At 55.4% G+C, this 81480-nt stretch carries 70 protein-coding genes and 1 pseudogene; 39 read left to right on the top strand and 32 right to left on the bottom strand.

Annotation, left to right across the window (positions count from 1 at the left end; translation table 11 throughout):
- Positions 1-247, top strand: a 247-nt coding sequence (locus B9A24_RS14250; RefSeq protein ID WP_084446694.1) for a TIR domain-containing protein, incomplete at its 5' end; no start/stop codon positions are given.
- Between the two features lie 55 nt (positions 248-302).
- Here B9A24_RS14250 and B9A24_RS14245 read toward each other — a convergent pair.
- The 5 genes from B9A24_RS14245 to B9A24_RS14225 all read right to left on the bottom strand — a co-directional run bounded on the left by B9A24_RS14245 (position 303) and on the right by B9A24_RS14225 (position 7815).
- Positions 303-1274 (bottom strand): deoxyhypusine synthase family protein, encoded by a 972-nt coding sequence (locus B9A24_RS14245; protein ID WP_084446693.1) that lies wholly within the window; start codon positions 1272-1274, stop codon positions 303-305.
- 646 nt (positions 1275-1920) lie between these two features.
- Positions 1921-2460 (bottom strand): ATP-dependent protease subunit HslV, encoded by a 540-nt coding sequence (hslV, locus tag B9A24_RS14240; RefSeq protein ID WP_084446692.1) that lies wholly within the window; start codon positions 2458-2460, stop codon positions 1921-1923.
- Between the two features lie 117 nt (positions 2461-2577).
- Positions 2578-5133, bottom strand: a complete 2556-nt coding sequence (locus tag B9A24_RS14235; RefSeq protein ID WP_084446691.1) for a TonB-dependent receptor — start codon at positions 5131-5133, stop codon at positions 2578-2580.
- A gap of 138 nt (positions 5134-5271) precedes the next feature.
- Complete coding sequence (locus B9A24_RS14230) at positions 5272-7047, bottom strand: pyruvate dehydrogenase complex dihydrolipoamide acetyltransferase (protein ID WP_084446699.1); 1776 nt, start codon at positions 7045-7047, stop codon at positions 5272-5274.
- 153 nt (positions 7048-7200) lie between these two features.
- Positions 7201-7815, bottom strand: a complete 615-nt coding sequence (locus tag B9A24_RS14225; RefSeq protein WP_084446690.1) for a histidine phosphatase family protein — start codon at positions 7813-7815, stop codon at positions 7201-7203.
- A gap of 78 nt (positions 7816-7893) precedes the next feature.
- Here B9A24_RS14225 and B9A24_RS14220 point away from each other — a divergent pair, with 78 nt between their 5' ends.
- The 7 genes and pseudogenes from B9A24_RS14220 (at position 7894) to B9A24_RS14190 (ending at position 14817) form a co-directional block, all read left to right on the top strand.
- Positions 7894-8337 (top strand): hotdog fold thioesterase, encoded by a 444-nt coding sequence (locus B9A24_RS14220; protein ID WP_084446689.1) that lies wholly within the window; start codon positions 7894-7896, stop codon positions 8335-8337.
- Entirely contained in the window at positions 8334-9578 is a 1245-nt protein-coding gene (locus B9A24_RS14215; protein WP_084446688.1) for a chorismate-binding protein, read from the top strand. The genes B9A24_RS14220 and B9A24_RS14215 overlap by 4 nt, the downstream gene beginning before the upstream one ends.
- 192 nt (positions 9579-9770) lie before the next feature.
- Positions 9771-11621: a 2-succinyl-5-enolpyruvyl-6-hydroxy-3-cyclohexene-1-carboxylic-acid synthase gene (gene menD / locus B9A24_RS14210; protein WP_084446698.1), complete on the top strand. Its 1851-nt coding sequence runs from the start codon at positions 9771-9773 to the stop codon at positions 11619-11621.
- 104 nt (positions 11622-11725) lie between these two features.
- On the top strand, positions 11726-12544 hold the full coding sequence (gene menB, locus B9A24_RS14205; RefSeq protein WP_084446687.1) for a 1,4-dihydroxy-2-naphthoyl-CoA synthase: 819 nt from the start codon (positions 11726-11728) through the stop codon (positions 12542-12544).
- 121 nt (positions 12545-12665) lie between these two features.
- Positions 12666-13030, top strand: a pseudogene (locus B9A24_RS22345) (DUF6370 family protein).
- A gap of 108 nt (positions 13031-13138) precedes the next feature.
- A complete protein-coding gene (locus B9A24_RS14195; RefSeq protein WP_084446686.1) occupies positions 13139-13588 on the top strand; it encodes a hypothetical protein in 450 nt (149 codons plus the stop codon).
- A 110-nt stretch (positions 13589-13698) separates the two neighbouring features.
- Positions 13699-14817 carry an AMP-binding protein gene (locus B9A24_RS14190; protein ID WP_084446685.1) on the top strand — a complete coding sequence of 373 codons (1119 nt, stop codon included), beginning with the start codon at positions 13699-13701 and terminating at the stop codon, positions 14815-14817.
- A 228-nt stretch (positions 14818-15045) separates the two neighbouring features.
- Here the strand turns inward: B9A24_RS14190 and B9A24_RS14185 are convergent, their stop codons facing one another.
- Positions 15046-15750, bottom strand: coding sequence for a hypothetical protein (locus tag B9A24_RS14185; RefSeq protein WP_084446684.1), 705 nt, complete (start codon positions 15748-15750; stop codon positions 15046-15048).
- 333 nt (positions 15751-16083) lie between these two features.
- Here B9A24_RS14185 and B9A24_RS14180 point away from each other — a divergent pair, with 333 nt between their 5' ends.
- The 4 genes from B9A24_RS14180 (at position 16084) to B9A24_RS14165 (ending at position 19488) form a co-directional block, all read left to right on the top strand.
- A complete protein-coding gene (locus B9A24_RS14180) occupies positions 16084-16557 on the top strand; it encodes an ABA4-like family protein (RefSeq protein WP_159452057.1) in 474 nt (157 codons plus the stop codon).
- Positions 16558-16568: 11 nt separating this feature from the next.
- Positions 16569-17447 (top strand): hypothetical protein, encoded by an 879-nt coding sequence (locus tag B9A24_RS14175; RefSeq protein WP_084446682.1) that lies wholly within the window; start codon positions 16569-16571, stop codon positions 17445-17447.
- 57 nt (positions 17448-17504) lie between these two features.
- Positions 17505-18533 carry a sensor histidine kinase gene (locus B9A24_RS14170; RefSeq protein ID WP_084446681.1) on the top strand — a complete coding sequence of 343 codons (1029 nt, stop codon included), beginning with the start codon at positions 17505-17507 and terminating at the stop codon, positions 18531-18533.
- A 181-nt stretch (positions 18534-18714) separates the two neighbouring features.
- On the top strand, positions 18715-19488 hold the full coding sequence (locus B9A24_RS14165; protein ID WP_084446680.1) for a LytR/AlgR family response regulator transcription factor: 774 nt from the start codon (positions 18715-18717) through the stop codon (positions 19486-19488).
- 38 nt (positions 19489-19526) lie between these two features.
- On the opposite strand, the gene B9A24_RS14160 is transcribed toward B9A24_RS14165, so the two are convergent.
- On the bottom strand, positions 19527-20327 hold the full coding sequence (locus B9A24_RS14160; protein ID WP_084446679.1) for a LytR/AlgR family response regulator transcription factor: 801 nt from the start codon (positions 20325-20327) through the stop codon (positions 19527-19529).
- Between the two features lie 195 nt (positions 20328-20522).
- Entirely contained in the window at positions 20523-21587 is a 1065-nt protein-coding gene (locus B9A24_RS14155) for a sensor histidine kinase (RefSeq protein ID WP_084446678.1), read from the bottom strand.
- Positions 21588-22195: 608 nt separating this feature from the next.
- Here B9A24_RS14155 and B9A24_RS14145 point away from each other — a divergent pair.
- The 4 genes from B9A24_RS14145 to B9A24_RS14130 all read left to right on the top strand — a co-directional run bounded on the left by B9A24_RS14145 (position 22196) and on the right by B9A24_RS14130 (position 26316).
- The gene (locus tag B9A24_RS14145) at positions 22196-22696 is read left to right on the top strand and encodes a hypothetical protein (protein WP_084446676.1); all 501 of its coding nucleotides are present in this window, start codon (positions 22196-22198) and stop codon (positions 22694-22696) included.
- A 178-nt stretch (positions 22697-22874) separates the two neighbouring features.
- Positions 22875-24092 (top strand): Gfo/Idh/MocA family protein, encoded by a 1218-nt coding sequence (locus B9A24_RS14140; RefSeq protein WP_084446675.1) that lies wholly within the window; start codon positions 22875-22877, stop codon positions 24090-24092.
- Between the two features lie 254 nt (positions 24093-24346).
- The gene (locus B9A24_RS14135; protein WP_084446674.1) at positions 24347-25780 is read left to right on the top strand and encodes an amidohydrolase family protein; all 1434 of its coding nucleotides are present in this window, start codon (positions 24347-24349) and stop codon (positions 25778-25780) included.
- Positions 25781-25839: 59 nt separating this feature from the next.
- Entirely contained in the window at positions 25840-26316 is a 477-nt protein-coding gene (locus tag B9A24_RS14130; RefSeq protein ID WP_084446673.1) for a GNAT family N-acetyltransferase, read from the top strand.
- 224 nt (positions 26317-26540) lie between these two features.
- On the opposite strand, the gene B9A24_RS14125 is transcribed toward B9A24_RS14130, so the two are convergent.
- Entirely contained in the window at positions 26541-26897 is a 357-nt protein-coding gene (locus tag B9A24_RS14125) for an EamA family transporter (RefSeq protein WP_084446672.1), read from the bottom strand.
- A gap of 199 nt (positions 26898-27096) precedes the next feature.
- Entirely contained in the window at positions 27097-27339 is a 243-nt protein-coding gene (locus B9A24_RS14120) for a hypothetical protein (RefSeq protein WP_084446671.1), read from the bottom strand.
- Positions 27340-27566: 227 nt separating this feature from the next.
- Between B9A24_RS14120 and B9A24_RS14115 the strand changes: the two genes are divergently transcribed.
- The 5 genes from B9A24_RS14115 (at position 27567) to B9A24_RS14095 (ending at position 32662) form a co-directional block, all read left to right on the top strand.
- Entirely contained in the window at positions 27567-28865 is a 1299-nt protein-coding gene (locus B9A24_RS14115) for a cation:proton antiporter (RefSeq protein WP_084446670.1), read from the top strand.
- A gap of 454 nt (positions 28866-29319) precedes the next feature.
- On the top strand, positions 29320-29589 hold the full coding sequence (locus tag B9A24_RS14110) for a hypothetical protein (RefSeq protein WP_084446669.1): 270 nt from the start codon (positions 29320-29322) through the stop codon (positions 29587-29589).
- A gap of 30 nt (positions 29590-29619) precedes the next feature.
- Positions 29620-29895 (top strand): hypothetical protein, encoded by a 276-nt coding sequence (locus B9A24_RS14105; RefSeq protein ID WP_084446668.1) that lies wholly within the window; start codon positions 29620-29622, stop codon positions 29893-29895.
- A 329-nt stretch (positions 29896-30224) separates the two neighbouring features.
- Positions 30225-31211 (top strand): 2-hydroxyacid dehydrogenase, encoded by a 987-nt coding sequence (locus tag B9A24_RS14100; RefSeq protein ID WP_084446667.1) that lies wholly within the window; start codon positions 30225-30227, stop codon positions 31209-31211.
- A 104-nt stretch (positions 31212-31315) separates the two neighbouring features.
- Positions 31316-32662, top strand: coding sequence for a YfcC family protein (locus B9A24_RS14095; RefSeq protein ID WP_084446666.1), 1347 nt, complete (start codon positions 31316-31318; stop codon positions 32660-32662).
- Between the two features lie 81 nt (positions 32663-32743).
- Here the strand turns inward: B9A24_RS14095 and B9A24_RS14090 are convergent, their stop codons facing one another.
- Positions 32744-33145 (bottom strand): DUF6960 family protein, encoded by a 402-nt coding sequence (locus B9A24_RS14090; RefSeq protein ID WP_084446665.1) that lies wholly within the window; start codon positions 33143-33145, stop codon positions 32744-32746.
- A gap of 228 nt (positions 33146-33373) precedes the next feature.
- Between B9A24_RS14090 and B9A24_RS14085 the strand changes: the two genes are divergently transcribed.
- The 8 genes from B9A24_RS14085 to trpS all read left to right on the top strand — a co-directional run bounded on the left by B9A24_RS14085 (position 33374) and on the right by trpS (position 42195).
- A complete protein-coding gene (locus B9A24_RS14085; RefSeq protein WP_084446664.1) occupies positions 33374-35182 on the top strand; it encodes an alpha-amylase family glycosyl hydrolase in 1809 nt (602 codons plus the stop codon).
- Positions 35183-35325: 143 nt separating this feature from the next.
- Positions 35326-37164, top strand: coding sequence for a glycosyltransferase (locus tag B9A24_RS14080; RefSeq protein ID WP_084446663.1), 1839 nt, complete (start codon positions 35326-35328; stop codon positions 37162-37164).
- Positions 37127-37987 (top strand): DUF4198 domain-containing protein, encoded by an 861-nt coding sequence (locus tag B9A24_RS14075; RefSeq protein ID WP_084446662.1) that lies wholly within the window; start codon positions 37127-37129, stop codon positions 37985-37987. Before B9A24_RS14080 ends, B9A24_RS14075 begins: the two co-directional genes overlap by 38 nt.
- 235 nt (positions 37988-38222) lie before the next feature.
- Positions 38223-38597 (top strand): STAS domain-containing protein, encoded by a 375-nt coding sequence (locus B9A24_RS14070; protein WP_084446661.1) that lies wholly within the window; start codon positions 38223-38225, stop codon positions 38595-38597.
- A 203-nt stretch (positions 38598-38800) separates the two neighbouring features.
- On the top strand, positions 38801-39712 hold the full coding sequence (locus B9A24_RS14065; RefSeq protein WP_084446660.1) for a ribonuclease Z: 912 nt from the start codon (positions 38801-38803) through the stop codon (positions 39710-39712).
- Positions 39713-39816: 104 nt separating this feature from the next.
- A complete protein-coding gene (locus tag B9A24_RS14060; RefSeq protein ID WP_084446659.1) occupies positions 39817-40563 on the top strand; it encodes a queuosine precursor transporter in 747 nt (248 codons plus the stop codon).
- 13 nt (positions 40564-40576) lie between these two features.
- Positions 40577-41203, top strand: a complete 627-nt coding sequence (locus tag B9A24_RS14055) for a hypothetical protein (RefSeq protein ID WP_084446658.1) — start codon at positions 40577-40579, stop codon at positions 41201-41203.
- A 17-nt stretch (positions 41204-41220) separates the two neighbouring features.
- Positions 41221-42195, top strand: coding sequence for a tryptophan--tRNA ligase (gene trpS / locus B9A24_RS14050; RefSeq protein WP_084446657.1), 975 nt, complete (start codon positions 41221-41223; stop codon positions 42193-42195).
- 129 nt (positions 42196-42324) lie between these two features.
- Here trpS and B9A24_RS14045 read toward each other — a convergent pair whose 3' ends face one another.
- Positions 42325-43116 (bottom strand): hypothetical protein, encoded by a 792-nt coding sequence (locus B9A24_RS14045; RefSeq protein WP_234997288.1) that lies wholly within the window; start codon positions 43114-43116, stop codon positions 42325-42327.
- Between the two features lie 129 nt (positions 43117-43245).
- Positions 43246-44412, bottom strand: coding sequence for a CaiB/BaiF CoA transferase family protein (locus B9A24_RS14040; RefSeq protein WP_234997286.1), 1167 nt, complete (start codon positions 44410-44412; stop codon positions 43246-43248).
- Positions 44413-44708: 296 nt separating this feature from the next.
- On the opposite strand from B9A24_RS14040, the gene B9A24_RS14035 reads away from it, so the two are divergent.
- Positions 44709-46301, top strand: a complete 1593-nt coding sequence (locus B9A24_RS14035; protein WP_143434944.1) for a DEAD/DEAH box helicase — start codon at positions 44709-44711, stop codon at positions 46299-46301.
- Between the two features lie 424 nt (positions 46302-46725).
- Complete coding sequence (locus B9A24_RS22105; RefSeq protein WP_159452056.1) at positions 46726-46878, top strand: hypothetical protein; 153 nt, start codon at positions 46726-46728, stop codon at positions 46876-46878.
- Between the two features lie 163 nt (positions 46879-47041).
- Here the strand turns inward: B9A24_RS22105 and B9A24_RS14030 are convergent, their stop codons facing one another.
- Positions 47042-47341: a RagB/SusD family nutrient uptake outer membrane protein gene (locus B9A24_RS14030; protein ID WP_234997289.1), complete on the bottom strand. Its 300-nt coding sequence runs from the start codon at positions 47339-47341 to the stop codon at positions 47042-47044.
- A gap of 718 nt (positions 47342-48059) precedes the next feature.
- On the opposite strand from B9A24_RS14030, the gene B9A24_RS14020 reads away from it, so the two are divergent.
- A complete protein-coding gene (locus tag B9A24_RS14020) occupies positions 48060-48302 on the top strand; it encodes a hypothetical protein (RefSeq protein WP_084446653.1) in 243 nt (80 codons plus the stop codon).
- Between the two features lie 279 nt (positions 48303-48581).
- Here the strand turns inward: B9A24_RS14020 and B9A24_RS14015 are convergent, their stop codons facing one another.
- The 11 genes from B9A24_RS14015 to rocF form a co-directional block, all read right to left on the bottom strand.
- Complete coding sequence (locus B9A24_RS14015; protein ID WP_084446652.1) at positions 48582-50051, bottom strand: RagB/SusD family nutrient uptake outer membrane protein; 1470 nt, start codon at positions 50049-50051, stop codon at positions 48582-48584.
- Positions 50052-50092: 41 nt separating this feature from the next.
- Positions 50093-53284 (bottom strand): SusC/RagA family TonB-linked outer membrane protein, encoded by a 3192-nt coding sequence (locus B9A24_RS14010; protein WP_084446651.1) that lies wholly within the window; start codon positions 53282-53284, stop codon positions 50093-50095.
- Positions 53285-53369: 85 nt separating this feature from the next.
- Entirely contained in the window at positions 53370-55601 is a 2232-nt protein-coding gene (locus B9A24_RS14005; RefSeq protein ID WP_262490598.1) for a beta-glucosidase family protein, read from the bottom strand.
- A gap of 719 nt (positions 55602-56320) precedes the next feature.
- Entirely contained in the window at positions 56321-58318 is a 1998-nt protein-coding gene (locus B9A24_RS14000) for a 7TM diverse intracellular signaling domain-containing protein (protein WP_159452054.1), read from the bottom strand.
- A 74-nt stretch (positions 58319-58392) separates the two neighbouring features.
- Positions 58393-59307 (bottom strand): 1,4-dihydroxy-2-naphthoate polyprenyltransferase, encoded by a 915-nt coding sequence (locus tag B9A24_RS13995; protein WP_084446695.1) that lies wholly within the window; start codon positions 59305-59307, stop codon positions 58393-58395.
- Between the two features lie 44 nt (positions 59308-59351).
- Positions 59352-59729 carry a hypothetical protein gene (locus tag B9A24_RS13990; protein WP_143434942.1) on the bottom strand — a complete coding sequence of 126 codons (378 nt, stop codon included), beginning with the start codon at positions 59727-59729 and terminating at the stop codon, positions 59352-59354.
- 134 nt (positions 59730-59863) lie between these two features.
- Positions 59864-60367 carry a glutathione peroxidase gene (locus tag B9A24_RS13985; protein WP_234997282.1) on the bottom strand — a complete coding sequence of 168 codons (504 nt, stop codon included), beginning with the start codon at positions 60365-60367 and terminating at the stop codon, positions 59864-59866.
- Between the two features lie 231 nt (positions 60368-60598).
- The gene (locus B9A24_RS13980) at positions 60599-61180 is read right to left on the bottom strand and encodes an LOG family protein (RefSeq protein WP_084446646.1); all 582 of its coding nucleotides are present in this window, start codon (positions 61178-61180) and stop codon (positions 60599-60601) included.
- A 97-nt stretch (positions 61181-61277) separates the two neighbouring features.
- Positions 61278-63068: an arginine--tRNA ligase gene (argS, locus tag B9A24_RS13975; protein ID WP_084446645.1), complete on the bottom strand. Its 1791-nt coding sequence runs from the start codon at positions 63066-63068 to the stop codon at positions 61278-61280.
- Between the two features lie 81 nt (positions 63069-63149).
- Complete coding sequence (locus B9A24_RS13970) at positions 63150-63596, bottom strand: YbaY family lipoprotein (RefSeq protein WP_084446644.1); 447 nt, start codon at positions 63594-63596, stop codon at positions 63150-63152.
- Positions 63597-63767: 171 nt separating this feature from the next.
- Positions 63768-64760 (bottom strand): arginase, encoded by a 993-nt coding sequence (gene rocF / locus B9A24_RS13965; protein WP_084446643.1) that lies wholly within the window; start codon positions 64758-64760, stop codon positions 63768-63770.
- 261 nt (positions 64761-65021) lie between these two features.
- Between rocF and B9A24_RS13960 the strand changes: the two genes are divergently transcribed.
- Positions 65022-66422 carry a type III PLP-dependent enzyme domain-containing protein gene (locus tag B9A24_RS13960; protein WP_084446642.1) on the top strand — a complete coding sequence of 467 codons (1401 nt, stop codon included), beginning with the start codon at positions 65022-65024 and terminating at the stop codon, positions 66420-66422.
- Positions 66423-66779: 357 nt separating this feature from the next.
- Positions 66780-66932, top strand: coding sequence for a hypothetical protein (locus tag B9A24_RS22100; RefSeq protein ID WP_159452053.1), 153 nt, complete (start codon positions 66780-66782; stop codon positions 66930-66932).
- Positions 66933-67020: 88 nt separating this feature from the next.
- Here B9A24_RS22100 and B9A24_RS13955 read toward each other — a convergent pair whose 3' ends face one another.
- Positions 67021-67560 carry a D-glycero-alpha-D-manno-heptose-1,7-bisphosphate 7-phosphatase gene (locus B9A24_RS13955; protein WP_084446641.1) on the bottom strand — a complete coding sequence of 180 codons (540 nt, stop codon included), beginning with the start codon at positions 67558-67560 and terminating at the stop codon, positions 67021-67023.
- Between the two features lie 164 nt (positions 67561-67724).
- Between B9A24_RS13955 and hemG the strand changes: the two genes are divergently transcribed.
- The 3 genes from hemG (at position 67725) to B9A24_RS13940 (ending at position 70880) form a co-directional block, all read left to right on the top strand.
- Positions 67725-69056 carry a protoporphyrinogen oxidase gene (hemG, locus tag B9A24_RS13950; RefSeq protein WP_084446640.1) on the top strand — a complete coding sequence of 444 codons (1332 nt, stop codon included), beginning with the start codon at positions 67725-67727 and terminating at the stop codon, positions 69054-69056.
- Between the two features lie 26 nt (positions 69057-69082).
- Positions 69083-69868 carry a polyprenol monophosphomannose synthase gene (locus tag B9A24_RS13945; protein WP_084446639.1) on the top strand — a complete coding sequence of 262 codons (786 nt, stop codon included), beginning with the start codon at positions 69083-69085 and terminating at the stop codon, positions 69866-69868.
- A 67-nt stretch (positions 69869-69935) separates the two neighbouring features.
- Positions 69936-70880, top strand: coding sequence for a TerC family protein (locus tag B9A24_RS13940; protein ID WP_084446638.1), 945 nt, complete (start codon positions 69936-69938; stop codon positions 70878-70880).
- Between the two features lie 161 nt (positions 70881-71041).
- On the opposite strand, the gene B9A24_RS13935 is transcribed toward B9A24_RS13940, so the two are convergent.
- On the bottom strand, positions 71042-73192 hold the full coding sequence (locus tag B9A24_RS13935) for a transglycosylase domain-containing protein (protein ID WP_084446637.1): 2151 nt from the start codon (positions 73190-73192) through the stop codon (positions 71042-71044).
- 159 nt (positions 73193-73351) lie between these two features.
- Here B9A24_RS13935 and purB point away from each other — a divergent pair, with 159 nt between their 5' ends.
- Together purB and B9A24_RS13925 are read left to right on the top strand one after the other, a co-directional pair.
- A complete protein-coding gene (gene purB, locus B9A24_RS13930; protein WP_084446636.1) occupies positions 73352-74710 on the top strand; it encodes an adenylosuccinate lyase in 1359 nt (452 codons plus the stop codon).
- 96 nt (positions 74711-74806) lie between these two features.
- A complete protein-coding gene (locus B9A24_RS13925; protein ID WP_084446635.1) occupies positions 74807-75922 on the top strand; it encodes a glycosyltransferase family 9 protein in 1116 nt (371 codons plus the stop codon).
- Here B9A24_RS13925 and B9A24_RS13920 read toward each other — a convergent pair.
- The 5 genes from B9A24_RS13920 to B9A24_RS13900 form a co-directional block, all read right to left on the bottom strand.
- Complete coding sequence (locus tag B9A24_RS13920; RefSeq protein WP_084446634.1) at positions 75919-77043, bottom strand: glycosyltransferase; 1125 nt, start codon at positions 77041-77043, stop codon at positions 75919-75921. The two genes, B9A24_RS13925 and B9A24_RS13920, sit on opposite strands and share 4 nt — an antisense overlap.
- A gap of 81 nt (positions 77044-77124) precedes the next feature.
- Positions 77125-78111: a glycosyltransferase family 2 protein gene (locus B9A24_RS13915; protein ID WP_084446633.1), complete on the bottom strand. Its 987-nt coding sequence runs from the start codon at positions 78109-78111 to the stop codon at positions 77125-77127.
- A complete protein-coding gene (locus B9A24_RS13910; protein WP_084446632.1) occupies positions 78104-78631 on the bottom strand; it encodes a DUF4199 domain-containing protein in 528 nt (175 codons plus the stop codon). Before B9A24_RS13910 ends, B9A24_RS13915 begins: the two co-directional genes overlap by 8 nt.
- Positions 78632-78679: 48 nt before the next feature.
- A complete protein-coding gene (locus B9A24_RS13905; RefSeq protein ID WP_159452052.1) occupies positions 78680-79207 on the bottom strand; it encodes a DUF4199 domain-containing protein in 528 nt (175 codons plus the stop codon).
- 61 nt (positions 79208-79268) lie between these two features.
- A complete protein-coding gene (locus B9A24_RS13900) occupies positions 79269-81314 on the bottom strand; it encodes a BatA domain-containing protein (RefSeq protein ID WP_084446630.1) in 2046 nt (681 codons plus the stop codon).
- Positions 81315-81480 lie beyond the last annotated feature (166 nt).

Raw genomic sequence — 81480 nt, 5'->3', positions numbered from 1 at the left:
AATGAGTGATAACACTACTAATAGAGCGAGGCAAAATGTTATACTAGAAATAGGCTATTTTCTCGGCAGATTAGGAAGTGAAAGAATGAGGCTTATCACTAAAGAAAATGTAGAAATACCGAGTGACCTCAGCGGTATATTATATCAGAAACATGATAGTGCAGGCGCTTGGAAAATAAAGCTATTGAAAGAAATGATGGCAGTAGGAATTTACGTAAATATGGAAAACGCTTTATCCTCTTTTTAGAAAAAAGCCCCCCACTGAAGTCAGTGGGGGGCTTCTCACAAACTATAAACAGCAATTATTGTCCCAGCACCATGGCAAACACCAGTGGCGCTACGATCGTAGCATCCGACTCGATGATGAACTTGGGCGTATCCTGGCCCAGCTTACCCCAAGTGATTTTCTCGTTGGGCACGGCCCCGGAGTAGGAGCCGTAGGAGGTAGTAGAATCCGAAATCTGGCAGAAGTAGCCCCACAGCGGCACACTGGTGCGGCCCAAATCCTGGTGCAGCATGGGCACCACGCAGATCGGGAAGTCGCCGGCAATGCCGCCGCCAATCTGGAAGAAGCCTACTTTGCTCTCGTCCGTGGCCTGCTTCGTGTACCACTCAGCCAGGTAGATCATGTACTCAATGCCGGTGCGCACGGTATGTACGTTCTTGATATCACCGCTGATAACGTGGCCGGCAAAGATGTTGCCTAGCGTAGAGTCTTCCCAACCGGGGCAGATGATGGGTAGGTTTTTCTCGGCGGCAGCCAGCATCCAAGAGTCTTTAGGATCAATCTGGTAGTATTGCTCCAGCTCACCCGACTTCAGGATCTGGTAGAAGAACTCATGCGGGAAGTACCGCTCACCGGCCGTATCAGCCTGCTCCCAGAACTTCAGCACCGAGTGCTCGAGGCGGCGCATGGCTTCCTCTTCCGGAATGCAGGTATCGGTTACGCGGTTCATGTGGCGCTCCAGCAGGGCCTGCTCGTCGGCCGCCGTAAGGTCGCGGTAGTTAGGCACCCGCTCGTAGAAGTCGTGGGCTACCAGGTTGAAGATATCCTCTTCCAGATTGGCACCCGTGCAGCTGATGATTTGCACCTTATCCTGCCGAATCAACTCGGCCAGCTGGATGCCCATTTCGGCCGTGCTCATAGCGCCCGCCAGCGTAATCATCATTTTGCCACCTTCCGCGAGGTGCTTGTTGTAGCCTTCGGCGGCATCAATCAAGGCAGCGGCGTTGAAGTGACGGTAGTGGTGCTTAAGGAAGTTCGTTACGTTCATGTAGTTTATGTTTTGAATGGTCCCTCCTGTCTAATTAAACCGAAGTGCCGGCTTCTAACGAAGCTCCTACGGGCGTGGTTCAATAGCCGATAGTGAATTTTAGAGAGTACGCAGGCTATATGCGTCCTTTGTTTGAAGTGAGAAATTGAATCTTTCCAAAACAAGTCCGAGTGACAGAACAATTCAGATTATTTACACCATTATCCGAGCTTACGCTAAGCATCGGAAACCAAGGGTAGCTTGAATCCTCGTTTGGCGGGACGGTCAGATCAGGCTGTATTAGAAGTTTGGCTCCTGTTCTGATGCGTTTATCATATAGCCCTTGATAACTATGGTTTCCACGCCATTTCAAAGTGCCAGTGGATTTTGACATAACCCTAATAGAATCTCCAGTGGCCGTGACGCCTATTAGCATAGCAGGATTAGCCCCCCTACCAGTATGGATAAATCCGCCCCCATTAAAGTGGATGACTGTTAACTCGACATCTTGATCAAGTTGAAAATAACTCCAAGTGCGAATACAGCTTTTCACAAACTCAACTCGACCTAGCTCAGCTTGGATCTTCGTATCCGGGACAGCATTTCGCACACAAGCTGTAAAAAGCAGAGCACAACATACAAACCCTCGTCTTCTTTTCATTATGCCTTAGCTGGGCTCCTCAATCATGAGATTATGGTTGGTGTAGATGCAGATATCAGCGGCAATGTGCAGGGCATCTTCCACCATCTGGCGGGCTGTGAGGTGAGGCGCGTGCTTCTTCAAAGCCAGGGCGGCAGCCTGGGCGTACATAGCACCCGAGCCAATGGCAGCTACGTCGGAGTCAGGCTCCAGCACGTCGCCAGTGCCGGCCACGATGAGCAGCTCGTCTTTGTCGGCGACCACCATCATGGCTTCCAGCTTGCGCAAATATTGGTCTTTGCGCCACTCTTTGGCGAGCTCAATAGCGGCGCGGCGCAGCTGCCCATTATAGCTACCTAGCTTCTCCTCAAACTTGTCGAGCAGCATAAAGGCGTCGGCCGTGGAGCCGGCAAACCCGGTTACTATTTTGCCATCCTGCAGCTTACGGATTTTACGCACGTTGCTTTTGGCTACGTGCTTATCCATGGTGGCTTGTCCGTCGGCGCCAACGGCAATCTGCCCGTTGTGGCGTACGCCGAGGACAGTAGTTGATCTTATTTTAGTCATTTAATAAGTAATATTTACCATTTAACAAGCAATTATCAGCTAACAAAAGTTGGGCTGGCATAGGATAAGCCCGATGCCAGCCCATTGTTGAATGGTAAATGTTACTTGTTAAATAAATTAGAAACGGGCCTGCAATTTAGCAAAGTAAAACCGGCCGTTCGAACCCATCTGCACCGGGTCCCAGGCGCCACCGGTTTCGGTGAGCTGCGGGTCGAAGCGGTTGGGGTACACATTGAACAGGTTAGAGCTACCCATTGAGAGTTGCAAATGGTCGGTGAGGGCGTAGCTGAGCGAGAGGTCGGTGGTAGTGCGCGGGTCGTACACTTGGGTATTACCGTCATAGTCAATCAGCTCAACTTCCGCGAAGCGCACAAAACGCAGCAGCGCCCCGAAGCGGCCCAGCTGATAATCGAAGGTGAGGTTGATTTTGGACGGTGGCGCCGACGCCTTCACGAAAGCCTGCTCGCGGGGGCCAAAAAACTCATCTTCACGCCCGGTCAACCGGCCTGAAGTCGTCACCCGATCGATGCGCAAACGATTAAAATTGGCGGCCAGCGTAGAGTTCAGCCGGCCGCTGTTCAGCGTCAGGGTATGGCTGAGCACGACATCCAGTCCCAGGGAGGAGGTAGAAGCGGCATTAGCAAAGAATTGGGCCTGACCTACGTTCAGAGCCTGCAAATCGGCCCCGATAATGGGATCATCAGCGGAAAACTGGCTGGTAAGCACTACCCGGTCGTTTACTTTGATGTAGTAGCCGTCCAGGGTCAGGCTCAGCGACGAGCCCAGCCGGCTGGTCAGGCCCACGTTGGCGCTGGTAGAGGTTTCCTGCTTGAGGCTCGGAATACCCAGCTTCTGGGTGACGGCGCTGTTATTGCGGGCCAGCAGCACTTCCACCGGCTGCCCACCGATAAAGTTGGTAAACGTAGAATTGAAGTTGATTTGGGCCAGCGAAGGTGCCCGGAAACCGGTGCTGAACGTGCCGCGCAAAGTCAGAAATTCCGTCAGGTTGTAGCGGGTGGCGGCTTTGTAGTTGAGGGTGCTGCCGAAGTCGCTGTAGTTCTCGTAGCGCAGGGCGGCGGCCAGCAGCCAGCGTTGCGTCACGTTTAGCTCGGCATCGATATACGCGCCCACGTTGTCGCGCTTGGCTTTGATGGCGTCGCTGGGCTGATAGCCGGGGAAGCCCTGCGAGCCGCCCGCTAGGTCGGAGCCGGGCGCATAGTTACGGTAGGAGGCTTCTTCGCCGGCAAAGAGCGAATACCACTCGCGCCGGTACTCGGCTCCGGCTGCCAGGTTGAAGCCTTGCAGTACCGTTTTGTAGTTGCGCGTGGCGCTCAGCCCCACCACGTTTTGCTGAAGCTGAAAGCCCCCCGCGTCAAAAGTAGTCGGCGAGCTCGCGCCCAGCGTGGCGTTGAGCGTGTTGCGCAGGCCGTACTCAAAGCGGTTGGAGCCGAAATTGTTGCTCAGGTCCAGGTCCCACTCGCCAACCAGCACCCGCGCCCCGACCACGGCCGAGCCGTCTACGATGTCGCTGGTGATAATCGGGTCGAAGCCGTTGGGGTAGATGGCGGGTACGTTGCGGTCATCGTCGGGAAAGCGCGTCCAGGCGTAGGCGTCGCCACCGCGCTTGTTCATTCCTCCAAACGTATAGATGTGAGCTTTGTCGCTGAGTGGAAATTTGGCGTTGAGGTATGCCGCCGCGTTCGACACTTCCGGGTCGCCGTACTGCCGCCGGGCTATGCCATCGGGCGAGGGCACATTGGCGCGCTGAGTGTGCTCGCGCTTGTTGTAGTCGAGCGTGGCATTAATAAAGCCGCCCTTAGTCCCCACCCCGATGCCGTAGTTGACATTGGCGTTGAAGTTGCCACCATCAAAACGGTCGTTGTCAAAGCGGTATTTGGCGTCGTAGGCACCGTAGTTGGCACTTACCGTCAGCTCGTCCACGCTGTTTTTCAGTACAATATTGATCACGCCGGCAATGGCGTCGGAGCCATATTGGGCGGCCGCGCCATCGCGCAGAATCTCGATGCGCTGGATGGAAGCGGCGGGAATGACGTTCAGGTCGGTACCCGTATTGCCCCGGCCGCGCGAGCCGAACAGGTTGACCAAGGCCGACTGATGTTGCCGCTTGCCATTCACCAGCACCAGCGTCTGGTCGGGGCCGAGGCCGCGCAGGGACGCCGGATCAACGTGGTCGGCGCCATCGGAGCCCGTCTGGCGGTTGGAGTTGAACGACGGGGCCACAAACTGCAGCAGCTGATTCACGTCGAGCTGCCCGGTTTTGGCTGTCACCTCCCGGATATCAATTATATCAACCGGCGAGGGTGAATCGGTGACGGACCGGTTCTGGCTGCGCGAGCCGACAACCTGCACCGCATCCAGGCTGGTGGTGGATTCCGCCAATCGTACACTTATCGGACCTGCACCCGCACTCACTTCCTGGGGGGCAAAACCGATGGAGCTGATGACCAGCGTGGGCGACTGAGACCGGGCGCGCAGCGTGAACCGGCCGCTTCCATCGGTACCGGTACCGTTGTTGGTGCCTTTTTCCAGCACCGTAGCTCCTACTACGGGTCGGCCGGCTACATCCAGCACTTGCCCCGTCAGGTCCTGGCCTTGCCCAAAAGCCGCAGCACTCGCCAGGCACATGATTGTAATCGGTACTAGCTGTTTCATTGGTTAAAAAGAAAAGTGAATGGATGCTTTGGCTAGATGGAGCGGGACAAAAACATATTGATTTCACAATAAAGCGAATAAATAAAAAAGCCAGCCCTCACGGGCTGGCTTTTTGAAGCTGGGGGGCAATTTTACCCGTTAAATCAGCATACGCATAGGGTCTTCCAGCAGGCCTTTCAGCGTCTGGAGGAAAGCGGCACCCGAGGCACCATCTACTACCCGGTGGTCGCAGCTCAGGGTCACTTTCATCAGGTTGCCCACGGCCAACTGGCCGTCTTTTACCACGGCAGTCTGCTTAATGCCCCCCACGGCCAGAATACAGGCATCGGGCGGATTGATGATGGCCGTAAATTCATCGATGCCGAACATGCCCAGGTTCGAGATGGTGAAGGTGCTGCCCTCCCACTCGGCGGGCTGCAGCTTCTTGCTCTTGGCTTTGCCGGCGAGCTCTTTTACTTCGGTAGCGATGGTCGAAAGGCCCTTGCCGTCAGCGTTGCGCACGACGGGCACCAGCAGACCTTCGTCCACGGCTACGGCCACGCCGATGTTTATCATCTTGTTCTGGCGGATCTTGTCGCCCAGCCACGAGGAGTTAATAGTCGGGTGCTGCTTCAACGCCACGGCCGCAGCTTTGATTACTAAGTCATTGAACGACAGCTTTATAGGCGACAGAGCATTAAGCTGCGTGCGGACTTCCATGGCGCGGTCCATGGTGATTTCCATCGTCAGATAGAAATGCGGGGCCGAGAACTTGCTTTCCGCGAGGCGGCGCGCAATAACGCGGCGCATTTGCGAAACGGGGGTATCGGTGTAGCTTCCTTCGGGCTGGGCGCTGGTTGGCGCGGCAGCCGGAGCACCTTGTTGCGCGGCGGGCGCTGCTTTGGGCGCTTCGACCGGCGCGATGTATTCGGGAAGCGGCGCGGCGGCTGGTTTAGCTACCGGAGCAGCCGTGGCAGCACCGGGTTGGAAGCTCTCCACGTCGCGCTGCACGATGCGGCCATTGTCGCCGGAACCTTTTACCTGGCTGATGTCAATGCCTTTTTCCTGAGCGATACGCTTAGCCAGCGGCGAAGCCAGCACGCGTCCACCATTCGGCGCAGTTTCGGCTGGCGCTGAAGCAGGGGCAGTAGCTTCCGCAGCGGCGGCCGGAGCAGCTGGGGTTTCAGCAGCAGGGGCAGCAGCTTCTGGAGCGGCGGCAGCGCCACCAGAGTTGCCCCCCAGCAGTGCTTCTATGTCAGCACCTTCTTCCCCAATGATAGCCAGTACGCCATCAACGGCTACTGCTTCACCATCCTTCGGGCCGATATATAACAGGGTGCCATCTTCGTAATTCTCCAGCTCCATGGTCGCCTTATCGGTTTCCACTTCAGCCAGCACATCACCCGATTTCACCTTGTCGCCTACTTTCTTGAGCCAGCCGGCAATGACGCCTTCCGTCATCGTATCGCTCATTTTGGGCATCCGCACGACGGTGGCCTTTTTACCATTGCCAGCAGCCGCTGGCGCGGCTGCTGGCGGCGTGACGGCCGGAGCAGCAGGCGCTGGAGCTGGTGCCGGGGCCGCTTTGGGTGCTTCAGCAACAGGAGCAGCTTCGGTTTTGGGCGCTTCGGTAACAGATGCAGCGGCAGTGCTGCTACCTCCGCTTATGCCGGCCAGAAGGGCTGAAATATCTTCGCCTTCCTTGCCCACAATAGCCAATACTCCATCCACGGGCACGGCGTCTTTTTCTTTGGGACCAATGTAGAGCAGGGTGCCGTCCTCATAGTTTTCCAGCTCCATCGTGGCTTTGTCGGTTTCCACTTCGGCCAGGATATCCCCGGACTTCACTTTATCGCCTACCTTTTTGAGCCAGGCCGCGATAACCCCTTCGGTCATCGTGTCGCTCATTTTGGGCATTTTTATGATTTCGGCCATCTGCTTTTTGGGCTTGGGTTGTAAAGGGTCAAAATTAGCCTGAAAATCTGCGCTGGCAAATGCTAAACGCAGGATGGGCACCGGCTAACGGGCGGAAGCTACTTTGGGAGGCAAGAAGATCGGTTGTCTTAACGCAGCAAACGACATTGAGTATCACGACAAATGCGTCGTATCTAAAAAATTCCGCACCGAGAACATAGAGCCGGTATAATGCACCTTATAAAGGCATAAGTTGCGGTGCTCAAAGGCGTCCATGCAGCTTAAACTATAGTTTAGCAGCTGGCAGAGCAGCACCCGCATGGCCCGGCCGTGCATGCACACCAGTATATTTTCTTCCTCGGGTCGGCTGAGCATCAGCTTAATAAAAACCCGTTGGCGGGCCGCTACTTCATCCGGGCTCTCGCCGCCGCTGAGCCGGGCGTGGGTTTCGCCCTGCTCCCACTGGTGCAGCACGCCCTGATATTCAGCATCCTCCTCGGGTGTGATGCGGGTACCCTCGCGTACGCCCCAGCTAATCTCGTTCAGGCTCGAGTGCGCTTCGTGAGGCAAGCCTAAATCGAGAAAACCCTGCACCGACTGCTGGGTGCGCTGCAACGTGGAGGTGTAGACTTTATCGAAGGTTAGATGTTTATAAGCAGCAAAGAAACGGCTAGCCTGATCGTGGCCGGCCGCGTTCAGCGACGAATCGACACCGCTGCCCTGCACAATGCCTTGCACGTTGAAATCGGTTTGCCCGTGCCGGATGAGGTAGATTTTTTTGACGCTCACTTTCCCCCTAGCTTTGTTGTGACGGAGCCGAAAGTACTGGTTTTTCAGGCTCCTGACCCTGTTTTTTCATTTTCCTCTATGATACCACCCGCTCCTACCCTCGCGCAGCTCAATGCTTGGTGCCGCCACACGATGGGCGAACACCTGGGCATGGAGCTAACCGAAATCGGTGACAAACTGTTGGTGGGCCGGATGCCCGTTGATCATCGTACGCGCCAGCCCATGGGGCTGTTGCACGGTGGCGCTTCCGTGGCCCTGGCCGAAACCCTGGGCAGCATCGGTGCCGCCTTGCAGGTCGATCGGACTAAGAAAGCCTGTGTAGGCCTGGAAATCAACGCGAATCACCTGAAAGGAGTTCGCTCAGGTTATGTGGTTGGCCGGGCGGTGGCCCTGCACATAGGCCGCACCACGCAGGTGTGGGAAATCCGCATTACGCACGAAGAAACCGGCGCGCTGGTCTGCGTCAGCCGCATTACCATGGCCGTCATCGATTTGCCCCCCACGGCGGGCGAGGCCGCATGAGTCAGCCCCACCGGCCTACGCTGGTACCCTACCCCGGCGGCGGGCAGCTGTCGGCCGCCGCGCAGGTGCGCCGCCTGGTGGCATTTGCTTTGCAGACCGGCTTGCCGGTGGCTTTGTGGCGGCTGCCCGGCACGACCCACGCCCAGCTGTGCCTGAGCTTTTCAGCGGAAGAAGCCCTGACGGGCCTGCCCCCCAACCTGGAGCCGGGCGCGCCGGCGGGTTTCGCCTTCTTCCCTTTTCGCGATTCGGACCATAATCCGGCCTTATTCCTGCCCGCCAACGTCTTTTTCGACACGAAGCATGCTGGTCAGTTTTGGGTAAATAAAACCGGCCCCGCTGACTTCCGATTGACCGAGCTGCGGCAGTTTCTGCAAGCTGCTCCTGCTACCGCGTCCTTGCTTTGGCACCAGAGTCTGCAACCGGCTCCCGCTACGGCCTCACCGGCCGAGTACGCGGCCCTGGTGCGGCGGGGCTTAGCGGCCATCGAGCAGGGAGCGGTGCAAAAAGTGGTGTCATCGCGGGCAGTGCGCAGGAATTTGCCCCCCGGCTTTGATGCGCTACTGGCCTTTGAGGAATTGCAGGCGCGGTATCCGCAGGCGTTTGTGTCACTAGTAAGTGCGCCGGGCGCGGGCACTTGGCTGGGCGCTACGCCCGAGGTGTTGGCCGAGGTTACGCCGGAAGGCATATTCCGCACGATGGCGCTGGCCGGTACCCAGCCGCTCACGCCCGGCCTGACACCCCAAAAAGCCATTTGGCGGCAGAAAGAAATTGAGGAACAGGCGCTGGTAGCGCGCTACATCGTGAGCTGCTTCAAGCAGCTGCGCCTGCGCGAGTACGACGAAATTGGCCCCCGCACCGTAGTAGCGGGCGAGCTGCTGCACCTGCGCACCGATTTCGCGGTGCATCTGCGGCAGGTGCCGTTTCCATCGTTGGGTACGGATATGCTGCGACTACTCCACCCAACGTCGGCGGTGGGCGGTATGCCCCGGCAGGCGGCCCTCGACTTTTTGCAACAGTACGAAGGCTACGACCGCGCTTATTACAGCGGGTTTCTGGGCCCGGTTAACCTACCGCAGGCCGGTGTGGCGCGCTTATTTGTTAATCTGCGCTGCATGCAACTGCGCCCCACCGAAGCAATTCTGTACGCGGGCACCGGCCTCACCATCGATTCTGACCCGGAACGCGAGTGGGAGGAAACGGAGTTAAAACTACGAACCGCAGGAGCAGTTTTAGATGGATAAACCTATTTGGTTACTTGGATGAGATGTTGTCGTGTACTACACAAAAGGCGGTCATGCTTAATCTAGCGTCCGCTTGTTGAAGCATCTCTACTGGTTAGTAAACTCAACGAAGCGGGAAAGATGCTTCGCTTTGCTCAGCATGACATTCGCTCGAGAGATTTAGCATTTACGAGTTAACTATTGATTGAAATCATGCAGGCAGTTTATAACATCGCGGAAATCTGCGCCCGTCATGGCATTACGGATGTAGTGCTGTCGCCCGGCTCGCGATGTGCGCCCCTGACGATTGCCTTTGCCCGCCACCCGGAGATTCAAGTGCGTACGGTGCCCGATGAGCGGGCCGCAGCTTTCATTGGACTAGGCATGGCGCAAAGCCAGCGGCGGACGGTGGCGTTGGTGTGTACTTCCGGCACGGCCGGTCTGAACTACGCGCCCGCCGTAGCCGAAGCCTATTTTCAGCAAATCCCGCTCGTCATTTTCACCGCCGACCGTCCCCCGGAGTGGATCGATCAGCTCGACGGCCAGACTATTCGCCAAACCGACCTGTTCGGCCGCCACGCCAAAGGCTCGTTCACTTTCCCCGCCGATACCAGCCACCCCGATGCCAAGTGGCATTCGGAGCGGCTGGTGAATGAGGCTATTAATCTGGCCGAGCAATTTCCGGCCGGGCCGGTACAGGTCAATATTCCGCTGCGCGAGCCTTTTTATCCGAAAGCGGGTGAAGAGCTGCGGTTTGAGGAGGTAAAGATTGTTCATGAGCAAGCGGGTACGCCCACTTTGCCCCCCGGTGAAGCAGCGAGTTTAGCCCACAAGCTACGGAAGACGCGGCGGGTGCTGGTAGTAGCTGGGCAGCATGGCTTTGATAAAGGCTTGCTGCTAAACTTGCATGGCTTCGCGGCGGCGTACCAAGTGCCGGTGGTCGGCGACGTGATTGCCAATCTGCATCAGCCTGTGGGGGGCAATGCTGAAGCTGCTGCCGCCGCGCCGCTGGGGCATCAGGATGTATTCCTGGCCGGAGCCAATGCAGTCCTCAAAGCCGACCTGCGCCCGGAGCTGCTGATTACGTTTGGGCAGTCGCTGATTTCGAAAGCCCTGAAGCTCTACCTACGCGAATTTGCCCCCCGGCAGCATTGGCATGTGCAAGCCGCCGGCCCGGTCGCCGACACATTTAAATCCCTGACGCGCATTATTCGGTTGGAGCCGGCAACGTTCTTTAAGCAGATGCTTTTGCTTGATAAACAGCAGGTTGCTCATTTGATTCCGGCAGAAGGTCCACTAGCTGGTTTGGCGGCAGTATCCGATGCTACCCGAGTTGCTCCTGCTCCTATTCCGTTGGGATGGCCGATACATACCGTTGAATCTACATCTGAAGCAGCTTACGTTTCTCACTGGCATCGTGCCGAGCAGTGGGCAAGCGGGTTACTGGCTGATTTCTTTACCGTGCCTCCCCAGGCTTTCAACGAGTTCACTGCTTTTTATTCTACCTTAAAAACCCTGCCCGACCACACCGCCCTGCACCTGGCCAACAGCATGGCCGTGCGCTACGCCAACATTCTGGGCCTGACCAACCGTACCATCGAAGTATTCGCCAACCGCGGCACCAGCGGCATCGACGGCTGCACCAGCACGGCCGTTGGCGCGGCGCTGGCCCAACCCGACCGGCCCGTGGTCCTGCTCACCGGCGACGTGGCGTTTTTCTACGACCGCAACGCGCTTTGGCACAACTACCCGCTGCCCAATCTGCGCATCGCGCTGTTCAACAACCACGCGGGGGGCATTTTTCGGCTTATCGACGGGCCGCGCCAGCAGCCGGAGCTGGAGGAGTTTTTCGAGACTCACCAACCGCTTACGGCCGAGAATACGGCGCGCGATTTTAACCTGCGCTACTTCCCCGTTTCCACTTTCGCCGAACTTGAATCGGCTTTACCGGTTTTCTTTGCACCCGAAGGCGGCGCGGCCCTACTGGAAATCACCACCGACAGCGCCACCAACGCTGCCTTCTTCGAACATTATCGTACTTCCGTCAAAACCGCTTTTCTTTAGAACACTGCGAACCTCTGCGTAACCCTCTGCGCTCCTCTGCGGGAAATATCATTGTTGGGTTCCCACAGAGGAGCGCAGAGGTTCGCAGAAAAATCATTCTTCCTATGGCTATTACCTGGACTCCGATTAAGGAATTCCGCGAGATTCTCTTCACTTTTTATGAGGGCATCGCCAAAATCAGCATCAACCGCCCGCAGGTGCACAATGCCTTCACGCCGCTCACGGTGCAGGAGATGATTGAAGCCATGGATATCTGCCGGATGCGCACGGATATTGGCGTGGTTATCCTCACCGGCGAGGGCGGCAAAGCCTTCTGCTCGGGTGGTGACCAGAGCGTGCGCGGGCACGGCGGCTACGTGGGCGAAGACACCGTGCCCCGCCTCAACGTGCTCGATCTGCAGAAGCAGATCCGCTCCATTCCCAAGCCCGTCATTGCCATGGTGGCCGGCTGGGCCATTGGCGGCGGCCACGTATTGCACGTCGTCTGCGACCTGAGCATCGCGGCCGATAACGCCCGCTTCGGCCAGACCGGCCCCAAAGTAGGCTCGTTCGACGGCGGCTTTGGCGCGAGCTACCTGGCCCGCGTAGTCGGTCAGAAGAAAGCCCGTGAAATCTGGTTTCTCTGCGACCAGTACGACGCTCAGGAAGCCCTCGATATGGGCCTCGTGAACAAAGTAGTGCCGCTGGAGCAGCTGGAAGAAACGACCGTGGCCTGGTGCCGCAAAATCCTCGAAAAAAGCCCCCTAGCGCTGCGCATGCTCAAATCCAGCTTCAACGCCGAGCTCGACGGGCAGGCAGGTATTCAGGAACTTGCTGGCAACGCGACGTTGCTCTATTACCTGAGCGAAGAAGCTAAAGAAGGCCGCAACGCCTTTATTGAAAAGCGCCAGCCTGATTTCGACAAGTACCCCAAGTTTCCGTAAGGCACGGCCGCAGTTTTGCCTCGCATACAACTGCCTGTTCATAAGTGGGCAGGCAGTTTTTTCGTTACTTACGCCTGGCAATCGTACTGTTCATGCTTCTTTACCTTTTACCAGCTGCGTTATGAAGTCTTTATTCCTGCTCCTTACTTTCGGCTTCTTCGCAGCATCGACTGCCCAAGCTCAGACGACCAAAGCCGCTGCCAGTGTAGCCGCCGCTCCCGACAAAGCCAAGGAGGTGATGGTAGCAGACGCAGCCTGTGGACAGTGCAAGCTGGGACTGCCGGGCAAAAGCTGTGACTTAGCCGTGCGCCTAGGGGGCAAATCGTATTTCTTGACGGGTCGAATATTGACTCCCACGGCGACGCTCACGCCAACGACGGGTTTTGCAACTCTATCCGCAAAGCGGAGGTACAGGGCGAAGTAGTCGATAACCGTTTTAAGGCAACTTATTTTAAGCTTCTACCGGAGCCTGTTAAAGCCAAATAACCCACTTTTTCGGTTGGGTTAATTCTTACCGCTCTACCGAACAGCATACAGGGAAACTTTGACAATTAACAGCAAATCCTGGTTGCGGCTTGTTACGTAGCCGAAGGCATGGCCGACCCCTCCTACGACGAAGCTATTCGCCGCATACGGCGCTTGCACTGGTTGCACTACCCAATTCAGGCGGCTGTAATGGCTACGCTGGTGCTGGTCGGCGGCCGCCGGACCGCCGGATCGGGAGCTGTGAATCCAGCATTGGCTACGTGGCCGGCGCTTCTGTTGCTAGGGAGCTTATTGCTGTTGGTTGGCGTGCTGGTCTACCTGGTTTCTTCCCAGATAAAGCCGAATCTGCGGCGGCCGGAAGCCGAGAATCTACGGTTGTATAAAGGCCGCATTTTTCTGCGCAATAGTCTGTTAGGCTTGGCTGGCTTGCCGCCCCTGGTCACGTATACCGTTACTAAAAGCCCGTTTGATCTGGTATTCTTCGGGTGTTTGTTGCTGACACTCTGCGCGGTGATGGCGCCTTCTCCTAAGACATATCAGCGGTGGTTGATTAGCTGAGCTACTGTTTGGAGCTACTTCCCACAGCTGAAAAAGCAGCCACACATCTTTTCCGTTTTGTTGGCGCGTATACGTCTTGTGTCTCAATAAAAGCCTCTTTTGTCCAGTTAATGCCTACTTCTACTCTCATTCCTGATTTCCTTCTGCTCAACGGTCGCGAATTTCGCTACTCCGACATCAAGCAATACCCTGCTAATACTCCTGTAGATCTGAACGGCTACGAAGCCAAGGTGCTGGATTTCTGTCGGCAGTGGCTAAATGGGACGTTGGAATTTGGCCTGCAAACTTCCGGATCCACGGGTGAGCCTCAGCGGATTCAAATGCGGCGGCAACAGCTCGCGGCCAGCGCCCACCGCACCGCCGACTATTTCGATTTGGGGCCCGGCGACCGGATGCTGGTGTGCCTGAACTGCGAGTACGTGGGCGGGCTGATGATGCTGGTGCGCGGCCTGGAGCTGAACCTGCACCTGACCATCGTGGAGCCCCACGCCGACCCGCTGGCGTTGGTGCCGGCGGAGGCCGCGTTTGACTTCGTTTCTTTCGTGCCTTTGCAGCTGCGCACGGTGCTGGAGAATGGGCACGCGGCCCGGCTGAATGCCATGAAGGCCATTCTGGTAGGTGGCGCGGCCGTGGAAAGCGGGTTGGCGCGAGCCGCGCAGGCCCTCGCGGTGCCCGTGTATCACACCTACGGCATGACCGAAACGGCCTCGCACATTGCCCTGCGCCGCTTAAATGGCTCTGACGCTTCGCCTTATTACAAAGTACTGCCTGGCATTCACGTAGCCGAGGATGAGCACGGCTGCCTCACCGTACGCGCCGACGTGACCGACGACCAGCTCATCACGACCAACGACCAGGTACGCCTGCTACCCGAGGAGCACGCCTTCGAGTGGCTGGGCCGGGCTGATTTCGTGATTAACTCCGGGGGCGTAAAGGTGCAGGCCGAAAAGGTAGAGCAGGTGCTGGAAGTAGCCTTGGCCGAGCTTAATTTGCCCCCCAGACGCGCCTTCGTAGCTGCCCGCCCCGATGAGCGCCTTGGCGAGCAGGTAACTGCCTTTCTGGAAGGCGACGCCTTATCTGGGGGGCAAAGTGAGCAGCTGCTGGCGCTGCTGACGGAGCGCCTGGGCCGCTACGAGCGGCCCCGCGAGCTGGTCTACGTGCCCGAGTTTAAAACGACAGCTTCGGGCAAGCTGGATAGGCGCGGTACGGTGGCCTTGTTCAACTATTAACCTCACCACCTAACGATTGGCCTCACCCCCCCGGCCCCCTCCCCCGTGGAGAGGGGGAGCCTGACGCTCGGCCTACGCCGCTCTATCGGCTTGCGCCTCCAAAACGGCTACCAGCTTCCCATCTGTTTTGTAAAAAGCGGTAGAAGTGCCAGCCTAAGCTAGTGCTTCGCTGAACGAGTCGGCTGGCTCCCCCTCTCCGCGGGGGAGGGGGCCGGGGGGGTGAGGCTCTTACTTTGGCCACTCGGACGAGCGCAGACCATCCTGCGAGAACAGCTTCTGCCGGCCCCGCGCTACTTTATACAAATCGCCTATAAAGAGCTTGACGCGGCCAAAGAAGATAATGCCGCTCAGCTCATCCTCCAGCTTGTCATCAATAAACAGCATCTGGCGGTAGCCCGCGCCCGTGCCCACGCCCAGCCACTGAAAGATGCGGTAATGGCTGGCGACGGAGGGCTCCAGCACGTAAATAAGGTCTTTGGCGGAGCGCCGCACCCCGCCGTCGGGGAGCTGGTAGCGGGAGTAGAACTTGCCGATGCCTACCTGCATGGGCGTGCTCAGCTCCCAGCGCGGGTTGCCAATGAGTACGTACTCGCCGTAGCCCACCACATAGCGGAAGCGCAGCTCGTCGCGGGTATTGGGGGGCAAATCGGGGGGCAGGGGCGCGTCGGTGGGGACGCCGCCGCTGAGCAGGTACAGGCCCAGACCGGCGCGCAGACGGCCGTTCCACTCGATGCCGCCCTTAAAGCCCGTGATGCCCACCACCTTGCCATTAAGCAGAGAAAACCGCGGGTCGAACTGAAACACGGGCCGGCGGTGGCTCTGGCGCACGAAAGTGCTGTCAGGTACTACGATTGAGGCTGTTTTGTGGGCCGCCAGCGTGGCGGTAGCCGGTGCTGGCAGCAACAGTAGCAACAGGATTACCAGCTTATTCACAGGCTAAAAGTACGCGACCAGCAGGCAGCAATACGTGAGCGGAAGATTGGTCAGTGCGCAATTGGGGAGGTCTAAGCGGCAGATCTGATGGAGCCGGGGTATTGTAATTCAACGCAGTTATCCCCCGTGGGTTATTGGCTGACAGAAGGAAGCAAAGTCGGGGCAAGTCAATAGAAAATACCCCAGCCAGGTTTCCTGCTCGCGTTTGCCTCACTATGCGGCGACGTTTCACCACAGAATATTGTCGGTTCACCCGGCGCGGGGTCGGCTTCACTTGGATTGAAATTTCGATAGGCAGGAATGAGGGGTAGTTTAGGTAAAAAAGCTCCCACTATGCTTACGCCCGCCACTCTGTTTTCTGTTGCCAACACCGTAGCCATGCTGGGGTGGGTCCTGCTGCTGATTGCGCCGCGCTGGGTAGTTACGCGCCGCCTGGTGCTCAGCGGGGCGTTGTCGCTGGGCTTGGCTGTGACTTATGCCGTGGTGATCGGGGTGCATTATGCTGGCCCGCGGGGCAGCGTGGGGGGCTTTTCTTCGCTGGCCGAGGTGGCGCTGCTGTTCCAGGACCCGTGGGCCCTGCTGGCAGGCTGGATGCATTATCTCTGCTTCGATTTGGCTGTGGGCGCGTGGTCGGCGCGCGATGCCCACCGCCGCGGAGTCCCGCACCTGCTGCTGATTCCGTGTCTGCTATTCACCTTTTTGATGGGGCCGGTGGGAATGCTGTTGTACGCTTTTGTACGCCGCTTTTATCCCCTGAATTTGCCCCCCAGTCCTGCCACAATTCTGGATTCTGTTCGCTCATCTTAGCCATCATAAGTATGAAAACGCTCCTTTTCGCTTCCGGCAGCTCCACTACATTTGCCCCCCGCCGCCCATTGCTCCTGAGTTCGGCACAGGACCTGCGTGAGCGGCTGGTTATTCTGCACCGCTGCAACCCTGTGCTATCGTGGGCAGGCTGGCTGAGCGTGGGCTTGGCCGTGACTGCCCTGGCGCTAGCACCCTTCGATGAGTGTCTAGTAACGGGCCTCAACGTCTGGTTTAAGCCTCTTAAATTCTCCGTTTCCATCGTCATTTATTTGTGGACTTTGGGCTGGCTGCTGGCCGATTTGCCCGCGCCTGCTCAGCGGTCAGTGGGCATAATCAGCTGGGGCGTGGCCATCAGCATGACGGTCGAAATTGCAGCTATTTTCCTACAGGCCATACGTGGCACCACCTCTCACTTCAACAACAGCTCTGTATTCGACACACTGGTGTTTGCCGCCATGGGCCTTTTTATCGCCATCAATACTCTTCTGCTGGTGTGGGCCTTGTATCTGATGCTACGCCACCGGCCGTTTGGCTCGGCGGGTTACGTGTGGGGCATGCGCTTGGGGCTGCTGCTATTTTTGCTCGGCAGCGCCATTGGCGGTGCCATGATCGGGCAGGGCGGCCACACCGTAGGTGCCCCCGATGGCGGGACCGGCCTGCCCGTGCTGGGCTGGAGCACCCACGCCGGCGATTTGCGCGCCGCCCACTTTCTAGGACTGCACGCCTTACAGGCGTTACCTTTCGTGGGCTGGCTGCTGGGTCGCACGGCACTTATCGGGCGTATTGGTGCCCAAACGGCAAGCATTTTTGCTTGCGCCGTGCTCTACGCCGGGGGCGTGAGCCTGCTGTACTGGCGGGCGCTAAGCGGTCTGCCGCTGCTTTCGCACTGAGGGAAAGTGCGTAAGTTGCCGTTAGGCCCACGGAGCCTGAAACCCACGCCACCTACCATGCAAGACCGTCAGTTGCTGCTGTTTGGAATTCCGACTGTGAGCGTGCTCATGCTACTGCCGGAGGCCGATTATGCCCTCCAGTCTGTTACCGCATTCCTGGTTAGCTGGCCGATTTCGCTCGTTTACACGCTTACTATTTGGCTGGGCACCCGCGCCATCTGGCAATGGCTGATTCGCCGTTTTCCCGCTGTGGGTCAAACATCCGTGCGCCTGTGGTGGCTGGCCGCCGCTTGCCTGCTCTACGCCAGCCTGGCCACCGTTGCCATCACCGTCGGGCTCACGCTGGTGCTACCCACCGAGATATTTGGAGTACTAAGCGCCGAGCGAACTTTCGTGCAGGTACTAATCAATCTGGTGCCTACCTCGGTGGTGCTGCTCGTGTACGAGAGCCAGCATTTTTTTCAGAAGTGGGAACAGAACGTGCGCCGGGCCGAGCAGCTTACCCAAGCTAGTGTACAAAGTCAGCTCGAAGCCCTGCAAAACCAACTCGATCCGCATTTCCTGTTCAATTCACTCAACACGCTCTCGGCCCTGATTGAGCCCGGCAACGTGGCGGCCCAAGAGTTTGTGGAGCAGCTAGCCGATGTGTACCGCTACGTGCTGCTCAGCCGCGACAAAGTGACGGTACCGCTGGCCGAGGAGCTGGCGTTTGTGGATACGTATGTGGCTTTGCAAAAAGTCCGTTTTCGCGATAATCTGCGAGTGGAGCAGCATGTCCCTTCTGAAGCGCTTGAGTGGCACGTAGCCCCGCTGAGCGTGCAGCTGCTGGTGGAAAATGCGCTTAAGCACAACGTCGCCTCGCGCGAAAATCCGCTGGAGCTCTGCCTTACCGCCGACCCCGCCACGGGCTACTTCACGGTGGAAAATGTCCTGCGACCGCGGCTGGCGGGGCTGGCCTCCGGCACCGGCACGGGCCTGCGCAACGTGCAGCACCGCTACGAGTTGCTTCACGCCCCCCAGCCGGTCGAAATCAGTACCGCGAATCAGTGGTTTCGGGTGCGGCTGCCGCTGCTGGAGCCTCGTTGAGGCAGCAATTTTTCTTCTCAACGGGGGTGCAGCTTTGCTTAGCAACCCCGATCTACTATCCTTCGCTTACCGTGAAGCTGTTTTAGGAAATCCTAAAAACCATTTCAGCCGCCAGATCCAGCATGACGCGAAATGGGATTCCTAAACAGCTTCTGTTTAATTCCAGCCTTCAACTTCTCCCATGACTGTTTTAGTGCTTGAAGATGAGTACCCAGCCGCGGAGCGCCTCCAGCGCCTGCTGCATCAGGCGGCACCCAAAGCCCAAGTCTTGGCCGTGCTGGATAGCGTAACGGCGGGGGTGGCGTGGCTTAAGTCAAATTTGCCCCCCGACCTGATTCTGGCTGATATTCACCTGGCCGATGGGCTGAGCTTTGAGCTGTTTGAGCGCACGGTGGTGCGGAGCCCGGTCATCTTTACCACGGCGTATGATGCCTATGCCATTCGGGCTTTCAAAACGAACAGCATCGACTATTTGCTGAAGCCCATCAAATTGGCCGAGCTGGCGGCAGCCCTTACCAAGCTGGAACAGTGGCGGGCACCCACTGCGCCGCCCCTACCCGATACGGCCCAGCGCCTGGAGCGCCTGCTCGACAGCCTGCCTCGCCCCGATCAGCCTTACAAATCGCGCTTCTTGGTGCGCAGCGGGGAGCAACTATTACCCCTGCCGGCCGGGCAGATTGCCTGGTTTCAGAGTCGCAACGAGGTTACGACGCTGGCGGCGCTTGATGGCCGCCGCTTCGTGGTAGACTATACGCTGGAGCAATTGGAAAGCCTGCTCGACCCACGCCAGTTTTTTCGTTTGAATCGGCAGTTTGTGGCGCATTTGCAGGCCGTGCAGCGCCTGCACCCTTATTTCAATGGCAAGCTGAAGCTGGATTTGGCCCCCAGCCCCATCGATGAAGTAGTGGTGAGCCGGGAGAAAGCCAGCGTATTCAAGCAATGGTTGGAGGGCTGATTGGGCCAGTTCAAAGAGGGGAATTGAGTGCCAGTTTTCTACCTATCCAGCCACGCTTTGAAAGCCGGCACCCGCTCCCGACTCACCAGTACGGGGCCTTCGGGGCAATGTTGAAGCACGGTTTGCAGGCGGGAGTTAGTGTAGTGAATTATATCCTGAATAGCGCTGGCCTGGGCGAGATACGTGCGGTTGAGGCGGAAGAACTGGCGCGGGTCGAGCAAGGTTTCCAGCTGCTCCAGCGTGTAGTCCACTACGAACCGGCGGTTCTCCCGGGTTTGGAGCAGGGTGGCTTTTTCGAGGCTGAAAAAGTAGGCTATCTGCTCCGTGGCAACGGTTTTGAGATGCTCACCCACCCGCACCACGAATTGCTCTTTGTAGGCGGGGCGGGCTTGCATCTGCTGTAATACCTGCGCCAGCAAGGCCGGATCGAAAGCCGTAGCGGGCGTGGCCATCTGGGCGGAGCCGCGCCGCGCGCGCAGCTTCTGCACGGCGGCTTCCAGCTCACCGGCATCAATAGGTTTGAGCAGATAATCCACGCTGTTTACCTTGAAAGCCCGAATAGCATACTGGTCGTAGGCCGTGGTGAAGATAACCGGACAGGGCACCGTGGTCTGCTCAAACAGCTCAAAGCTCAGTCCATCGGCCAGGTGAATATCCAGAAACAGCACGTCGGGCGCGGGTTGCAGCGTATCGAGCAGCACCTTGGCCGCCGCCACCGATTCGGCAGTAGCAACCACCTCTACCGCCGGCTCCTGACGGCGCAACAGCTCAGTCAGGCGCCGTGCTGCCAGGGGTTCATCTTCCACGAGTAGGGCACGAAGCGCAGGCAAGGTTGACATTGGTTAGTAGGTAGTTTTGTTTTGGCCTGGGGGGCTTTTTCTAAATTAAGTAGAGACGCGTATTGACTGCGCCAGCCTTCGGTTCGCGTCTAATGGTCGCGGTTGTTATTTCGACTGAATGGCGCGATACCGGTCCTTCAACGATTAGACGCGAACCGAAGGTCGGCGCAGCCAATACGCGTCTCTACATCCTGACTACCCTAACTCTAACAACGGCAGCGTCACGACGAACTCGGTGGCGGTGGGCTGAATGAGCATGGGCTGTTTGGTTAGAAAAGCATAGCGGGCTTGCAGGTTGCGCAAACCCAGGCCACTCGTTTCTTCGGAACCAAGGCGACGCGGCCGCAACGTATTGCGCACGGTGAGCTGCCGGGCCGCTAGGTTCAGCTCGAAGCCGATATGCAGGGGCTGCTGTTGGAGCGCTACATTGTGCTTAAGGGCATTTTCCAGCAGCAGCTGTAAGCTCAGCGGCGGCACTATGAGGCGAGCCGGCACGCTGCCGGGGGCGGGCAGGTCGGCCTGCAAGGCTTCGCCGTAGCGGATGCGCTGCAAAAACAGGTAAGCTTTGGCAAATTCCAGCTCGTCGGCGAGCAGCACAACTTCGCGGCCACGGGCATCGAGCACGTAGCGGTACACCTGCGAAAGCTGCCGAATGAAGCGCACTGCCAGCTGCGGCTCCTCCTCTACCAGCGAGGTGAGAGCATTCAGGGCATTAAACATGAAGTGCGGATCGAGCTGCTGCCGTAGGGTTTCGGCCGCGGCCTGAGCCATTTCCTTTTGCAAACGCTCCGTCTGCACCAAAGCTTCGCGCCACTTCAACAGAAAAGACCGGCTATGCATCACCAAAGAAAACAACACCGTGACGCCCAACGGAAACACGATGTTGCGTGCTGCTGGCGGCTCCCACAGCACAGCTACTGCATAGCCGCGGTATAGAACCACGTAGCAGAGGTTAATGCCCAGAATCACCACCAGCGACACCAGCAGAGAAAGCAGCAGGGTGAGTATCAGCCGCTTCACCGGCTCCGCACGCCACGACACGTAGCGCTCCAGCCAGTTTACCGCATACCCATTGGCCAGCGACAAAGCAGTGGTAAAAGCTAACGTGACCGTGAAGTTGGTCGCCATTTGTTCGGCATTGGCCCAACAGCTGACGCAGGTTAGCAAGGTAATAGCAGTTGATACCAGCACGAGCACGAGCAGCGGACGCAGCCACTTCGCCTTGCCAAAACGAGTAAAAGCGGGAAGAGCAGTAGCCATGGATAGCAAGAAAAAACAGGCGGCTGAAAGGTAATAATAAGCTGAGCGTGCTGCTGATTTTGAGTTGACCAACTAATTCGCGGCAGTCGGCTCGTACGTCTTCAGTTGAGTTACCATCTGCTTCTCGCCCCAGGTCGGAGCCAGTGGGCTGCTAGGGCGTAAATCTGCGAACCGGGCCTTAGCTGCTTCATACAAGGGCCGGGCCGCTGCCGGGCAGTGCCTGCTTTGTTCGCGGACGATACTGCTGAGCATGGTTGCAGCCGTTTGGGCGGCTACACGGCTAGCGGTAGCCAGCAACACTAGCCGCAGGAGTAGGATTCGTTTCACTGGGGTAGCAGCGAAGTGATGACCAAAAGTGGTCGGCTGCTAAGCCCGATGAAAAGAAAGATTACTGAAGTGTCGGATAAGCCGGATGAAGCGTGCGGCCACTCTACCAACACGGAGAAAGAAGCAGGCCAGAATCTATGTAACGTACAACACGGCGGCCCCGGTAACCCAGCCGCACCCCCAACCTATCGCGGGGATTTGTCGTTGAAAAAACTCCTTTCCGCGGGAGCAACTATTTCCGATCTTTCTACTCCATTCTCAATTCCTAACCCCGATCTGCCATGGCATACACTGTAATTGGCGTGTTTGAAAACGCCGACGTTGCGAACAAAGCCCTCCACGCGCTTGTCAGTCATGGTATTGGCCGCGAGCACATCGACGTGACCACCGCCGATATCAACCAGGATAATCCCACGGGCGAGTTTCCTGAAAATGACTCCTTCCACAACTTCTTCCGGGCTGTATTTACCGGCCACGAGCACGATGTGAAAGACCACCTGGAAGCTGCCCGCCGCGGCACCACGCTTACCGCGCATGTGCGCACACTTCAGGATGCCCAGCAGGTGCAGCAGCTCCTCGATCAGCACGGGGCGGTAAATGCCTCCGAATACGCCCGGCGCTACGTGGCGCAGCACGGCAGTGTACCGCTGTCGGCCCATGGCCCCGCGCCGGGCCCTCACCCAGATTCTACGGTTGTAGCGGCCCAGCCCGACGCGACCACTACCGCATTGCGCAGCCGCATCATCGACCGGCCACTTGACGACGACGAGCGTCTGCGCTAACAGGCATTCATCATCCACTTTATAAGGGGCAGCTGCACGATCAGTTGCCCCTTTTTGCTACCTCCCTTCTCACCCAAAAGCCTAGCTTTCTGGTTGTAGTATCACGCTTATCACCAGCCTTTTAACGCAACCCCGAGCTGCCTGGCGCGGTACTGCTATCATACCCCAACTTTTTGCTATGAAAACCTTCGACGACATCTCCTTTTCTTCTGTCAACGCTTCCACCTCGCGCCGCGATTTTATGCGCCACGCCTCACTAGGCCTGGGGGGCATTTTGCTGGGCACTTCGGGGCTGGCAGGCTCGCTGACTGGCCTCCCCGAATCCCATTTCGGGCCGGCTAGTCTGGAGGCATGGCAGGCGAACAAACAGTTCGGCGTGGCGTTGGTGGGGCTGGGCAAATACAGCACCGGGCAGCTTGCCCCGGCCTTGCGGGAAACCAAGCTTTGCCGCCTGGCCGGCATCGTGACGGGCTCGCCGGAGAAAGTGCCGCAGTGGAAATCGAAGTACAATATCCCCAAGGAAAACGTCTACGACTACAAGTCGTTCGACCGCATCGTTGACAACCCCGATATTGATATCGTGTACGCGGTACTGCCCATTGCTATGCACGCCGAATACACGATCCGGGCTTTGCAGGCAGGCAAGCACGTTATCTGCGAGAAGCCGATGGCCATGACGCCCACCGAGTGCCGGCAGATGATAGACGCGGCCAAAAAAGCCGACAAAAAGTTCAGCATAGGCTACCGGCTGCACTTCGAGCCTCACCACCAGGAAGTGATGCGCCTGGGCCAGAAGGAAATCTACGGCCCAATCAAGTGCCTGGTAGCTGACAATGGCTATGTCTTCAAGAACGACACGCCCTGGCGCGTAGACAAGGAGCTGGCCGGCGGCGGGCCGCTCGTGGATCTGGGCATTTACTGCGTGCAGGGCGTGGTGTACACCAAAGGGCAGATTCCGGCCTCCGTCACGGCGAAGTTTACACCTAAGCCTAATAATGGCCTGTTCAAGGAAGTGGAAGCCGGCGTGAACTGGCAGTTCCAGTTTGCCGACGGCTCGGTGGCCGATTGTCGCACTAGCTACGCGGAAAGTTTGCCCAACCGCCTCCAGGCTGAAGCGGCCAAAGGCAAGTTTGAGCTCACTCCCTCCTTTGGCTATGGTGGCATAAAAGGAACTACCAGCCAAGGCCCGATGAACATTCAGAATGTAAATCAGCAGGCCCGGCAGATGGACAACTTTGCCGACTGTATTCTAAATAACAAAGCCACCCGCGTACCCGGCGAAATGGGCCTGCGCGACGTGCAGCTGATGGCCGCTATTTACCGCGCCGCCGAAACTGGCCAGAAAGTATCGACCAAGGATGTGCAGAATATTATTGACCGTACGAATAGCCGGTAGAGCAATAAGCCCGTCTAGATCTTTTATCCATTTTTATCCATTAAGAACGTCATGTAGAGCGAAGCATCTCGCCAGCGGTAGTCAGATTAGTAATCTTAACTAAACACGCGAGATGCTTCGCTCCGCTCTGCATGACGGCCGGGAAGCGGCAGATTGGAACTATATAAACGCTGGGGGCAAATTCCGCTACTTTAGCCGAGCCAAGTATGGCTGAAGTCACTCCGCTCTCTGTTTCCCGCTGCATCTCTGCTTTTATGAAAATACGTATCCTCCCTGCTGCCTTCTCGCTCGCCTTCTTTTTAAGCCAATGTGTTGCGGTAAAATCAGACAAAGCCGAGCTGGTCATCACCCACGTCAATGTGATTGACGTGATAACCGGAACCGTGCAGCCCGATCAGAATGTGGTCATTTCAAACGGCCTGATTCAACGAATAGAAAGCGCCGAAAAAGCCCCCCAGCGTGCTACCCAACGTCTGGACGGCACGGGCAAATATCTGCTGCCCGGCTTGTGGGATATGCACGTTCACTTTCGGGGCGGCGACACGCTGACAGCGGCAAATAAGAATCTGCTGCCGCTGTATATGGCGCACGGCATTACCACCGTTCGCGACGCGGGCGGCGACCTGACGCCAGCCGTGTACGCCTGGCGCGAGCAGATCAATTCCGGGAAATTAGCGGGTCCCCGAATCTTTACTTCCGGCCCTAAGATTGATGGTCCGGGCGGCACTTGGCCAGGCTCTCTGGAAGTAGAAACACCCGCTCAGGTAACCGCCGCGCTGGACTCCTTGCAGAAGCTGCGGGTTGATTACGTCAAGATTTATGACAGCAAGATTTCGGGTGATGCTTTCCTGAATGTCATTTCGGAGGCCGAAAAACGCGGGCTCAAAACGACGGGCCACATGCCCTACACCGTCACGCTGCGCGAGGCTTCCGAGCGGGGCCTCGATGCCAGTGAGCACCTGTATTACGTATTTAAGGGGTGCTCTTCGCGCGAAGACAGTCTGACGGCCGCCATCAAGCAAAGCCTGCTCACGTCTAAGCCGCTGGGCCTGTTCGCGGTGCTGCCTACCATCTTCAAAACGTACGATCCAACGGTAGCGGCCGCCCTGTTTAAAACCCTCGCTGACCGGAAAACGGCGGTGGTGCCTACCTTATTCATTCAGAAAACGCTGGCTGAAATAACGGAGCAGGACCACGCCCGCGATTCCATGCTTGCCTACATCGACCCCAAAATTCAGGCTACCTATTTGGGCCGCTACAACAGCGCGAAGCGGCAGTCCAGAGAGAACGTTGAATTCGGCAAGAAACTCTCCGCCAAGTTTATGTCGATGATACCGGAAATGCAGGCCGCCGGCGTGACCCTTCTGGCCGGCTCCGACAGCGGGCCTTTCAATTCGTTTGTGTATCCGGGTTCGTCGTTGCAGGGCGAGCTGGCGCTGCTGGTGCAGGCCGGACTCACTCCCGCGCAAGCCTTGCGCGCGGCCACCATCAACGGCGCTACGTTTATGGGTGTGGCCGATCAATCGGGCAGCATCGAAACTGGTAAATATGCTGACCTGGTGTTGCTGAATCAGAACCCGTTGGCTGACATTAACAACATCAAAAAGATTGACGCGGTAATCTCCCGCGGCAAGGTGTATTCGGCCAACGACCTGGCTGAATCATTGAAGAAAATAAAGCACAAATAAGCTGCGTTTTCAGCAGAGAAATCAATCCTTAGCTTGCTTATAAAGTAGCACTTCCAAACATGATATTATCCTGGACCAGCAAGAAATTCAACGATTTATCTTTAACCGAATTATACGAACTATTGCAGCTTCGCAGCGAGGTATTTGTGGTGGAGCAGGCTTGTGCGTTTCAGGATATTGATGGCCAGGATATGGCGGCGCAGCACCTATTGGGGAACACGTTGGACGGAAAATTGGCCGCTTATGCCCGCCTTTTCGACGCGGGCATCTGCTACGAGGAAGTCAGTATCGGGCGGGTAATCGTGGCGCCCGAATTTCGGCGCTTTGGCCTGGGACAGGAGCTGATGCGGCAAGCAATTACGCACTGCGAGCGTCATTTTACCCCCCAGCCCATCAAGATTGGCGCGCAGCAATATTTAGAGAAATTTTACGGCAGTTTTGGCTTTGTGCAGTGCGGCGAAATGTACCTGGAAGACGGTATTCCGCACCTTCCCATGCGTCGGTCTTCGTCAGACCAAATTCACCCCTTGATTTAGGTGGATGAGGGCTTGGCAAGCGCGATAAACAGCGCGCCGGCAGCCATCAGCAGCGCGCCCACAATTACCTGCCAGTTTATCTTTTCCTTAAGAAGCTGTTTGAGTTAGCTGCCAAGTGGCTAAACGAGGTAGAGACGCAATATTTTACGTCTCGCCGTTGCACGATTCACGCGCGAGGAGACGCAAAATATTGCGTCTCTACCTCATTCTACCAGTCCGAAAAGCTAACTCAAACAGCTTCTAAGAAATACGACTGCCAGAATAATAGAGAATACTAGGGACACTTTATCGAGGGGCGACGCGCGCGATGCTTCGCCGAGCTTGAGGGCCTGAAAGGACAGCAGCGACGATACGCATGTCACGATGCCGGCTATTACCAGAAAGGTCATGCTGCGCCGGTCGATACGCGATACATCGGGCAGATTGCCCTGATAAGCGACTACACTCCAGGCCACCAGCAGTATCAGCACCGACTGTATAGCAAAAGCCAAGCTGGAATCAACGTGCTTGATGCCGGCCTTGGAAAGAGTAACAACCACAGCCGCCGACACGGCCGCTAACAACGAAAAGACAATCCACATACACTTCGGCTACGTCAATTACCCGGCACTCACACCTCTCCAGCTATCTAGCCGCGACTGCCTTACCGGGCACTCCACAATACGGCGGGTGGGGGGCAAAGTTATTGAGCCACAGGCCCCGCGACCATGGCTTTGGCCCATGCACCTTTCCGCGGCATGGCCTCCTATTACGGTAGCTGAGAGCGTGTGGGGGGCTTTTTTACACCTCGGGCAGTCGAATTTTCTCTAGATAAGAGGCAAGCCCCGCCGAGTGCTGAAACAGATGAATGAACAGAATGCGCTCCTCATCCTGCACGCGCCATACCTCGGCGTAGAAGTCGCCGAAGGCATAGAGCCGCAGACTAAAGCTATCTTGCTGGCGATCAGCCAGGAAATGCCCCCCTTGCCGCAGCAGGATGGCCTGGCGGCCCATGGGCAGCTGTTTGAAGGCGGTGAGTTGCATAGAGATACAGTCTCTCAACGGCTGGCACCGTCACCGGGGTTCCGCGGGTATATGCTGGCGGGCTGTTTCCAGCGTATCATCGCCGATTTTGCCCCCCAGACCCCAAAATTAGTACACCGCCGTAGACAACTACGCGTCCTACTTCGCACGTACTGCCCAAACCAGGTGCTTGGCTCGGGCCGCCCCCAAGGGCATCTGACCCTGATTTGGGGGTAACTAACTTCAGCATGATAACTCCCGTTCTCATTATTTTTATTGGTTTCCTGATTTTCTTCGGCCATTATCTGGCCGAGATGTTTGACCGAACTCGCATTCCCGACGTGGTGGGCTTACTGCTGGTTGGCATTCTGATAGGCCCGGTATTTCACCTTATCGATCCGGCTTCGTTTGGGCAGGCGGGCAGAGTGTTTACCAATATCGTGCTGGTATTTATTCTGTTTGAGAGTGGCCTAGAGGTACGTTTTGAGCAGTTGAAATCGGCGCTGCGGGGTACCGTTACGCTCACTACGCTCAACTTCATCGTGACCACCATGCTGGTGGCAGCTATGGCCCAGCTGTTCGCGGGCCTCGATTTTCTCAGCTCCGTTATTCTGGGCAGCATTTTGGGGGGCACTTCCTCCGCGGTGGTTACCACTCTGGCCCGGAAGGTGGATATTCAGGAGCAAACCTCCACCACATTGGTTATGGAATCGGCGTTTAGCGACGTGTACACGCTGGCCATTCCCATCTCCCTGATCAGCCTTTACACGGGCGCTTCGTTTAGTCTGGGCTCCATGTTCGGGCAGATTTTCACCTCGCTGGTGCTGGCTGTAGTAGCGGGCGTCGCTACCGGCTACCTGTGGTCGATACTGCTGACTAAAGTACCTACGCTTCTCAAAACCCGCTTTTCCACGCCGGCCTTCGTCTTTATCGTGTATGGACTGGTAGAGCTGCTGAACTTCAGCGGCCCGATTGCGGTGCTGTTTTTCAGCATCACCCTCGGCAACGTTACTCTGCTGCGCCCGCGCCTGCTCTACCGCTATCTGCCCACGCGCCACATCGAGCTGACCGCGGCCGAAAAAGGCTTTTTCTCGGAAATGGTGTTTTTGCTGCGCACGTTTTTCTTCGTGTACGTGGGCATGTCCATCGTGCTCGACAACGCCTACCTGATCGGGCTGGGTGCCGCCATCACCGTTCTGCTCTTTCTGGTACGCATTCCGGTAGTTCTCGCCTCCGCCGATACCAAAACCCCGCTCTTTGATACGGCCTTCATGAGCATCATGATTCCCAAAGGCTTAGGCGCGGCCGTACTGGCTACGTTGCCTGCCCAGAGGGGTCTGCCCAGCGGACCAGCCATTCAAACCATCACCTTCGCGGTCATTATTTTCACAACCGTTTTCTGTACGCTGCTCTTCTTTGTACTGGAAAAACGTAAGCTGCTGGGCTTCTACCGACTTTTTTTCGGTACCCAACGCCCCCTCGATGCTGCTACCGCCGCCGCCATGCAGCCCGCGGAGTCTTCATCAACTGTAGGGGGGCGGCCATAATTACCCACTACTACCGCGCTGGGGGGCAAATCCAGAAGTGAACCGAACATCAAAAAGCTAGGCAAAGTAATAGCCGGCGAAAACTCGTTGACCTACTGACAACACGCTATATATTTTATCAACTCGTTTATTTTTACAAATAACCAATTGCTATACAGATATTTGCATGATAGCTTCCACAAAGACTGGAATAGCTACTTATGTTGACGGAAGTTGGGTTAAGCTGGACCGCTCTTTGTGTTATTATGTTTTAAGCAACCGGATTGATTGACTACATGGCGCACTCCGACTTTTGGCTTATCAGAGCAGATGAAGAAGCCGTGGTCTGCCAATACGGCACATGCTGTAGTTGTAGTCCGCTTCCTACTTTACTTACAGATAACAGCTTACTGACCTGTCTTTTAGCTTACCGCTCGGCGTAGTTGCTTAGCGCTCTCATCAGGGGCCATTTTATATGTCTGCTTTTTATCAACCGTCCGCGGAGCTGCTGCAAGCCTTTGGCTTCACAGAATTTCGTTCGCCGCCCCGCCAAATGCGCTATAGCCGCCCCAGCGCCTGCGGCCAGGAAACGATTGTGCTTTACGAAGACGATGAGATAACACTACTGGAAGTCGTCGACGGGCAGATGCTGTACAGCTTCCAGGGTCGGTTAGCTTCCGAAGCGGAGTTCCGCGTCCTGCTGCGGCAGGTAAACTGGCCCGCAGAGCTTCCTCCTTCTCTCTAACTTTCTGTTCTCCTTTTTTCCAGTTCACTTATGAATGAAGATTTACGCCTCAGCTTAGCCAATAATGCCAAGCAATGGTTGGCGCTTTCGCTTTCTATCTCTTCAGCTGAGAAGGTAGTGTTTAAAAGCATCCACGACGGATTTTTGGCCAGCCATGGCCCGGAGTTTATGGTGCATGTGTACCGAACTACTTTTGAACAGGCACTTGAAAGTATGCCTGATGCTGAGCGCAATAAGCTCTTATATACTTTCCGGGAAGCTATGGATAAGGCCATAGATGAACACCACGACATCGCGGCGGCCTAGGCAATCTTCTCTTAGAAGCTGTTGGAGTTAGTGTGTAGAGACGCGTATTCGCGTCTAATCGTCGCGGTCGGTGTTTAGGTGAACGGAATGGTACGGTTCCAGTCGTTAGCTGTGCTGACCTTCGGTTCAACGATTAGACGCGAATACGCGTCTCTACAGCCTTTTGGCGGCCTGAAAACAACTCAGGTTTGCTGCGTAAAGTCAGCTCTTCACTTGGTTCATCTCAGAGTATTGCCCTAAGCGTCAGCCTAGCTTTGTCCTTGCTGACTGCGGCGCAATAGTTCAGCAGGTAATCAGCCCTTTACCAGCATTCCCCCTTTCCTTCTTGTATGCACGTTACCGTATTCAGCGCCCACGCTTTCGAGCAAGACTATCTGACCCAGTCCGCACAGGGGCAGCACGAGCTACGCTTCCTTGATGCGCCGCTGAGCCTTGAAACAGCAAAACAAGCCCAGGGCAGCCAGGCCGTAGCCGTTTTCACCAACGACGACGCGTCGGCCCCGGTACTGGAGCAGCTACACGCGGCCGGTGTACGCTACGTGGCCGCCCGGGCTGCGGGCTACGATAATGTGGACCTGGCCGCCGCCCACCGCTTAGGTATACGCGTGGCCAACGTGCCCATCTATTCGCCCTACGCTATTGGTGAGCACACCGTAGCGCTTATTTTAGCTTTGAACCGTCGCCTGCATCTGGCTGATCAGCAGCTGCGGGCCAATGACTTCCGGCTGGACAATCTGATTGGGTTTGATCTGCACGGCAAAACCGTGGGCATCATCGGTTGCGGACGTATCGGCGGGGTAGTGGCTCGCATTATGCACGGTTTCGGCTGCCAGCTGCTAGGGTATGATGTGGCCCCCGATGTTATGCTAAGCACCGAGTTGGGCCTGACTTACACGACGCTGGAGGACCTGTGTGCCCGCGCCGATGTCATCACCCTCCATACCCCGCTCAATGGGCACACGCATTACTTAATTAACCAGGAACTACTGGCCCAGATGAAGCCTGGGGTGATGTTGATTAACACTGGTCGGGGCGGCGTACTGAACACCCAGGATGCGCTGGCGGCCATGCAAAGCGGGCAGCTCGGCTACCTTGGCCTCGACGTGTATGAGCACGAAAAAGGCTTGTTTTTCAACGACCGTACCCGCGACGCCCCCCACGACGAAACCTTTGCTCAGCTATTGGCTCAGCCCAACGTGCTCATCACTGGCCACCAGGCATTTCTGACCCGCGAAGCCCTGACTAATATCGCCGACGCGACCATCAATTCGCTCACCTGCTGGGAAAGCGGTCAGCCTTCCACTACCGAACTTTAGTCGGCATAATTCATCTCAGGCCGACGTAGATTTAGGATACCCTAGCAGGGAATCGGATTTTTCGTGGATGTTTGCTTACAGTTCAGCATTCCTTATTCCACGTCATGAATACCTTTCGCTTTCCGCACCCGCTGGTTCTGCTGGTTGGGTTTATCGTGCTGGCCACGCTGCTAAGCTACGTGCTGCCCGCCGGCATATTTGAGCGCCGCACCGATGCGGCCACCGGCCGCGAAGTCGTTGTTCCAGGCTCCTATCATCGGGTAGCGCCTTCGCCGGTAAGTCCCCTGGAGGCTGTTGTCAGCATCCCACGGGGTTTGCAGGAAGCGGCCAGCGTCATCTTCTTCGTCTTTCTGACGGGTGGGGCTTTTACGGTAGTAGACTATACCGGAGCCCTGCGGCGAGGTGTCGATTGGCTGTTGGCCCGCTTTCGGGGGCGGGAGGCACTTGTTATTCCACTTATTTCTCTACTCTTCGCCACGATGGGCGCGCTGGAGAATATGCAGGAAGAAATCATTCCGCTGGTGCCCGTATTGCTGGTTCTTATGCGCCGCCTGGGCTACCCGGTTCTTACGGCCGCGGCGGTGAGTCTGGGGGCCGCCGCCGTAGGGGCAGCATTCAGCCCGATTAACCCTTTCCAAGTAGGTATTGCCCAAAAGCTTGCCCAATTACCGCTGCTTTCCGGTGCCGGATTTCGGCTGATTTTCCTTGCCGCCGCCCTGGCCCTCTGGATTGGCGGCACCATGCGCTACGCTGCCCGCCACCGCATAGCCCCCGAAACAGCAGAAGCGGAAACCGAAGCGGCGGGCGGCGCGGGCCGTCACGGGCTGGTGCTGCTGTTGCTGCTGCTCACGTTTGCCGCGTTTACCTACGGTGTGCTCAATCTGGGTTGGGAATTTGAGCAGATGGGCGCGCTGTTTTTCGTACTGGGCGTGGCCGCCGGCTTAGTAGGCGGGCTCGGCCTTACGGGCACAGCGGAAAGCTTCATTGCCGGCTTCCGCGACTTAGCATTTTCGGCGCTGCTTATCGGCTTTGCCCGCGCCATTTTTGTGGTGCTGGAGCAGGGCCAGATCGTGGACACTATCGTGCAGGGCCTGTCTGCGCCGCTGGCGGGGCTGCCAGTTACGCTGTCGGCCCTGGGTATGATGGCAGTTCATACGACGTTGCATTTGCCCGTGCCCAGCGTAAGCGGGCAGGCGGTGCTCACCATGCCCATACTCACGCCCCTCTCCGATTTGCTGGGCTTGTCGCGGCAGGTCACGGTGCTGGCCTACCAATACGGCGCTGGCCTCTGCGAGCTGATTACGCCCACCAACGGCGCGCTGATGGCCATTGTGGCGGCCTGCGGGGTACGGTTTGATGCGTGGTGGAAATTTGCGCTGCCTTTATATCTGGGGCTGCTGGTATTGGGCGCACTGGCTGTGGTCATCGGTATTGCAGTCGGTTTGCAATAGGTTATTCACGGAAAAAGCCCCCCGGATAGCTATCCGGGGGGCTTTTTCCGTTAGAATTTCTAACGCAGAAGGAAATGACCGTTACACGCTGCGCAACTCTTCGGGCTCAAACACCCGCTTTATTTTGCGCTTTTTCTCCACGATTTGGAATCGGGGCCGGTCGCGGCTTTCGTCCCAGTATACGTCAGAGATGAGGCCGCGGTGCGGTGCCCGACCCGGCTCGGGGTTTATTTCTTCCACTAAATCGCCGAAGCTAAACACGGGTTTCTCGCTCAACTCCGTGAATAGTTCACTACTCACTTTAAACTGCTGCTCGTCGTAACGAATCAGAATCCAATCCTCGGTTTCATCAATTTTCTCAAATAATTTACCAATCGGCTCTAGCCACTCAAAGGTGCGGCGGTTGGCCGGATGGATGTAGCGAAGGCCATAATCGGGAGTCCAGGGGTATAGGCCGTAACGAACAGGTTTGGGTCGAGCCATGAAAGCGAGATAGATATGAGAATTCAACAACCAGCCGCCGCCTGATAGGTTGGGCGAGGCTGGGGGGCAAATTTAAACACGAAGCGCCCGCAATTTATTACCGGCCAACGTCTCGTGTTCGCACTTTTCCCAGCCACCACCCGACAACCAAACAACGACCTCGGCAGTTAAACACCGTCTACCGTCCAGTTCTTGTAGCGACGGCTCCGTGTTTTACTACCCACCTAAATGCCTTCTCACCCCACCCCTTCCGCTTCTACCCTCCAGCCGGGTATGGGCGCTATTCCGCACCTTGCCGGCACTATTTTTCGCGTATGGGCGCCCCACGCCGAAGAAGTCAACGTAATAGGCACTTTCAACGACTGGGCCGGTAAAAGCAACCCGCTCCAACCCGAGGCCGACGGCTATTGGGCCGCTGATATAGCTGGTGCCAAACCCGGCGACGAGTACCGGTTCTTAATCTGCTACAACGGCCAGGAACTAAGTAAAAATGACCCGTACGCCCGCGAAGTCACGCACTCGGCCGGCAATTCCGTGGTACCAAACCACGATTTTGAGTGGGAGGACGACCATTTTGAAATGCCCCCTTGGAACACGCTCGTCATTTATGAGATACATGTGGGCACCTTCAACGCTCCCGATCCTGACAAGCCGGGCACTTTTCACGACGTTATCGAGAAGCTGGATTATTTGCGGCAATTAGGCATCAATGCCCTCGAAATAATGCCCCCCACGGAATTTCCGGGCAGCCGCAGCTGGGGTTATAATCCCTCCCACCCTTTTGCTATCGAAACCGATTACGGTGGGGCCCACGCTTTTAAGCAGCTGGTAAAAGAGGCTCACAAACACGGCATAGCTATTATTCTGGACGTAGTCTACAACCACTTTGGTCCCGGCGACCTTGACCTGTGGCAGTTTGATGGCTGGCAGGAAAACGATGGCGGCGGCATTTATTTCTACAACGACTGGCGGGCCGAAACGCCCTGGGGCCACAACCGCCCCGACTACGGCCGCCCCCAGGTGCGCCAGTACATCCGCGACAATGCCCTGATGTGGCTAGAAGAGTTTCGGGTCGATGGCCTGCGGGCCGACTCCATTTCCCACATTCGCAACGTGCACGGCAGCACCGACCCCTCCACCAATTTGCCCGAAGGCTGGGACCTGATGTGCTGGATCAACGAGGAGATTCAGGCGCGTATGCCCTGGAAAATCACGATTGCCGAGGATTTATTGGGCAACGAGTACATCACGCGCCCCACCGATCAGGACGGACAGGGATTTTCTACGCAGTGGGATGCGGCCTTCGTGTATCCCATTCGCGAAGCCCTGACGACCCAACACGACGCCGACCGCGACATGCAGGCCGTCGCCGGCGCCATCGCTCAGACCTACAATGGCGACGCCTTCCAGCGGGTTATTTACACCGAGTCGCACGACGAGGTAGCCAACGGAAAATCGCGGGTGCCGGAGGAAATTATGCCCAGCGCGGCGAATAACTGGTACCCGAAAAAGCGTGCTACCCTGGGTGCGGCGCTGGTGCTCACGTCCCCTGGCGTTCCGATGCTGTTTCAGGGCCAGGCTATGCTGGCCGATGGCTTTTTCTCCGACGACCAACCCCTGGACTGGAGCCACGCCGAAAAACACAGCGGTCTGATTCACCTTTACCGCGACCTGATTGCCCTGCGCCGCAACTTTTCGGGCACCACACGCGGCCTTTCCGGCCAGCACACGGAGGTTTTTCATATTAATAACGAGGCCAAGACTATCGCCTTCCGCCGCTGGGACCAAGGTGGCCCCGGCGATGAAACCATCATCCTGGCCAACTTCGCCGATACCACGCAAGACGGGTATTGCATCGGGCTGCCTACGGCTGGCCAGTGGCAGGTGCGGTTTAATAGCGACTGGGCTGGCTACGATCAAGAGTTTGGCAACTTCGAAAGTTTCGGAGCCGAAGCGGAGGAAGGCGAGTATGATGAGTTACCATTTCACGCCTGTTTTGGGCTGGCACCATACTCGGTCTTGATTATCTCGCAGTAAAAGTCGTAAATCGAATCTTAGAGAAGAGCGCAGAGCAAGTAGCGAGTTCTGCGCTCTTCCGCGTTTTGCTACGTGCCAGCCTGCGGAAAATCCGTGAGCACGTTTATCTTGCCAGAGCTACGACCTCCTAAAACCTTGCGTATATGCAGCCACCCGCCTCTGCCCCCGAAATCATTGCCCCCGATGCTCTGCTCGTTGAAGTCGCCTGGGAAGTCTGTAATCAGGTGGGGGGCATTTATACCGTTATCCGCTCCAAAGTACCGGCCACGGTGCAGGGTTGGGGCGACCGGTATTGCCTATTAGGACCTTATTTTCCCCAGCAGGCTCAGGGCGAGTTTGAGCCCATGGAGGATCATGAGCTAACGCTTCTGACCGATCCTTTCGCCGGGGCCGTGCGCCAAATGCGCCTGCTGGGCTACGACATACAGTACGGCACCTGGCTCATAACCGGCCGGCCGCGGGTGGTACTAATCAATCCCTTTCAGGTCTACGACCGCCTGGGCAGTATTAAAGCCGACCTCTGGCAGCACCACGGCATCCCCACGCCCGACCACGATGACCTCTTGCATCAGGTAGAAGCCTTTGGGCATCTGGCTACTATTTTTCTGCAAATTCTGACCGCCGAAGTGGTGCCGCCTCAACGTATAGTAGCGCATTTCCACGAGTGGATGACGGGCGTGGCTATTCCGGTGTTACGCCGCGAGCAGGTGCCGGTTCACATTGTGTTTACCACGCACGCTACGTTGCTGGGCCGCTACTTGGCCATGAACGACCCCAACTTCTACGATCACCTCATGCAGGTCGATTGGGAGGCAGAATCGCGCAATTTCAACATCGAAACGGCCGTACGAGTGGAGCGCGCTGCCGCCCACGGCTCTCATGTGTTCACCACCGTGAGCGAGCTGACGGTGCGCGAGTGCATTTATTTACTGGATAGAATTCCGGACGCGGTGCTGCCCAACGGCCTCAATATTGAGCGCTTCGTGGCCCTGCACGAGTTCCAGAATCTGCACCAGCAGTACAAGGCCAAAATTCATGACTTTGTGATGGCGCACTTTTTCCAGAGCTACGCTTTCGATCTGGATAACACGCTGTACATGTTTACCTCGGGGCGCTATGAGTATCATAACAAGGGCTTTGATATAACGCTGGAGGCCTTAGCCCGCCTGAATTACCGCTTGCAGCAAAGCGGTATGGAAGGGCAGGTAGTCATGTTCTTCATCACGAAGCGCCCCTTTACCAGCATCAACCCATTGGTGCTCCAAAGCCGGGCGGTGCTGGATGAGGTGCGCGAAACCTGCGCGGCCATTGAGCGGCAGGTAGGTGAGCGACTCGTATACGCTGCCGCCGCCAGCACTGATCATCGCCTACCCAACCTCTCGGATATGGTGGATGACTATTGGCGTCTGCGCTACCGCCGCACCCTGCAAAGCTGGAAAACGACGCAACTACCTTCAGTCATCACCCACAACTTAATCGATGACGCGAAGGATGATATTCTGAATTTTCTGCGGCGCTCCAACCTGATTAATAACCAGCACGACCGCGTAAAAATCGTGTATCATCCCGATTTTGTTTCGCCTACGTCGCCTTTGTTTGGCATGGAATACGGCCAATTTGTACGCGGCTGCCACCTGGGCATTTTCCCTTCCTATTATGAGCCCTGGGGCTATACGCCGCTGGAGTGCGTGGCCCGCGGCGTACCAGCTATTACCAGCGACTTATCCGGCTTTGGCGACTACGTGATGCAGAACGTACCCAATCACGAAGACAAAGGCATTTATGTGGTGCAGCGCCAGGAAAAGAGCTTCGACGAAGCCGCCGAAGAGCTCACCAACATGCTCTGGAATTTCGTGCTTCTCAATCGGCGCGAGCGAATTATGCAGCGCAATAAAGTGGAAAGCTCTTCTGAGTTATTTGACTGGAAAAACCTGCGTCAATATTATGATCGGGCCTATTCGTTGGCGTTGGAACGGAAGTAACCTTCTACGTCCGCTGCTCCTGCTGCTCATAGTTGCCGGCACGGCGCTGGCCCATGAGTTCTGGCTGTTGCCCCCGCGCTTTTTCGTAGCGGCGGGCAGCAGCCAGAATCTCCACGTTTTTGTGGGGGAGGATTTTAAAGGAGAGCGATGGGCCGGCAAAAGTGCCCGCCTCACGCGCCTGGTGCAGTATACCGCCACCGATTCGACCGACCTTACCGCCGCTGCTACCCGCACCGATACGCTGCAAACTACTATTGCTTTTCCAAAGCCGGGCCTGCAATTAGTAGCGCTTACTACTACGAATGCGTTCATTGAATTGACGGGCGAAAAATTCACTGCTTACCTACAGGAAGACGGCCTTGAGAACGTTTTAGCCTTGCGCCGCCAGCGGGGCGAAACCAACAAGCCCGGCCGTGAAGCCTACCGGCGTTGTGCCAAAACGCTGCTGCTGGCCGGGTCAGTCACCACCCGCGACAGTACGTTTGCCCGCCCTACCAGACAGCCGCTGGAGTTAATTCCAGAACAAAATCCCTACGCGCTAAAAGCTGGTGCGGCCCTCACTGTGCGCGTACTGTACGAGGGCAAGCCGCTGCCCCGAGCCCTGGTGCAGGTATGGCAGCGCGGAGCCCCCGGCCAAACAATTACCCGCCGAACCAAATTATACACCAACCAAAGTGGTCGGGTGCTGTTTCAATTGTCAGCACCAGGCAGCTATATGGTAAGCACTGTGTGCATGGTGCCCGCAACCGACCGCAAGACGGCTGATTGGCAAAGCACCTGGGCTACATTCACCTTTGGATTTGCCCCCCAGAGAGGCTTTTAAAAATACTGGGATTAGTACTTAAATTTAATCAGTATTTTTCCTAGTTTAGGATCCGTTTTCAATAGTGAAAATGTTAAAATTGGGTACTTATTCCGCTTAACCAGGCCCAATTAATTCATTCTCTTGTCTTATTTTTGTCGCTGTGCGAGTGTTCCTTATCCGGGACTCGTCGGTTTCACGCGAACTGAATTTTTGTTACCTTCGCAATTCCCATTAACCCGTCCCTAACGTCCGTATGAAGTACTCCATCGATAAAAAGGAAACTTACACCATCATCACCATTGATGAGAAGAAGCTGGACACCACGGTGGCCCCGGACCTAAAATCGGAGTTTGTCAAGCTGAACGCGGAAGGTATCAATAACCTAATTCTGGATTTGGGCAATGTGAAGTATACTGATTCTTCCGGTCTTAGCTCTATCCTGATTGCCAACCGTTTGTGCAATTCTACCGGCGGCTTGCTGGTGCTTACTGGCCTGCAAGACCACGTAATGAAGCTCATCACCATTAGCAAGCTTGAGTCAGTGCTGCATATTCTGCCTACCGTTGAAGAAGGGATTGACCGCGTATTTCTGCACGCTATCGAGCGCGACCTGACCAGCAAAGAATAGGTTCTTTAGTTATCGGCTGTTGGTTGTCTGTTGTCAGTTTGCTAAAGCTGATAGTGGGCGACCAACTTTTTTTTATGGCCCGATGGGTGAATGAGCGAATGAGCAAATGAACGAGTGAGTGAGTGAGTATTCTTACACAATTACAGAACGACCATCCATTCACTCATTCGCTCATTTACTCATTCATCCATTTCCCTCTCTACATGGAGTTTGAGCTAAAAATCCTGGGTAGCGCCTCGGCCACGCCTTTTCTCAACCGGCACCACACGGCCCAGGTACTCTCCGTCGACGCGAACTCCTACCTAATTGATTGCGGCGAAGGCACACAGCGGCGCCTGATGGAGTACAAGGTGCGCCACCAGCGACTGGGGGCCATCTTTATTTCCCACCTTCACGGCGACCACTTCTTCGGGCTGTTTGGGCTGCTCTCCACCATGCATCTGCACGGTCGCACCGAGCCGCTGCTGCTCTTTGGTCCTGCCGGCCTCGACGATATTCTTACCACGCAGTTTCGCTACTCGCACACCCAGCTTTCGTTTGAGTTGACCTTTACTCCCGTCGACACCACGCAGCATGCCCTGGTGTATGAGGATAAGTACCTAACCGTGCATAGCCTGCCCATGCGGCACCGGATTCCGTGCTGTGGCTACTTGTTTCGGGAGCACCCCAAGCGCCGCCACCTCGATAAAACCCGCCTTCCAAGCGACCTCACGCCGGCCCAGCTCAGCCGCTTGGCACAGGGCGAAGACATTCTTGATGATGCCGATAACGTACTGGTTGCCAACGCTGATGTAACGACTGACCCCTCGCCGTCGCGCAGCTACGCTTACTGCGCCGATACGCTTTACACCCCTGCCCTGGCCGATTTGGTGCGCGATGTTGATCTGCTGTATCACGAGGCGACTTTTCTGGATGATATGCGCGAGCGGGCTACGCTTACGCATCATTCTACGGCGCGGCAAGCGGCGCATCTGGCGCGCCGGGCCAACGCTCACCGCCTGCTCATTGGTCACTTCTCCTCCCGCTACCGCGAGCTGGAGCCTTTATTGGATGAGGCAAAAGCTGTCTTCGAGTGGGTAGAGCTGGCGACTGAAGGCAAAATCGTGAGTTTGTAGGAACGCGCTACGGCGCGTTCGGCCGTCGCGTCCTAATAGCTTTGCTTCGGAGTCATTTTTCAACCACACAACGATTAACGCGCCGTGGCGCGTTCCTACGACTTATGACACCTTTCGCACGCAAAAAACAGCAACTCTACCTTGTGCTCAGTGGCATTTTCGTGGTGAATGCGTTGCTGGCGGAAATTATCGGAGTCAAGATTTTTTCGGTCGATGCTCTGCTGGGGCTGCCGGGCAACCTAACGGCTGGGGTGCTGATCTGGCCCGTGGTATTCGTCACGACGGATATTATCAACGAGTACTTCGGCAAGGCCGGCGTTTTGCGCATTAGCTACCTCACCGTAGGCCTGATCCTGTACTCGTTCGTCGTCATTCTCGCCACCACGCATTTGCCCCCCGCCGCCTTCTGGCTCGACGTGAACAAGCTTGACGCGGAGGGCCGGCCCTTCAACGTTGACTTTGCCTACCGCAGCATCTTCCGCCAGGGCCTGGGCATTATCGCCGGCTCCATCACCGCCTTTTTGATTGGGCAGGTGCTCGACGCGACGGTGTTTCAGATGATTCGGCGGCTCACGGGCGGGCGCTACGTGTGGCTGCGCGCCACCGGCTCCACGCTTGTGTCGCAGCTCGTGGACAGCTTCGTGGTATTGTACGTGGCCTTCTATTTATTTGGCAACTGGTCTTTTGATCAAGTACTCAGCGTAGCCAACACGAACTACTGGTATAAATTCGCGGCGGCTATTCTGCTTACGCCGATTATTTATTTAGCCCATTTTCTCATTGACCGCTACCTCGGCCGCGAAGAAACCGTGGAGTTACAACAGGAAGCGGCGGCCGATGTGAGTGTGTAATGATTATTCACCGATGCGCTTATTTCTTCTCCTACTTGCCAATCTGCTGTTATCGAAAATAGCGTTGGCGCAGTTTTCAAAGAAATTTGAAGTTGGCTCTTACGTTTTGATAGAGAATCGGAATGAGCGCCAGTATGGCCAACTTAAGTTGCGAAGCGAGAAGAAGCTTCGCGTTAAATCACCGGAAGGCAATGCGTTTAGGCTAAAGCCTAATCAGGTTCACAACTTTCGTATTGGTAGCCGTCATTATATAGTAGCCAAAGATTTCCATCTCTCAGAAAATTCGCATTCTATTGATGTGAAAGCAGCTTTCGTAGAGCGTCTTGACAGTGGTCAGATTGTATTAATGCGCTATGATCACTTTATAAATACTGGTGCGAATTGGCTTTTCCTTTATCGATATCCTATTGCTGTTTATTTATTAAGCGATCCTTCTAGTTCCGCTTTTAACCTTGTGTATAATTATTTTAATAAATCACTGTTTCGTGAACAAGTACGACCTTTTTTAACAATGAGTCCTGACTTAATTCAGATGTTAGATAAAGGAAAGATTACCTTTTATAATTTACCATCGGCTATACACGCGCTTAATAATAATTCACCATTTCTTCCTTCGGACGCACCGGAGCGGAAACAATAACTAACAAGTCTCTCTTCATGTCCCGCATCCTCACCGGCATCCAAAGCACCGGCCGCCCGCACCTCGGCAACTTACTGGGGGCCATTTTGCCCGCCATCGAGCTGTCGAAAAGCGCTCAGAACGACTCGCTGTATTTTATTGCTGATCTACACTCGCTTACTACAGTGCGCGACGCGCAGGTACTGCGGCAAAATACGTATGCCGTAGCGGCGGCCTGGCTGGCGTGTGGCTTCGACACCGAAAAAAACCTGTTTTACCGCCAGTCCGACGTGCCCCAAGTGACGGAATTGACGTGGTATCTGAGCTGCTTTACGCCTTACCCGATGCTGACTAACGCGCACTCGTTCAAGGATAAATCGGATAGGCTCGCGGACGTAAACGCGGGCTTGTTTACGTACCCCGTGCTCATGGCGGCAGATATTTTGCTGTATGACGCCGACGTCGTGCCCGTTGGAAAAGACCAGATTCAGCACCTGGAAATAGCGCGCGATATTGCCGCCGCCTTCAACAGCCGCTACGGCGAAACGCTGGTGCTACCCCAGGCTCGCGTCGATCAGCAATTGATGACCATTCCGGGCACCGATGGCCAGAAGATGAGCAAGAGCTATGGCAACATCATCGACATATTTGCTCCCGAAAAAGACCTGCTCAAAACCATCAAAACTATCGTGACGGATAGCCGTGGCCTCGACGATCCGAAAGACCCGGAAAACGACACTATTTTTAAGCTTTTTTCGCTGCTTGCTACGCCCACTGACACCGAACAAATGCGCGCGAAATACGTGGCTGGCGGCTACGGTTATGGCCATGCCAAACAGGCATTATTCGAGCTAATCATGCAGCATTTTGCGACGGAGCGCGAGCAGTTTATTTTCTATATGCAAAACCTACCCGAGCTTGATGCTCGTTTGGCCGAAGGTGCCCGCAAAGCGCAGGCCTACGGCCGTGAAGTATTGAATCGGGTACGCGAAAAAATAGGGTATTCTGTTTAATACATGATTTTCGGGTTCCACGGAATCAGAAGATTTAATAGTCAATTCGCTCAACTAAAAAGCCCCCCGTCACTAGTGCCGGGGGGGTTTTTACTACAATACCTAAGGCCATAAACCGCCTCGTTTAGCTTATTCGGGCTGATGATGCTGTCCGTTGTAGAAGCTGAAACCCAATTTGCTACCGCGGCTTACCTGCTGATTTTCAACTTTCTGCTTCACCGTAATTTTCTGAATTTCTTGCAGGGGCGGAGCTATCAAATCGTTATTCACAGCGGCAATCATTGCGCTTTCCACGAACATCTTCAGTGCGTCGGAGGTGAGCAGATTATCAGCCATATTTATGTCCGGTAGCTCAAGCTCCTTCACGCCCTCAATAAAGTAGTGATTATCAATATTAATGAGGAGCCGGCCTACCAAATAACCGGGGTCGTTGAGGCGCTGATATTTGATGCTGTCAGCCATAAAATTATAGGCCATAATATGGCCGAAAAAACGGCGACGAAAATCCTCCTCCACATATTTGGTTGGCATAGGACCGTAATCGTCGGGAAAGGTGATGATATTGGAGTGCATCACGAACATGAGCAAATCGCCGGAGAACCGGATGTGAAACTCCATTTCGTTGATCGGCCGGTACTCAATAATGACCGTGGAATCGACGGCGGTAATGCGTTTGCTCAGCTCCAGCGTCAACTCCAAGGATACCTGGCGCAGCAAATCGAAGGCGGCACTGGTATTGCGAAAGATGGCCTGCTTTGCCGTGGCTTTCTGCTTCAGGCCGTCCGAAATAAGCGCCAGGCGCTCAGTCGCTTCTTCAGCCGTAACGACTTCGGCGGCGGCCATTGCCTTTTTATGCACCTGAACCGCTTCAGCCGCCGCTTTAGGATCAGAAACTGGTTTTTTCGAGGTTCTTTTCGCCATAATAACAGGAGAGCAAATGCCGGTCCACAGGACCAGTAAAAAGAGTCACACATAGAAAATTACGCGCCTCAGGCCGGTAAGTTAACCCGCGGAAGCTGCACAGTGTATTGCTGCCCTAGTGCCATCATCCTAGCCAATCAGAGCAGGAAGCCCATTTTCTGCCTGATGCTGAGCCAGATGCGACGGCCCCGTCAGCGCAGGCACTGGCTTCCAGGTGTTGCTTTGAAAAGCGACCGTGCGCAGGCCGGCATGCGGAAAATCGGGTGTGGGGGGCAAAATCATTCGCTCCGCCGACTCACTTGTCAGGGCTTCGCTTACGGTGCGCACGGCCCCGGCGGGCACGGCCCGACTCTCCAGGGTCTGGAGCAGTTTTTCGCCATTCACCTCGCCTATGCGATGGGTCAATAGCGCCTCCAGCCCGGCTCGGTGGGTTACGCGCATGGCGTTCGTGTGAAAGCGCGGATCGGAAGCCCACTCCGGCCGGGCTAGTGCCGCGCACAACAACTCAAACTGTCGGTCACTACCGACGGCTAACACCAGATGGCGGCCGTCGGCGGCCCGGTACACGGTACCATAGGGCACGATGCTGGGGTGGCCCGAGCCTAACGGCCGCGGGTCGTGGCCGGTTACGAGCCAGGTCGCGGCTTGATTGGCCAGGGATGCCAAGGCACTATCGAGCAAAGACACCTGCACTAGTACGCCGCGGCCGGTATGCGCCCGTTGATAGAGGGCCGTGAGCAATCCTTCCTTCAGCTGGTGGGCAGCCAGTAAGTCCATCAAGGCTACGGGCATTTTCAGCGGCTCAGTGCCGGGCGGACCGTTGAGGTGCATAAAGCCGGTTTCGGCCTGGAGCACGGCGTCGTAGCCAGCCCGGTTGGTGTCAGGGCCGTAGCCAGTAAGATGACCGTAAATAAGACGCGGATTGTCGGCCGACAGCGTGGCGAAGTCGGCCCCCAGCTTCTCGGCATCGCCGGGCTTGTAGCTGGCCAGCACGATATCAGCGCGGGCGGCCAGGCGGCGAATGCTGGCCCGGCCGGGCGGCGTAGTCAGATCTAGCACCACGGATTGTTTGCCCCAATTGGACGCGGCGAAATAGGCTGAGATATCCGTGTCCGAAGTTTCGGCAGGCGTCTTCCAGGTACGGGTCACGTCGCCAGCCGGGGCTTCTATTTTCAACACGGTTGCGCCCAGCTCGGCGAAGAACTGGCCCACCTGCGGGCCTGCCAGAACCGAAGCAAGCTCGAGAACGAACAGGCCAGCGAAGGGCTGGGGGGCTTTTTCTGGGGGAAGGGACATTATTTGGGCAGAGTTGTAAAAAATAAACGCAAACAATATTTCCCACCGAGTTACGCGGAGGTTCGAAGTGTTCAATCATCAGCACTCTGCGAACCTCCGCGTAACTCGGTGAGAAATACTACTAATAGCAGTTTGGCCTCAGCAATGGCAGCGCTTCAAAATGGCGTATCTTTGCACTAAATCAAGCGGTTCGCTGACCAGAAACCAAGGTCAGCTATTTTTTCACTTCACTTAGCTGTACCTTGAAATTTACCGAGTTTAATCTCCACGACGACTTACTGGCCGGCGTGGATGCCATGAATTATCTGAATGCCACGCCTATTCAGGAGCAGGCAATTCCCAAAATTATTGAAGGCAAAGACCTCATTGCCTGCGCCCAGACAGGCACCGGCAAAACGGCGGCCTATCTCCTACCCCTCCTCGACCGGATTTCGCACGCCAAGCACGGCCACACGTCTACGCTCATTCTGGTACCTACGCGCGAGCTGGCCACTCAGATTGATGAGCAGATCACCGGCTTCGGCTACTTTGTAGAGGCGAGCAGTATTGCCATTTATGGCGGGGGCAAAAGCGAAGGCTGGGAGCAGCAGAAGCGCGCCCTTACCAGCGGGGCCGACATCATCGTGGCCACGCCCGGCCGTCTGATTGCCCACTTGCAAATGGGCTACGTGAAGTTCGATCAGATTAAGTACTTGGTGCTGGACGAGGCTGATAAGATGATGGACATGGGCTTCTCCGATGATATCCTCAACATCGTGCGGCAGTTGCCCAAGAAGCGCCAGACGCTGCTGTTTTCGGCCACCATGCCCAACAAAATCCGCGATTTCTCGAAGCAGATTCTCAACGAGCCCGAAGAAATTCGGCTGGCCGTATCCAAGCCCGCCGCCGGCATCGACCAGCAGCTCTACATGGCTTTCGACCGCCAGAAAATCTATATCCTGGAGCACATTCTCAAAACCCAGAATGTGCAGAGCATGGTACTGTTTACCTCCCAGAAAGCGGCGGTGGGCAACATCGTACGAGCTATTAATAAGCTGGGCTACGTGGCCCAGGGCATCAGCTCGGATCGTACCCAAGAAGAGCGCGAGAAACTCATGCGCGACTTCAAAAACAAGCAATTCCCTATTCTGGTGGCCACCGACGTACTTAGCCGTGGCATTGATATCGATAGCCTTTCGCACGTTGTGAACTACGATATTCCCCGCGCCGCCGAGGATTACGTCCACCGTATCGGGCGCACGGCCCGCGCCGCCACCACCGGCACGGCCATCACGTTCATCGCCGACCAGGACCAGGACCGCGTTCTTAAAATTGAAAAGCTCATTGAGCGTGAGCTGGAAAAACGAAATATCACCGAGGAGCTAGGCCTGGGCCCCGCCCCGGAGTTTGATCCCAAGCGCTTCAGTGGCCTGGGAGGCAAAATTGGTGGTCGCCCGGCTCGCAATGGTCACGCTGGCGGCGGTAGCTCGCGCGATGGTGGCGGTCGTGGCCCGCGCCGCGAAGGTAGTGGTGACGGCAGCCGTCCGCCCCGCCGCGATGCGCCCAATGCGAATGATCCGGCCCAGAAAGAGCGCATTGCCAAGGCCAACTTAGCGCTAGCCGCGCTTGACGCAGGCGGCGCACCGGCTCAGCCTTACCAGCGTCCGCCCCGCGCCCCGCGCCCGGAAGGCGACACACGCGAGCCGCGTGCACCCAGAGCCAAAGGAGAAGCAACAGAGACCAGTATCCAAGCCCGAACTCCCCGCGAGCTCCGGCCCGAGGGCGAAGCAGGTGAAGGTAAGCAGCGCCGTAAGCGTGGAGGCCGCAACCGCAACGGTCGCGGCCCGCGTCCGGAAGGCGGTAGCGCGGAGGCTACGCAAGCCGCGCCGCCGGTGTCAGGTGGAGAGTAAACCCAAAAGCTCATTCACAAAAAGCCCCCGGCACATTGCTGGGGGCTTTTTGTGTGGCATAACAGCCTAAAAATCTATATGTTAACCTATTGGCGCATGAGTTCGTGAGGCCAGTGTATGTACAGGAGCACAAGTGTCGGCAGCAGCCAGCCGTAGTGCCACATCCTTCCTAATTCTAGCTTACAGCTATCTAGCAAGCGTACTTACACAGGGGGCGTAAAAGCCCTAACATATTATTGCTCGCTTTCAACCTCACTGATTAAGCCAGCCTTATTTCTTCCTCTATGAAAAGACACAGGCGTAATGATGATTAAAAATCACCAAGTAGAAGCCTGAATAAAAACGCCTTACATTTGTTAACTCAACGGGGAAGTGTATCCTTCTTGGGGGCTCTACCGTTGATAAGTACTTAAATACCTCCCTTATGAAGCCTACCAAATCAAAAAAGGTCGAAGAGCTGAATGATGCAGCCACCACCACGCGACAAGCAGAAACGCCTCTAGAGGCGCTGTATCGCCGGGTTAAGCAGGCACAACAGCGTCGCATCCAAAAACGCAAGCGCATTCACGCCCACTAAGCGAGTCGCGCAGTTTCAATAAAAAGCCCCGGCCACTTACTGAGTAGCCGGGGCTTTTTATTACCCCAAAGCTAAAGACCTTTGAGGGCTGTTGGTGAGCATACCCAGAAAAAAGCCCCCCAGTCCAATACTGGGGGGCTTTTTTGAAATAACTTCGACCTTCCTAGTTGCGGGTCATCAGCGCATTTGCCTGCAGCTCGCCGGAGGGAATTGGCCACACGTAAAGCGGATCGGATGGTGCTACGGCCCCCACGGAGCTCATGGCGAGAATAGGCGCGTTCAATCGCATGATGTCCATGTTATGAGTACCCTCGCCCAAGAACTCAATACGGCGCTCCAGCAGGATATTATTTACAGTAGCCTGCGTATAAGGCGTGCCGGCCGAGCGGGTGCGAACGGCGTTGAGGAGAGCTAAGGCCTGAGGGTAAGTTGGGCCATTTACACGGGCGCGAGCCTCCGCCAGGTTCAGGTCACCTTGGCAGGAGCCGTGCTACAATCAAAAGCCCGGCCCGCACCACAAACGCAACGGAACCGGCTCTGACACTTACTGCCAACTTGAATTGAGCAGTCTGGAGCAAGTAGAACTCATGATTGTAAACCCGGCGAGCCATTCCGAAAAAATCGCCCAGAGGGTATATAAGCTACATTTGTCTTTGCTTATTTGTACTGATAATACCGCACGTAGTCTACCAGCATTTGCTTAGGGAAGGTAGTGTTAGCGTCGAGGTTGCCGTCAATATCGCCCCCACGGCTACGTTTACGTTCAGGATTAGGTAAAACTTGTTGTCGAATGGGTAAGGCGAAACGCTGGAGGGCGAGATGGTGAAATAAAGCGATCAGGACATAACTATGTAATAAATATTGCATCAATCACAGAAAAAAACCAATTAGAAGCAGCGTGACAGGCGCTTTTTATTACCTTTTCAGGCTATTAATCTCTGTTTTTATTCCTTTACATTTTTCATGAAAAACTTATACTACTGCTTGCTATAAGTTATTTTCCTTTGGGCGCGTGGATGCAGGTATCTGCGGGCTCCCTTGTGCATATGGCCAGCAGCGGAGTCACCCTTGCCCGGCTGGCCCACAAAGCCAAACCAGTAGCCGCCAAACCGGCTGCTCTGGTGGCTCGCTTTCGGGCCGGCAACCGGTTCGCGCCCCAGTAACGGACGGCTCCCAACCAGTTGCACGGCCCTGCTGCCGAGGACACCACTAACCTGGAAACCTTCCTGATCGCCGCCCACGACGCCGATGCCCACCCCGACGAGCTAAACGTGTGCCCCAACGCAGCCCTGGCCCAAACGTTTCTGGGCAACATCCGGCAGCTTCAACCCAAGTGGAACGTGGTGCAATATCATCAGGAGATGGCCTTCTACGTGCAGGAGCACAAGCGCTGCCAGCAGCCGGCCGCAACAGCCGCCCCCTAGCGCCCGCCAGGCTACCTTAGCGGCGCATTCCACCTGAAAAAGTCTCCCGCCGCCTCATAAAGCAGCCATAAGCTTTTTTATAAAATAGCGGAGCTGAGTGCGCTTTCCATATCCAGAAGCGCTACCCAATCACAGCCGAAGTCGGTCAGTTGAAAGGGTTGTTCTAAAGCCAAAAAAGCCCCCTGAACGAATCAGAGGGCTTTTTTTAAACTAGGGTAGCAGGCCGATAAGCACCTTATCTTATTCTATACGCTCTAACCTGCGCGGGCGGCAGCCAGCTTAATAACCTGGATTTTGAGCCAGGTTCGGGTTGACGTCGCGCTCCGCCTGTGGGATGGGCAGCACGACGTTGAAGGGCTTGATGCCTTTAGCAATCAGCTGTGGGTTGGTTAGCAGCGTATTGGTGCGCTTCAGGTCGTACCAACGGTCCATCTCGAAGGCTAACTCGTAGCGGCGCTCTTTCAGAACAGCCTCCTTGGTAACGGAAGTCAGAGCAGGCAGACCAGCCCGATTCCGCACTCGGTTGATGGCGGCCAGACCATCGGCCGAACCAGGAGCGGCTTCGGCCAGAATCAGGAACACCTCAGCCAGCCGCAGCACCGGCACGTTGAGCGGCGAATCCCAGACGGTCGAGAGCTGGCCAGCGTAGAACTTCCGGACGTTGAAGCCATTAGGTGCGCCCTGCAGTCTGGCGGGCTGCACCTGGCCGTCCGGGTATTTGTCGCCGGGCACGAACACGGTTACCGGCTTGCGAAGGTCGCCGGCTTCGTAGCCGTCCACGAACTCTTTCTCGGGAATATTGAAGCCGTAGCCCCCTCCCGACACCACAAAAGGACTACCATAGAAGCGGGCCCCCCAGAATTGGTTAATCGCCGAACCCGGACCATCAAGGCTGAAGGTGTTCAGGCCGCTTTTGTACTGCACCTCAAACAGCGACTCCTGCCCGTTTTCCTTGTCCACGTTGAAGTTGTCACCGTAGTTAGGCCACAGGCTTTTGCCGGAGCCTGCAAGCACCGCGCGGGCCTGGGTGGCGGCATTGGGCATATCGCCCATGGTGAGGTATACTTTCGCTAGCAAGGCCGTGGCCGACCACTTCGTGGCTCGCCCCACGTCGTTGCCGGTGTAGGACGCGGGTAGCTTGGGAATGGCAGCGGTCAGGTCTTTTACAATCTGGGCATACACCTCCGCCATCGGGGTACGGGTGATGTTAGCTACTTCCGCCGGGCTTTGTGCGGGAGTCAGTACCAGCGGCACATCCCCGTAGGCCCGCACCAGGTAGAAGTAGTATAAGGCCCGGAGAAACTCGGCCTCGCCCAGGCTCCTGGCCTTGATGGCCTCATCCATGGTAATGGCCGGTACGCGCGTGAGCACCTGGTTGGCGGCGCCTATACCCAGGTATGTGCGCTGCCACAGATTGGTGATGACCGGGTTGCTGGCCGGAATGGCGAAATTATCGAGCTGCTGAAACTCGATGCCGTCGGCGGCGCCGCCGCCGCCCACGTAAGAGTTATCTGCCATCATATCCATGGCCCATAAGGAGTGACCATAGAGCCCCTGCTTCTGGAGCTGCGCATACGCGGCGGTAGTGGCTTGAATGGCATCGGCCTGCGTCTTGTAAAACACTTCGGTCGAAACGGCGTCGCGGGGCTGCAAGTCGAGGTAGTCTTTACTACAGCCCGCCAATAGCCCTAGCGAGAGCAGAGCAGTGCCTAGGGTTTTCTTCTTCATGGTAAATCGTGCGTGTAACATACTATTACAAGTTGAGGGGTAAGGGGCTCAGCGCCGTAGCGCTAAAAGCCCAGGTTGATACCTGCCAGGAAGACACGCGACTGCGGGTAGATGCCCCGGTCAACACCGAAACTACCACCCTGGTTGCCCAGCTCGGGGTCGAACCCAGTGTAGTTGGTGATAGTGAGCAGGTTCTGCGAGCTTACATACAGCCGGATACGCTGGCTATGCAGCGTGCTCAGCAGCGAGGCAGGCAGCGTATAGCCCAGCGTGAGCAGCTTGACCCGCATGTAGGAACCGTCTTCCACGTACTGGCTGGAGACGCGGTTGTTCTCATTAGGGTCATTGGCGACTGCCCGGGGAATGTAGTTGCTGGTACCAGGACCGGTCCAGCGCTCCAGTGCAATAGTACCGGCGTTAGTAGCCGCGGCCAGTCCCCCATCGAGGTAGTAGCGATTCAGGTTGTACACATCGTTGCCCTGTGAGCCCTGCAGGAACACGTTCAGGTCAAATCCCTTGAAACTGAGGGTGTTGTTCAGGCCATAGGTGAACTTAGGGTTGGGATTACCAATAAAGGCCCGGTCGTTCCCGTTGACTACGCCATCGCCGTTCAAATCCTTGAATTTGATATCTCCCGGGGCCGTGCCCGAAGTTTGGTAGCGGCCCGTGGGCGACTGGGCATCCAGCGCGGCCAGCTCATCCGCCGTCTGGAAGAGGCCGTCGGCTACAAAGCCGTAGAAAGACCCAAAGGGCTGGCCTTTATCGTAGCGCACCAGGGTTTGCCCCCCCCGAATGCCCTGTCCGTTGAAGGGCCGTCCCTCGCCAAGCGACGTCACCTCGCTGCGGTAGGCACTGAGGTTCAAGCTGGTAGACCAGCTGAACCCCTGGTCGTCAGCCACGAAATTATTGGTGGTCACAGATAGATCTACGCCGCGGTTGCGGGCGGAGGCTGCGTTGGTAGCAATAGCGTCACTGGTGCCCGACACCCGCGACACCGGGACATTGAGCAACAGATTTGGCGACGTGCGCTGATACACATCAACTGAGGTGGTGACGCGGTTTTGCAGTACCCCAAAGTCAATACCCAGGTTATACTGCTCATTGTTTTCCCAGCGCAAATCGGTGTTTGGCAGCCGGGTGGGCACCCCCCCAATATTCGCATTTTGGGCACCTGTCCCGAACACGTAGCCCGTGCTCGGGCCGGAGTTGATGGTGGGGAGGTAGCCGAAAGTGCCGGCATTGAGTGGGTTACCCACCCGGCCGTAGCCGGCCCGCAGCTTCAGGTTGTTCAGGTAGCTGACGTCCTTCAGGAAACCTTCCTCCGACAAGCGCCAGCCCACCGATACGCCAGGGAAAAAGCCGTATTTTCTGCCCGGTGCGAAGGCCGAAGAGCCATCATAACGAGCCGTAGCCGAGAGCAGGTACTTGCCGGCAAACTCATAGTTGACCCGGGAAAAGTAGCTGTTCAACCGGCTGCGGCCATTGCCACCGAAGTTATTGATCTGCGCGTTAATTGGACCCCTGTCCAGAATCTGGAGCGTGTTGTTGGTGTAGCCAGTCCGACTGCCGCCCAAATAGAAGAAGTCAAACTGCTGGGCCGATTGCCCGACCAGCAGGTTTACCTGGTGCTGGGTGCCGAACAGCCGGTCATATGCCGCCGTATTCTCAATCAGGTAGCTAGGGTTGTAGTTGGCGCTGCTGTTGGCTGAGGAATTAGCAGGCCGGTATCTGGTAGATCCGTCAATAGAAGGGTAAAACTGGTCACCCTGATTAAACTGTAGGTCAGCCCCGATGTTGGTTCGCAGGCGCAAGCCCTTCAGGGGCTCCAGTTCGGCGTAGAACGTGGAAGTGAGGCGGTTGCGGTTGTTCTTCAGGATGGGCCGCAACGCGGCGGTTACGGGGTTCTCCTCCCCAAAGTTATCGGCGGCGGTGTACTCGTAAAAGCTGCCATCGGGGTTGTAGGCCGGTACGAACGGCGGTGCCTGCAGGGCCAGCTGAATGGGGCCGCCTACCTCGCCGTTCTCGTTGGGCAGCGGCCGTTCGTCTTGGTGGCTAAGCCCGAGCGTGCTGCCCACCTTCAATACTTTATTTAGCTGGACTTCACCGTTCGTTCGCAGCGTAAACCGCTGGAAGCTGGAGTTAATGATGGTGCCATCCTGCTGGAAGTAGCCCGCGCTCACGGCGTAGCGCGCCTTTTCGCTGCCCCCCGTTGCCGAAATAGCATAGTTCTGAATTTTGGCTGGGCGAAAAATTTCGTCCAGGAAGTTGGTGGACGGCAGAGCCGCTATTTTGGCTGGCGAGTCAAAGCGCGGGTTAAGGGCAAGGGGAGTATTGTTCGGAAACTGTGTATTGAAATTGGTACGCGCCTCGTTGTTGAGCTCGGCGTACTGCTGGGCATTGAGCAACCCCACCTTCCGCCAAACGCTTTGGGTGCCCACGTAGGCATCAAGATTGACGTTGGAGGTGCCCGCCTTGCCGCGTTTGGTGGTGACAATAACAACGCCGTTGGCGGCCCGCACGCCATAAATGGCGGTGGCCGAGGCGTCCTTCAGCACGTCAATGCTTTCAATATCGTTTGGGTTAATAGAACTGAGTTCGTTGCCGTTGCCATCCGATGGCAGCGGAAACCCGTCTACCACGAACAGCGGATTGTTATTGCCGGCTGAAGTAATTCCCCGCACCCGGATAGAGGTTCCGCCCAAGCCGCCCGGTGCCCCGGAGTTAGAAATAACAGTTACACCGGCTGCCCGGCCTTGGATGGCCTGAGCCGGGTTGGCCACGGGCTGCGCCGCAACCTCGCGGGCCGAAACCGAGGACACGGCCCCCGTTACGCTTTGGCGTTCCTGCGTACCGTAGCCTACTACCACTACTTCATTTAAGGCCTGCGTGTCCTCGACCAGACGAATGGCCAGGCTGGTCATAGTTCCCGTCACGGGAACTTCCTGACGCACAAACCCCACTGAGCTGAAAACCAGTACGCTGTTTTCGGGCGCCACGAGGCTGAAGCTGCCATCGAGGGCCGTTGAGGTACCGGTCGTGGTTCCTTTCACGATTACAGTCACTCCCGGCAGGCCTTCGCCATTAGGCTGGGTCACGCGGCCCGACACGGGCACGTCGGCCGGCGTTTGCAGGGTCGCGGCGGGGCGGCGGGGCAAATTCCGGCCTCCCAGGGCGGGAGCCACTACCATTGGCAACCCGCAGGCCGTCAGCAGCATGACTCTTTGAAAGAAAGATGGGTAGGGATTCAAGGGCATAATGGGTAGAGGTGAGTAAGCTGGGAATTCACTGGGAAAAAGCAACTCGTCCGCACCGACCACCAGGGTCAGTGCCACGTTATGGTCATGGTGAAGGCGCAGAGCCCTTGCTGGCTCCCGCAGCCCGCCCCGACCGGGCACTGGAGGCCGTAGCCCCGGCGTAGCGGAAACGCCGGACCTGGTCGCCCACGCGCAGGGTGAAGTAGCCGTCCTCGAGCTGGCGGCGGCCCTCGGCGTCGGGGTAGGTCAAGTCGCGCTGGGGCTGAATCTCGAAGGCCAGCTCGAGGGTTTGGCCGGGCTGGAAGTCCTGCTTCTCAAAATGCTTGAGCAGGCGCACGGGGCGCGTCATACGGCCTACCTCATCGGTCAGAAACCACAGCGCAACCTCTTTACCGGCGCGAGTGCCAGCGTTGGTCACGCGCACGGTAGCCCGCAGGGTGGCATTACCACTGAGCACTGAGTTAGCTAGCGTTAAGTCGCTGTAGCGGAAAGTAGTATAGCTCAGGCCCTGGCCAAACTCGGTAAGCATGGAGGCCTTGTATTTTGCCCCCCGGTTCTCGAAGCCTGCCCCGAAGTCGCTTAGCTCCAGGCTATTCTCATTGTCATCGTGGTGATAAGGCGAGAAGTGACCGGCAAACTGCGGATAAGTAAAGGGCAGTTTACCACTGAGATTCACCTTACCGCTGATAATTTCAGCAATGGCCTGCCCACCGCCAAAGCCTGGCAGTCCGCCCCACAAAATGCCCCCCGAGCCATTGGCCACGGCCCTAATAATGCTGGGCCTCCCTCCTATTACCACCAGCACCGAGGGTTTACCCACGGCCTGCACTGCCCGAGCCAATTGCAGTTGGTCATCGGGCAGCGTCAGGTCGCTGGTATTACCTAATCCTTCCGTGTAGGGCCGCTCGCCGAGAGCCATGACAACGGCATCGGCGCGGCGAGCAGCAGCAGTTACGCGGGCCAAAGCCAGCGCACCAGCCGCATCACGGTAGGCTACGGTTTCAACCTGGGCGTTCGGGTACTCCTTTTTTAAAGCCGCGTAAATAGTCAGAACTTCTTGAGGATACTCTTCCTCTTTTCGTCCCTGCCATGCCAGTGTCCACCCACCGGCCAGGTTAGCGCGGGAGTCGGCGGACGGACCGACAACCAATAGCCGCTTTACCTTGGAAGCTGCGATAGGCAGTAGGTTGTTCATGTTTTTGAGCAGTACGATGGACTCGCGGGCGGCCTCCACCGTTTGCTGCTTCAGGGCGGGGTCGCCAATCCGACTGAGGCGGTCGGTGCGCGGCATGGGGTTGTCGAACAAGCCTATGTCCTCCTTCATCTGTAGCACCCGGCCCGCCGAAAGGTTGATGCGCTCTTCGGTGAGACGGCCTTCTCGCACCAGCTCTTTTACCAGCGTGCAAAACGTTGTCGTGTAGGGCGTCATGGCCATGTCCACGCCCGCGTCGATGGCCGTAAACGTGGCCTCCTTCTCGTTGGCAGCCACTTTCTGGATGCGCACTAAGAGTATAATATCTTCCCAATCGGTGACGGCCACGCCCTGAAAGCCCATTTTGGTGCGCAGCAGATCGGTGAGAATGCGACGCGAGGCGTGCACCGGCTCCCCATTGATCTGGCCGCTGTTAATCATGATGCTCTTCAGTCCTGAATCGATTGCGGCCTGAAAAGAAGGACGGAAAAACTCTTCAATACGCTGATCAGAAATCTCCGCCACGGTGCGGTCCCAGCCGGTACGCGGATCAGAATAGCCCAGAAAGTGCTTGCCGCAGGCCGCTACTTTATAAGGGGCAATTTCCTTGTTCTCCTGTAGCTCCCGCACAAAGGCAGCGCCCAGCACAGAGGCTACCAGGGGGTCTTCGCCGTAAGTTTCATATAAGCGAGGCCACTGCGCGTTCACGCCCAAGTCCAGAACCGGCGCAAATACCCAATGATGCCCCAGATCAGCTGACTCAAGCACCGTGGCGCGAGCAGCCTGGCGGGAAAACTCAGGGTTAAAAGTGGCCCCCAGGTTTAAGTTATGAGGAAAGATGGCCGCCTTGGACACGTAGCTGGCCCCGTGCATGTGGTCAATGCCATAGATAACAGGAATATGCAGGCGCGACTCGCGCATGGCAATTCGCTGCAAAGCGGCTGAATACGCGGCCCATTGCGCTGGGTCTACGGCCTCCCCATTCAGAAATGAGCCGACATAAAACTGCTTGATCAGCGGAATCAGCTTGGCAGAATTTAAGGTTATATCCTTTTGCTGCCCGGTATTATTAATAGTAGTATTAGAGAGTTGGGTCATCTGCCCAATTTTCTCCTCCAACGTCATTTGCGCAAGTAGCGCGCGCACCCGCTCACTCACGGGTGCAGGCTTAAAAGAAGTTACAGACTGAGTTGTAGCAGTAACGGTAGTCGCTGGGGCTATAATAGCAGTTGTACCCGCCCGCTGACAACCTTGATTTGTAGCAAGCAACGCCCCGAACGTAAGACCTTGCAGGCCGATCCGAGAAAGACCACGAGCCGACGCAGCTCCTATATTGAAAGGAAAAGATACCCGTAAAAAGGAAGCAGGTATTCTCATAAGGACGGGATGTTTTCTCAAATATATCCGTCCTTGTTTTGAAAACGCAAGGCTAAAAAGCCCCCCACTGCCTCAGAATGAAGTTTTTAAGCGCAAGATTATTTCTAGTTATACACTTACAGCACACGTAAGACAGAGCCATTTGCAGGCTTCCGCGCTTTAGTTGACCTCAGTTGGAGAAAAGAGGTAACGGCTAAAAAACAATGAAAAAAAGTGGAGTACAAAGAATTTTTTCGGAATAAATTGCTTGTTACCCTCTTTTCAGGCCGTTTCCTCCTAAAAACTATAAAGTCTAGTGGCAAAGCAAAATAGTTACCGCCTTATACTACTGCTTCTTATAGCCTTGCTACTCCGGTGCTTATGGAAGAAGAAATGAATAGCAGAAAGATAACTCGTCCCTTTCAAAGAAAGACTACGGAATGTTGCTCTCTAACTCTTATAACCTGGCTCGATGCTTCTATGAAATATCATACTTTTTGAGAAAGCGAGGCGGAAAAGTCAGATTCGGAGGCTTCCTCCGTCTCGCTGGTCGCGTCGAGTAAGATGTGGGTCCAGCTTTCGTTTATTTCGTAGTCAAGAGATTGGCGGCGGCGGCGCATGGCTTCCATTACTTTCTGACTAAAGCTCCAGCAAGTAGCTTGGCGCAGGTCCAACAGCCGCGACATTTCCTGGGAAGAGTAGTTGCCTTGGTGGGCATTAATCAGAAACACAGCGTACAAAGCCTTGACAATAGAGAACTTACACTTCTGCAGCATAGTGTAGGCGGTGGCTGACTCCACGTAGCGGCAGCGGGTGCAGCGCCGCGCGTGCGGCTCGCGGCCGGCGCAATACTTCTCGTAGCCACACTTGCGGCACTGGTAGCCATTTGCCCACTTCAGGTCAGCCAAATAGCTCAGGCAGGCATCTTTGTCAGGATAGATCTGGCTGAACTCGCCGAAATCTACTTCCTTGGCCAAGACCCGGGCGGTTTGAGCCTGCTGCAAATCATGCTGCAGGTTGGCATTAAGCTTCTCAATGGCAGCCGATTGCAGGGCCAAGAGTCCATTAGCCCGTACCAGCTCGCGGTTTTGGGCGGCTATGGTTTCGCTTTGCTGGCTTAGCTCCTGGGTACGGCGGGCTACCTGCGCTTCCAGCTCTGAATTGAGCTGATCTTTGAGCTGCTGGTTTTGCTGGAGCTGCTCGACAAGGCGGTCTTGGGCCAGGTGCTTTTTGCGAAGCTGCTTAACTAAGCGCGCCTGCACGGCCAGTCGGGCATCTTTAATGCCCTTGATCTTTTCGCCCAGTGCATACGATAAGATGGTCACTTCCACCACAAACGCCGCGTTCATGCTGTACACCGTGAAGTGGTTGTTCAGAAATTCGATGCCAAGCTTGCGGGTAATGAGGAAAACCAGGCTGACGGCTACCAGCGCGTGAGCCAGCAAAAGATAGCGCGCCGCCCGTAGTCCCTGCTGATACACCAGCACGGCGGCATAATAAATAAGACAGTAGGGCAAGAGATACAGCCAAAAGCTGAAGCCCGAGCGCACTACTATTATATCTGCCAGCAGCAGAACTACGCTCAGGGCGCCCACCAGCCGAATCCACCAGTCGAGGCGGGGCACGCGCAGGGCAGTATCGAGGAACCCGCGCGCGTAGTGCATGAAGGTGAAGAGCAGCAGCACGGGGGCGCCGGCATTGATTAGGTGATTAAGCCCCGGCAAGTCAGACCATACATACTCAAAGCCCAGCCCATCTTCCGATAAAAACAGGAGGCTGCAGCTCAGCACGTACAGCACGTAGCGCAGGTAGGTTTGCTCGCCAATAAAAAGGTAAATGCACAGATTATACACTACCATGATGAAGAGCACCCCATAAAAGCCCCCCAGCAAGCCGTATTGGGCCTGAAAATGAGTGAGCAGCACCGGCTCATTGCGCATCATGGCGCGGAAGCTCGTCTTGGAATTGGACGTTAAGCGCAGGTAGTACATTTGGGTCTGGCCCAGCGGTAAGGGCAGGTCAAACAGAAAGTCTTTGTAGGGATGGGGTCGGGTAACGAAAGGCAGATCGGCACCGGTATGAAACTGCCGGTAGCCAGTAGCGGTAGGCTGAAAAAACCGGACGTCATTGATGTGAGAGTCGAATAAGTCGAGGTACCAGTGCGTATCCGAAGGATCGTCGTTGCGCACGGTAAAGCGCAGCCAATACGCCGAATTCGTGTTACTCATGTTAGGTGCGCCGGTGGAGGGGGCAAATTGGCTGGCCCTGTCCGGGCGGCGCACGTCATGTATCGTTAGCCGACCCGAAGGATCTTCCAGCACACTATAATAGGAGCCATCGATGAAGAAGTCGGCGCCGGATGGCTGCATTACCAGCGTATCTTCCGCTGCCGCTTGAGCCGGCACAGCGGCAAACAGACTGAGCAAGCAGCTCCACAGTAACAGAAATCGACCAGATGAGAACGAGGGCAGGTTTAGTGCGCGCATAGTACAGGCTAATGTACACATTTGCCCCCCAGAAACCGCTGCAACAGTACTCTCCGAACGTGCGATAGGCGTTGCTATAGCAACTGCCCTATCCCGAACAAGAGCACAAAAATCAGCGTGCTCATGGCCATTTGCTTTAACAACGGATCGAGCTGCTTCGACTCCTGCCGGGCCCACACTTGCCAGCCATTAAACCAAAGCAGTGGGGCAGATAGCACAAACAGCCACTGCCAGAGCGAATGATAGGTAAACGCCACGTACACGGCGGCGCAGCCCAGGCCCAGCACCAGCAGCAACCAGTGGTATCGGCGTGCTGATTTGCCCCCCAGCCGCACGGGAATCGTGATTTTGCCGGCCAGCTCGTCGGAGCGCAGGTCGCGGATGTTGTTTACGTTGAGCACGGCCGTAGCGAAGCAGCCTAAGGTAGTGGCAGGCAGCAGAATTACCAGCGGCAGCGTCTGGGTTTGCAGAAAGTAGGTGCCGCCCACGCCAACCAGCCCAAAAAAGATAAAGACCGACACGTCGCCCAGTCCGGCGTACCCATACGGGTTGCTGCCCGCCGTATAGTTGATAGCAGCCCAAATGGCGGCCAGGCCCAGCAGCAGAAACGTCAGCAGAATCCACATGCCAGCTGCGCCCAGCGCTATCCATAGCAACGCCAGCCCTGATAGAAAAGCAGCTATGCCAAAGACGCCCATAGCTTGCTTCATACGGGCTGGCGTTATATAACCCGCCTGCACCGCCCTCATCGGCCCTTCGCGATGTACGCTGTCGGCACCGTTTTGGGAGTCGCCGTAGTCGTTGGCCAGGTTGCTCAGAATCTGGAGCAGGATGGTAGTAAGCGCCGCCAAGCCGACGACTACGCCATTAAATTGCCCCCCGGCGGCGGCTAAAAAGCCCCCCGTGAGAATGCTGGCTAGTGCCAGAGGCAACGTACGCGGCCGAAAAGCCGAGACCCAAGCTTTGACGGGGCTTGGGCTTGGAGATATGGAAGAACTCACTGGTTGCGTCTTACAGAGGCGAAAGACATAGCTTACTTGAATTTAACCGACCGCATAATACGGACAGCCATTGCTTCGTCCTTTATATTCTCGCCGTACAAATTGAATTTGTTCGTCTCGTCCACCTGGACATATATCCCAATCAGACCTTTATTGGGCTGTTTGGGTACTACCAGCAGCGCTGGCCTGCTGGCAATGACTAGATTGGTGCGCTTGTGGGTGGCTGTCGTTTCCTGTTGAAATCGGTAGGCATACCAGCCGTAGTCATACCTCAGCGTATCCTTGCCATTAGTAATACCACCAACCTGAGAATCGAAGCCCTGGGATGAAAATTGCTCCCAGCTAGCTGGCATCACCAGCGTAAATTTCCGAAAATCTGCTGTATTGAGGTCAACATCGCGGTCTTTCACGCAGCCAGCTAGCAACGTAGTTACTAGCACAAATAATAGAAGGTAGGAGCGCATCTGCATATCTGTTTTTAAGTAGGATACCGAAGGATATCAGCAGGTTGCAAATGGCTACCGTTTATTTATTTCCCCTACTCCTACTTCAAAATAGCGGCCAGCAGCTCGTCGCTCATGGGCTTTACCTTGGATGGGTAGAAGCCAACCACGTGGCCCTGCTCATCGACAAGGTACTTGCAGAAATTCCAGGTGGGCGCGTCGCTGATGGCGCCGTTCTTGGTTTTGTCGGCCAAAAATTGGTAGAGCGGCGCGGTATCGTCGCCTTTCACCGAAACCCTCTCGAACATGGGGAAGGTAACGCCAAAGTTTTTCTCGCAGAAAGTGGCAATCTGCTCGTTGGTACCCGGCTCCTGGCCGCCGAAATTATTGGCTGGAAAGCCCAGCACGGTTACTTTGTCGCCATGCTTTTTGTGCAGCTCTTCTAGCTCCTTATACTGAGGGGTATAGCCGCACTCCGAGGCCACATTCACGATAAGCAGCTTTTTGCCCTTAAACTGGCTTAGCTGCACGTCTTTGCCATCAATGGTTTTTACGGAGTAGTCGTACACGGTGCCGGCAGCGGCAGTTTCGGGGGCAGTAGTCATAAGGTTGGAAGCGGTTGGGGGTTGGGAGGAAGAAGATCCGCAAGCGGTTAAAGCAAGTAGCAAAAACAGTATAGGAGCTTGCATGGGGGGCTTTTTGAAGCTAAAAATGGCGAAAGGTATGCGGCACTGCCCAAACTACCAGTCCTGACCCAATGTTTCGAACCAGAGCAAGTAGGAGGCCGGCGACAAGGCGGAGCATAACCTCCCGCGCCTTCATACGGCCAGGCTACCTTAGGTAGTAGGCGGAGTGAGCCATTTTTCCACTGCTATTGGCTCGAAACGCAGCATTTTATCCAGCAGCACCGCAGGCGATTCGTCCTGTAAGAGCTGCGCCCGATTCTCCGGGCGCAGCAGTCCCTCCCCCGCCATCGTATCGAGCAGAGCAAGGAGCTGGTCGTAATATCCATCCACATTGAGCACAGCCACCGGCTTGTGGTGCAGCCCTAACTGGGCCCAGGTCAGTACTTCAAATAGCTCTTCCAGCGTGCCGTAGCCACCAGGCATGGCCACGAAGCCTTCCGCCAAATCAGCCATCAGCAGCTTCCGCTCGTGCATAGACTTCACGATGTGCAGCTCGGTCAGACCCCGGTGCTCTACTTCCTTTTCCACCAGAAAATCAGGAATAACCCCAATGACCCGGCCGCCGTGGCGCAGGGCGCTGTCGGCCACGGCACCCATGAGGCCCACCCGACCGCCACCGTACACCAGCGTCATGTTGCGCTCAGCCAGAGTTTGTCCCATTATCTCCGCCTGCTGGCGGTAGATGTCATTGAGGCCGGCACTGGAGCCGCAGTAAACCGCTATACTTTTCATACGGAGAGGTATTCGTAGAACACGCTCTTGCGCGTTTCCACTTAAACGAATTAGCCAACTGGCTTGCTTACGCACGCAAGCGAAGCACACTGTAATACTACATACGCTCAGGCACCATGATGCCCAACAGGCGCATACCGGCTTTGAGGGTACGACCAGTTTGGGCGGAAAGGGCCACGCGGAAGCGGCGCTTCGGCTCGTCGGGCTCGCCAAATACGGGTACTTCGGTGTAGAAGCGGTTGTAGGCTTTGGCTACCTCGTACACGTATTGCACGAGGATGGATGGCGCCAAGAGACGAGCAGCCTCCGCTACGACCCCAGGGTATCCGGCCAGCAGCTGCACGGCATCACGCTCGGTTTCGTGCAGGCTTTCGAGGCCATCAATTTGCCCCCCAGTCAAGCCTAGTTCGGTGGCTTTGCGCATAATGGCCGCAATACGAGCGTGCGTGTACTGTACAAAAGGCCCAGTATTGCCCTGGAAGTTGATGCTTTCCTCGGGATTGAAGAGCATGCGCTTCTTGGGGTCAACTTTCAGCAGAAAATACTTGAGCGCGCCCAGTGCCAGCGTGTGATAGAGCTGCTCGGCTTCCTCGGAACTGAGGCCTTCTATTTTGCCCAACTCTTGCGTCGTGCGGCGGGCCGTATCCACCATTTCCTGCACCAGCTCGTCGGCGTCTACTACCGTTCCCTCGCGGGATTTCATGCGGCCGGAAGGTAAATCGACCATGCCGTAGCTCAGGTGGTGAATAGCCTCAGCGTAGGGCTTGCCTAACTTATGCAACACGCCCTGCAACACCTGCATGTGGTAATTCTGCTCGTCGGCAATGACGTAAACCGAAGAATCGTAGTTGAAGTCCTGGTATTTCAGCTCGGCCGTGCCCAGGTCCTGGGTGATGTAGACACTGGTGCCGTCGGCGCGGAGCAGGAGTTTTTCGTCGAGGCCTTCCTCTTTCAGATCAACCCAAACCGAGCCGTCGTCTTTGCGGAAGAAAACGCCTTTCTGCAGGCCTTCTTCCACGCGCTCTTTGCCCAGCAGGTAGGTTTCGGACTCGTAATAGTATTTGTCGAAATCAACCCCGATAGTGCGGTAAGTTTCATCAAAGCCTTCGTACACCCAGCCGTTCATTTGCTTCCACAGCGCCAGCACTTCCTCATCGCCCTGCTCCCACTGCAGCAGCATCTGTTGTGCCTGCGTCATCAGCGGGGCCTGGCGCTTGGCTATATCCTGCGCTACGCCCTCGGCCTCCAGCTGACGGATTTCCTCGCGGTAGTGACGTTCAAACAGCACGTAGTATTTCCCGATCAGATGGTCGCCTTTAATACCGGAGCTTTGCGGCGTTTCGCCCTGCCCGAAGCGCTGATACGCCAGCATCGACTTGCAGATATGGATGCCCCGGTCGTTGATCAGGTTGGCCTTGGTAACGGTGGCGCCAGTAGCTTTTACAATCTCGGCCACGGAGTAGCCCAGGAAAATATTGCGCAGGTGGCCCAAGTGCAGGGGCTTGTTGGTATTGGGCGACGAGTACTCGACTACTACTCGCTGGGGACCATTTGAAGGCACAGGGGCATTGTCGGGCCGCGCCAGCATCTCGGCAAATTGGCGTAGCCACTCACTATCACCTATTTCCAGGTTCAGGAAGCCTTTGACCACATTAAAGCCACTCACCCGGCTTTCATTAGCGGCCAGCCACTCACCGAGGGCCTGTCCTATCTGCTCGGGACTTTTGCCCAGGCTTTTCGTCAGCGAAAACGTCACGAGCGTAAAGGTGCCGGCAAACTCCTTGCGGGTGGGCTGCATGACCAGCTGCTCAGCCGCGACCGTAGCGCCAAATACCTGCTGAATGGCCGCGCTCAGCGCCGCTTTGATGTCTTGTTCGAGTTGTTGCACGGGGTGCGGAGAATTAGGAAGTTAAGCGGCACAAAAGTAGTGCAAGCTACGGCTTACGCCACGAAAAAGCCCCCCAGCAACTTATTTAGCGCCCACCTGCTGGAGCACAATGTTCACGTCGAGGGGGTTGCCGTGGGTAATAACGGGGTAGGCTTGCGTGGTAGTAAACAGCAACTTACCATCTACCAGAATGCGCGCCTGCACGGCATACGTGTTGCGCGCGTTGATTTGGGCCGGATCGTAGCGCAGCAAAAACTCGTAGGGCACCTGCTTGCCTTCTGAGGGGCGCAGGGTCAGGGAGTCGAGCACGGTGGCGGCTACATCGGCGAAGCTTACGTCCAGGAGTTGCAGTTTTACTACGGCCGTGGGCGGCAAGGCTATCCGCTCGCGGTAGCTTACCGTGCCCGTAACTGCGGCACTTACGGTCTGGCCGGGCACATCGGCTTCCGGCCCGCGCTGCTGGGGTGCTACGGAGCAGGCACTTAGTGTCAAAGCCATTATTCCCAACCGCACGTATCTGAGTTTCATAGTACTAGGGTTTTAGCCTGAACCTGGATGAATATAAGCAAGCAGACGCAGCTTTGATAACGCGACTCCGGCCGCGGTGGCGGTGAAGCCCGTTCATGAACGCCGGGGGGCTTTTTTAGCGCTATGCAACGACGACAACGATTCGTCAAGCGGGGGCTTAGCGCTCCGTGGCTACGTAGTAGCGCGGCTTTGGCGCGAGGTAGCGTCAGCCAGGTGCAGATGATTCTGAATGGTATCGGTGGCCGCTTCCAGGATGTCGAAGGCGTTGCGGGCCATCGTGTTTTCTGAGTCGAGCGTAGGGTTTATCTCTACCATTTCGAAGCACACTACCCGGTCGTTATCCAGCAACGCCTGGCATAAAGCAATGGCCTCTTCCACATTCAGGCCTTCCTTCACTGGCGTGCCGGTGCCTTTGCTAAAGCGCGAATCCAGGGAATCGACATCAAAGGACACATATACTAAGTCGCAGTAGCGGAGGCGCTCATAAATTTCGCGGGCTACCTGCTTCGGGCCTTTTTCTTTGAACTCAGCCAGACCGAAGTTCTTGATGTTGTGGCGCTTGATTACTTCGTTTTCCTCATGCTCGGTGTCGCGCACCACCACGTACACCAGGTGTTCAGGGCTGAGCTTGGGGCCCGGTTCGCCCAGATTCTTGAGGCGATGCCAGAAAAACTCGGTTTCGGGCTCCGGCACGTTGCGCTGACACTCCAGATTGTCCTCGTTCAGTGCCATAGCGATGGGCATACCATGAATATTGCCCGAGGGCGTGGTGTAAGGCGAGTGAATATCGGCGTGGGCATCTATCCACACTACACCCAGGGTTTTGTGCGGATAAGCGGTTTTAATGCCCGCCAGGGTGGCGGCGGCGTTGGAGTGGTCGCCGGCCAGCACCAGCGGGAATTCACCGAGGCGCAACGTCTGCTCTACCGTGTTGGCAATGTTTTTCTGAACGGTATAAACGGAGTCGATGTGCTTGGCGTAAGGGAAGTGGTTTTTGTCGAACAGCACATGATTCAGATCTGGCACAGCCACGGAATTGAACCGGCAGAAATAATCAGAACCTTTGTTTAAACAGGCAATCCGTAGCGCATCCACGCCCAGACTGGCCCCGCGAGTCCCGGCTCCCAGCTCGGAGCGGACTTCGATGAGCTTAATACGTTTCATAAAAGAACGATGCGCCAACAGCAACGGGCGGCTAAGGGCCTTGGCCGAATACCAGAGAGCAGGACCACGTCTCACCGCTCTCGCCCTGGGTGCCCCGCATCGGAGTACCCACCTACCGCCTATCTTTGCCGGCCTACAAAGGTGCGGAAAAGCCCGCAAAAGACAATTTGTTGTTAAATGGTTGTTTAAAAAGAACGTCATGCTTCGCTTTGCGCTGCATGACGTTTTGTTATTTCCCGCAACTCACCCCCCCTTCCCCTAATGGATACCTACCACGACCTGATTTCCCAAACCTTCGATTTCCCAACTGTCGACTTTACCGTTCAGGATAACGAGCTGCGCTTCCACGATATTCCGCTCATGGATATTGTAAAGGAGCATGGTACGCCGTTGCGCCTCACGTATTTACCTAAAATAAGCTCCCAGATTCAGCGGGCTAAGACCTGGTTTGCGGACGCCATCAAGAAAACCGATTACCAAGGCACCTACACGTACTGCTATTGCACCAAGTCGTCGCACTTCAGCTTTGTGCTGGAAGAAGCCCTGAAAAACGATATTCATATCGAAACCTCCTCGGGCTTCGATATTCACATCGTGCGCGAGCTGTATCGGCGGGGCAAGCTCAATAAGCAGAGCTATATCATTGCCAACGGCTTCAAGCGTGAGCGGTATCAGCGGCACCTCACAGAGCTGATTAATGAGGGCTTCGTGAACTGTATGCCCATCCTGGACAACCTCGCCGAGATAGAGTATTACCTCGACCACGTAACCGAGAAGTGCAACATAGGCATGCGCCTGGCCTCCGATGAGGAGCCGCGCTTCCAGTTTTATACCTCCCGCTTGGGCATCCGCTACGCCGATGCGCTGCCGCTGTATGAGCAGAAGATCAAGGAAGACCCGCGCTTTCAGCTCACTATGCTGCATTATTTCATCAACACCGGCATAAAAGACACTAGCTACTATTGGTCGGAGCTGTCGCGCTTCGTGCACAAATACTGCGAGCTGCGCCGCGTGTGCCCTACCCTCACTACTATTGATATTGGTGGCGGCCTGCCTATTCAAACCAGCATTCAGCCCGAGTACGATTATCAGTACATGGTGGAAGAGATTCTGCGCACCATCAAGCGTATTTGCGCGGAGGAAGGCGTGCCGGAGCCACACATTTTCACCGAGTTCGGCATTTTCACAGTGGGCGAAAGTGGTGCTACCATCTACTCTATTCTGGATGAGAAACTTCAGAGCGATAAGGAGTTGTGGTATATGATCGACGGCTCTTTCATCACTAACCTACCTGATACCTGGGCCCTGAATCAGCGTTTTATCATGCTGGCGCTGAATGGCTGGGAGAAGTCCTATAAGAAGATTCAGCTTGGCGGCCTCACCTGCGACTCGCAGGACTACTATAACGCCGAAAAGCACATTTATCAGGTGTTCCTACCCGAGCGCAAGCCCACCGACGCCAAGCCGCTCTACGTTGGATTTTTCCATACCGGCGCCTACCAGGAAAGCCTTTCCGGCTACGGCGGCCTCAAGCACTGTCTTATCCCGGCACCCAAGCACGTCATCCTCGACCGCGACGCCGACGGCACGCTGCACAATTGGGTATTTGCCGACGAGCAGGACAGCGACAGCATGATGCGCATTTTGGGCTATCAGCAGTAGAACCACAGATTATGGCCAAAGCTGAAGTGGCAGAACGCAAATAGCAATACCTAAAAAAGCCCCCTACTTTCGCCGTGGGGGCTTTTTTAGGTATTATCAAATACCCAGGGTTTGCAGGAGCACACCGTAGAAGGTGGTGTGCCCACAGGAGCTTTACTGACCCTATTTAATAACTGAACAGTAGATAAGGCCCAGGTATACTAGCCACTAAAACACAATCCATCGTATTACTTTTGTGTAAGCTCGTTATAATTCGTAGCCTCACAGATAATTTAAATAGCGCCTAAGCGTTATCGGGCATAACATTTGAGGAATGCACTATCAGCGTCCGAATTTCCTCTCAACTTGTATTTTATCATGAAAAAACTGCTTATAGTAGCCGTTGTCGGACTGGCCGGCCTGGGCTCGTGCCGCACCAAGTGCCCGGCTTATGCCACTACCAAACCCGCTACCCAGGTTTCGTCTTCTATTACGGCTAGCGCAGAACAAACTTCGGCCGCGCGGCAGTAAGTTGCCAAGGGTTTTGCTACACGCACCAAAGCCGGCCTTCCTTCAGTGGGAGGCCGGCTTTGGTGCGTGTAGAGAAGTAAGCAGCAGTTTAACTACTACCAAGTATAAAGCCGGTAGCGCCCACTAAATCACTGGCCTGCACAATGTTGGGATGAATGACAGCATCGCCAACCAAAATGCCGCGCACGCCGGCCCGAGCGCCGGCCTCCAGGTCGCGGAGTCGGTCGCCGATTATCCAGCACTGAGCCGGATCGAGTTGAAAGCGCGCCAGGCCTTTTTCCACCATCAACGAATCTGGTTTGCGCAGCAACGACTCACTCACTGTAGGATGACCCGGCGCGAAGTAAAGCGCATCCAGCGCATTATCGCAGGCCGCTTGCAGCTTGGCGTAGCAGGCCTTTACCTCGGCAGCCGTGTATAAGCCTTTGGCAATGCCGGCTTGGTTGGTCACTACAATCAGATGATAGCCAGCCACCTTGAGGCGAGCCAGGCTCGCTGGCACGCCTTCTAGTATCTCGAAGTCCTCTAGGCGCCACACGTATTCGCCGATTTCTTTATTCAAAACTCCATCGCGGTCCAGAAAAATGGCTTTGGCGCGAGAGGAAGCAGCAGTTTGCGGGTTATTCATTGGCATAAAGCTACTGATTCTGGCTGGGGGGCAAATTAGCGGCCCTACCTTTGGGGCACTGCTAATAAAGGGCATTTATTAGCTGCTGTGTGTGTTGGTGAAAGTGTCGTTCGTGGGCCACTATTCAGCTCGCATACCTTAGGGGCACTTATTTTTTGCTGACTATGAAAGTCGCTATTCTGGGAGGAGGAATTTCGGGGCTTACACTCGCTTTTTATCTTCAAAAAGCCGGTATTGCTTACGATTTATTCGAGGCCAGCGAGGCACTGGGGGGCAATTTGCGCACCGAGCGCCGTGATGGCTACCTGCTCGAAACCGGTCCCAACTCCTTGCAGCTCAGCGACGAGCTACGCGACTTGCTCACCGACCTGCACCTCACCAGCGAAATTCAGGATACGGCCGCCGTCAGCGCCAACCGCTACATACTGCGCGATGGGCGCTATCATCGATTGCCGGCCTCGCCACCGGCATTGCTTACCAGTGGTTTTTTTAGCTTAAAAGCCAAGCTGAATCTGTTGCGCGAATTAACTCGTCCTGCCGCCCCACCCAATGCGCAGGAGACGCTGGGGGGCTTTTTTCGGCGGCGCTTTGGCTCCGAAATCGTCGATTACGCGCTCAATCCGTTTATCTCAGGCATCTATGCCGGCGACCCGGAAAAGCTGCTTCTGCACAAGACTTTCCCCAAGCTCGCTGCCTTGGAGCAAACGCACGGATCAGTGCTGCGCGGCTTGGCCAAATCAGGCGGCGCGGGTGGCCGGCGCAAAATTTTCTCTCTGCGCGGCGGTCTCCAAACGCTAGTCGTAGCCCTCACCAACCACCTTACTCACCGCCACCCAAGCCAGCCCGTAACGGGCCTGACGCGTGATGCAGCGGGTAAATACCAGGTTCAGACGGTTCGGGGGCCTTTTTCGGATACTTCATACGATATAGTGGCCCTGGCTCTGCCAGCCTACGCTGCCGTACCGTTGCTAAAACCGCTTTTCCCGGAGGCGGCTGCTGCTTTAGCCGCCGTGAATTATCCGCCAATGGCGGCTGTATTCACGGCCTATCGCCGTGCCGATGTGACGCACCCGCTCGATGGCTTTGGGGCTCTGCACCCGAAGGTAGAGCAGCCCTACGCGGCCGGCAGCATCTGGACCAGCTCTATCTTTCCCGACCGGGCTCCTGCTGATCAGGTATTGTTTACCACCTTCGTGGGTGGCAGCCAATACGCGGCGCAGGCCGGGCAGCTGGCCGATGAGCAAAAGGCGGCCGTGCACACCGAGTTAAGCCGCTTCTACGGAATTAAGAGCGACCCACTATGGCAGCACCAGTACTATTGGCCCAGGGCCATTCCGCAATTTGACGCGAACATCGTAGCGGCTCATGTCGCCGCCGATTCCCTGACGGCTCAGGGAATAGAGGCTGTGGCCAATTGGCGAGCCGGCGTCGGCGTACCCGACTGCGTGCGCTACGCTCGACAAGTGGCAGAAAAAATCACTGATAGTGCAGCTTGAGTGCCTATATTTCTATCTTTGGTCCAATGAACGATGGGCTGGTTCTGATTCCGACATATAACGAGCACGAAAATGCGGAGCTGATCATTCGCAAGGTATTCTCGTTGCCCAAAGCCTTCGACGTGCTCGTTATCGACGATGGCTCGCCTGACGGTACCGCTCAGGTCGTGCGGGAGCTGCAAAACGAGTTTCCCGACCGCCTTTTCCTAGAGGAGCGACGCGGTAAATTAGGTTTGGGGACGGCCTACATTTTTGGCTTTCGGTGGGCCCTGAAGCGCAGTTACAGCTACATATTTGAGATGGACGCGGACTTCTCGCATAATCCCGACGACCTCCAGCGCCTGTATGAAGCCTGCACCGTAGAAGGCTACGACATGGCCATTGGCAGTCGCTACTGCCAGGGCGTGAACGTAGTTAACTGGCCGATGGATCGGGTGTTAATGTCGTGGTTTGCCTCCGCCTACGTTCGCTTCATTACGGGTATGCCCATCGCCGATGCTACGGCGGGTTTCAAATGCTATTCGGCTGAGGTGCTGCGCACTATCGAGCTTGACCGCATTCGCTTCGTGGGCTATGCCTTCCAGATTGAGATGAAGTGGCTGGCTTACAAATACGGCTTCCGCATAAAAGAAGTCCCGATCATTTTCACCGACCGTACCCGCGGCACTTCCAAGATGTCGAAGGGTATTTTTAAAGAAGCGTTTTTCGGCGTCGTGCAGATGAAAGTGGCCAGCTGGTTTCGCCGCTTCGACCGGGCCCCAGTGGCCAGCGCCGACGCTATTTCAGCTTCGACCGCAACCCCGGCCCGCTAAACCAGGTAAGGCACCTACGGCAAAGTCGCAGCCGGGCAGCGGTCCAGTATCTACCTACCACCAACGAATGGAAAATACCCCCGCCTTTTGGGTCGGCTTCAACGTCTTTGTATTAGCGATGCTAATGCTGGATTTGCTGGTATTCAACCGCAAGGCTCATGTGGTAAAAATGCGCGAAGCCCTGGGCTGGAGCGCGTTCTGGATTGCCCTTTCTCTTACCTTCAATTACCTCGTGTATCGCACAATGGGGCAGCAGGCCGGACTAGAATTCCTTACCGGCTACCTGATTGAGAAGTCCTTGAGCGTAGACAACCTATTCGTATTTCTGCTCATTTTCAGCTACTTCAAGGTTCCGCAACAATACCAGCACAAGATCCTTTTCTGGGGCATTATTGGCGCCCTGCTGCTACGCGCAATCTTTATTCTGGTGGGAGCAGCTTTGCTGGCCAAATTCCACATCCTGCTCTATGCCTTGGGCGCCTTCCTGATTTATACGGGCATAAAAATGGCCACCAGCGGCAGTGAGCCCGAAATTGACCCCGATAACAATCCCGTGGTCAAGTTTCTGAGCCGTTACATACCCATTACCAGCAAGATAGAGGATGGTCGCTTCTTCGTACGCAAGGAAAATCTGCTCTTCGCCACTCCTCTGTTCGTAGTGCTGGTAATGGTGGAAACGACAGATGTGGTATTTGCCGCCGATTCTATTCCCGCGATTCTGGCCGTCTCCCGCGACACATTCATCGTGTATACTTCCAATGTGTTTGCCTTACTGGGTTTGCGGGCGTTGTACTTCGCTTTGGAAGGCCTCATGCGGCTTTTCCATTACCTGCACTATGGTTTATCACTCATCCTGATCTTTATCGGTTTCAAGCTCCTGGTAACCGATTATCTCCATATTCCCATGGCACTTTCTTTGGGAGTGGTAGGCTTCATCCTGGCTGTATCGGTTGTTGTATCCTTGCTCTTCCCCAAGAAGGAGGAAGAGGACACTTTACCATTACCAAAATAACCTGGCTACCACAAAAAAGCCCCCCGGAGAACTTTTGGGGGGCTTTTTTGTGACAGTAAATTTCTTTGGAATGAGACACAGCTTACATCCTTTCACCTTCTCAGTTAAAAGAAACCCAGACAGACGTACAACTCTTCGCTAAACCAGAAAGTACGCCTGAATTATGGCTTTTGCGGGGTTGGCGTAGGCGTGTTATTTCCTTCTTGATTAGGCACGTTGGTGTTTACGCCCTCATCGGGGGTTGGATTACCACCGAGCAAATCAATCAGATTCAACGGCTCAAACTGCGCGGAATCGGCAGGCGCGAAGGCCCGTACCGTATCCACGGCTGTCACGATATACTTGCGCGCCGGACCGTTAAGCGCCACGCCCAGCGACAGGTCATTATAAGCGTTTTGTGAAATCATACCACGTTGGGCCATAATACCCGCGATGAGACGGTAGAAGTAGCGCGCACTGCCACGTAGGTTGCCGTAGCTATCGAAGGAATAGCGGTAGAACTTAGGCTTGGGCACAATGCTGGCCAGGTACAAGCTCTCGGACAGGTTCAGCTCGTCGGGCGACTTGGCGAAGTAGAAACGCGCCGCGTCCATCACCCCGTACACTTTGGGTCCCCACTCAATAATGTTGAGGTACACTTCAAACATGCGTTCCTTCGACGCCAGACGCGTGTTTTCAATAATCCATACAATCAGGGTCTCCTCCGCTTTGCGAGCCAGCGTTTTCTTGCGCGTCAAAAACACATTTTTGACCAGCTGCATCGAAATAGTACTGCCGCCCCGCGCGAAGCGCTTCTCCTTAATATTCTGAATAGCCGACTTCACAAAGGCTCTTTCCATAAAGCCTTTATGCGTGAAAAAACGCGGGTCTTCGGCCGTTAGAATAGCGTTCTTCAGGTGATTGGAAATGCGGCTAAACGGGGTAAAATCCCGATTGGGAGCACCTACCTTAAACGTGCGAATAGAGTCGCCTCTATCGTTATAAGCGGTATAGGCAAAAGCCTGGTTGAGCTTACTCATATCCTCATTGCCCCAGCGGGTAATCCGAAAGTTCTTACTCCGCAGCGTTGAGTTGAACTTCAGGCTGTCGAGCTTATTCATGTCCAGCGCCGCCTGAAGGCTATACGTGAGCGTACCTTCTCCCTGCGTGCCCTCCAGCGTTTCAAACATGCCTTCCGGCAACGAAGCAAAAAAATCGTTGGCCGTCGTTTCCATTGACTTGATATCGGCATTGAACTGCAAGCCAGCCAGCAAATCTTTGCGAGAGGTCAGCCCGTTAAGTTTTTTACCAATGCGGCGCTGCTGAACCGGCAGCTTGCGCACACTGATGGCAGGGTAAAACACCATCTTATTCAGCGTAACCTTCGTGCCCTTAGCCAGCGAAAAAGCCCCCTGGCCCAGCGTGGCCACGAAGTCCATGCCCCCACTGCGCACCACAATATCCCGATCAGACAGTTTGGCCTGATACACGGCAAAGTTGCTGGCTGCGGCCGTCCCACGCAGTGTCAGCTCGTCATCATCTAGGTCTTTGTCGGTCAGGCTAAAGCGCAACGTATCAAACTGTACGCGTGCCTTGTAGCGCTGCTGTAAATAGGGGAACACTACTGGCCGCTTATTCAGCCCATATACTTTGGCCTGCACCGCGTAGTCGCGAGGCTCTACATGTCCCCGAATGCCTACTCTATTCTCTACGGAATCAAAGGTAGCCGTCAACTGGCCCGCGATATTGCCATCCTCAATGGTGAGGCTGGGCATAGCAATGGTTGCCTCGTGTCCTGGGCTACGGTAGCTAACAAGGAAGTTCTTAAAATCAGCCTCCGCAGGAATATTATCAAATCCGGCCTCGATGAACTGATTCAGCAGCAGGCCATAATTGGTGCCCTGCGTGGTATCGCGCACCACCGTTGCTGGGCGGTTTTTGGTTTTGTAGAGGAAGGAGAAATTATCGGTGGCAGCCGTTTTGCGTGCCGTCAGTCGGGCATTGTCGATTTGCAGATTGCTAAATACCGGCCGCCCGGCGAACAATGAGCGGGCACTGAGTGAAGCGTTAATGCTCCGGGCCCGTAGCAACGTATCGTGCCCGGTAGGCACGAAGGAAACACCATCAATGCGTACGGTATTGAAGTCAGTGAACCTGGCCGGCCCAAGGGTAAGCTGCGCGGGATACTTCCGCTCTACCCGCAGTTTAACCTGTGCGAGAGCGTAGTCCAGAAGTTGCTGGCGCTTCAGGAAGAATACGCCAACGGCACCGGCCAGCAACAGCACGAGGATGCCTGAGCCAATGGCTATTTTTTTCTTAGTAGCAGGAGTCACGCGAATAATCAGGGAGAGGATATCGCGACCAGGCTCTGCGAATTTCGCGCCGAACCCACGACCGCATGAGCCACAAAGGTAGCGAAAAGCCGAACGTGGCGTTTATGGTAGCGCGGGTGCATTCGCTACCTTTGGTCCTTCTGACGTTTTCTGCTCCCCATGTCTGCACCTGACAATACGCTTTCGCCGCTCACTGCTCTCTCCCCCCTTGATGGCCGCTACCACCGCCAGACGGCCCCGTTGGCGCCTTATTTTTCTGAGCTGGCGCTGATTCGTTATCGGGTGCGGGTAGAAGTGGAGTACTTTATCGCGCTTTGTGAGCTGCCGCTACCTCAGTTATCCGGCATTGATTCTGGCACATTTAATTCACTGCGAGCCATTTACGAGACTTTCTCCGTCAGTGAAGCTGAGGCCGTGAAAGCGCACGAGCGCGTGACCAACCACGATGTGAAAGCGGTTGAATATTTCCTGCGTGATCAGTTCTCTTCCCTGGGCCTAAGCGAATACCTGGAGTTTATTCACTTTGGTCTCACATCCCAGGACATCAACAATACGGCTATTCCCCTTAGCCTGCGCGAGGCTCTGACGGAAGTACTGCTGCCGCAATACACTGGCCTGCAACAGCATTTGCAGCAGCTTTCCCAAACCTGGGGGGCAATTCCGATGCTTGCGCGCACTCATGGTCAGCCGGCTTCCCCAACCCGCCTAGGCAAAGAAATAGAAGTATTTGCCGCGCGGCTGACGGCGCAGTTGGCGCTCCTGACCCAGGTCCCATTCGGAGCTAAGTTTGGCGGAGCCACCGGCAACTTCAACGCCCATCACGTAGCCTATCCAATGGTAGACTGGAAGGCATTTGCGGACCAGTTCGTGAACACGACTTTAGGCTTGCATCGCAGCCACCCGACTACCCAGATTGAGCATTACGACCACCTGGCCGCTACCTGCGACGGCTTAAAACGACTGAACACCATTCTGATCGACTTTGCCCGCGACGTGTGGCAGTACATTTCGCTGGGCTACTTTCGTCAGACCATTAAGGCCGGCGAGGTAGGTTCTTCGGCTATGCCGCACAAGGTGAATCCTATTGATTTCGAGAATGCGGAGGGTAACCTGGGGGTGGCCAATGCTTTGCTGGAGCATTTAGCTGCTAAGCTGCCTATTTCCCGCCTTCAGCGCGACCTCACCGACTCCACCGTACTCCGAAACCTGGGGGTGCCACTTGGCCATACCTTGCTGGCCCTCAATTCTCTCCAACGCGGCTTAAGCAAACTGGCTCTTGATGAAGACGCTCTGCGCCGCGACCTTGACGCCAACTGGCCAGTAGTTGCCGAGGCTATCCAAACCATTCTGCGCCGCGAAAACTATCCTGATCCTTACAACGCGCTCAAAGCACTCACCCGAACCCACGGCCCCATCACCGAGCAAACAATCCGGGAGTTCATTGAGACATTAACGGTGAGCGAGGAGGTGAAAGCCGAACTGCGAAGCATCTCGCCAATGAATTATGTGGGTATCTAACAGTCGTTGATTAACAATGAATGTGCTTGGAGTAACAGCGCCATTCGCCAGATTGTAGAACAAACCAAACGATAACTTCAGCTTTCTATTCCTTCAATGCCCGAACTCAACGGCATCCTCGTTCAGCCTGACTGCCGCCATTTTCGCGGTGATGTGCCTTGTCGGCCTAATAAAGAACACGGCTATCAGTGCGCCGGCTGCCCGGTGTACGCGCCTACGCAGGAACGCATTCTCATCATCAAGCTCGGTGCCATCGGCGACGTGATTCGGACGACACCGCTTTTGCGCCGGCTGCGGCAGGAATACCCGGCTGCGAAAATCACCTGGCTCACGCACACGCCCGCCATTTTGCCCCCCAGCGCCGTCGATGAGATCCTGAAGCTGGATTTGACTAGCGTGCTGCACCTGCAAGCCCGCCAGTTTGAGCTTCTATTCAATCTGGACAAGGATAAAGAAGCCTGCGCCCTGCATGACACCATTCGGGCGGTTCAAAAGTTTGGCTATACGCTGCTCCCGAATGGTGTACCCTGGCCCGGTAATACGTTGGCCAATCATAAGTTCCTGACTGGCGTGTTTGATGAGCTGAGCTTACAAAATCAGAAGCCTTATGCGCAGGAGATTTTTGAGCTCTGTGGCTATGAGTTTCGGGGCGAAGAATACGTGTTTGATACTCATGATGACAAAGGATACCGCTGGGATTCCTTACCGACGAGCCGTCCGCGCATCGGCCTCAATACCGGATGCGGCGACCGGTGGACCACGCGCTTATGGTCTGATACGCATTGGATAGATCTAATCTCCCAGCTTCAGCAAGCCGGCTATATTCCCGTGCTGCTCGGTGGCGTGGCTGAAGATGAGCGCAATCAACGCTTGCATCTGGCTACCGGAGCCGCTTATCTGGGCACGTTTCCGCTGGAGCAGTTTATCAATTTGATGCAGCAAATGGAGCTGGTAGTGACCCAAGTTACCATGGCCATGCACATCAGCATTGCCTTGGGCAAGCCAACGGTGCTGATGAACAACATTTTCAATCCCCACGAATTCGACCTGTACGGCCGCGGCCAGATCGTGCAGCCCGACCGACAGTGCGTCTGCTTCTATCGTGGTACTTGTAAGCTGGGCACGAGTTGCATGGAAGATTTGGCCCCCAGTAAGGTCTTTGCGGCCGTGCGGGCTTCGCTGCCGGCTTCGGCCATGCAGAAGGCAGTCTAGCTTGCCACTGCTTTCAGCGCTGTTACCATCTCACTCCAGGAGAACTGCTTTTTATATTCCCGCACACCAGCCGTAAACTGTTCTTCGCGCTGGTTTTGGTAAAAATCAACCAAGGCGTCAGCAATAGCTTTAGGCTGAGCTTTGGTTACATACCCCACTTCGCCATCGGGTATCAGTTCCGATAGGCCGCCTACATTAGTAACCAGCATGGGTCGCTCAAAGTGATAGGCAATCTGCGACACGCCGCTCTGAGTCGCGTTTTTATAAGGCTGAACTACCAGATCGGCGGCGCAAAAGTAGTCGGCTACGCGCTCATTAGGAATAAAGTCGGTGGCACGCACCAAGCGTTCCTCTACTTTATATTGCTGAATAAGGGTGTCGTAGGGTGCAGCAGGCTCGTAAAATTCGCCGGCAATAATAAGCTTAACGGGTAAGACGCTGAGCCGCTCATCCGCGAAGGCCTCAAGCAACAGATCCAGTCCTTTATAGGCCCGAATGAAGCCAAAAAACAGAATGTACTGAAAATCTGGGCTGAGGTTTAACGCCTGCAAGGCCGCAGACTTTGACTTTAAAGGGCCGAAGTTATCGTAGAGCGGATGTGGCTGGTAGCGGGCGGGCTGGTTGAAATGCAACCGGCGCAGGTCGGCCAGCACGGAGCGCGACATGGTAACGAAGCCGTGGCAAGCCGCCAGGAAATAGCGCGTCAGGGGGCGGTCGCCGGGGCGTCTTTCGTGCGGAATTACATTATCGGTGATGGCTACTACGCGCGTGTGGCGGTTGCGGGTAATAAGGCGCGCAATGGTGCCCAGCGACGGGCCCATAAATGGCAGCCAGAAGCGAAAGACAACCAAATCCGGCTTTTCGCGGCGCAGCCGATTGCCCACGCGCCACCACGATACCAGGCTCACCGAATTGATACTAACCTCAATCTGTAAATCCTGGGGGGCTTTTTCCGTACTAAACTGCGTTTGCCCTGGAAACAGGAAGCTTGGATATTGTAAGCTGAACGTAACCAGCCGTACCTCGTCGCCGACGTCGTGGAAAGCCCGCGCCAACCGCTCGTTGTAGGTAGCTAAGCCACCCCGTAACGGGTACGCTGGCCCAATAATGACGACGCGCATAGTTTCAGCTTAGCATGAATGAATAAACAAGTAGTTCATAGCCAGCAAGTGTTAACCAATGCTTGATTACGAGCTACTACGCTATTTAATATTCAGTTTCTCGCGTACCAAGTAGTCGTTTCGACGAGCCCCGCTCAGGGAAATCATCTCGGCCAGAAAGCCTGCTAAAAACAGCTGAACCCCTACTACCACCGCCACCAAAGCCAGAAAGAACAAGGGCTGTGCGGTTACGTCGCGCGCTTTTAAATTATTCAGCGCCAGATACACTTTTTGCCCCCCCAACCACAGGGTGATGATCATTCCGAGTAGAAACGACAACGTGCCCATCGTACCAAAAAAGTGCATAGGCCGCCGCCGGAATCGACTTACGAAGGTGATGCTCAGTAAGTCCAGAAAACCGTATACAAAGCGTTCTAAGCCGAATTTTGTGACCCCATACTTACGCTCCTGATGTTGTACCGACTTTTCCCCGATTCGAGCAAAGCCGTTCCACTTTGCGATAACCGGAATATAGCGGTGCATCTCACCGTACACTTCAATGCCTTTCACTACGCGTTGATCATAGGCTTTGAGGCCGCAGTTGAAATCATGCAGCTTAATACCTGATATCCAGCGCGTAACCCCATTAAAAAGCTTGGTTGGAATAGTTTTGCTCAGTGGGTCGAAACGCTTCTTCTTCCAGCCACTCACTAAGTCATAGTGCTCTTCCGTAATCATGCGGTAGAGCTCGGGCAGTTCTTCCGGTGAGTCCTGCAAATCGGCATCCATGGTGCACACCACGCGGCCAACCGCCGCCCGAAAGGCTACGTTGAGAGCCGCTGACTTACCATAATTACGATTGAAGCGAATGCCGCGCAGGTGAGTATCAGCCTGCGCCAATTCCTCGATTACCTCCCACGAATTATCCGTGCTGCCGTCATCTATCAAAATGACTTCGTACGTGAGTCCGTGCTGAGCCAGCACCCGATGAATCCAACGCGTTAATTCCGGCAACGACTCTGCTTCATTGAGCAGTGGGATTACGACCGATATTTCGACGGGGAAATGCTGCGGCAAACGCTTACTCAAATTCGGGACGATTATGCTTGGTGATAGCAGCTATGATAAGAGTAATCAAAAAGCCAATAAAAGCTGATCCGATGATGGCCACCGCAATACCAAGTGGACCACTCGCGAAACGCTGCGACATCTGAATAGCCTGATCTATCTGAGCGTCGCTCATATTGCCGGCTTCCTCCATCTTAGCGCGAGTTTGCTCAATTGTACGCTGGGCTGCGGATGGATCGATAAACTCCATGTAAACGTAGCGAAAAATGCCCCCCAGCAGACCAGAAATCAAGCTAACGAGCGTTCCGATTCCAAGTCCTTGGCCATATGACATAAAGCCACTATTATTTTCCTTGTATTTTTTATGCGCTAGGAAAATACCACCCACCAGAATAACCAAACTTAAAAGGCTTAGCGCGGTATTCTGCTCCATATTGGCTGCTAGCAGAATAAATGAATAAATAACGGATACAATACCCGTCAGAAGCCCGTAGCGCAAGCCAAATGATGTTGTAGAAACTGGAGTAGACGTGTTTTCCATGGCGTTAGTAGAATGAGAATTAGATGAGTAATAACAGCAAGAAAGCAGTTATTTTCTAAAAAAAACGGCTCCCGGAAAGCTCAAAAGCAATCCAAACAGTAATTTCTTCTCAAAATCATCAGATGCTAATGCCTGGGGCGTATGAGCGAGGCTTTGGCGGGCGCGCTCATATTGTGCTTGGCCGCCTGGCTGCTTGATGAATTCGGCCCTACTAGCCTCCAAAAGCGTCTTCATCTCCGTTAAGTGCCGATCAATTGGTGCCCGTCCGGTAACGCGGGCAAACCCATATACGCCCGCCGCCGACGTAACGGCCGCCAGAACTGTCGTCAGAATGCCAGCCAGCAATACACGTCGTAAGCCTGGTCCGGCAGGCAAAAAAGAACGCCGAACTGCCCACTGGCTGAATAAAGCAGCCAATGGTGGCACGAATACACTCAGCAGCCGCTTAGGGCCATAAGGATTAGTATCAGTCAGGTAAAGAATCACTACCCAAATAACACATATAATCCCTGCACCTACCCCGTAGCGAAGAGCCTGCCGTACCGTAAATCGATTAGATGAAGTGGCCGAGTTCACTTGATTTGCGAGGTGATGCGGCAAGATAGTGGATGCCGGCCGAAATGCTGCTGGGGGCTTTTCAGGCCGCCATAGCCACTGGCTCCACCGTGCTACGCCTCGTCATAAAACGAAGCAGCAATCCCTCAGCAAGCAGACAGGCTAGCGCAGCCCATAAGCAGTACTGCCAAAGCGGTGTGCCTATCCGCTCGGCACGATATTGCGCCGCCAAAGTTTGCCCCCCAGCGGCGTCATAGATCTGAATATTCGGATGATTTTGCCCAAGCAAGGTGCGTAACTTATCCGCTGAGTAGCGGGCCAGATTAGATTCGCGCTTGTCAAAGTTGAAGGCCAGTGTTTTAATTATCTGCTCGTTACGCGTGAGCTGATAAAATCCGGGGGTTTGCATTCCAGGCGGAACATCAAAGCGAAGCTCTCCTGCCTGAAATCGCTGAACAGGAATGAACGTCGAGCTATCTTTTGTTAGCTTAAATACCTGTTCAGCCTTATCTGTCTCCTCTGACATAGCCACTGCTACCGTCCGTTGATTCAAGCGATAAGCTGGGTTCTGGTCATTGCGAAAGCTTTGCATAGCCAATCGGTACATCACTGGCACAAAAAGCGCATGATTAGTAAAATCTGAATAGCTGCTCTCAAACGGAGCTGAAAACAAATACACGATGCCACGTCCGCTACTGAAACTAGCTAAGTAGCCATCTCCATCTTGTAGTCGCAAAATATCCGTTCCCGACCTCGACCAGCGTAGCACAGGTGATACCTTCGGCATCACGGGCTGCCGGTTTTGCGTGGCGAATACCTCCTTAAAGAAAGGATTCTGTAGGCTAGGAGCAGCCACATCTCGTAGGATTGGGGCACCTGTTGGCACTGGCTCCCACTGTACTGATCCTATTCCTAAATCACGGAACAATTGAGTATAGGACGCGCGACCCGCCGCGAGAGATGGTGGCACAATAACTACTGAGCCACCTTTTTCTACCAACCTTTTTATGTTTTCGCGTAGGCTCGCATCCACGAGTGGTTGCTGTATTAAAGCCAGATTTGCGCCTTCCAACAAGCGGTAATTTACTGCTTGCGGGCTACTTCTGCTGTAGGAAAACAAAGACTCATTTGCATACAAACGCTGCGTAGCTGGTTCTCCAGTAGCCAAATCCACTATGCGGATCTGAGGCGAAGGTTGCAAAGTAAAATAGTATGTATTATCAAAGGTTACAGGAAAATCCTCTATTTCTACCCGACAGCGTTGTAACTCATTACTGTCAATGCGCACTCGTACTGATGTGATAGTCGGACTCTCTATATTAATAGCTGCACGATAAACCGCTGCCTGTTTATCTCCTATAAACAATCTCACCTGACAATTAGCAACGGGAACCTGTCCTCCATTACGAAGTCGAATCCGCAATATAATATCAGTTCCGCGCCGCACAAAAGCATCATCTAGCCCTACACTATCTACATATACATTCTGAGAAACTTCATTCTGCGCTAAGGGTACCAGAAATATCTTGTCCGTTGAATCAAGCTGGGACAGGAAATCAGAAGAGAAACTATTCTTCTGAAAATCTGAAAAAATAAAAGTCTGCCCTTTTCCACTAAAACCTTTACCCTTAGCTAGCAAAGCACCTAAACTCTCAGCTTGCCCTGATACGGTGAGCTGTCCCGTAGCAGCTTGAAAAGCAAATTTATTTAATGTATTAGCTACGTTGGGAAGCTGAAACCGTGTTGTTGCTGGATACACATTCGAAAGGCCATTAGCTTCTTGGACTGCCATATCCAATAAAGACTGGTCGTTACCCTGAGCTTGCATGCTTGGTGAAGTATCTATAAGCATAGACACAGACTGCCCCTGTCTTGCATCCTGCTTAATAGCAGGTATAAATGGCTGACAGAACATTAGCACCAAAAATAAAACGAATCCTATCCGGGCTAATAGAATAAGTAAATGCTTTAGCTTCCTTTGGCGAGCAGTTACCAGCTTCACTTCCTTAATGAAACTAACATTAGTAAAATGAACAAGTTGAGGCTTACGCAACTCGAAGAAATGAATAGCGATAGGTATAGCTATCCCAAGTAATCCCAATAAAAACCACGGAAATAGAAGTGCCATTGCTAATAATACTGCTTCAAAGAAAATCGTTACTTATAATCTGATGTTAAGCAGTCCTTATGACAGCTTACTGGAAACAGGCTTTTGTAGTTGATATAAACACCATTTCCAGAAAATGGATACAAAGGTCGCATAACATCATTTATTGTCTTGCTAAGGCATAAAC

Source organism: Hymenobacter roseosalivarius DSM 11622 (genome assembly GCF_900176135.1).
GTDB lineage: Bacteria > Bacteroidota > Bacteroidia > Cytophagales > Hymenobacteraceae > Hymenobacter > Hymenobacter roseosalivarius.
The sequence above is the reverse complement of the archived record's forward strand: the minus strand, read 5'-3'. Positions and strand labels throughout refer to the sequence as shown.

Coding starts and splice junctions, on each gene's coding strand:
- B9A24_RS14175 (WP_084446682.1), top strand. CDS start 16,569: ATGAAAACGCTCCTTTTCGCTTCCGGCAGCTCCACTACATTTGCCCCC.
- B9A24_RS14055 (WP_084446658.1), top strand. CDS start 40,577: ATGCGCTTATTTCTTCTCCTACTTGCCAATCTGCTGTTATCGAAAATA.
- B9A24_RS14160 (WP_084446679.1), bottom strand. CDS start 20,327: ATGTCAACCTTGCCTGCGCTTCGTGCCCTACTCGTGGAAGATGAACCC.
- B9A24_RS14105 (WP_084446668.1), top strand. CDS start 29,620: ATGAATGAAGATTTACGCCTCAGCTTAGCCAATAATGCCAAGCAATGG.
- B9A24_RS13940 (WP_084446638.1), top strand. CDS start 69,936: ATGGAAAATACCCCCGCCTTTTGGGTCGGCTTCAACGTCTTTGTATTA.
- B9A24_RS13910 (WP_084446632.1), bottom strand. CDS start 78,631: ATGGAAAACACGTCTACTCCAGTTTCTACAACATCATTTGGCTTGCGC.
- B9A24_RS14000 (WP_159452054.1), bottom strand. CDS start 58,318: ATGCGCGCACTAAACCTGCCCTCGTTCTCATCTGGTCGATTTCTGTTA.
- B9A24_RS14245 (WP_084446693.1), bottom strand. CDS start 1,274: ATGAACGTAACGAACTTCCTTAAGCACCACTACCGTCACTTCAACGCC.
- B9A24_RS14110 (WP_084446669.1), top strand. CDS start 29,320: ATGTCTGCTTTTTATCAACCGTCCGCGGAGCTGCTGCAAGCCTTTGGC.
- B9A24_RS14180 (WP_159452057.1), top strand. CDS start 16,084: ATGCTTACGCCCGCCACTCTGTTTTCTGTTGCCAACACCGTAGCCATG.
- B9A24_RS13960 (WP_084446642.1), top strand. CDS start 65,022: ATGGATACCTACCACGACCTGATTTCCCAAACCTTCGATTTCCCAACT.
- purB (WP_084446636.1), top strand. CDS start 73,352: ATGTCTGCACCTGACAATACGCTTTCGCCGCTCACTGCTCTCTCCCCC.
- B9A24_RS14115 (WP_084446670.1), top strand. CDS start 27,567: ATGATAACTCCCGTTCTCATTATTTTTATTGGTTTCCTGATTTTCTTC.
- B9A24_RS14190 (WP_084446685.1), top strand. CDS start 13,699: ATGCCTACTTCTACTCTCATTCCTGATTTCCTTCTGCTCAACGGTCGC.
- hslV (WP_084446692.1), bottom strand. CDS start 2,460: ATGACTAAAATAAGATCAACTACTGTCCTCGGCGTACGCCACAACGGG.
- B9A24_RS14155 (WP_084446678.1), bottom strand. CDS start 21,587: ATGGCTACTGCTCTTCCCGCTTTTACTCGTTTTGGCAAGGCGAAGTGG.
- B9A24_RS14120 (WP_084446671.1), bottom strand. CDS start 27,339: ATGCAACTCACCGCCTTCAAACAGCTGCCCATGGGCCGCCAGGCCATC.
- rocF (WP_084446643.1), bottom strand. CDS start 64,760: ATGAAACGTATTAAGCTCATCGAAGTCCGCTCCGAGCTGGGAGCCGGG.
- B9A24_RS14045 (WP_234997288.1), bottom strand. CDS start 43,116: ATGGCGAAAAGAACCTCGAAAAAACCAGTTTCTGATCCTAAAGCGGCG.
- B9A24_RS14140 (WP_084446675.1), top strand. CDS start 22,875: ATGAAAACCTTCGACGACATCTCCTTTTCTTCTGTCAACGCTTCCACC.
- trpS (WP_084446657.1), top strand. CDS start 41,221: ATGTCCCGCATCCTCACCGGCATCCAAAGCACCGGCCGCCCGCACCTC.
- B9A24_RS22100 (WP_159452053.1), top strand. CDS start 66,780: ATGAAAAAACTGCTTATAGTAGCCGTTGTCGGACTGGCCGGCCTGGGC.
- B9A24_RS14070 (WP_084446661.1), top strand. CDS start 38,223: ATGAAGTACTCCATCGATAAAAAGGAAACTTACACCATCATCACCATT.
- B9A24_RS14080 (WP_084446663.1), top strand. CDS start 35,326: ATGCAGCCACCCGCCTCTGCCCCCGAAATCATTGCCCCCGATGCTCTG.
- B9A24_RS14130 (WP_084446673.1), top strand. CDS start 25,840: ATGATATTATCCTGGACCAGCAAGAAATTCAACGATTTATCTTTAACC.
- B9A24_RS13985 (WP_234997282.1), bottom strand. CDS start 60,367: ATGACTACTGCCCCCGAAACTGCCGCTGCCGGCACCGTGTACGACTAC.
- B9A24_RS14220 (WP_084446689.1), top strand. CDS start 7,894: ATGATACCACCCGCTCCTACCCTCGCGCAGCTCAATGCTTGGTGCCGC.
- B9A24_RS13955 (WP_084446641.1), bottom strand. CDS start 67,560: ATGAATAACCCGCAAACTGCTGCTTCCTCTCGCGCCAAAGCCATTTTT.
- menB (WP_084446687.1), top strand. CDS start 11,726: ATGGCTATTACCTGGACTCCGATTAAGGAATTCCGCGAGATTCTCTTC.
- B9A24_RS13945 (WP_084446639.1), top strand. CDS start 69,083: ATGAACGATGGGCTGGTTCTGATTCCGACATATAACGAGCACGAAAAT.
- B9A24_RS14015 (WP_084446652.1), bottom strand. CDS start 50,051: ATGTTACACGCACGATTTACCATGAAGAAGAAAACCCTAGGCACTGCT.
- B9A24_RS14035 (WP_143434944.1), top strand. CDS start 44,709: ATGAATTATCTGAATGCCACGCCTATTCAGGAGCAGGCAATTCCCAAA.
- B9A24_RS14065 (WP_084446660.1), top strand. CDS start 38,801: ATGGAGTTTGAGCTAAAAATCCTGGGTAGCGCCTCGGCCACGCCTTTT.
- B9A24_RS22105 (WP_159452056.1), top strand. CDS start 46,726: ATGAAGCCTACCAAATCAAAAAAGGTCGAAGAGCTGAATGATGCAGCC.
- B9A24_RS14100 (WP_084446667.1), top strand. CDS start 30,225: ATGCACGTTACCGTATTCAGCGCCCACGCTTTCGAGCAAGACTATCTG.
- B9A24_RS14010 (WP_084446651.1), bottom strand. CDS start 53,284: ATGCCCTTGAATCCCTACCCATCTTTCTTTCAAAGAGTCATGCTGCTG.
- B9A24_RS14135 (WP_084446674.1), top strand. CDS start 24,347: ATGAAAATACGTATCCTCCCTGCTGCCTTCTCGCTCGCCTTCTTTTTA.
- B9A24_RS13980 (WP_084446646.1), bottom strand. CDS start 61,180: ATGAAAAGTATAGCGGTTTACTGCGGCTCCAGTGCCGGCCTCAATGAC.
- B9A24_RS14170 (WP_084446681.1), top strand. CDS start 17,505: ATGCAAGACCGTCAGTTGCTGCTGTTTGGAATTCCGACTGTGAGCGTG.
- B9A24_RS14075 (WP_084446662.1), top strand. CDS start 37,127: ATGATCGGGCCTATTCGTTGGCGTTGGAACGGAAGTAACCTTCTACGT.
- menD (WP_084446698.1), top strand. CDS start 9,771: ATGCAGGCAGTTTATAACATCGCGGAAATCTGCGCCCGTCATGGCATT.
- B9A24_RS14125 (WP_084446672.1), bottom strand. CDS start 26,897: ATGTGGATTGTCTTTTCGTTGTTAGCGGCCGTGTCGGCGGCTGTGGTT.
- B9A24_RS13920 (WP_084446634.1), bottom strand. CDS start 77,043: ATGCGCGTCGTCATTATTGGGCCAGCGTACCCGTTACGGGGTGGCTTA.
- B9A24_RS14230 (WP_084446699.1), bottom strand. CDS start 7,047: ATGGCCGAAATCATAAAAATGCCCAAAATGAGCGACACGATGACCGAA.
- B9A24_RS13900 (WP_084446630.1), bottom strand. CDS start 81,314: ATGGCACTTCTATTTCCGTGGTTTTTATTGGGATTACTTGGGATAGCT.
- B9A24_RS14165 (WP_084446680.1), top strand. CDS start 18,715: ATGACTGTTTTAGTGCTTGAAGATGAGTACCCAGCCGCGGAGCGCCTC.
- hemG (WP_084446640.1), top strand. CDS start 67,725: ATGAAAGTCGCTATTCTGGGAGGAGGAATTTCGGGGCTTACACTCGCT.
- B9A24_RS13970 (WP_084446644.1), bottom strand. CDS start 63,596: ATGAAACTCAGATACGTGCGGTTGGGAATAATGGCTTTGACACTAAGT.
- B9A24_RS14095 (WP_084446666.1), top strand. CDS start 31,316: ATGAATACCTTTCGCTTTCCGCACCCGCTGGTTCTGCTGGTTGGGTTT.
- B9A24_RS14145 (WP_084446676.1), top strand. CDS start 22,196: ATGGCATACACTGTAATTGGCGTGTTTGAAAACGCCGACGTTGCGAAC.
- B9A24_RS14215 (WP_084446688.1), top strand. CDS start 8,334: ATGAGTCAGCCCCACCGGCCTACGCTGGTACCCTACCCCGGCGGCGGG.
- B9A24_RS14005 (WP_262490598.1), bottom strand. CDS start 55,601: ATGACGTTGGAGGAGAAAATTGGGCAGATGACCCAACTCTCTAATACT.
- B9A24_RS14090 (WP_084446665.1), bottom strand. CDS start 33,145: ATGGCTCGACCCAAACCTGTTCGTTACGGCCTATACCCCTGGACTCCC.
- B9A24_RS14060 (WP_084446659.1), top strand. CDS start 39,817: ATGACACCTTTCGCACGCAAAAAACAGCAACTCTACCTTGTGCTCAGT.
- B9A24_RS14235 (WP_084446691.1), bottom strand. CDS start 5,133: ATGAAACAGCTAGTACCGATTACAATCATGTGCCTGGCGAGTGCTGCG.
- B9A24_RS13925 (WP_084446635.1), top strand. CDS start 74,807: ATGCCCGAACTCAACGGCATCCTCGTTCAGCCTGACTGCCGCCATTTT.
- B9A24_RS14195 (WP_084446686.1), top strand. CDS start 13,139: ATGGCCGACCCCTCCTACGACGAAGCTATTCGCCGCATACGGCGCTTG.
- B9A24_RS14085 (WP_084446664.1), top strand. CDS start 33,374: ATGCCTTCTCACCCCACCCCTTCCGCTTCTACCCTCCAGCCGGGTATG.
- B9A24_RS14040 (WP_234997286.1), bottom strand. CDS start 44,412: ATGTCCCTTCCCCCAGAAAAAGCCCCCCAGCCCTTCGCTGGCCTGTTC.